Source organism: Psychrosphaera sp. F3M07, from assembly GCF_018860345.1.
In the GTDB taxonomy this organism is placed as follows: domain Bacteria; phylum Pseudomonadota; class Gammaproteobacteria; order Enterobacterales; family Alteromonadaceae; genus Psychrosphaera; species Psychrosphaera aquimarina.
In genome coordinates, this window is record NZ_JAHKPJ010000011.1 from 1 (window position 1) to 115343 (window position 115343).

A 115343-nucleotide genomic window follows, 5' to 3' on the forward strand; every position below is an offset into this window, starting at 1 on the left:
TTTTTGGGGGCAGATCAAGCCCTAAGCTCTAATCTCTAAGCTCGAAGCTCAAAACTCGAATCTCAAACCTTGATGTTCGATGTACAAAACATCCCACTATTTTTCAAGTTAATAAAGATCACTTTCAATCCTGAAACAAATCTGCTTTTATAGTCTTCTTATAATTTTATATCTAAAAGTCTTAAACGTTTATCTATCCACCTACTATTAAAGAGTGCTTGTTACTTAATATGAGATCAAAACGCCAACGTGTATTCACATTTATATTCTTAAGTATCATTTTAGGTGTCATGTTATCCGGTGTGGTATTGGTCACCGCTTCAAATTTAATCCATAACAAACAACAGAATCAGATCCAACTGGTTGAGCAATTCACTTACAGTAATTTGGGTGATAATGCGAAATTACTCTCAAAGCAATTAAGAGCCGCGGTTGAGTTAGAGTTTTTAACCATTACGGACAATAGTGGAAATGTACTGTACCGTTATATTCAAGCGGAAGGTAAGTTGCCTTTAATTACCCCTATTCTCAAACGTTTCTCGCTTTATACCGAACCAACTTCTCTTATCTCATCAAATGGTGAGTTATATATTGAGTTCCACTCTTCGTATGATGAATTTCTACAACCTTTCACTGGCCTGCTCTTTTTTATGTTTTTAGCGCCTAGTTTGATCCTTGGTTTAAATAGTATTTTTAAAACAAATAAAATAATGAATAATTCCCTATCTGGACAAGAAAGTGGAAATAAATACCAAAATGTAGATGACCAACAAGTTCGAGATAAACTAACTGGATTAGCAACGGGTCCATTGTTTATAAAATATTTTGAACAAATGTTAAGTGACACCCAAGTAAATCAATCAGGATATTTTGTGTTAATCAGAGCATCACAATTAGAGTATTTAAACTTTAATTTAGGTTACCCAGCTGGCGACAGATATATTCAATTAATTGGATCAGCGATTTCAACACAACTAATCAAGCACCCTACTGAACAAGCATTTAAGTTAAATGCCTTCGACTTTGGCATTATGTTACCGAGTTACTCTAAACAACAATGCGATACGTTGATTAATCACATTACAGAGCACTTTACTGATTCATTTTTAGAACAAGATGTCTCGGCTAAACTTGGCGTGGCGGCTTTACCTTACGACAACAAAACCAGCCTAACGACTTTATTATCACTTGCCGATACCCAAGCGAATAATTAACAAGCACCCATAACTAAATTTTATCCAATAACCTTATAAATCTTATGTTGTTAATCATGCTGGAAAACCGGATAATACAAAAAAATCAATTTAGCTAGATTTAATGACTGAATATTTTCTTTTATTAGTAAGTACGGTACTGGTTAATAACTTTGTACTCGTAAAATTCTTAGGCCTATGTCCATTTATGGGAGTGTCGAGTAAAATCGAAACTGCTATAGGGATGTCGATGGCGACTACTTTTGTCTTAACCTTGGCTTCAATGTCTAGTTATTTACTCAATACTTACATTCTTCAGCCTCTTGGTATCGAGTATCTGCGTACCATTTCCTTTATTTTAGTAATCGCGGTCGTAGTGCAATTTACTGAAATAGTTGTTCAAAAAACCAGCCCTAAATTATATCGTTTGCTTGGTATTTTCTTGCCATTAATTACAACTAACTGTGCGGTGTTAGGTGTAGCTTTGTTAAACGTCAATGCCGAACACAACTTCTTACAGTCCATTGTTTATGGTTTTGGTGCTGCCGCTGGCTTTTCTTTAGTTCTCGTTTTATTTGCATCAATGAGAGAACGTCTGGCAGTGGCTGACGTGCCTTTACCTTTTAAAGGGTCTGCAATTGCGATGATCACGGCTGGATTAATGTCTTTGGCCTTTATGGGATTTGCTGGATTGGTGAAATTTTAAATGTACACTTTGTTAATTGCCCTTGGCGCACTCGTAGCCTTAACCATTATCTTTGGTGCTGTTTTAGGTTTTGCTTCTGTAAAATTTAAAGTCGAAGCCGACCCACTTGTTGAGCAGATTGATAACTTACTGCCTCAAACACAATGTGGGCAATGCGGCTATCCAGGTTGTAAACCTTACGCTGAGGCGATCGCCAATGGCGATGATATAAATAAATGTCCTCCAGGTGGCGAAGCTACCATTAAACAACTAGCCGACTTAATGGGCGTTGATGCTAAACCATTAGATTCCGCTCACGGCGAAGAAGATGTTAAAAAAGTCGCATTTATTAGAGAAGATGAATGTATCGGTTGTACCAAATGTATCCAAGCATGCCCAGTCGATGCCATTATGGGCGCCTCTAAAGTAATGCATACTGTCATTATTGACGAATGTACTGGCTGCGACTTATGTGTCGAACCTTGTCCTGTCGATTGTATAGATATGGTTCCATTAAATGACACAAATTGGAAATGGGATACGTTAGCAATCCCAGTTAAAAACGTTAATTAATTTCAGGTTTTATTTTGCATTCAGAATTAAGTTTAATTGAACAGATGAGAAGTGGAAAACTGTGGGATATTCCTGGCGGTATTCATCCACCTGAGCGAAAATCGTTATCAAACACGAGTCCAATTGATATTGCGCCACTTTCCCCAATTTATTATGTACCAATTAAACAACATATTGGTAATGAAGGTGATTTAATTGTTAGTGTAGGCGATCGTGTTTTAGCTGGGCAACCTTTAACGAACCCAAAAGAAGGGTTAAGTTTACCAGTACATGCTCCAACCTCTGGTTTAATTAAAGACATCATTTTACATGTGTCAGCGCATCCATCAGGAAAACCAGAAACAACCGTTGTTTTAGAGTCAGACGGTGAAAACATTGCCATCGCCAATCAGCCTATCCCTGATTGGCAAAACAAACCAAATTCAGAGTTAATCGCCCATTTAAAATCAATGGGTATCGCCGGTCTAGGCGGCGCTGGTTTTCCAACTTACATAAAAGCCAATCCAACAAAAAATGTTGAATTATTGATCATTAATGCGGTGGAATGTGAACCTTATATCACGGCAGATGACGTATTAATGCGACATTATGCACAAGAGATCATTCAAGGTATTGAAGTTCTTCAGCATATGGTTAAGCCTGAGTTGGTAGTGATTGCAATTGAAGATAATAAACCAGAAGCTATCAGCGCTATCGAAAAAGTCATTGTTGATCACAAACATATTGAAGTAAGAGTTGTGCCGACTAAATATCCTTCTGGCGGCGAGAAACAACTTATACAAATCCTTACGGGTTTAGAAGTGCCAAACCAATCCATCCCAGCAGATATTGGGATTGTAATGCAAAATATTGGTACTTGTTTTGCCATAAAAAAAGCGGTTATAGATGGTGAAGCCTTAATTGAACGTGTGGTTACCATTACCGGTGAATCAATCTCTAGACCACAAAATTTATGGGTAAAATTAGGAGCGCCAATCTCTGATTTATTAACTCATTGTGGTTTAGTGCCAGAACAAGATCAGCGTCTTATTATGGGCGGCCCTATGATGGGCTTTAACATCATGGATATCATGATGCCAGTAGTAAAGAGTACTAACTGTATCTTAGCACCAAGTGAATATTTATTGCCTTCTCGTGGTGTTGAACAAGCTTGTATTCGTTGTAGTTTATGCGCGGATGCCTGCCCTGTAAACTTATTACCACAACAACTATTGTGGTTTAGCAAAGCCAAAGATCACGATAAATTAGAAGAATATAACTTAGCGGACTGCATAGAATGTGGTGTGTGTTCTTATGTGTGCCCAAGTCAAATACCACTAGTTCAATATTACCGTACTAGTAAAGTTGAAATAAAACAGGCAAAAGAAGATAAAATTAAATCAGACAAAGCCAAAGAACGATTTGAAGCACGTCAAGAACGGCTAGAAAGAGACAAACAAGCTCGCCTGCAACGCCATAAAGAGTCTGCTGAAAAACGTAAAAAAGCTTTAGAAAAAGACAACAGCGCCAAAGATAAAATAGCTGCAGCTCTTGCTCGAGCAAAAGCGAAAAAGAATGAACTAGCTGGAACAACGGCTGAGGTTGAAAACAAGACTTCAGAAGCTAATATTCCAGAAGTAAAAACAACGGATACTCAAGATAGAGTAGCCGCCGCTATCGCTAGAGCAAAAGCTAAAAAACAGCAAGCTGCATTAAACTCTGATGAGACTAAACCTGATAAAACTAGGACTGATGATACTAAGCCAAAAGATATTAAGGCTAAAGGTACTGAAGTCGTTGAAGAAAAAGTACAAACCACTGAACCAGTATCCGCTGAACAAGCTAAAAAAGATAAAGTGGCAGCAGCTATCGCCAGAGCAAAAGCTAAAAAGCTTAAAGAGGCTGTAGAACCTGCAGTTTCTAACGTTGAAGAAAAAGAGCAAACCTCTGACCCCGTTTCTGCAGAGCAAGTCAAAAAAGATAAAGTGGCTGCGGCTATCGCCAGAGCAAAAGCTAAAAAGCTTAAAGAAACAAATGAAACTGAGCCTAAGACAGATAACACAAGCTCTGAAAGTATTGTGCCACCGGTAAGTGAACAGATGTCTACAGATAGTAAAACGCCAGAACAAATTAAAAAAGACAAAGTGGCCGCTGCAATTGCCAGAGCAAAAGCCAAAAAACAGAAAGATCAAGGTGAGCAAAAATAATGAAACGACTGACAAATCTTTTTGTAAGCTCGCCGCACAGTAGAGCGGGATTAACCACTAATCAAGTGATGAGAGCGGTTTGTTACGCCTGTTTACCTGGCGTAGCCGCCCAAGTTTATTTCTTTGGTTGGGGCGTCATGGTTCAAATATTTTTATGTATCTTGGTGGCCTTAATATCCGAAGCTATCATTTTGACCTTAAGAGAAAAGCCAGTTAGAGCTACTTTAGCTGACGGTTCAGCTATGTTAACGGGTTTGTTAATTGCCGTTTCTATACCGCCATTAGCGCCTTGGTGGATAAGTGTCATCGGCGTCTCTTTTGCCATTATTATAGTAAAGCAGTTATACGGTGGACTTGGTTTTAACCTTTTTAATCCTGCAATGGCAGGTTATGTCGTATTGCTAATTTCATTTCCGGTTGCCATGACCAATTGGATGCCTGTTCAACAGTTAATGACTTATGACATCAGTTTGTTGGATAGTATCGCTGCGGTATTCACTGACTTTACCCAAGATGGTTATAGCGTGACACAATTACGCATGGCTGTTGATGGTATAACAATGGCAACACCACTTGATAACTTTAAAACCCAAATAGATTTAGGGTTAACCGCCTCAGAAATTACTAACTCCCCAATTTATGGGCAGTACGGTGGTACTGGTTGGGAATGGGTTAATTTAGGTTATTTAGTTGGAGGTTTATTATTACTTAAACAGGGTGTTATCCGTTGGCATATACCTCTTGCTGTTATCGCCAGCTTATTTACCTTAACCTTAATCAGTTACTCTATTACACCTGATTTAACGTTAACACCGATGGCGACATTATTTTCAGGTGCAACTATGTTTGCCGCTTTCTTTATCGCCACGGACCCAATCTCATCTTCAACAACAATTAAAGGTCGCTTAATATTTGGCGCTATTGTTGGCGCGTTGATCTTTATGATCAGAGAATGGGGGGGCTATCCTGACGGCGTCGCTTTTGCCGTATTGTTAGCAAATTTAGGTGTACCTTTAATCGACTATTACACTAAGCCAACCGTTTATGGTCACAAAGGTAAGGCGTAAAATGAATAAAAACTTATTAATATTCACCTCTAAAAAGAATGCCTTATTGCTTTCAGCTTTTGCTGCTGTGTGTACTTTATTAGTCTCGCTCACTTATGTGTATACCGCGCCATTAATTGAACAACAAGCACAACAAGATTTATTGAATAAACTCAACCAAGTATTAGTACCTGAACGTTTTGACAATAACCCGTTAGAAAATTGTTTGCACATCACCGACAAGTCTATTTTTGGCGATGATGAAAGCCATGTAATTTACCGTGCAACCCAACAAGAGCAGCCATACGCCTTAGTGTTTCAAACTCAAACATTGAAAGGTTATAACGGTTTAATAAAGCTGATGGTCGCGATTGATAAAACAGGTAAAGTACAAGGTGTTAGAACATTACAACACAAAGAAACTCCTGGACTTGGCGATAAGATTGACTTGGAAAAGTCCGACTGGGTTTTGTCATTTAATGATATGAAAGTAAATTCTGATACTGACAAACGATGGTTTGTAAAAAAAGACGGTGGTTACTTTGATCAGTTTACGGGCGCAACTATCACACCAAGGGCCGTTGTTAATCAACTTCGTCAATCCATCAGATATGTTAGCTCAAACTTTGATCGTTTGTTTGTTATGGAAAACCAATGTGTGGTTGATGAAATGCTCCCTCCAGACTCATTGGTACAACCTATAACTACAGATCCCCAATCGCAATTTGATGAGCAAAAGGCTACTTTAACTACTAAAGACGAGGTGTCTAATGACTAATACCACGACTTCAGGTGAAATAAACGATAATGAAGATATCGACAACGACTTAATAGAGCCAAAAGCTAATGCTTTTAAGTTAGTTGATTGGTCAGGTATAGCTAAAGAAGGACTATGGAAAAACAATCCTGCACTGGTTCAGTTATTAGGTTTGTGCCCTCTTCTTGCGGTCACTAATACTTTTATTAATGCCTTGGGGTTAGGGATTGCCACTATGTTAGTTTTAATAGTGTCTAACTTGACGATTTCATTGGTTAAAGATTGGGTAACAAAAGAAATACGCATCCCGGTATTTATCATGATCATTGCCTCGTTTGTTACCATCGTTGAGCTTTTAATGAATGCTTATACTTATGGCCTGTATTTATCATTAGGTATTTTCATTCCACTCATTGTTACTAACTGCGCCATCATTGGCCGAGCAGAAGCTTACGCTTCAAGAAACCCACCTCTTAATGCCGCATTTGATGGATTGATGATGGGACTAGGCTTTACCGTGATCCTATTGTTACTCGGAGGTGCACGTGAAATTATTGGCCAAGGTACGTTATTTGATGGTGCGCATTTATTATTTGGTGAATGGGCAAGAACGTTAGAGTTTCAAATTTTTCACTTTGATCAACAGTTTCTTTTAGCTGTGCTTCCACCCGGCGCATTCATAGGTATGGGCTTTATAATTGCGGGTAAAAACTATCTAGATAACAAAGAACTTGAAGAGCAAAAAAACAAAGCTGCTAAAAAAGTTGAACGCGCAAGAGTAACAACGGTTAATTAATTTGAGTTTCGAGTTTCGAGTTTCGAGTTTCGAGTTTCGAGTTTCGAGTTTCGAGTTTCGACAGAATAAGTGGTAAGAGATTTAAAGTCTAAGATGAATAAAACAAAACGTTTAGAAATATTAACTCGATTAAGAGATAACAATCCAAACCCAACAACCGAGTTGGAGTTCTCAAGCCCATTTGAATTGTTGATCGCTGTTTTATTATCGGCACAAGCTACAGATGTAAGCGTCAACAAAGCAACAGCTAAACTTTATCCTGTTGCAAATACACCTGAGGCAATTTTAGCCTTAGGCGTAGAAGGCTTAAAAGAGTATATAAAAACCATCGGCTTATTTAATACCAAAGCCGAAAACACCATTAAAACCTGCCAAATGTTAGTTGATCTGCATAACTCGGAAGTACCAGAGGACAGAGCAGCCCTAGAAGCGCTACCAGGTGTTGGTAGAAAAACCGCTAACGTTGTATTAAATACCGCATTCGGCTGGCCAACTATAGCGGTAGACACACATATTTACCGTGTTTCAAACCGCACTAAGCTTGCAATGGGTAAAACCGTTGATGACGTCGAACAAAAGCTCTTAAAAGTCGTCCCAAAAGAATTTAAAGTCGATGTACACCACTGGTTAATACTGCACGGTCGTTATATTTGCGTGGCCAGAAAACCTAAATGTGGTGCTTGTTTGATTGAAGACTTGTGTGAGTTTAAGGATAAAACAGATTAACACTCTTAATTTGTAAAATTAATAATCCAAATTTATCGCTGTTACCCGTTGGTTTTAAATTTTAATGATTAAACTATTTGGGGCTACAGCGCTTTTCGCCAAAGTTTTAATGGCAAATTAATTTGAGACGACAAATACCATTTCAGTTTCATAGCCTGCCCTGCATCAGAAAGTTGTTCATAGTTTACAGGCTTTCCAGAACCTAAGTTTACTTGTGCGTCTTTGTTCTTATTCACATTTAAAACGAGAACGATCTTGCTGCCCTTTTTGATTAGCTTTGAGGTAAAGCGAGCGTTAACTATAGGTACACGACGTTTTTGATTTGGGATTAATAAACGTCTTTTACCCATGTCTTCTGCGTAACTAACACGGCTTCGATAATTGTTTAGGTGGAAAACTTCACCACTGGCGGTAACTTCGTAATAGTTAAAGCCGATATCCACATCTCTGTTATTGATTGCTATGTCAAAGAATCCAGAGATCGCACCTGTGAGCTCCATATCCTGCTCAAATACAGGTGTCTCCAATTGAATGCCACCTTGCTTATCAATGTTGTTTTTAATGACTAGCCAGGGCGCTAGATTGCGTTGCTCAGTTCTGTCGGTCATATCAATGGTTTGTTCAATGTATTTATTGGCTTGTATTGAGGGCGCAATCCCCAATATATGATTTTGCTCTGCGTTTGGATTGGTCTCTTGAATGTAAAAGCTAACAGTTTGCTGGTTTAACGTTTGCAACGAGTCAGCATAGCGCCATTGGTTTGCGCCCATTACTTGATAGTTAACGTTATTCTGAACTAACTTTGGCTTCGGTTTGCCATATAAAACGTGATCAAACCATTCAAACACTACTTCTTCGGTGTCCTTTTCAAGAGCGACGAGATCAAGCTCATAGTTGCTGTGGTGCGAACGAGGTTTGCCTTGTGCGGTCATGTGATTATAGGGACCAATTAACAACGCATGGTTAGCTCTATCGTTGTACTTGAAGTGCTCATACAAATACGTAAGTGCAGAAATTTGACCACCCTCAAAGTACCCCGTAATACTAAGCACCGGAATATCGATTCGTTGGTACTCTTCTCGATAAGGAACCATGTTTTGATAGAAAGTACTGTCTTCTGGGTGAGATAGCCACTTTTGAAGCCACGGACTCGGCTTGTTAGCTATTTTGTCAATATCTGAGATAGGCCGGCCACTGGTATACAGTTCATTTACAATATCTTCTGTACGCTGCCAGTCATTATAAATAGTGTTATCGACCGTTTTATTGTTGGTAACATACAAAGGCCATTCAAAGTTACCCGTCAACGCGATGTTGTTTTCATACGGTAAGCCAGTGATGAGATTAGCGGCCACATAAGGGGCCATCGCTTTTAAGCCCTTTGGCATGTATTTAGCTGTTGCCCATTGTGTAAAACCATTGTAACTACCACCGTACATAACAACGGTTCCATTGCTCCAAGCTTGCTCTGTGATCCAATTGATAAGTTGCGACGCATCTTCTCCTTCATGTTCCCAAGGCACTATCTTATTGCTGCTTGAGCGCTTTCCACGAGAGTTAGCCACGATACCAATATACCCGTGCGCAGCGGCATGCATGGCGGTTTTTATATGAGACGCTTCATCGGCATAGATTGTATATTGCAGAGCGGTACTTTTGGGTTTGAGTTGACTGCGACTGCGTACGATAGTGGTTGATAGCTCGATGCCGTTCTTTAATTTAACTAACACATCCGGTTGAATGATAAAACGACGTTGTTGTTCTTGCTTTATTATTTTGTCAGTTATTGGAATGATGCCGTGTAATACCTGATATAAATGGCTGTTAACGGCAATAGAAATCATGTCACTTTGCGAAAGTTTTTGCTTATTTTGTAGGCGTTTGTACACGTTAAAAACGTAACTTTTAGCCCCCGAAACAGACCAGCCCAAAGCTAGAGACATTTGCACAAACGCTTCATCGTTCAGTTTCTCAAATTTATCTTTAATAAAGTCACTAGGCTCTTCTGCTAGACCAGTTTGGTGATATAGCTGGTAATGAGAAAATTCCAGTGTATTGTTTTGTTGTTTAATCGTGTTGGAGATTGCAGAAAGGTCGTCACGCAATGACAATAGCGCCATTTTATTAAACGTACTTTGTTGTTCAATTTCATCTACTGTTAAATTGTTTGCAAATGACTTGAGCTTTTTCGTTAGTTTTTCAGACGCTAAAATGGCATCGACGCCATCTGAGGTACTTAAATCAGTCACTGCAATAATAGCAGGCAATGGGTATTCACCAGAATTAGCAGCGTAGGTATTTGGCAAAAAGTTTAGTAAGATAATGAGCGAATAGATCACCAAAGACGTTTGACTTAATTGTTTCATTTGAATTTCCATTTTGAGTTCGCATAAATCGTGGGCCCACTGTATTGAGGTGTAAGTGATAAGTCCTGACAAAGCGGTGAATACTTGTGACTTTTTATGACCGCCCTGTTTTAAGGGCTTGTGAAGCAGATACAATGGATAGATATGCGCTGGCAAATTAAAGATTTTGAATTTTGTGAACAGCAACACACCTTAACGAATGAGCAAGATAGGGTCCGAATGGAGCCTATGATGAGTGAATTATTAGCGTATTTCTGTCAACATCAAAATCAAATTATCAGCAAAGAACAGTTGCTCGATGGTGTTTGGCATGGCCGTTATGTCAGCGACAATACGGTCAGCAAACTGATTACAAAACTCCGAAAAGCACTGCAAGATAGCGCTCGAAATCCTGAGTTCATTGTCACTGTGCCTAAAAGAGGTTACCGATTTGTCGCCACTGCCGCGCCAATTGACGATCAGGGAACGCCCCCGGCAGACATTGAAGGTTTTACGGAAAAGCGTCCTATAAACAAACATGTTCTATTTTTGATGGCGCTCTTTACCATTGTCTTATCTATTGGTTTTTTGTCATCAAACTCTTCCTCGTCCAACGTCATTGTTTCTGCTAAAGCGGTCACCTCAGATAAAGGTAGAGAATATTTCCCTAGCTTTGCGTCAGATGGCGTTCGTCTGGCGTATATGAATCATGATGGCACAAGGTTCAGACTGTATATAAAAAACATTTATTCAGGTGAGCAAGTTGAAGTCCATCATGGCGAAGAGAATGGTGTTGGACCAGGCAGTTGGAACGATGCCGGTACAAAACTCGTGTATTTGGTTGCAACACAAGAACGTTGCCAATATTTTATTCGCGAATTTGATGGGCTAGAGATGTCTGAGCCCCAATTAATATACACCTGCAAGCCCGGCAGTTTTGGGATTATTAAGTTTACCCATGACGATAATATGCTTATTTTCTCTGAGTCACCGGGGATGGGAAAACCCTACTCCCTATATTCTCTTGAGCTAGATTCCGGCAGCACTCAGTGGCTTCCTCAGCCAGATATACACCTAGGCGGTAATAATCAGTTTGACATGCACCCGACCCAAAATAAGTTGCTCATCTCTTCGCCAGATGAACAACAGTGGGAAGGTTTTTATCAGCTCGATTTAGAGACACAGCATCTAAGTTTACTGTTTAAACTAAATGCCTATATTTGTTGTGGAATATGGGCTCATAATGGCGAGCACATTGTTATGATGGGCGAGCATCCGGCCCATGAAATAGTGCAATATGATCTCGATGGCAGCAATAAAACAGTCCTGTTTACAGGTCCTCAACAGCTGCGTCGACCAGAGCGGCATAGCAACGGTGTTGATTATGCGTTTACCGCTTTTAAGAATGATTTAAATGTCGACGAGTATAATATCTCGCACAATCAATCGTTTTCGATATTAGAGGACACTTTTGATGAAAGGTTGGCTGTGTTGTCACCAAACGCCAATCAAGTCGCTTATATTAGTTTAACTTCAGGCAACGAAGAACTCTGGTTGTATAATCGTGATACGCGTAAAAAGAAGAAAGTCAGTCAGTTTGCAGATGGCCGACATTATGTTGATTTAACTTGGTCACCAGATGAGCGTAAAGTAGCAGGACTCACTTTAAATGCGATTCATATCATAGACATAAATTCAGGAGAGACAAGGTTATTGCCGTTACCTGAAAAAGAGTTTAGGGGGCTGTCTTTTAAGTCGCCAAACAAGGTAGCCTTTAGCATGAAACTGGGCTCGGACTGGCAAGTTGTCGAGTTTAATTTACAAGATAATTCAATGGAGAGGCTTGAGCCTCATTGGCAAAGCGTTCAATACGCCAATTCTGTAGATGACTGGCTTTGGGTTGATCAAGATGGCAAATGGTATCAAGGAGCACACCCAATACCATTAGAGCTACCTAAACCGAACATCAATGCTTTTTATGGCAGGCAGTTTAATGTCAAGAAAAGTGGCGAGCGCATCGCGTTTTATAACTGGCAGGACAGGGAACTTGAGGTATACATCAAAGGTTCTCATAAACCTGTCCAAACCTTGAATAGTCAAGTAGGCCACTTTTCTATCAATGGTGACGTTTTACTCATTGGGCAAAAGTCGTCAAAAACCAATGACAGTGACATTTATCAAACTTATCGCGTGAACACTGAGTGAAAATTGTTCTACTTTCATTAGCGTTCGGCTGGCCTACTATAGCGGTAGATACGCATATATACCGTGTTTCAAACCGCACTAAGCTTGCCATGGGTAAAACCGTTAATGGCGTCGAACAAAAGCTACTTTACTGATCGTAAGTCATCCATGACCTCCCAGCATCAGCATTTCCCTATGCTAGAAAAGTAGTCCCAAAAGAATTTAAAGTCGATGTACACCACTGGCTATACTGCACGGCCGTTATATCTGCGTTGCTCGTAAACCTAAATGTGGTGCCTGTTTGATTGAAGACTTGTGTGAATTTAAAGGTAAGGCGGAATAACTAACAGATACTATAAATATAATCGCTGAATAAAACACAGGTCACTTGAAGCACTTCTTATGACTTCAGCAATGCGTTCCAAATTACCAATTACCAATTACCACTTAAAATTTTAATTATGCCTTCGTATCCCTTGCAATTTTTTGTTAAACGTAAAGCTCAAAATACATCGCTTAATGTTAATTACTCAGATTTGAGAGTTACGGCTTTACCTTAGATTTAATTGTCTAAATAATCGCTGTAATCGAAATGAGCTATTTCTTTTAACCTTTTTATGTCCCGTTTAAACTATTCATAACTACAACCCGAAAATATATTTGTAGGCTTCGCAGGTTAGTCCTTCTGATAGTTATTCGCACTGTAATCACTTTTAAAGTTTGGTAATAAAGATTTAGCTTTTTCAAATGTTAACCTCGCCTCGATGTACTCTCCTTTTTTATAATGAGCAAATGCCAAACTGTCATATACTTGTGGCGCTTTCGGATATAGAAACTGTAAGTAGTTTAGTGCGTCAAAAGCCTCTTTCCAGCGATGTACGTTGATTAACTGCATAGCTAATTGGTTTAATGTTTTACCAACAAAAGTAGTGTACCCTGCATTTTGATATGCCTGTTTAAAAAACACAAAAGACCGCTTTGGGTGTTGTGATTGATAATATTGATAAGCAAAATTAGACGCTTTAGGTTTAATATCAGGATACTCTCCTGTTTTTATAAAAGTGAGGATTCTTTGCGTAATGAATTCAGCCACTAGACTATCCGTATTGGCCAAAACGATTATTTCATAACCAGTTTTTAAATCGACTTCTACTGCAGCACTTACGCCACTACCGCCACCGTATGAACGCCAACTACCTTCATCCATTTTGAAAAAACTTCTGTTTTTGGGAAACGAACGTTTAAGCAGATTATCTCGATAAAATAGCGCACGAACAAATTGATGAATGTCATCAACACTTGATTCTATGCCGCCATCCGGTCCTGGATGCTCCGTAACACCAACTTCCTTTAGACTATTGTTATACAGGTATGTATAACGAGTAGACTGCATAGGATGATTGGCTTTTGGTTTGAAGCTTGAATTGGTTAAATTAGCTCGTGAAAATATATTTTCATTAAGCAGCATTTCAAATGATTGTCCTGATACTTTTTCTAAAATTGCACCCAAAACCACATAACCATAATTGGAATATTTTTTTTGTGTCCCTGGTTTAAACAATAAATTAGTATCGAGTAATAATTGTAACTTTTGTGTTACCGTTTCGTATACTAACGGGTTTTCTCTGTAACGGGCATTAAATATATCAGGTAAGCCTGAACGATGTGTTAGCAAATGCTCAATGGTTATATTGGCTGTGTCAGGGTCAGTAAAACCTAATTTGAAATTATCTAATGTATCCGTTGTTTTCAAGTGGCCCGATTGTACCTTTTGTAACACTAATACTGCGGTAAATGCCTTCATGATTGACCCAATATTATACCGAGTGTTAGCTGTATTTTTTACATCTAACTTTTGTGATTGCATACCAACGTGTTGGCGATGAAACACCTCACCGTTCTTCGCAATTAGTACTGTTCCGCTAAACCAACCAAGTTTGGTGTATTGCTCAACAATGTCGGTTGCTGTGTTTTTTATTTTCGATAAATCTTGGTGGTCTGATGCGAAAACACTTCCAACGGTGAACGTTGAGAATATGACCATCGCCGCCTGAATAATATTTTTCATATTTGTCACCTTTAAATATTAACCTGAAAAAAGAGTACGTTTCTGTCCGCTCATTGTAATGAAAGAAAGGTGAATAAATGGTGAATATGAGTGAATTTACTAATATTTGCTAAAGTTAAACTACAAACTTTCAATTTTACAAGGCAAAATAACATCTATATTTTTTACTTACGACTTGATTAACCGCATGTTCCAACTTGGTAACTTTCGCATTGACATAACTAACTCAAAAGTCTATCGAGGTGAAACACTTTTGGATGTTGAACCAAAGACTTTCCAGTTACTCGTATATTTCATCAAAAAAGCCAACCAAGTAGTGACACGAGATGAGTTAATTATAAACCTGTGGTCTGGCAGAATTATTTCTGATAATACGATTAATAAGCATATTGCCAATTTAAGAAAACTATTAGGTGATGACCCAAAAAATGTTAAGTATCTGGAAACAGTTTCAAAGCAAGGTTATCGACTAGTTTGCCCAGTAACTCAAAAATCAAAAATAGCTACTCCTTTTTTAAATAAACTGCCAAAGCAATTCTCACCCCTAGTAATGATATCAACTGTTAGCTCGTTCGTTATATTGTTAGCTGTAGTTATTTTCTTCAACAAAAATAACAATAACGCCCCATTAACAAGCAAAGAAATAACCAGAAAAGAAGGTGTAGAATTTTCGCCAAGGGCAATTCCTACTAGTAACAAAGTCTTATTTTTAAATCAAAAGCTAAGCCAATCAGCAAGCTCTTTATGGATAAAAGATCTGCAAACGAATAATGTTAAAAACATTGATATTGGCCAGTACGAAATTTCCCACTTGATCGGTGCTACAAATTTGTCTGATACGATTAATGTGTATTTTTCTGCTAATTTTGACAATCAATGTAATATATATAAGGCTAAACTCGAACAGTTTCATACGTTAACCAACACAACTGCTCTGTTTAATTGCCAATCAATTACAATACAAGACATTGTGTTAAATGACGTGAAAGAGACCATGTATTACACAGCTCGTAAATCAGACGAGTCTTCTTTTCAGATATACAGGTTTGATATCCAAAAAAACAACCATGAGTTAATTAAGCAACCTACAGTAGAAGCAGCTGGCAATATAAATATTGATTTGTCACCTGACGGAAATAAGTTGTTAATAATGAATAGTAGTTCACTCAATCAAACCACTTTTTATGTATTAGATTTAAATAGCCAAACGCTATTACGTCATAAAAGTTTTGATTATCTAGTAACTGAGGCTATTTGGGATCATGATTCAGAACATGTTTTCTACTCAACAGCACCTCCGTCACATCAAATTGTTCGAAGCCACATCACTGCAAATAATGAAGACAATAGTGAATTTACAATAGTTAATGTCACACATTACCTTTCTAATGACATGTCGTTATTCGAAAATGATCAACTATTATTTAGCACTCGACAAGTTAATTTTAGTATAGGGAAGTTACTTGATTTTGATGGCTCACAAACTTTGAACAATAATTCCATAGTATACGACACAATTCCTGCTCTATTTCATCAGCAACCAAATTACTTCTTTGTATCTAATCGTTCAGGAAAAAATCAAATTTATCTAGGTGATTTGTCTACTGGTGAGGCTACAAACGTACTAAATATTCAACAGCATAAAGTGTTTATCAACTTACAGGTTTCTCCTAACGATAAGTATTTATTGATTGCGGATCAAAGCTCTGTTTGGAAAATCCCTGTTAATGAACTATCTAACTTAACCTCACCGATTGTTGATCTAAAAGCCTATAAAATTTTCAATAGCAAAGTACAAATACATAACATTAATTGGCTTGATAATGAGCATTTCGTTGTATCAACAAAAAACACAGAAAAACCGCATACTTTTTTTAAGAGCAATAAGCAGATAGATACAGTACCTTTTAAAAGGTGGCTTTACTTTTTTACTGACCACGACGACTTAAGCGATATCTATATGATTGAAAAATCGACAGGGAGAGTTTATGTGAGTTCTTTAAGTGCTATTTTGGATTTAAAGCAAAAACCTAATCATCAGCCTAAAATTACGCATTTAGATTTAAATAACTTGCTCCCATACGCTTATTTTGACCCGCAAATTAGAGGTGATAATTTATTCTTTGTTACAAACGAGAACAGGCAATTTTATCTGCATCAATTTTCAGTATCTAAGCCCGAGTTAATTTCACGTCAAAAGCTTCATGGCTATTTTGAATATGATGTCAACAAATCCGGCTTGGTAGTTAGTCAATTGAAAAATATTCAGGGTGATATCCATAGTGTTTCTTTAAAATAAAGCCAAATTAAGGCAATGAAAGATTTTTAAACATGGAATTTTAATATATGCGAGCAACTGAAACAAACTATCGAATTTAGTTGTATTTTGGCTGGACTACCATAGCCGTGGACACGCATATCTATCGTGTTTCAAACCGCACTAAGCTTGCCATGGGCAAAACGGTTGACGATGTTGAACAAAAGCTACTTTACTGATCGTAAGTCATCCATGACCTCCCAGCATCAGCATTTCCCTATGCTAGAAAAGTCGTCCCTGCGGAATTTAAAGTAGACGTTCATCACTGGTTAATATTGCACGGACGTTATATTTGCGTAGCCAGAAAACCTAAATGTGGCGCGTGTATCATTGAAGATTTGTGTGAGTTTAAAGATAAAACAGATTAACTATAATAATTCGTTTATTGACCAGTTATAAATGTTTAACTTAATTGGCATTTTTATTAGCGTGTCTGATTTTCCTTCAGCGCAATTAAGTTCAGGAGCCATGACTTCGCAGCAGTTTCATCATAGAAAAACTGATAAGGGATTTTTTGCTTTTCGTAAATAGATTGCCAGTACTGCTTAACCACATTTGGTGATTCTGAGTTTTAAATAATCACAGCAATAGCAGCTAATCCCATCGAAGTCATATTACTTACATTTGCTTCTATCATTTCTTTAGCATCTAGCGGGAAAATACTATCATCTTCAAGAATAGCTATGCTTCCCCAAGGCGTTTTGCTTAGTGCGTCGATATGCTCTTTTGATTCTTCTTGGAAATGAGCAACCATTTCACTGTTTGGCGCATATCTAGCCTTAATGTATAAAATATTACCTTCTATGTAGACATCTAAACTTCCATGAGGTTATAAAACTTTGCCCATGCATATTCCCCCTGATACTCTCAAACTCTGTAGTTTTTCGCCTTACAGAGAAGCTATTACAACAATAAAAGCTCCTGAAAAATATTCTAAATTGAGCAACAAAGCAATCGCTTCTTACCGCGTTTAACAATGTTAAAAAACGACAAATTAAGGTCATCAATTGTGCTACTGCAATGTTAATCTTGGCTTAATAAAGTCAATAAAAGCAGTCACATTCTCCGCAACCGATGAGGATTTGTAGTAAACCGCATTTACTAATTCACGGTCGGTACCCGCTAGTCTATAAGGCTCAAGTAATGATATGAGTTGACCTGATTCAATATCGCTATTAACCATAAACCCAGATAAACAAGTGATGCCATTGCCAGATAAAGCAAGTTGCCGAATGGTTTCTCCGTTGCTAGCGGTTATTGTTGGAATGACGTTATCCCAACCTTTTAGTGGCCATTGATTGAGTAACTTTATATTTGAGAAACCAATTAAATTGTGACTTTTAAGATCATTAGGTGTTTTTGGGACTCCATTTTGTGCAATATATTCAGGGGATGCGACAATAAAAAGAGGACTTCTTCCTAGGGTTCTCGCATACAGCGTCGAGTCTTCTAATTTTCCTATTCTAATTGCTACGTCTGTGCGTTTTTCAATTAAATCAATGATCCCCTCGTTAGAATTCAGTTCAAGTTCTATTTCAGGGTAAGCCTTAGTAAATGCATGTATATGTGGTGTTAGTTGGTGAAATATAAATGGACTCGCAGCGTCAACTCGTAATTTACCTTGAGGCATCTTACCGGTAGCAATAATGTCTAATTCAGCGCTTTGAATATGTTGTAATCCTAAACTCACCGCATCTATAAACTTTTTTCCCGCATCCGTTAACATCACTCGTCTAGTTGTTCTAATTAAAATGGTGGTTTTTAACGCACTTTCAATTTTAGCAACTGAGCGGGAAATACGAGCTACTTGAATATTAAGTGCATCAGCTGCGGCTGAAAAACCGCCAAACTCAACGACAGCTAATAAAAGTTCTAAATCATCAGATCTTGTTTTTAAATTCAAACTAACCTCATTTATTACAAAAGTATTTTGCAAGTAACGCTATTTATTACAAAAGTCTACCAGTTAATAATTGCGTCAACAAATAAGGAAGGGTTTTATTTAATTCCTTGCTTGATATCTATTAAACAATATTAATTTGGAGACCATGATGCCACTAGCATTGATAGCATTAGCGCTTAGCGCCTTTGCCATAGGAACAACAGAATTCGTGATCGTTGGATTACTTCCAACAATAGCACAAGACCTTAATGTAACCATTCCTTCAGCTGGGTTACTGGTTAGCCTTTATGCATTAGGCGTAGCCATTGGAGCACCAGTTTTAACAGCCCTCACCAGTCGATGGAATAGAAAGCATGTCTTACTATCGGTTATGAGTTTATTTGTGATTGGAAACTTAGTTGCTTGGCAAGCACCAAGCTTTGAGGCACTGATAACTGCTCGGATCCTAACTGGATTGGCACATGGTGTTTTCTTTTCAATAGGGTCAACCATAGCTACAGGTTTAGTGCCTAAAGAAAAAGGAGCAAGTGCAATTGCCATAATGTTTACAGGATTAACGGTAGCGTTAGTTACTGGAGTCCCTTTAGGCACTTATATAGGCCAGATATTTGGTTGGGAGGCAACTTTCTTAACTGTATCTGTTTTAGGTTTATTAGCTATGATTGGCAGTGCCATATTAATACCTAATAACTTAAAACAAGCTAAACCGGCTAACATATCATCACAGTTAAAAGTATTAACACATCCTAGATTGTTATTAGTTTATGCCATTACGGCTGTTGGTTATGGTGGTACTTTTATCGCCTTTACTTACTTAGCCCCAATCCTTAATGAAGTGAGTGGCTTTAATTCAAGTTCTGTCGCCCTAATACTTTTAATTTATGGCGTATCCGTTGCTGTTGGCAACATATGGGGTGGTAAAATGGCGGATAGTTTGGGACCAATTAAAGCGTTAACAATCATTTTTGCAGGTCTTGCTGGAATATTATTAATGTTGAACTACACCGCTTATCATTCGATTGCCGCAGTGTTTACAATTTTGATTTGGGGTGCATTTGCGTTTGGTAATGTGCCCGGTTTACAGGTTTATGTCGTTAAACTAGCCGAAAAGTACACACCTGATGCAGTAGATGTCGCATCTGGATTAAACATTGCCGCTTTTAATGTAGGTATTGCAATAGGCGCATGGGGAGGTGGCTATATTGTTGCTGAACATGGTTTGATGAATACACCTTGGGTAGGCGCTATAGTTGTTTTAGTTGCTCTTGTTTTAACTCGCTACAGTGGAATGCTTGATAGAAATGCGGCAAATTTAGGTAAAAGTTAATCCTTTTCCCCGCTAACGTCTTTTAAGAGAAACCGCGTTTTAAACCTGGCTTGATGAAGAATATCAAGCCTGATTTAGACGTTAAATAGCGTTACAAAACCAATTGTGGTGCTTGTATTATTTGGCTTTTATCTAACAACGGCCTAAAGTGCTTTGCTCTATCTTGGCGTAGAATCGTCGGCTTATGTCCTTAATAAATTTCTGTAACACAGCTTAATAAGTATTTTTTTACCCCATTTAGCGTTCCTTTACTTCAGTAAAGGTATAGGTATGTTGGGCATCAATAAGACTGAGTGTACTTAAACCTGCAGATTCACCTACAACCAGCTCAAGTCCGAGAAAAAACGGTGCGATAGTCACTAACGACACGCTGCCATCGGGACTGACTTTACTGGCAATAGCCGTTTTCCATACGCCGGGATCCAGCACAACCTCCCCATCAATTTGCGTAACTTTCAAGCTGCCGAGTTCTGGACTGCTATACAAGCTGGCTAGTTTAGTCACAACGTTAGGATCGGGTGGATAGGTGACTTCTTCACGCAATTTACCTGCGATTAAAGCATTAGTTTCTACAGTGACCTCCACTTGGCTTTGAGCTTGTGTTTCTGCGTCATACAGCAATTCAATCATACGGCGTGTAAAAGGCTTAAGTAAGGCATAACCTTCGTCGGAGTTGGTTAAAATCACTGCACCGACCTTAGCCGATGGTATGGCGATGAAGTTAGACAGATAACCAGCCAAGCTACCGCCATGTTCAACAATACCAATCCCGCCGACTTTCTTAGTTGATAAACCCATGCCATAACTGGTGTCCGCACCGGTAGCCACTGTGGATTCGCGACGTTTTAGTACCGACTCGGCGGAAAATAATCGCTTTCCATTAGGAGCAACACCTTCAGAGAGTTCGTTTTGTACATATTTTATCATGTCACTGGGGGTCGACCATGCTGCCCCTGCAGGGCGATAAGGAGTGACCGTATGATTAAAACCAGTAGTTGTCGTTTGGGGTATCAATTGGGTATTGCCTACGAGATCTAAACCGTGCGGTGAAGCGGCATCATTTGCTAACGCCTGAGCAAAAGAAAAGGTAGTGTGTTTCATTTGCAAAGGGTCGAATATGTATTGCTGCATCGCTTTATCGTAAGCTGCACCAATTTCCATCTCAGGGTATAAAATGTGCGCAGCCACATAACCCGCAGCGGCAGCCATCTGGTTATTGTATTGGAAAAGTTCCCCAAAACTACTGGTAGGTGTCGTATTAGCTAAATCAGTAAACGTCACTGAAGCGGCCACGTTTGGGCCGCTATTAAATATCCAATCTAAATCTTTGCGTGGCAGACCGGTGCAAGCACACACCAAATGTTTGATTAATACGCTTTGGGTAGTTTTCTCATCGCCTAATTTAAAATCTGGATAATAGTTGATGACCTGATCATCCCAATTTAATTTTCCCATCTCGACGAGCTTAGCCAATAACAGGGTAGTCATGCCTTTAGTATTAGAGGCAACCATAAACGCAGTGTCTTTAGTTACAGGTTGTTGAGTCGCAATATTTTTGATGCCCACCCCACCTTCATACAACACTTTGCCATCTTCAATAACTGCCACACCCACCCCTGGGATATTAAGTGCTTTGGCTGATTCTTCGACAAATGATAGCAGCGCGGCGATTTTGTCAGGACTGAGTTTTTGGGCTGTACGCTTTGTTAAATCTTCAGGCTTATAACCGGCAATTTCAAAACTCTGTGACATGGCTCTGACTGCTGCAGCGCGTTTAGCATAAGTCGCATAGTTACCATCAATCAACAGTACTTGCCATTGTTCTCCTAGTTTATAAACGCCAGCATAAGCGAGCATTTCTTCGCTTATTGATGTTTGGTATTCAATGGTCCTTATTGCGTCCCAACCGCCTTTTTTTACTTCTGGTGAATTAACTCTAACCTCGCGTGAAAATTCAGGATTATACGTTTTCCACGCTTTTAAGGCCGCCCCTTCCGCGTCAGTTGCCTCCATTACTGCTACCACTACAAGCGACAAATCCTTCTCTGGAGCAATAAAAATGGTTTGGCTGCCTTGTACCGATTTAATCCAGCCTTCAGGTTCTTGATATTGGGCTACCACATTAACGACTGCCGCTGCAGTGTTTTCAATGTGAGTAGTTTGTTGATGTTTACTGCATGCATTTATCACACAGCATAAAACTAGGAGTAGCAGCAGTCGCGTATATGTTGATTTCATTGTTGATTTCCTTAACATTTGATTTGACCAAGTTTATTTCACAACACTACTGCTTTCAGTGATTGTTATTTAAATCCTATCTTTTGCTTATCAGTTGATCAACAAACAATCTAAAATTGAATGAAAAACGAGGTCTGCAGCGCACCTAAAATTAGGTAATTCAATCACTCAATGAGCATGTTGAGTTTTACATTTATTTGCAAACATCTGCGAGGGGCTCAGATTTTAAGACAAGCGTTTAACTTTTAACAAACTATCGGGATCAGAACTAAGTTAAATTATTCATGATTAAATGGGCAACATAATTGGCAATAAGCTTAGGCAGTTATAGACCTGTTTGTCGATAAGCAAACCTAGAAGAATAAACCATTACAGTTATCGGTAAACGTCATAATGAACTGAGTAAACGGTTTAAGGAGCCCAAGCTCGCTTTGCTGTCGGTAACCGCCTTTCCGGTTCGTAAAATAATGGGCAAATCACTTGGTAATATTAGTTGGGAAAACCTAAGTCTGGATTGCAGATGTGCCTAAACACATGATTCATTATATTGGTGACCATTTGTTAGGGGCACTCAAATAAGGGCTTGTATTATTGAAGATTTGTGAGAATTTAAAAATAAGAATAACTAGCTCTATGCTGTATTCAAAATTCGATTCTATATTAAAAATACGATTCTAAATTAAAACCTAGTTACTTTGTCTTTTTAGCTTGGGTTATAAAATCGTTTAAGTATTCGATATCCTGTTCATCTTTTCTAATACCAACAAATATTTGTTTACTGATGCCCTTTTTGCCAAAACGAATACTTTTGATAGGCATTGTTTTTGAATACTCATCCACCAGCCACCCCGGTAACGCACAAATGCCTCTGCCGGCGGCGACCATTTGTAACATGATCTCTGTGGTTTCAATTATTTTGTGTTTTTTTACTGAGCACTTTGCTGGAGTAAGAAATTGGCTAAAAATATCAAGCCGTTGTGGTTCAACAGGATAAGTGAATAACACCTCTTCGCTGAGTTGATCCGGCAATACATAGTCTTGTTGGGCTAATTTGTGAGACGCAGAAACCACCAATTTATGCTCATAATCAAAAACAGGAATGTAATCAATTTTAGGTTTAAACAAGGGATCTGGTGTGATCAGCACATCTATCTCATAACTCAGTAATGCCCCTAAAGCGCCAAACTGAAACTTTTGTTTTACGTCCATATCAATATCAGGCCACTGTTCTAAATAAGGTTGTATCACTCTAAGTAACCATTGATAACAGGGGTGGCACTCCATGCCTATTCGTAAAGAGCCCATTTCGCCTTTTGCAATTTGCTTTAATAAAAGCTCTGTATGAGAAAACTGTGGCAGTATTCTATTAGCAAGCGTTTGAATACGCTCACCTGCCGGTGTTAGACGTAGATTTCGGCCATCTTTTATCCAGATACTGGTGCCAAGCTGACCTTCTAGTTTTTTAATACTATGGCTTAACGCAGATTGCGATAAATGTAACGAATCGGCTGCTTTTGTTAAAGTTCCCTGCGTTTTTATTGCCGTTAGTATTTCTAAGTGAATCCTTTCCAACATACGTTAACTCCAATTGCTTACTTTAATCATGAGTTATATTCATTGATTAACAAAATTATATCAACCTTATTCATGGAATAAACATCTTCATAAAATAGGAAGTAACTGATTAATTGGTTAACTCTTTTCTGACTATTGCTGTACCTGCACTTAACGCCTGTAACTTGCCACGTGCGACTTCACGAGATAATGGTGCCATACCGCAGTTGGTGCATGGGTAAAGTTTGTCAGCATCAACATATTTAAGCGCTTCACGCAGAGTATTAGCCACTTCCTCTGGCGTTTCTATGGTATTGGTTGCAACATCAATAACCCCGACCATCACTTTTTTGCCTCTAATAAGCTCCAGTAAGTCAACGGGCACCCGAGAGTTGTGACACTCTAGAGAAATAATATCGATATCTGAGTTTTTAAGTTTTGGCAATATTTGTTCGTATTGTCGCCATTGACTACCCAAGGTTTTTTTCCAATCGGTATTGGCTTTAATGCCATAGCCATAACAAATATGAACGGCGGTTTCACACTTAAGTCCTTCAATTGCTCTTTCTAAACTAGCAATGCCCCACTCATTCACATCATCAAAAAACACATTAAATGCAGGTTCGTCAAACTGGATAATATCAACGCCAGCGGCTTCTAACTCTTTGGCTTCTTGATTTAGTATTTTGGCAAATTCCCAAGCTAAGGTTTCACGGCTTTTATAGTAGTCATCATAAAGTGTATCTATCATGGTCATGGGACCAGGAAGCGCCCATTTAATAGGTTGTTTAGTCTGCTGACGTAAGAACTTAGCGTCTTCAACAAATACCGACTTTTCTCTACTCACAGGGCCAACCACAGTTGGTACACTTGCATCGTAACGGTCTCGAATTTTAACCACCTTACGATTTTCAAAATCGACCCCCGTTAAGTACTCTATAAAGGTAGTTACAAAATGTTGGCGTGTTTGTTCACCATCACTCACTATATCTAGGCCTGAGTTAACTTGTTCTTGCAAGGCAACTCTTAACGCGTCGTGTTTACCTTCTATTAATTCTTGCCCATGTAATTTCCAATCAGACCAAAGAGTTTCTGGCGTTGCAAGCCAGGAGGGTTTTGGCAAGCTTCCTGCCGTTGAAGTGGGTAATAATATTTTTTTAATCGTTTTCATAATATAAATTCAGACTCCATGAAGATATTTAAGCGTGGCTCATCTGTATGTTCGACTTATTTTTGTGCACGTTTGGCATTGCTTTATAAAGTGGTTTTATAAAATGCTCTTGTGCAAACTTTCCTTGTTCAATACCCAACCTACTTCGCTCTGCTCGGTCATAAGTAATATGCGTTAATGAATGATCTAAGTTGTTTAAATTAGGCTGATAACATTGTCCAGCGACCGTATTGGCATTGTAAATTTCAGGTCGATAAATCTTTTGAAAGGTTTCCATCGTGCTAATAGTGCTGATCAATTCAAGACTAGAGTAATCATTTAGCAAATCACCAAAGAAATAAAATGCCAAAGGCGCAACACTATTTGGCGGCATAAAGTATCGAACCTGCAGACCCATTTTTTTAAAATATTGCTCAGTTAACGAAGATTCATTTGGTTTGTATTCAGCACCTAACACTGGGTGTTTGTTTTCAGTTCTATGATAGGTTTTATTATCCGACACACTTAAACATACAACAGGCGGTTTATTAAACTGTTGTTTGTAGGCATCTGAACTCACAAAATCCTGGAACAGTTTCCCGTGTAACTCACCAAACCCCTCAGGGATACTAAATGTAGCTTTGCCTTTATTATGCTCTAACAGCAAAACACTAAAATCATAATCACGTACATAAGAAGAGAAGTTGTTGCCAACAATGCCTTCAATGCGCTCGTTATTTTTATGATCAACAATGCTTGTTTTTAATACTTCTATTGACGGAAATGCTTTACCGCTATTATCAATAGCCACATCAACAGAGATAATTTCCAGTTCAACGGAGTAACGGTCACTGTTAGGATTGTCCCAATATGCTAAGGCATTGAAGCTATTGTTCATCATCTTTAAGGCGTTACGTAAATTCTGTTTACAGTTCTCCCCTCTTGCCAAGTTTGCGAAATTGGTGGTGATACGCGTATTGTCTGAAGGTTGATAATTTTCATCAAGAGGCGTGTTTTTAATGGCAAATGTAAAACTTGTATCCATGATTGTCCTATATCCAATTTATTCTAATAACCCTGATTTTTTTCTACTCGATTCTCAGCTTTCATTCTTAAAACGTTACTATCATTTTTAATTTGTTACTAACTAGGCCTGCGAGTGAAGAGCTGAATATGTTTTATACTTGGTTAGGTAAATGAAAAAAAATGGTATTACTTCATCAATCCATGAATGAAATTCATAATGTTCTCGTTAAGAAGTCATCTTTATTCATAAATTTACAGGATAGAATGATTACTACGATGTGAAACCCTAAGCTAGGATCATTAACGGTTTGTTTGACTTTTATAGGACAAATTAGATATTTATTTTCATATACAAATACAGAAATACTTTCCAACTTTTCACTAATGAAACAGTTGTGTTTTTACTAAACAAGCCAATTAATTAACAAAAACCAAGATGGAAGAAAAATAAACATATGAAACAATAACTTATACAATAATCCATAATACAATTGGTTATCACCCCAAACTCTTACAACGCAAAACCATTCTATTTTTTCGAAAGGTACTGATGAAAAATATAAATTTAACTTGGTTAAATAGAATGTATTATATAACCATTAGATTACTCAGAGACGATTCATTATGCTTAAAAATACAGACGTACAGTTTGGTTTAGTGAGTACTTATGTCCATTGGCTAAGTGCAATAATGGTATTCAGTTTATTTGCCGTCGGTTTTTGGATGGTGGATTTAAACTACTACAGTGAATGGTATAAAACAGCCCCTTATTATCATAAGGCATTTGGCTTAACCTTGTTCTTTATTACTTTATTTAGGATATGCTGGAAACTCATTAACGTGTCTCCAAAAGAGTTAGGAAATAACAAATTGGAACATAAACTCGCCAAAGTTGCTCATTTAGCCCTTTATGGCTTGTTATTACTTATCATGTTCAGTGGGTATTTAATCTCAACGGCTGATGGTAGAGGGATTGAATTGTTTAGTATCGTCACTATACCATCCATGGGTGAGCTATTTCCAAATCAAGAGGACCTTGCTGGGGAAATACACGAAATTGCAGCATATACAATTATAGCAATGGTTGTACTTCATATTGGAGCAGCTTTAAAACATCATTTTGTAGATAAAGATGCTACTTTAAAACGTATGACAAAATTTAAATAATAACGATTCATTATTAACTTTAATAAAAGAGAAATTACATGAAAAAAATGACACTAACGTTAGTTGGACTTCTAGCATTAACCGCAAGCCAATTTGCAACTGCAGCCGATTATGTATTAGACACAAAAGGCGCACATGCGTTTATCAACTTTAAAGCCAGCCATTTGGGTTACAGCTGGTTAACTGGCCGTTTTAATACCTTTGACGGTAAATTCAGTTACGATGCTAAAAATGTCGGTGCCACCCAAATCACCGTTAATATCGACGCAACTAGCATTGATAGTAACCATGCAGAACGTGATAAACATTTACGTAGCGATGATTTCCTATCAACGGATAAGTTCCCAACCGCTAAATTTGTTAGTACAAAAGTAACTGATAAAGGCGAAGGGAAAATTGAAGTTAAGGGTGATTTTACATTACATGGCGTTACTAAAAACATCACAATTGACGCAACTAAAATTGGTGAAGGAAAAGATCCGTGGGGTGGATACCGTGCTGGTTTTGCTGGAACAACGACCATTGATGTTGCTGATTATGACTTTAAAGCGTCATGGGCTGGTAAAATTCAATTGGAGCTATTAATTGAAGGTATTAAACAGTAATACCGTAGCTCAATAAGCAAAAGGCACTATTTAACGATAGTGCCTTTTTTATTGCTTAAATATATTACTTAAATTAGCCGTTAACCTTGTTTAACCTGCTCAACAGACTCAGCTAAATACCCTCTTACAAAGTATATCGTAAGTGGTTTGGTTACAATTGGATATAGCAGGAATAATAATATTAGCCATGGCATTACAGACCAACTTTGCACACCGGCTATCAAAAAAAATACAGGAGCAATTAGCAACAATTTTATGGTATGCAATACCGCTTTTTTAGGTAATGTTAACTTACCTTTCGCTATTTCTAATGCCAACATACGTTGAGAATAATTTAACCCAGCAAATTCAGTTATCTTACGCGTATCAAAAAACATTCATATTACCCACAGTTACATACCTTCGTGCGTCGCAACCACGGCGACTTCTTCTTCTAGTTTTTGCTCTTCGTCATCGCAATGTTTACCTTGAGCGCCGTGCATCCAATTGATTAATTTATTTGACAGCAAAAATACGATTAATGCGGTCACTAACCCGGCAATAGCGATTGATGAAAAGATTGTGAATGCGTTTTCAACTTGTTGTTCTGAGTCCCCCACTAACGAACCAATAAACCCAGCCAATTTATTTGCCAATGCAGTACAAAACAACCAAACGGCGATTAACAATGATGTTAACTTCACAGGCGCTAGTTTACCAATCATAGACAAACCAATAGGTGATAAACATAATTCAGCTAAAGTGTGGAATAAGAAGGCAAATATTAGAAATAACATACTCACTTTAACTGATTCGTCGCCACCTTGATTGTAAGTAGCCCAAACCATGACTAAAAAACCAATAGATAACAACACCATAGCAATAGAAAACTTAATGGGAGCCTCAGGTTCTTTGTCACCTAACTTCACCCAAAAAGATGCAATAACAGGCGCGAGTAAAATAATAAACAAACCATTTAATGCTTGAAACCAAGTGGCAGGCACTTCAAATCCAATCAAGTTTCTATCGGTAAACTCAGAAGCATAAATAGTAAATAACCCACCAGCTTGCGCAAAACCCACCCAAAATATTATTGAGAAGACACTCATTAAGATAATCACTTTAGTACGGTCTTTTTCATCTTTAGTTAATGGTGCGGTTTGGATGGGTTGTTGTTTCTTTAGCGCAACTTTCGCAGCTGGTGCTAAACCTAGCTCTCCTAAATACAATTTGCCATAAACAATTTGCATAGTAAGACCTATCAACATGCCAACACCAGCGATAGCAAATCCATAATGCCAGTTTATCGTTTCACCAACTGACCCAATAATTAATGGTGAAATAAAAGCACCGAAATTAATACCCATGTAAAAAATAGTGAAACCACCATGACGGCGATCATCATCTTCTTTAAATAAACCTGATACTAAGCCAGACATATTGGCTTTAAATAACATATTACCTAGGAGAATTAATAACAAACCTAGATATAAAAATTGATGTTCAAGACCTTGAATAAACTCTGAGGGGACAGCTAATGTAAAGTAGCCAAAAGTTAATAAAAACCCGCCATAAATAATGGCTTTTCGTTGTCCTAATACATGATCCGCTATCCAAGTACCAAATAGCGGCATGATGTAAATTAACATGGTGAACGTGCCATACAAGCTAAGCGCGTCCACGGTTGACCAAGCTAACCCATTATTTGAAGTGGCTGCGACTAAATACAGAACTAATAAAGCCCGCATTCCATAATAACTAAAGCGTTCCCACATATCCGTGTTCGCCAATAAAAACAGTCCTTTGGAATAGCCTAATATTTCAGTTTGTTGAGTCATTAATTAGCCGTATTTATTATTATTTTAGACATATACAAAAAAGCCCTAATTAAAGGGCTTTTTATGAACAGACAGGAGGTTATTTCACTTCTGCTGCTTTTTCCCATGATTTAGTTTTAAAGCTTAATAAAACTAACACTATACCAATACCAATACTGAATAAACTTATTTGAATATAAAGTGCTGGAATTTGTTCAACATTATTAGGGTCAAAGTTACCCGCTAATAATCCTGAAATGATACTTCCCATTGAGTAAGTTAATACAAACACACCCATTAACTGACCTGAGAAACGCTTAGGTGATAATTTACTTACCGCACTTAACGCAACCGGGCTCAAACATAACTCACCGACAGTGTGTAAGAAGTAAGTTGCAACCAACCAGTAAGGCGCTACTTTCAATCCAGATGCAGCGTATTGCGCAGCAAAGAACATTACGATAAAGCCAGTTGCCATAATAATTAGGCCAAGTGCTGTTTTAACACTGTACGATGGGCTGATCATCTTTTTCGCTAAGTTAACCCATAATGCGGCAAAAAACGGAGATAATGCAATAATGAAGATTGAATTTAATGACTGAAACCAACCTGTCGGGATTTCGAAAGAACCAATCATTCGATCCGTATAATCACGAGCAAATAAGTTTAACGAAGAACCAGCTTGTTCAAAGCCAGAGAAAAAACAAGTAGAAGCAATACATACTAATAGTAGTGCGCCCATTCCTTTCTTTTCATTTTCATTTAAGTTGCCTAAGAAGTAAATACCACCAAAATAAGCAATAAATACAAGAGTAAAAACGACAGCGGTAGACTCAGCTAGTGATACTGGGTCAATAACAATAGTACCGGCAAAGGTCATTGCCGTCACAGCGGCTAATGCAACCAAACCAGCAACGATAACCATCCAACTGATTTTTTGGCCATTGCTTGACATAGGGTGTGTCGGTTCAGCACCTACACCATTTAAGCGAGGTGTTGTCTTTTTATAGATCACTAGGCCTATTGCCATACCTACTGCAGCAGCACCAAATGCCCAGTGCCAACCATAACTGTCACTTTCCATCAAGTAGCCACATACAGTGTAACCAATGAGTGAACCTATGTTGATACCCATGTAATAAATAGCAAAACCGGCATCACGACGATCATCATTGTCAGCATATAATTGGCCAACTAAAGAACTCATATTAGGTTTTAATAAACCAGTACCAAGTACAACAAAGATTAATCCAATAAAGAAAGATGCATCATGTGGTATCGCCAATATAATATGGCCACACATGATAATAATACCACCATACCAAATAGCACTTTGGCCACCAATTAAACGGTCAGCAATCCAACCACCTGGTAATCCCATAAAGTATACAGCACCAGTATATAGGCCATATATTGCAGCAGCAGAGGCAACCGTGATACCAAGGCCACCTTCTTGTAATGATGCAGTCATAAATAGTACTAACATCATTCGCATGCCGTAGTAACTCATTCGTTCCCACATTTCGGTTGTGAACAATGTTAGCAATCCGCCTGGTTGTCCAAACCATGTTCCAGTATATTCTGGTTTATTCATAAGTGTCCCTTACGATTATAGTTATTATTTTTAAACGTCTTCTATGAGTCGTTTCGTGTATATCAAACCCACTGTTTATACCGTCATCATGCTGATGATGCAAGAGCAGTGAGTCTAATAGTAGGTTCAACTGGTTATAATTTGTAAGCTTTTACCCACTAAGCGCAAATTGCTTATGGATTAATGATTTAATAATGTCGATTCTTGTTCTTTTAATTGATTTAATTTTTGGTAATTAAAGGCTTCATTCTCTTGGTTTATATCTTCAACAGAGTAACTTTCTATATTTAACCCTGTTGCATAAACCTGCCCATCAATTAAATACGCTTTATCTTTATAACTACTAATAATTAACCCCGCGCGCTGTTCAGGTAATTCAAATAAATTAAAGCCCGAGCTATAGTCACTGCTTGGATTAGCGCAATGTATTGCCTGTTGTAATATGGTAGGCACAACATCAATATGGCCAGTTAATTGGTTAACGGAAGTGGCTACATCTTGATTTGGCTGTTTTATGATTAGAGGCACTGCAGTTTGGTATTTAGCAAAGTTACTGCCGTGGCCCCAATAACCGTTATTGTCATCGTTAAACTCTTCACCGTGATCTGACGTTACAATCGTTAACGTATTGTGTGCAACATCGGTGGCATTTAACACAGACCAAAGCTCCCCAAACAAACTATCAACATAGTTAACTGAGTTTTTATAATCATTAAATAGTGGCTTGCCATCCATATGTTTATCAAATAGAAAGGCTTCTGGATTAGTTTCTACCGGTTGGAATAAGTTGTGTTCTTCTGGGTATTGATAGTTATGATGGCTAGCACTTAAAAACACAAATTTAAACCAAGGTTTGTCCGATGGTGTTTGTAAGTCTTTAACTAATGCATCCACAGCTAGTTTATCATTAATATATACTTTGTCTTTTAACGGGTTGACGTAATTTTCATCATTTATCTTGCCAAAAAACATCGCTTTTAGTGAAAACCTATCCAAGTTTGAAGAAGTATAAACATCAATATCATAACCTTGCTGCTCTAGGGTTTTAGTCAACAAACTCTGATGTTGATATGGGGATGACGTCATATAGTCTCTATATGTTGGATGTAATCCATACAATAAGCTGAATAATCCATTTACCGTTACACTGCCACCACTGTAATGATTATCAAATTGGGTTGCTTGTTGAGAAAATTCAAAGATATTCGGCGTAACTTTGTTATCCATCACATCCTGACGCCAACTTTCCATCACAAAAATTAATATATTAGGTTTGTGATTATCCCGTTCTGATGTTTCTGCTTTACACGTTAATGGGTGAGCTGGATATTGTAACAATCCACTTTTTGACTTTCCGGCTAAGATTGAATCGATTTGATCACTCTGGTTATTAGTCTGCTCGGGGAAAATATTAGGGTAATTCGCTTTTAACTTGGTCATTAATTTGTTTGACGTTAATGGCGCATAATATGGAAGATAAGGTGTAAATCGAGTGATATTGGCATTTTTATAATCATATCCAACAATATGAATTGTTTGTCCAATTAAGAAAATGACAAAAACAGCTGTATTAACCCATTTTAGTTTTAGCTTAGGTAAGTTATTTACTTTTTTATAAATAACAAAGTTAATTAAAAATATTACGGAATAAACAACTAAAGATAATAAAACTAACCAAATGGATATGCCTATTCCTTTAAAGTCATGCAACAACATATTAATGAATAACATATCGATATGAAAGCGATATATATCAAAAATGAAGTAATCAGCCACCAACATCATGTCGAGCAAAAATTTAGGTATTAAGATTAACCAAAGTAGTTTCCGCCCCCATAAAACAGGCATCAACACGAACGTCAACAGCATTAAAATGAAGTAATAATAAATAGGAATCGTTAGCGCATACACGGCCCCTAACGTGGTTAATTTAACGTCTGCATTAAATATGAACGCCAATAACAACAGGTAGGTAAAAACGAAACTATAAAGCACAAACTGGAACAGCTTAGTGCTATTGTCTCGAACTGAAAATGCCCTTTTAAGCCATCCTAATGCATTGGTTATAGTTGCGTTAATTTCGTTTGCCATGTTTGACCTAAATTCTTTCTAACTAAATATTTTGAGTTACCAATTAACAGCAACAGAAACGCCAATTCCATCGCCAAAAGTATATGGACTTACTTGCATCCAGTTGCCATTTAAGCCATTAGAGTTGACGGCATCTACCGCTTCCCAAGCCATAAACCAACCTAATAAAGCTTGCGAGAAATAATGCGCATCATCGTTAACTCGTGACCAAGCTGAAAGGCCAGAAGCAAATAAAGCTAGATTTTGTTGCATTGGACTTAAGTGTTCCATCTTAGATAAAACCAAAAATGGAACCGCGCCCATAAATGCATGACCACTTACCCCATTATCATCATTAAAAGGACGCCAATGTGCATCTTGGTAATGGTCTCGCGGCCTTGATCCACCAGTTAATAACTGTAACGTACCAACCGCTGGAGCTCCGACTAGGTAAGACCTAAACGTTAGTTGTCCCCAATGACCAAAAGCATTCTTTGTAGAAGACAACTGCATTGCAGTTGCGGCTAATGAGATTGGTACCATTAATGTTTTTTCACCAAATAACTTGGCAACGCTGGAAATATTGTCTGAAAAACTCGATTTAATATTATCTTGATGCCAAGTTTGAATTTTTGGATCTAGTCGTGAATTAGCAACAACAGCACCTAGTGAAAACACACCGGCAACCCTTAACAAACGGTCTCGTTGATAAAACGTTTCGTAATCATTAAGGATCTCAGACCATATAAGGTCGCTGTTTAATTCAAATCGTTCTTGCGCGATAGTTTTGAAAGCAGTGAATTGTAGAATGGTTGCAGCAATTAAATATTTATATAAATTTTGCATGACGTCCTATCATCTAAATAAAGTTAATTTTGTTGAAAGTGTATTTCGGGGGAGATTAACACAAGATAAACGCAGTTTTTAGCAAATAGTGATATTTAGCTTGTGTATAAAAGCATAATTTTTGAAGCGATTTAAATTGCCTTCAATTAATCATCATCGTCTAAATTTGTTTCATTACTCAAAATGTCATAATCTCTAAGGCGCGGTAATTGTTTCTGTAATCTTGCTTCTATCGCATCTAAGGTTTCAAAGCGTTGGCAAAATGCAGCCGCTTTCTCTTCTAATCTATCCGCATTAAATTTTAATGAACGTTCTACTTCTGAGCTGATCATATCAACTCGTTCACCTAGGTCGACTCGTTTACCTTCAATATCACTTTCGCTTTGTTTAAAGGCTTCATCCATCGCACCTAACATGATGTGAAGGGAGTTGGTGACCACACTCTTTACTTGATTCGACAATTCTTCTTCAAAAAAATCAGTCAGGCCATTTAAACCTTGCGGGGCCAAATAAAAATTATCACCGCTGCGCGCAAAACGGCCTAATAAACGGCCTTGTAATACCGATATATGTTCTTCAATCCCTTGTGCTGCGTCGGTCCCAGCAAAGCCTTTAATTATTTTATTTAACGCACTAAAACCTAATTCCATGCTGTCCATCGCTATGGATACAATCTCAGGAAGTTCTTTTCTTAAACCTAAACTAAATTCTTTAACTAATGACTTTTGTTCTGCCGTTAGGGATATTTGATCACCTCTTATAAACAACTGTTCGTCATTATTTATTTGAAATTGAGTACGTCCTTTTTCTAAAACACGAATATGATCAGGTGAGATCAACAATCCCATCTTCAGTTGAATTGGACATTCTCCAGGCTTACTAAGTGCTGGAAATGAAAAAGTGGCTAGTATGAAAATACTTAAATAGAAAGATGAAAGATTAAAACCCAAGATAGCAATTCCAATAACAAAGAATGAATATTATTCCCTTTTAGTTTGCAGGGAAAGTGTTCCTTGATCAATGCTGTTCAGCGTATCTAACCATACGTACGTAGAAATCTTGGTCCGTATTATAACTATCAAGACCGCCTGTAGAAAATAAAACAGCCCAGACTTTACGTCCACTATCCCCGGTCATTTTAGGTGACGATGACCAAAACTCTCCAGAAGGTGTATTTGGAAATATTGTGGCATTCACCGCAGGCGTAACACAATTTCGTTCAACGATTGATGCCAACTCTTTTATATTAGGTAGACGCCAGTCCGTTCTTTGTTCTAGCTCATAGGTATTTGATAATTTAAGCGCATCTTGCCATGTTAATCGGACGGCTAAGCCATCACAGGTGCCGTCGTCATCGTTCCACTGCTGACCCACAACACACCGAGCCCATGCCAATCCTGTGCTGGAATGAATGACAAAACCAGGTTCTGACTCTGATATTTCAAAACTACTTTCGTCGGTTGTTACTGTAGTGCCATTGCACTCTTGTGCGGCAAACGCAAAGGTTGAACACGTCATTAAGAATGACGAAATAATGGCTGCTAATGCCTTTGCTTTATTATTTACAGGTTTCATTATGGCGTTCTCACTAAGATCACATAGGCCGTTTTATTCATTAATATTGTTGAATCATCTCCTGTAGATAAATCCAACACCCAATTTAAGAAACCGCCTCCGCCAGTGGCACTCGTATCAGACACCCAATAAAATTGATGTTCAGAGTTTCCATTATTAGAGTTTGGGGTATAGCGGAAAAATTCAGATACCAATAAATTTGATTTATCTACGTCGTTATAATCCAAGATATTCAATAATTCTAGGTAAGTAGGTAAACGCCAGTTAGCACCACCACAATAACCGCTTTCATTAACATTATCGATAAACTCAGCTTGACCGCAATTACTTTCAGAAGGACAAGACGTTAAACCTTCTAAGCTAGAATCCATACTGTAATAATTGTCGACACCTCTTAAATTTTGGAACTCAGGTATTGAACGAGGTTGTTTCACTTCCCAAATAAGGCCAGTAAAGTTATCCCTTACACAACTAAACTCAGTTCTATCGTTAGGTAGGTCATCCCCATTTTCATCCAACTTAGTAAAATCAAATGAACGAGGACCATCCCCACTTTTATCTAATAATGTACTAATTTCGTCACGGCCAGTATCAGCATCTTGATTAGGATAATCTGGGTCATTACATGCAATTTCTTTACTATCACTAAAACAACTAGTAATCCCTGTGTCATGCAAAGTGCCTAAGTTAATAGGGTTGATAGTGACCACCATTTGATCGGACGCTACATTATCAGCGGTGTCGGTCACGTTTACGGCAAAAATGTATTCGGCTTGAGCATCCACATCAGGTGCCACAAACGAGGTAATACATTGTTCTGCATCGTCAAATACCACCGAGGTTGTGGTTGGGTAAACTTGCTGCCAAAGGCAACTTACTTCTGATACGGATGAAACACTTGAAGAAGCATCAATATCAACACGAGTAAATTCATCAACCGTTTGATCCAAGCCTGCATTAGCCGCAATCACACTATTTGAAGCGGCTATTTGAATATCAATCGTATTAACGCCAGTAATACCCATGTTGTCTGTTACCGTAAGCTGTAAAGTGTAATTTGTAATATTTACAACAAATGGCGCAACAATGATCAATTCACTTGAAGTGGAGTCACTAATAAATGTTAACGGGTTATTGTTATCAATCTGAGTCCAGAGGTACTTACGAACTTCCCCATCTAAATCGTAACTGTCACTACCAGAAATGGTGATCTCTTCGTAAGTATTAAAAGGCTGCGTAATCGTGTCATTTACTTTAATGATGGCAACAGGCGGGTAATCTACATTGGTCACTTGTACTTTTACTTCGTCATAAACGACCTGTCCGTCTAAGGAAGTATATTCAGCTCTAAAAACTAATTCGGTATCTAATGCAACCGATGGCGCCACTATATCAACGGTTAACTCACCTTCGGTTGGGAATCCCTCATTAAATGGTCCTGCGGTTTGTACCCAAACTAAGTTACCCCCTTCTGGATATACAGTTGCATCAAGTGTTATAGGCAAGCCTTCTAATACAACTTTATCCGCCCCCGCATTTACACTGGCAATATTTGCCGCAGTATTAGACCCGCCTGTATTATCATTACAAGCGCTGACCATAGTTAAGATAATTAAATAAATACAAACAGTTAGCTTATTCATTTGCAGATACTTACTATAAAATTAAATGTTGGCATAAACCTCAAACAAAATCGAAAGGTGAGTGAATTAAAGCGTTTTGTTACTTGCTGTTGATAAATGCAAAGTTTACGCCATTTGCAAATGGTTAAATCCAACTCATAAAAAAACCAGCAAAGTGCTGGTTTTATTAATTAAAAGATGATGCTTATTCTGCTTTTGCAGCTTCTTCGTTAATTAACGCCTGCAATTCACCTTTTTGAAACATTTCCATAATAATATCGCAACCGCCAACTAATTCGCCGCCAACCCACAATTGTGGGAATGTAGGCCATTCAGCATAAGCTGGTAATTCAGCGCGAATATCTGGGTTTTGTAAAATATCGACATACGCGAACTCTTGACCACATTGCATTAGTGCTTGAGACGCTTGCGACGAGAAACCACAAGAAGGTAATTTAGGGCTACCTTTCATGTATAAAAGAATTGAGTTTTCAGCGATTTGTTGTTTAATTTTGTCTATGGTTTCCATGTCACCCTCGGTAGTATGGCTATAAATTTCTAGCTTTGAATATTAACTTCAAAACCTTGGAGAATCGTAAAAATTGGATAAAAGATTATATCAAATTCTTAAATAATACTTGGTATAAATAGGCTCACTAATTAATTATTTCAATGCTTTCAATTGAAAGAAAAATAAACGGTCTAATTAAATATTTCATAGTTTTCACTTGAAAGAAAAATTAACAGCCTCATTAAAGGCGTAACTATAAATAATCAGAGCAAGATAGTAAAACTAATACTTGAGTAATATAGTCAAGTTTTATAATCTTATCAGCTCTACTTAATAAAGCCAACGGAGACAACCATCATGGCATTTGAATTACCAGCATTACCATATGCAAAAGACGCTTTGGAACCTCACATTTCAGCTGAGACTTTAGACTTTCACCACGGTAAACATCACAACACTTATGTTGTAAAACTTAATGGCCTTATTGGTGGAACAGAATTCGAAGGTAAAACTTTAGAAGAGATCGTTAAGTCTTCTGAAGGTGGCGTATTTAACAATGCGGCACAAATCTGGAATCACACATTCTACTGGAACTCTTTAAGCCCAAATGGTGGCGGCGAAGCAACGGGCGCTGTTGCTGACGCAATCAATGCAAAATGGGGCTCATTTGCTGAATTCCAAGCTGCATTCAATGACAAAGCAGTGAACAACTTTGGTTCAAGCTGGACTTGGTTAGTTAAATTAGCAGATGGTTCTTTAGATATCGTTAATACTTCTAACGCAGCAACTCCAATTACAGAAGCAGGTGTTACACCACTTATCACTGTGGATCTTTGGGAACACGCATATTACATCGATTACCGTAACGTACGTCCTGAATACTTAAATGGATTCTGGTCTTTAGTTAACTGGGAATTTGCAAACGCTAACTTCGCATAAACTCGAAACTCGAAACTCGAAACTCGAAACTCGAAACTAAAAAGCTTGAAATGAGGTAATGCTCTTTCAAGCTTTTTTTATGTAAATCTTTTAAGTTAAAACTTACAACTGTTGACTGACTTTTGTATCATCCACCTAATTTCCAATTACTATGGTTCTACAATGAAAGACATACTTCTCGCTTCAGGTAATAAAGGTAAAGTTAACGAACTAAAAGAAATGTTAGCGCCTTTAGGTTTAAACGTTGTCCCACAGAGTGAGTTTAATGTTGAAGAAGTTCCAGAAACTGGCACTACCTTTGTTGAAAATGCGATTATCAAAGCGCGTCATGCCTCAAAAGTAACAGGTTTACCTTGCATTGCAGACGACTCAGGATTAGAAGTGGCTGCTTTAAATGGCGCACCAGGTATCTACTCTTCTCGATTTGCCGGTGAAGGAGCTACTGACGGCACCAATATTGATAAGTTACTAAGGCTACTGGACGGTGTAGAAGAGAATAAACGTCAAGCTCGGTTTGTCTGTGTATTAGTCTTTATGCGTCATGCTGATGATCCAACCCCGATTATCTGCCAAGGCAGTTGGGATGGAGTTATCAGTACTCAAAGACAAGGTGAACATGGTTTTGGCTACGACCCAGTCTTTTTTCAACCGCAATTAAACCTTGCTGCGGCGCAGTTAAACCCAGAGCAAAAACATTCATTAAGCCATCGTGGCAAAGCATTAAAACAATTAATGTCACAATTTAAAGAATTAGGTCTGTAATCTTGTCGAGTTCATTAATCTTGCCACCATTATCTTTGTATATTCATATACCTTGGTGTGTTCAAAAATGTCCTTATTGTGACTTTAATAGCCATGCGCAAAAAGGCACGATTCCTGAAACCGAATACGTAGCAAATCTGCTCGATGACTTAGAACAAGACTTGCCTTATGTGCAAGGGCGTAAATTACATTCAATCTTTTTTGGCGGTGGCACACCTAGCTTGTTATCAGAACAGGCAGTTGCCAATATTTTAGCTGGAGTAGAACAACTCATTCAGTTTGAAGACGATATTGAGATCACGTTAGAAGCGAATCCGGGCACATTAGAATATAATAAGTTTTCTGGGTTTGCCGATGCAGGCGTTAATCGTATCTCTATTGGTGTACAAAGTTTTCAATTAGATAAACTCAAAGCGTTAGGACGAATACATAACGACAACGAAGCCAAGACAGCTGCAGCTTACGCGGCGTCTAGCGTTAACACTTTTAACATTGACCTTATGCATGGTTTGCCAGATCAAACCTTAGAAGACGCTATCTCTGATTTAAAACAAGCAATTGAATTAAACCCTACCCATTTATCTTGGTACCAACTAACCATAGAGCCCAATACTCTTTTCTATTCTCAGCCACCTCAGTTACCGCAAGATGAAACCCTTTGGGATATTCAACAACAGGGACATGAATTATTAAAAGCGGCGGGTTATATCCAATACGAAATTTCTGCTTATGCAAAAGCCGATTATCAATGTAAACATAATTTAAATTATTGGCGTTTTGGTGACTACTTAGGCATAGGTTGCGGTGCTCACGGTAAAATAACGCTTGCAGCGGATAATAAAATTATTCGAACTGAAAAAGTAAAACACCCCAAAGGGTATATGGATTTAACCAAAGCCTATTTGAATAAAGTTTGGGATGTTGAAATGGACGATCGTCCTTTTGAGTATTTTATGAATAAATTAAGATTAAAAGAGCCTTTTTGTATTCATGAGTTTCAACAACACACTGGGTTAGATTTTGAAATGGTTAAGGAGCAGATCAATAAAGGCATTCAACTAACTTTATTAACGCAATTATCTGAAGATAAATACCAGCCTACAGCCAAAGGCTTACAATTTTACAATGACTTGGTGGATCTGTTTTTATAGGGTCCACATTTAAATTGTGCATTGCCAACATAATTAATCAAGTTAGGTTAAATTTATAACCTGAAAATTGTTGCATTCCCCCGTCAGCCATCGCTTTGGCTAATTTAACTTTTAATGCTTCATCATGTTTTATATTTAATGCTCTGACAAACGACTTACAAGCCAACTTATACCTTTGTTGCTCAATATGTTTGTCCCCTATTTTTTGGTATATATTGAATCGCTGCTCTGGTTGGTAAATACCATTAAATACTTGAGTTTGTACTATGCCTAAAATGAGTCGTTCACAACCCAAAGACATGTAACTAAAACTACAATCTATATCGACTAATGTTTCAAACGCTTTTTCATGTTCACCAATGGCATACCATGCATAAGCAATACGACAATTCACTATTGGTGAATCATTTAACAAAGCCACTTTTTGTATTTCAGTTTTAATTTTACCTCTTAGTTCTGACTTGTTTTGTGACTTAATGATTAACATCAAAATATCAATAATGTGAATTTCAACGCTAAACTTTTTGGCTACAATACTTTGCCTGAATTCCGTTAATCGCGTACTTAGCTTGGTTAACATCATCGATTTGTTATCAGTATTATTCGAAAGATATTGATATAAATATATATTGCAAAGTGACATGGTAAGTTGACCAAATAACTCTGAATTAGGTTTTGCTAATCGAATTTTTCTTTCAATAAAGGCATGGGCGTCATTAAATTTTCCAGCAAATATTAAGATCATAAACACCAATCTAACAATGGTGGTTGGCATTTCATTTGATGGGTATGCATTAATCAATTCAATTGCATCTTCAAATTTCTGCTGTTGTAACAAGATCCTAAGTTGCCAAAACAACTTTACTGGTCCGGATGGTAGCGATATAAACGTGTCACTTAACAACGTCTGCTTACAATACCCCCAATTACCTAATTCATAATTTGCTTTAAAATTAGGCCATAAACTCCATGATTGCCCTTTTAAATTGGGCTTATTGCAAATGGCAACGACTTGGGCATAATTGCCCAGTTCAAATGCTAAGTTTACGGTCAATTTAAAGTAATTTTGTACCACATCTTTAGTGATATGTTCTTTGGGAATGGCACTTAGCGCCTTATAGGCAAATGATAATTTGCCATTACTTATAAAGGTTAAACTTGGCTTAAATAAATTTATTGCTTTGGCTAAGTTTTGAACAACCGCTACTAGTTCTTTTTCACTAAAAGGGCTTGAGATAAAGTCCAGCAACATTAATGGCGAATCATAATTATGGATAAAGCCATCTGCACTGTTACTTACCATCACAACGGCTGTGGTTGGTTTTATCTTTCTAGATGCAAACAGTATATCGATGACTTCACCACCCGACCTATGCTCATCAATACTTTCATCTATAAATAAAAGATCAAAATGTTGCCCTGATTCAAGTGAATTTAAACCTTGGTATAATAAAGACACATCCTCAAAACCAGCTCTTAAACATTGCTGCTTTATTAACGTGCCCCAGCTATTTTTATCACATATACAACCAATCTTTATGTCATTCTCAGGTGTTGGAGCGGTTGATGATTGAACGATAAGACGACTATCCATGGTTTATTGAAACTCCTAGCCATAAGCTATTAACGGCCTATTCATGTGTTTAAATGTAAATTAGTTACCCTTCGATTATACAAATCCTCTGCAGATTCAATAACACATTACTGGGTTTTCCAAATGACATTTGTCATTAATTCGCAAATTAATAATTAAGATTGCGACTCTAAAACAGAAAGGATTTGTTTCCTTAACTTTTTTTGTTCAAAAGGTTTTGCCACATGAGCGTTAAAACCTAATTCATAATACTCTTCGACTTCGTGTGACAGTACATTTGCTGTTAATGCAATAACTGGTAAATTTTTTAATTTTTCGCTTTCTCTAATATGTAATAAAGCTTCTTTACCATCCATGTTTGGCATTTGTATATCCATTAAAATAACATCAAACTCATTATGTTCCAGTACGGCTAACGCTTCTAGACCATCATTAGCCGTCATCACATTCGCCATATCTGAAATCAATCCCTTTTCAGCTATCAGGCGATTGATCATATTATCTTCCACCAACAATATACTTATTCCGAACAAATCTTCCTGATCAACCTCTTCCTCTTCAAGGGTATTATCCTTACCTGATAAGGCAGGGATAGACACACTAAATTGACTCCCCCGATTTGGCTCACTTTTCACTTGAATGCTCCCATTCATCAGCTCAAGCAAACGTTTAACAATAGTCAGTCCTAATCCGGTTCCACCAAATCGACGAGTTACTGAGGTGTCCGCTTGAGTAAAGCTTTCAAATAAAGTTAATTGAGCTTGTTCTGAAATTCCAACTCCGGTGTCAATAATATCCAACTCAAGCTTATTAGTTGTCGAGTTCCAATTCAATTTAATGGTTACTGAACCAATAAGGGTAAATTTGATCGCATTAGAAACTAAATTCATTAGGACTTGTAAGGTTCGATTTGGGTCCCCTATTATGATGAGTTCAGGGTCTAATTTATTCTCTACTATTAACTCTATTTCTTTATATTTTGCTAAAGGCACTACTACAGCTAATAAACTGTTTAATACTTCGTTTGGTGAGTATGAAATATTTTCAATGCTTAATTGGTTTGCTTCAATTTTAGATATATCCAAAATGTCATTGATTATCGTGCTTAAACTATTCACCGAGTATTTCGCTTTAACGAGATACTCTCTTTGCAAAATAGTTAAATCACTATCCAAACAAAGGTTAATTAATCCGTTGATACCATTTAACGGTGTTCTGATCTCATGTGACATATTGGCTAAAAACTCAGATTTAGCTGAACTTGCTAAATTCGCTTTATCTTTCGCCTCTTGCAGATCTAACTCGAGTAATTTACGAGATGTAATGTCATCGTATGCCCCTAATATCCCCACCATTTTCCCATCAGCTAAAATTATAGGGACTTTATTAGTCAACAAATAAATTCGCTTTCCATCTGGCAATATCTGCTCTTCTTCAATATTTAGTTTCGCTTTTCCGGAGTCAATAACTTCCTGATCATCGAGTCTGAAACCATCAGCTAGCTCTTTCCAGTTTAAGTCATAATCTGACTTACCAATAAGTTCTTCCCCTTTAGACATGCCTGCATCGGTTGCAAATAGTTTATTCGCACCTTGGTACTTTAACTTAGTGTCTTTCCAAAATAATCGAAATGGAATGGCATCAATCACCGCTTTTAATAAGGTGTCAGCTTCGTCGGCCTGAGCTGTTTTTTTCTTATTTTGGCGTTCGAGTAAATTTATCGATTGGGTAAGTAGTTTGAAGAAATGGTGGGTGCCGTAAAGCATTATTAAAACTGAATAAACAAAAACCACTAATTTTGATATCCAACCAATTGCGGTTTGATTCATATTATATATTGTGGGATCAAATGGTAGCTCACCAACGATGGCTAAATAACAAAAATAAATAATGGGGACAATACATAAAAACAACATGATTATTGCTGCACGCATATTGATAAGGTATGCGGTACCAATAACAGTACAAAATAACACTAACAGTGCGCTTGCTTCGACACCAAAGCTGATTAACGAAGAGACACCGGCAATATAACCAGCAATTAATAACACCCAAGCTTTAACTGAATATGGAACATGTTTTCTAAAAACATAAAGGAATGCCCATCCAATTTGAATACCAACTCTGAAGAATAAGGCGTCGTCATCAAAATGTTCAGCTCGGATTAATAATACAACAATTTGGAATATAGCAAGAAAGGTTACTGCGGCTAATATTGTGTCTATTAAACGTTGGCGCAAACTCATGATTGAGCTCTGATTAAATTTTAAATCCATTATAAAATTCTTAGAAAGATGTGCTATTCATTTAATCTAGCACTAAGAAACTCTCTTAGCCAATTTATGAATAATACTTAACAATCTATTTTATATCATGTCTTTACAAAGGCGAGGCCGGTTAGTGACTTGCTTGTCACTAACCGATAAAACTAAACGCAATACTTCCTTGTTTAACGCTTTTCAAGAATGGAGTTACAATATGTTGCCGTCTGTGAAAGTTACACGTCCGCTTTATTACCTTTACTTTCAAGCCAAGTTTTTCTATCACCTGACCGTTTTTTGGCTAACAACATATCCATCATTTCCATGGTTGGCGTGAATTCATCAATAGTCAGTTGCACTAAACGACGCGTATTTGGATCCATAGTGGTTTCACGCAATTGGAGCGGGTTCATTTCACCCAAACCTTTAAATCGTTGAACGTTTACTTTGCCTTTTTTCTTTTCAGCAATAATACGGTCTAATACACCATCTTTTTCAGCTTCATCAAGCGCGTAATATACGTCTTTACCCACATCAATCCTATATAAAGGAGGCATGGCCACGTAGACATGTCCCGCTTCAACTAAAGCATAATAATGTTTAATGAATAATGCACATAATAAGGTTGCGATATGTAAGCCATCACTATCAGCATCGGCTAGGATACATACTTTGCCATAACGTAATTGTGATAAGTCAGTTGAGTCCGGATCCATGCCTATCGCAATAGAGATATTATGCACCTCTTCTGATGCTAATACTTGTCCTGAGTCTACTTCCCACGTATTTAGAATTTTACCACGAAGTGGCATGATAGCTTGGATTTCACGGTCTCTTGCTTGTTTTGCTGAACCGCCCGCTGAATCCCCTTCCACTAAAAATAATTCGGTACGTTCACTTTCCTGGCTAGTGCAATCAGTTAATTTACCTGGTAATGCAGGTCCTTGTGTGATCTTTTTGCGAATAACTTTCTTAGCCGCTTTTAAACGACTTTGGGCATTCGAAATACATAATTCAGCTAATTGTTCTGAAATATCTGTGTGGGTGTTTAACCACAAACTAAACGAATCTTTAACAACACCAGATACAAAAGTGGCACATTGGCGTGACGATAAACGTTCTTTGGTTTGCCCTGCAAATTGCGGGTCTTGCATTTTTACCGATAAGATATAAGAACAACGGTCCCAAATATCTTCTGGCGTTAACTTAATACCACGAGGTAATAAGTTTCTGAATTCACAAAACTCACGCATGGCCTCTAACAGACCTTGACGAAGCCCATTTACATGAGTACCACCTTGGGCTGTAGGTATTAAGTTTACATAACTTTCACCGACTAACTCGCCACCTTCTGGCAACCATGTAACGGCCCACTCAACCGCTTCCAATTTACCTTTAAACGTCCCAACAAATGGGTCCTCAGGTAAATTTACATAATCTTTAACCGAATCAACTAAATAATCTTTTAAGCCGTCGACAAAGTGCCATTCGTGACTTTCATTAAGTTGTTTATTTTCAAATTTAATCCTCAACCCTGGACATAAAACAGCTTTTGCTCGTAGGTTGTGAACCAGTTTTGAATTAGAAAACTTCGCAGTATCAAAATATGAACCATCTGGCCAAAAGCGAATGTTTGTACCAGTATTACGACGACCAACCGTACCAATAACTTCTAAATCTTGAACTTTATCGCCATTCTCAAACGCAATTAAATATTGTTGTCCATCACGTTTAACGGTGATCTCCATACGCGTAGTTAACGCGTTAACAACAGAAACACCTACGCCGTGCAAACCACCTGAGAATTCATAATTATCATTTGAAAACTTACCACCAGCGTGCAATTTGGTTAGGATAAGTTCAACACCTGGAATCCCTTCTTCAGGATGGATATCCACTGGCATGCCACGCCCATCATCTTGCACTTCAATTGAATTATCTTCATGCAGGATTACTAAAATATTTGATGCGTGCCCTGCCAGAGCTTCATCAACACTATTATCTATTACTTCTTGCGCTAAATGATTTGGTCTAGATGTGTCAGTGTACATGCCCGGACGACGGCGAACTGGTTCTAATCCGTTTAGTACTTCGATTGACTCTGCGTTATAGGTTTTATTGGTCATAAATTAATTAATTATTATAATTTCCATGCTTAATGTAGAGACTAACGGTGTTGTCGTAAAACTTAAAGTAAAATTTAATTTCACTTTAATTTGTACCACGGTGGCTGAATAAAAACTCAACTATCTTTATAGGAAAACGTTCAAATTGGTCAAATCCATGTGATCCACCTAATTCAAATGTAACCTTACAATCTTTATAACGATCTAATGCTTGTTGGTAATCCAGTACTTCATCCTTTTCTTGTTGTAATAACCAAACGTGCTCAGGTCTGGCAATATTAACTTGGTATAAGGACTTTAGTTCAACCATATGAGATTCAGTTAAGACATACTCTTCACCGGTTATGGGTTGGACTTGTTTACCTAAATAATCGTGTAGCAACTCAAAGGGTTTAACTGCTGGGTTTATTACTACAATTGGTTTGTTAAATTTATTATGTAAATAAGTCGCTAAATACCCGCCCAACGAACTGCCAACAATGCCAACTACCTTGTCTAGATTAGACGTCATTATGTCATCAATTTGTTTAACTGCATCTGAAGGGAATACAGATAACTGAGGTGCGATGACTTCTAAATTATCAAACTTTTGGTTAATGGCTTGTTTAAAAATAACGGCTTTTTGAGAGTTCGGAGAAGAATGAAAGCCGTGCAAATATAGTATGTAATTCATATCTACTTGTTGTTAACAAAAGTAATGACAACATGTTATACGGATGGCGATATTAATGCATCATTATTACTTAATTCATTTTGTTTTTTCATCACTAAGTTAAGCCAATCTTTTAACAAGCTATTGACCTGAAACTTTTCATCTTTTTGGTGTAACTTTGCGTTTGGGTATGGGTAGTTCTGTCTTAATCGTTTTTGTTTCTGAAAACTAATCACTTCTGCCATTTGGGCATCGTGGTACACCCTAATCTCTAGCTCAGTCACCATAAATTGAGGCAGATGTGCGCCCAACTGAACTAAGCTAATGGTCTCTGTATATCGACTGCGTTCGATGATCTTTAACCTAAACTCTAAATGATTGTCACACTTAATATCCCAACACGCATTTTGATCATACTCAACCGGTAACAACCTCAATAACAAGGCGTAATTGCGCGTACAAATGCCTTGCATTTTTTGTAAGTTGGGAACGTACTTTTTAAACGGTTTAATCATTAAAGACTCATATTACTTTTCAAGTTTACGCGTGAATTTGTTTATCTATTTTAGATTTATTTAATGCTAGCCATTGCATGCAGATCAGCGTCGCTGCATTATCTAACTCATCGTTGTTTAATAAATCAATTGCTTCATTATAGTCAAACACGTGTACTTTTATATCTTCTTGCTCATCTTCAAGACCAAATATACCACCGGCACTTTTACAATCAACAATACCTAAATATAAATACAAACGTTCTGTTGAACCACCTGGGCTTGATAGATAACTTAACATGGGGATTAACTTGTGAATGGTCAACCCCGCTTCCTCTTCCGTTTCTCTAATAGCAACTTGTTGCTTATCTTCTGGCTTATCTATCATTCCTGCAATCACCTCTAATAACCAAGGAGAATCTTTTGTGTCCAACGCACCAATTCTTAATTGCTCAATTAAAACAACTTTATTTTCAACTGGATCGTAAGGTAATACCGCGACCGCATGACCTCGTTCAAATATTTCACGTTTGACTAAATCGCTTTGGCCACCGGCAAATAAATTGTGGGTAAAAACAAACTGGTTAATTTTGAAGAATCCGTCATACAAGGTTTCGACTGATTTAATATCAATATTTTTTTGATTAAACTGAGGTGTAAACTTGTTTTTCTTCATATTCGTCCTCACTTTAGGGTAAAGTAAATTTTTGTTGGCTAATCCAGTAAATTAGCATTAGCTAATATTATTTTTATTTACATATTCTGTTACACTTAGCATCACTAAAATCTTAGCAAAACGTTACTAAAATCAACCAGAAACGTTACAATGCTTTTAATTGTTACACATTTAATCTAAATAGACTCTGGAAGTTTGGCTTCTAACTAAGGAATTAAAATGAAAAAATCTTTATTGTCGGCAACTCTGTTATTACTCATTTCAGGATTGAGCTTACAGGTTGAAGCAACTAACTTGTTAGAAGCTTACAAAGACGCAGTTAAGAATGACCCTCAAACATTAAAAGCAAAAGCACAATATGACGTAGCGAGAGAATCAGAATCTATCGCGTTTTCAAGCTTAATGCCTTCAGTTAATTTCACTGCTGGTTATAGCATCAACAATGGTGAAAGTTATAACGCCCCTGTTACTTCTGATTATGATTCCAATACATTAACTTACGGTGTTAGTTTGTCTCAAGCTATCTTTAGAATGGATACATGGTATTCATTAGATGCGGCTGAAAAACGTGCATTACAAGCTCAAGCCGGTTTTGACCTTGCGCAACAAGCATTAATCACACGTGTATCGGTTTCTTACTTTAATGTATTAAAAGCGCAAGATAATCTAGAGTTTGTTAAGTCTGAGAAAAAAGCAATTGAACGTCAGTTAGAACAAACAAAACAACGTTTTAACGTTGGTCTAACGGCTATTACCGATGTTCACGAAGCACAAGCTAACTTTGACAGTGCGGTTGCTCAAGAAATTCGCAGCAAGAACGACATTGAAATAGCAAAAGAAGCACTACGTGAAATTACCGGTAAATATTATTCTAAATTTGATGGTTTAAATACATCTCGTTTCGAAGCAACCATGCCAGCACCGTTAAAAATTCAGCATTGGGTGACTAAATCAGAAAATAATAATTTAGAACTTAAAGCAAAAGAATTAACCGTTGAAGCTGCAAAATACGATATTAAACGTGCAGAGTCTGGTCATTACCCTACGTTAAACCTAACAGCAAGCTTAAGCAGTAGTGATTCAGGCGGTGATATCGACTCACCAGCTCTAAATAGTAATTCTATCGGCTTAAACTTAACTGTTCCATTATATTCAGGTGGCGCCACGTCTGCTGCGGTAAGACAAGCACAAGCTAACTTCGTATACGCAAGTGAAGACATGGAAGCCACACACCGCTCTGTTGTTCGTCAAGTACGTACATCATTTGCCGATGTGGTTGCTTTAGTGTCTACATTAAAAGCTCTTGAACAGTCTGTTATCTCTGCAGAAAGTGCATTAAAAGCTACGCAAGCTGGTTTTGAAGTGGGTACTCGTACTATCGTTGACGTGTTAAATAGCACTAGAAACTTATTTAATGCTAAACGTAACCTGTCAAACACTCGTTATGATTACATTTTATCAATGTTAACTCTTAAACAATCTTCGGGTTCTTTAACGGGTACCGATGTTGAAGCTGTAAACAAAGGCTTGTCTGCAAGCTAATTTGATTTACTGACTATTAAAACGGAGCATGTCTCCGTTTTTTTTCGTCTAATATTAACCTTCTTCTGCATTTGCGGTACTATTTAGATAACACTGCAGACAACCCTTAATCAATGAGATTCATTTTGGTCAATTCTTCAAACCGAAAACCATTACAGGAAAATCCAAAATTTCAATGGCGTTTTATTAGTCCTAAATACTGGATAACTTGGTCAGGTATTGGTTTTTTATATTTACTGAGTTGGTTACCTTTTAGAGTTCAACTCGTTTTAGGCAAATGGTTAGGTAACTTATTACACGTCTTATTGAAACGTAGACGTTATATCGCAGATAAAAACCTGCAATTATGCTTTCCAAATATGGATGAAAAAGAACGCTCACAATTAGTCAAAGTAAACTTTCAAAATACAGGCATTGCCATGTTTGAAAGTGGTATCGCTTGGTGGTGGCCTAGTTGGCGCTTTAAGTCCAAATTTAAGTTAATTGGTCAAGAGCACATAGAGCAACCTAGAAAATCAGGTAAAGGTGCCCTCGTTTTATTTTCCCATATATTACCTCTTGAGATCATGGGACGGGTGATGAGTGAATATAAACCCTATGTCGGTTTTTACCGTCCTCATAACAATCCGGTCATCGAATGGGTTCAGTATTGCGGACGTTGTCGTAATCAAAACCTAATGATAAGTAAGCGTGATGTAAAAAGTTTATTAAAAGCCTTATCTGACGGCGAAGCTTGTGTGTACTTACCCGATCATGACTATGGTAAAAAACGCAGCGTATTTGTGCCATTTTTTGCAGTAAACGATGCCTCGACCACAACCGGCACTGAGATTTTTGCATCACACAAAAACGCGGTTACTGTGCCAACATATATGCAACGTTTACCGGGCACGCAAGGATATGAATTAGAGTTTTTACCACAACTTAGTAATTACCCTGATAGTAACTCTAGGGCCAATGCGGTTATTGTAAACAATTGGGTTGAGCAATCCGTTCTAAAAAATAAAGAACAATATATGTGGGTTCATCGCCGTTTTAAAACAAGACCAGATGACAATGCAAAACCGTTATATTAATTACAAGCGAGCCAGTTACCAATGAAGAAAAAAAGTGCAAAAACAAAAAGCAGCGCAGGGTTTATGATCAAAGTTGTTTTACCTACTACATTGATATTAATCGTTGTAGGATTTTTGTATTGGGGTTCAGAGGCGGTCAAAGATCCAAATAGAAGTAAACATAAAATGGCCGACGGTGTTGCAAAATTTTACTCTACATTTAGAAAGTCATTTATGCCTGGTGCAACTCAGTTAGATGAATATACCATTCAATTACCAGAAGAAGACCTGTCTGTATCAGACAAGCTACAAATACGCGGCGCTCAAGTTAGACCGGCAAAACCGAATTGGACTGGCGAAGATAAACGTCGCAGTTTTAAAGAAAATGATACTTTAAAAACAGCCCTCACCAAATTTGGTAATGCAGAAGGTGTCGAAGTTATTTGGGACCTAAAATATGACTACATTATCAAAAATCACTTCGTTGAAACTGCTGATTTTAGAGAGCTAATCGAAAAAATGTCGAAAACCGTCAATAATGATTATGATGGTCAAGCTAGAGGCTATTTTTGTCCACAAGAACGCGCTATTGTTCTTACTGACAAACCAGATCAATATGTAACTGAATTTTGTGAACGCACAACATCGGCAAGACGTTTAGCGATAGAAAAACGTAACGAAAAAAATTATAAATTACGTCAGAAATTAGGTTTAAATTAACAAGGATAAACAATGTACAAATTACTCGCCACGATTCTAACGGCGGCATTATTGCAAGGGTGTGACTCAAACGATCCTAAAGAAGAGTTTCCAGGCACATATGCAGTTGGCGGTTCTATCTCAGGACTAAGTGGTGATATTAATTTATCAATTAATGGGACGTTAGAGACATTTAGTGATAACGGTGAATTTATTGCTAAAACTCGTATTAATAACAATGAGAACTATAAAGTCTCAATTATCGATACCGAGAACAACTTAAATTGCGAAATAGAAAACGACGTAGGTACGTCTGAGATTGATATAACCAACATTGAAATTAGTTGTGACGCTACCGCGTTCACTGCTTACAATTTGAAGGGACTCGACTTTACCGTTGAACAACCTTCTGTTATTAACTTTGCCTTTCATTTAATCGACCGTTATACCGGTTTAGCATTAAATAATCTAACTAAGGCTAACATGACTGAATATCTATCTATATTTGAAGATGACGATGTCATGCCTCAAGAAGCTCTGGTTGAGCTGGAGCAATCAAAGTCGTTTGATGCGGAGTATCATACTGTTTATGCAATTCATGTTAGTCCATTAGTTTCACAGGATAATTTAGATAACATAATTAGTGCTATTAAAGACCGTATTTTAGATCCGGTTACTTTAGAATCTAAAATACCAGCCAACCACTTAATTTCTATTTTAACCTTTGATGAAACTGTGACTGAGATTGCTAATCAAATCGCGGATGTTAATGAGTTATTAGATGCATTATCAACTATTGAAATAGGCGTTGCTTCAACCAACTTGAATGGCGCAATTAAAGCGGGTGTAGAAATCTGGCAGAATACTACCTCGTTAGAGTTGATTAGTTATGGCAACTTAATTGTATTTACCAACGGAAAAGATTCATCGGGTATTGTTTCAAACGAAGATGCAATTGAAGCTGTTGATAATAAAGATGTTTATTTTGTCACTTTAAATGACAATATTGATACCAGTGCATTAACAGCATATACACTGGAAACTAACATTTCTTCATTTTCAGATTTCGCCGACACTCAAACTGCAATTGATTATCGATTTGAACAGATAAAAACTTTTGAAGATGGGTTATATGTTTTGTCTTACGCAACACCTAAGCGTGCAGGCAGTCATGAATTAACAATCAAAGCAGATGATGATTATCGTTGTGATACTCCAGTAACAGATTCAGAGCAACTTACTGGTTCTTCTTTTGATTGTGCTGATGAACAATCTTATGGTTTTGATGCTAGCAACTTTTCTACAGTAACGCCTGTGGTCAGTATTAATGGTCCAACAACCACATATGCAAAAGAGGTAACGTTGACAGCTCAAACTAAATGGTTATCCATTGATGCAAGCATACAACCAATTTACGATTGGGACATTAAGGTATGTTTAAATCAAAATGTTGACGTAGAAATTAACAATGACTTGTCTAGTGTCACTATTAATAAAAACCCAGAAAGCGACAAGTTATCATTGTTAAAACTTACCTTGAATGAAGCAGAGAGTGGCACCACCACTACTCAATATTTAATCATGGTAAATTCAAAAGATCAGCTAGGAGATTTAAACAGGATTGATAAAAATTCAGTGTGTCGATGATCCATTATATTAATAATAAGCTAACACTCACTGTTGGCTTTTCTTCTGACTGGCAAGGCTGCCCTTGCCAGTAATCAAGCCGAACATCCTTTTCCCTTAAAACAACTTTAGTCATAGATTGACTGCATGCGTCTTCTCTGTGCATGCAAAAAGCATAACTCAAATCTCCCGCTTCACTTCCAGTCTTGTTTACATTAATAAGGCTTTTCAGCATTGGCTCGTGACTTCTATGAATAGACTCCAACTGTGACTCAGTTAATGATTCAAACTGTTGCATGTATTGCTCACGTTGTTTAATGATGTCTTTTGCCTGTTTATGGCCAGAAGAGAAAATTGATTGTTGGGCTGGCTCGGCAATAAGTTGTGAGGTTGCCCCGTCGTATAACCACATTAATTGCGAGCGGCTGGTTAACATGACTAAGTTGAATGCTTGGTATTGAGTTAAGTCTAGTTGCTTGATGTGATCACATGCTTCTTGTTCTGTTTCACAACTCGCTAAATCACGAATGAGCAAACCTCTTGAACGTAACTTAGCTGTATTGGCTTTTAAATGACCTTGATAATTGTTTAACAAAAAAAAGGCTAAACCAAATTCATTACAACTAATCCAGCTCCCTTGCCCTTGTGGATCTTTGGCCATAATAAACTGGCCTTTTCCATCATTAAAAATACAAGGTGTTTCTGCTTTTTCACGTATTACCGATTCATCTCGATTGAATAACGCGACGATATTGCCGTCTATTTTTTGCCAATTAAAACTGCACATGCTGTTCAAATTTTTGAGTTGATGCCGCCTTGCCAAAATCCAAACTTATAGGAAGTTTCATGGTTAACGCTAAAATGCGAATAATGGCCATATGATGCGTTGTATGGCTATGAACAAAGACTAACTCACGTCTTAAACTGCTCAATGTGTTGGTCGCGGTAATAAGTAAATTGGTACTGCATAACACATTAACTTGTTTGTCAGTGTTGATCTGATTTAACTTGAGGGTAATTGTATTTAGCGCAGAGATAGCCTCTGATTTGTCAGTTTCTATTAAGGCATTACGAGGACGGTTGTCATAATCAATGGTGCGATTGGCATTTAACAAGCTTTGGTAATGCTCAATAACATGACGAACATGAGCACCGACCGTACCGCACCCCATGTCTAAACTGTCATTAAATTGTTGTTCTGACAATGTATTAACAAACTCAACAAGTTGATTTATTAATACATTATTGTCATGAATTTCAGGTATATAAGTATCGATGTTCACATCTCAGTTAATTTAATTATCCACTTCAATATTAGAACTAACCTATAACACTTTTATTTCAAACTAATTGAAAAATTTGTTATCTCGTTGAGTGTTTCATCAAGCGTTCTTTCTGACGAGACCAATCTCTATCTTTAATGTCAGTCCGTTTGTCGTGGTCGTGTTTACCTTTCGCTAAGTGAAAAGCAACTTTTACCCAATTACGTTGCCAGTACATGCCTGTAGCAACTAAGGTATAACCTTTACGTTCAACCGCACCGATTAACTCAGCTATTTCTTTTTTCTTTAACAACAGCTTACGTTGACGAGTAGGCTCACATAAAACATGTGACGACGCTTGGTTTAAAGGTTGAATTTCTGCATTTAATAAAAACACTTCTTCGTTTTTCAAAAATACATAAGTATCGGTAATGTTTACTTTACCTTCACGGATACTTTTAATTTCCCAACCCTGCAACTCAATGCCGGCTTCAAATTTCTTTTCTAAGATATAATCGTGACGCGCTTTTTTATTTAACGCTATCGAATTTGATGGTGTGCTTGGTTTTTTCTTTGCCATAATTCTTACTTAATTAGATTCGGTGCCAGTATAACGATTGAAAACCATTTTTTGTACGTATTTCTCTAGTTACTTTGTTAGAATATAAAAAAAATTAAAAACAATTTATTTATGGCAAACATATCACGCAGTGCATTAGTTATGTATAGCTGCGAACAAATGTACAAATTAGTTGATGACATTGACTTATACCCACAATTTATCCCCAATTGCGCGGATGCTAAACGCATTCAAACCAGTGACAATACCGTTGAAGGCTCATTGTTGATAAGTTCAGTTGGGATAAGTAAATGGTTCACCACCAAAAATCAATTAACCGCAAACAAAGAAATATCGATGCAGTTAATCAATGGTCCATTTAAACACTTAACTGGGGTTTGGAAGTTTATAGAATTAGACCAGTTTGCTTGCAAAGTAGAATTAGAACTGGATTTTGAATTTTCTTCAAAAATGATCGAATTGGCATTTGGCGGTATTTTTAATAATGTAGTCGCTAATATGGTGTCGGCCTTTACCCAAAGAGCGAAACAAATCTATGATTAATAATATTAAAGTTGAACTTGTCTATGGTTTGCCTCAACAGCAAACCTTATTGTCATTAGAAGTACCTGAAGGCAACACGGTAGAGCAAGTTATTGTTAACTCTAAAATAGCGGATAAATATACAGATATTGATTTAACCGTAAATAAAGTCGGTATTTGGAATAAAACCTGTAAGTTACAGGACATTGTAAAAGACGGTGACCGGATAGAGATTTATCGCCCTTTAATTGCAGATCCAAAAGAAGTTAGAAAACGCCGAGCGGAAAAAGCGATTGAAGAAGGTAGAGCTGATAAAGTAACAGGCGGAAGACCCAATCCTAGAAAAAAATAGTTTGATTCTATTTTTCACCAATTAGTCACTTTTAGTTACGCATAAAAAATCCCCAATAACGATTGGGGATTTTTTATATATCCGAACTTATCTTTCTTTTAGTTCGAAATTTCGTCTAATGACTTATTAAAGTCTTCAGGTTGTTCAAAGTCACCGCTGATTGAGGCCAACATATCCCCGTTGAAAGTCACTACTAATTCTTTACGTTTAGTTAAATCTGTTTTGCCAGACTTGATTGTGTAAATATAGTGCCACTTATCAGACTTAAAAGGGTTATCCGCTAATGGCGTCCCTAAAACAAACTGAACTTGTTCTTTGGTCATGTTAATTCTGAGCTTGTTAACATCGTCTTGATTTAAGTAATTGCCCTGGCTTATGTCGTACTTGTAAACCCAGTTGCTACAGCCAGAAAGACTAAGGGCAAGGATAAATGTAAATAAAATTTGTTTCATAAAATACTGCTACATCTCAAATTGATTAGTCTGTTTGACTCAACAGACCCGAAAAGTTCCGCAATACTAACAGAATAAATATTTGCAGGTAAGATTTGTTAACAACATTTAGAGCTTAACGCTCAATCCAATACACATTTCTAACTCGCGGGAGTTAACGTTGGCATACTCGCTAATAATTTCGCCCATAGTTTGGCTGACTTACCCAATTCGGAATCCACCTGTTTCACTTCGAACTTAATGCCAACTTGAGAAGAGAAATCAGCCAACTGCCTAGCCGTTAACACACTGGTTTTACTTAACCTTTCGACTATTATTTCGCCACGGGATTTTATAAATATTTTAGATTTACCATCTAAAATTTCGGTGCCATTAAGTAAATTGGTGTATGTATCTTGAACCAGATTTAAATTATCAAATACGTGCGGTTTGAGAAACTCATCAAAGATCATAAAACTCAATAAACTTTCCGCAGTTGGTAAGTATTGGTTTATTAATTCACGTTGCTGTTCACATTCAAATGCGGTGGTATTTAACGCTTCGTATTTTATGGACTGGACCGCTTTGTCAAACAATTTTAGTAAAACCACAAACGAATAAGAGTTCACAAAAGCTAAGTGGTACGCCATATCTTCATCAACGAGTTCACTCTCTTCAAAAGAGTTTTGGATAGTTTGTTGAGCCACAGCGTCTGAAAACTCTATGATTTGTTGTAATAAATATTGATTATGGTCACTCATTTGAGAAGCAAAATATCGCCAACCTATATGGGCAATACGTTTATTAATAACCGGTGTTTTTAAATGCTCTAATAAATTTTGTTGTGCGATAGCTTCGGCAAAAACCTCTTTACCAAGTTCTATTTCAATTGCAGATCTTAACCAATAATTATCTTCAATCATCGAGATTAAGCTGGTCTGTGATATCTGTTTATTGATCAACGACTCCAGTAAATGACTAAACTTATGCGTCGCGGTATCTAAACTACAAATTGACGAACTCCAGTTTAACTGTCTTGCTAACCTTTGGTCTAACATGACGTCTAACTTCTTTTCTGTGGCCGTTTTGTCATCATATTCAGAGCGAGCATAAGTACTAAAACATAAACTGCGGTAAAACACGTCGTTTACATCATCTAACAATATGCATTTAGCTAAATCATGAATTGAAGTCATAAATTACATTCTCACTCTGGTATAGAAATTATATTTTTGAAATTCATCAACTGGTCTAATAAGACTACAACATAGTAAATAAAAAGTTAACAGAGATGTATAGGGGAAAACCTAGATAAATAGTTAAATATGGGGTTGTAACTAAAAGGCCGATATAAAAAAGCTACTGATATCTGCACTGATACCAGTAGCTTAAATTTAACACTCTAATGACGGAGTGACCCCCTAATAGAGCTTGTTTGTAAAAGAATCTAAATAGTAACGGTTATTTAGATTTTGCAGCAAACTGTTCTACTTGCTTCCAAACTCGCATAAAGTTGCCAGACAGTATTTTCTTAATATCTGCATCTGAATAACCACGGTTCATTAAACCTTGAACTAGCTGTGGGAAGTAAGACACGTCTTTCAAGTCGCGCGGCAATGAATCACCAACACCATCGTAGTCAGAACCAATTCCGATATAGTCAACACCCACTAAGTTTTTAACATGATCGATATGATCAAGCACGGTGTCTAGGCTAGCAAATGGGTACGGGTTATTTTCTTTATATAACTTAGCTATACGTTCGGCTTTTTCTTCGCCCCATTTAGCGTTCTCTTTCTCGAGTTTTGCTTTTAACTTGTTTTGCCACTCTTGTGGCGCTGCCGACACAAAACTAGAGCCAAAGTTAATTTGAATAACACCACCGTTTTTAGCTAGTGCTTTGATCATCTCGTCATCCATATTACGCTCAAAACCCGGCGTAAACTTACGAAGTGAAGAGTGAGACGCAATAACGGGAGTTTGAGTTAATTCTAACGCTTGATAAAACGCAGCATCAGATACATGAGAAATATCAATCATCATACCAATGCGATTCATCTCAGGGATCAACTTTTTACCAAAATCACTTAATCCTTTCCATTGACGACGTAAGTCATATGAAGAATCAGAAATATGGTTAGATAACGAATGTGAAAGCGTAACATAACGAATACCACGTTCATGGAACATTGCTAAGTTTTCAAAACTGTTGGCGATAGGGCTGCCATTTTCCATCCCCATCGGTAATGAGATTTTACCTTGTTCAAACTGTGAGTATACATCGGCGGTAGAATACGCAACGGCAAACTTGTCCGGTGCACGTTGGGCAATTGCCTCTACTGAGTCAATTAACTGATGCGCTAACTGCACACCAAAATCTTTCCCTTCTCCTTCATAAGTCGCAGGAATATAAATAGACATAAACGGTGCATTTAATCCACCAGCAACCGCACGCGGATGATCAAAATCCCCGCCTTTTGTTGCTTTAGTAACATCAACCCACTTTTTATGTACTCGGTAAGGGACATCAATATGGCTGTCTAAGATAATGGTTTCATGCGCCAATTTTTTGGCTTTAGGGGTAACGTCTATGGCTTGAGCGTTAAAAGCTAAAAATGTGCTAATAGCTAACGCAACAATTGAGATAGTTGACTTCACTTTACTTCCTTATTTGAATTTATATTTCTCACGTAGGACAATACACTTCTATGGTATGAAAATAAACACGCTAAAAAACATTTAGTTTGGCTAGAATATTGCTTATTTAAGATGAATTTTCAGCATTTGGAACTTATTATGAATAAACTTTTACCTTTATCTATTATAACGCTAGCAATATTGGGGTGCGCGTCGAAAGGCCTGCCTGAAGAAAATATTTGTTTTAGTGATGAAGGTGAAGTCATGGACTGCCGCGAACTTTCTTCACATCTAACATTTAATACGTCCGGGAACAATTCAGTATCTTCCCCTGAAAAAGCTCAAGATCCAACTTTATTTAAATCAAATATTAACTTCGTACAGCTTAGCGAGTATGTTGAACAAATGGCAATGGAGTTGAAAAGTAAGTTGTCGCAAAATTTAACTTTACCAGTCGCAGTGACTTCATTTGTAACACTTGACTCTACACTCAATAATACAACCTTATTAGGGAATCAAGTCAGTGAGTATTTTATTAATGAATTAAAAGGAGTTGGAATACCTGTAAGTGATTACAAAGTTACAAGTTTTATTCAAGTCACTCCTAACGGTGACTTAGCAATGTCTAGAAGAATACATGAATTAAAAACAGATCTTAATATAGGTTATGTATTAACAGGGACTTTAATAGAAAATAAAAGCGGGATAATTATCAATTCTCGTATTGTATCGTTATCAACAAACAATGTCATTGCATCAGCATCAAAATTAGTGCCTACTTTAATTCAGTAAATATAATAAATACGAGGTTTATCTAGACTTAGAACTAAGCCTCGTAATTAAATTTAAAAATATACTTTTCTAAAGTAGGGACTATATGTTGAATTTGTTTTCTATAATTGACCCACTTATATCGAGAAGTTTGATATAAACTCTTTGAAACTTGGTTTTTTGAAGCCGTGCTTATCACCTTATTTTTAGCATGCTTTTGGTAATCTTTGTATTTAGAATCTTTTTCAAGTGATAAAAACGCCATCAACTTAGTCAATTCCATATCCAAGTTTTCAATCAAATCTTCGTAACGTATTTCGATTTTGTCGAGCTTAAACTCACGACAATTAAGCTCATAAAATTCAAAAATTTGCGCATAACGCTCTGCTATACTTTCTATGGAAAACAGAAAAGACATACTATAATTAATCTTGTTGGAGATTACTTATCACTACGTCTAAAGGGTGCCTTATATTTACAATCAACTTCGCTTCTGGAAATAACATATTTATTTATGGTAAATGTCCTATATTTAACGGCATTTTATCAATCAATACTTTGCCTTTATAAGTATCCCCTATTATTTTTTCAACTTCATCAAAGTATACTTTTTTTAGATGTATTAACTCTGTTGTATTTAATTTTGTTAGGCATTTAGGATAATCTTGATTTGTTATATTTTTAGCTGATTCTATTACTTTACTTATAGTTAAAGGTTCACTCAAAGTAACAATACTATGATGTGTACCTAACATCGTTTCTAAAAGTGTTGAGCCTGACCTAGGAAAACCAATCATAAATACAATTGATTGCTGAGTATATTCAGTCCTCTTTAAGTCTTTTAAATAAATAGAGTCATATTGTTTAATTTGATCAATTCGGTCCGTAAAGTTATGCTTTTCTAAATTGAACTTGGCTAATTTATTGAAGAGTTCAAACGAAATATCATAGTTTCCTAATTTCTCATGAGCCTGTGCAAGTAATTTTATATGGAGTAATTGAGGGTGGAACCAATTAGATATCGAATCTTGCTTTTGTCCAGTTAATAGCTTTATGACCTCATTATAGTCTTTATTTGCTAGAGCTAGACTTGCAACAAGTATTTTAAACCAAGTATGAGCTTCATATTTCGCATATAATTGTAGAATTACAGCTTCTGCTTCTTTTACTTCATTCAACTCTATAAATAAAAGTACGATGTATACAATGTAACCTTCATGAAGTGTATTTAGGTGTAATGAGTACTCCTGTGCATACTTTAATGAACTAGATTTAATAAATTTTTTAACTGCTAAATTACACTATAATTACTTTAAGTAAGCGCGGACAAAAACCGTCTAAAGTTAAAAGTCTAGATGCCATCATTTCTAGTGTTTTAAAATCTGAACCTTCCAACAAATTTCACAATATGCTTTTAATATTGTAACTGAAACTATTGAGTCATTTTTATCAGTGTTTCATCAATCAAATTTTTAACTTGTAGAGGTTATTTGGGGATCACATTCTATTAGTACGAAACTAAGGTAGATATTTTTAACTAATTGTTATATTGCACATAGTCAATACCACATGGGGCAACATCAGATAGCCTGTATGATTGCTCTAATTGTTTTTTAATAAAATAAAAATCCTTATTCTCTGAAAATAAATGCCCCGCTAAAGGCATTAATTTAACCCCATCAATAATATGCCTTGCTTGTCCATGTATTTTAAGCAACACAGTGTCTTTTGAAATAACTTTCACGACTCCAAAACTATTGTCTGAAAAAGTACAGACCCAATCGCCTTCGTTAATTTTCTTAGTTTTAGCAAATAACCAAGTTTGCTGCTTTTGATAAGAATGAGGTAATTTACTTTCTTCTTGTTCAATTAGAGATTGGATTACTTGTTTATAAGGGGTTTCTACTGAAAAATTAGTATTTAAAATACCGTTAGGTATACCATTTGAGCCCTCTCGATAAGGAAGATCATTTATATCAGTCATCGCCGTCTCTCCATAAGGGAGATCATTTATATCATTCATCACAGTCTCTCGATAAGGGAGATCATTTATATCAGTCATCGCAGTCTCTTGATTAATGCCATCATTAGGATAACTGTCCAATTCATATCTATTACCTGATTCGAAGATATTGCTATTTTCGATAAAGGTAATAAATTTGTCAGCTTCTAACATTTCTTCAAAATACCCAATAAATTCACCTAATGAATTAAATGATTCATTTTTCTCAACAATCCAGTTTAAATATTTTTTAGTTTCTGAAGGTGATTCAGATTTTAATAAATTCATGTGATCACTGAGCTGAGTTAAACGTCCATAAAAACGAAAAAACTGTCCTTCTTGTTGTTCAAAGAAATTAGATAATAAACTACCTAAGAACTGTTCCTTTGTATTATATTTTGAAAGTGACTTGCAGTCGTCTTTACAAGCGAACCTTGTCATAAACTGTGAAGATAATAAGTCTAAATCTGAATTACCATTAATTGGTGATAATTTAATATTTTTGAGTTCATATTCCAGCCCTTCAGTCCCTTCCACTACTTGTATGTTAGCGGTGATAGTTAACCCCCAATAGCTAAGTTCAATATTGCTATATCTAGCCAATTCTCTCCAGGCTGTTATATCTGCAGCATGACGATAACCCGCTTTGTCTAATTTTGTTTGGCACCCTAATAACAAAAGGAAGAATACTAAAACAATAGTTAACTTATACAATTTAAGTCACCTTATTATAATATATCAATATGGCATCGTTTAATTCATATGACAGGCTTCCGTTTAATCTGTCTGCAACAAATAAAACCCCACCTAAATAAATATCTATAATCCCGGATGCTCCACTATTAATAGTAACAAACTGGTTATATATCAGGTCTACCTGTTCTAGGTCCGATATAAATCGTCCCTTAGGTTGGTATGTTATACCGTCATTAGCCACTTCTTCTCTTCTATCCACTCTTATTTGATAATTTTCATTTGGGTTAACTGTCAATCTATAATGGCCAGGGGTTCCCACTGGGTTACTATTACATAAACTACCAACACCTATTGATACTATATTTCCGGTATCCCAATCCATTTCACAACCACCTGCCACAGGCAGTAATTGACCAAAATTTATCTCATCAATTTGTACCATAGTTGCTGCATAACTTAACGGTGAAATAATCAATATAAACCAGCAAATTACAAAAAACGACTTGTCAAAAATACGCATACTATTTACTCCAAACGACTTCTAGGTAATTGTTAGTATCTACTAAAAAACCATCAACATTAAGCTGCCGTAGAAACAAGTCAGCTTCTTCTTTAGTAAAAAATGTACGACTAACAACACAATACAACGATTGTTCACCAACAATTTTCGTTGCAACGTATAATTCATCCACTGTTTCTATGCCTTCAGCCAATTGTTTAGCATTTTCTAAACTATTCGCAGCAAGAAACTGTACTTTCCAACCTTGCAATATGTATTCCTCTGCTACTTGAGTTTTTACACGATAACCTAAGCTTGAATAGTTAGCCTCACCAACCGCAATTGCTTCAATTTCCGATTCAAAAGTGCCCACCTCAAACCTATATACAACATCGCCTTCTTCATTCATAGCTCGATGTATTTTGTCATTCACGATCCCCTGGGCTTTGATGTATCTTTTTAAACTTAGCAATGTTTTAAAATTCCCTACAGAGAGAAGGAAGTTTGTGGGTTGTGACATTCCATCTATTTGATTTATTGCTCCTTTGTCTACACCATAATTTGAAAACTCACGGTGCTTTTGAGCATTCAAAATGCGATTCCGAAGCATTATTCTATTTTCTTGAGTTACTTTTTGTCTAATTCGGCGAAATTCTCCCTCTCCTAAACGATCAGAAAGATACGGAGCTTTAAATCCACCTTTTGGCGGTAAGTGAATCAATTTATCGTTATCTTCAACAGTTTGCTCATAATTGTCTTCGTTTAATTGAACCTCTAATAACGGTGCATTATGTGCAGCAATTCCACTTTGTCTTGTTAATTCAATATTAGGTAACAAAACAAAACCACCAGTTAAAGGTGCTTCAAAGCTAAAACCTCTATAGCCAGAGTTATAACCTTGCTCAAGTAACCAGTCCTTTTCAATGTACAGTTCATATTCACCTGGCATTAAATTGTAAAAATTAACATATCCATCCATATCCGAATCGACAAAGTATTCATCCCCAGTCGCTAAATTCTTAGCCACAATAGGCACACCAGAAAGTTCTCTATAACCACCCTCTGAGCTAGAGAGAACAAAAAATTCCACTTCGGTACTCAAGTAAAATGGTAAATTTATGACTTGCTGTGAGCCTGGGTGGTTATATATCAAATAATCTTGGTTTAACGTATCAGCTCCTGATACCCAATTTGCACTCAGTGCGGTTGTTCCGTGTCTTGCACCAAACAAAAGTGCTCTCCCATTTTCATTTGTCTCGACATTTTCCCACCCCTTTTCTCCTGTAAACGAAACGCCTTCAAGGTTGTAGTCCAATGCATCCGGAATACCGTTTAATCTACGATCTAAATACGCATGAACATCTAATGTTCCGGCTCCTCTCATAGAGTTTTGGCTGAAGACTAATTGATTGTTGTAATAATCATATCCGAAGTTGAACGAAATTCCCGCTCTGGCATTCCATTGTTCAGTAGAACTATATGTAGTACCGAATGTGAAAAAGTGGGTTGGTTGTTTCCAAGCTAGGTTATATCCTAATTGCCAAATATTTTCGTTACCAAAAGAGCGACCGGATAATTGAAGGTTTTGATTGGTGGACTCAGTTCTTACGTAATAATGAAACGAAGCAGATATTGACTCTTGATTGAATTCATTAAGCTCTTTAATGTTATATGGCACATCAACTTTAAAACGCATATTAGCATTAAGTCTAGAAACCAGACTAAGGTTACCTAACTGCGCTTCCTCTCCATTATCATCCTTGAAGGTTAAAGAGTTAGACATATTATAACCAAATCCAGCGAAATTTATCCGATGAGTAAATAACTTGATAACGCTATTATCTCTTTCCAAATGGTTATAGTTAAAGTAGTTTGTAATACTTCCAGTTCTTAAGTTGTAAGTTGAATTTAAATCAAAATTTGCACCACTGTCTGATTTATACTGAAATATAAGGCTATCATTGGGTAAAATGGAAGTGGCAATGCTCGAAGTTTGCTCCCAACTACTCTCCACTAAATTAACTGTGTTACTAATATACCAGTCAGGTAAACTCACTTGGTTGACAATTCGATAAGAAACACCTTGGTTTTCATCATGTAGATTGCTGATATTAGCTTGTGCACCAAGTAACCAACTATCGAGTACCCCATATTGAAACGCACCTGTGACCGCATCTATATTAAACTCATCTAAATTTACGTCTAATAATGAACTTTCATACTCAAACAAACTTAAGTTGAATGATTTATCGCCTTTGGCCAACGCCGTTTTCCGCGCTTCTATTTTTTCAATTAGCTCTTCACGTTCACCATAGGGACCGAACATAACGATTTTAAACTCGTTATTACCGTAATAAAGCTCTACATTTTCAAATTCAATGATTCCATCATTTGGAATAACAATAGAGCGAATAAAAACATCATTATGAAATATATCGGCTTCCCAACCAGGTCGACCAACTTTCTCGAAACTTGTTGTAAAATTTTCATGGTAATTTCTACTGGCATTGCGAGAAAGGCTAATACCTAAACCTCGACTTTCTTCGTTTGATAAAGACGCGGCTCGGCTGAAAATATCCCCAAAGCTATATTGATCCCAAATGCCAAAAAATTTCTCTCCTTGATGAGATGGATAGCGACTTAATCTGGTATGGGAAAAAAGCTCGTTTTCTGTTTTTGTTAAAGTGATCAGGGTAGAATGGTAAGCCAAGTCAGATACCGACTGTAAACTGCCTGTTAAGTACTCATTACCGGTATCATTATTTCTGTAATCAATTACCGCAGTCCCCGTTGGTACTGAAAATAAACTGTATTTATCAGGCACCGTAATAACGGCATTCTTACCTGTACCGTTAGCGTCAGAGCTATTGTTGCCAACAAGGTATTCGTTAATTGATCTTTGTTTATTATTTAATTTGATTTTTTTATAAGGAAAGTCTTCTGTATGCCCGTTAAAATCTAGTGTTAATTTTTGAGTGCTAACCGTAGCAGTTGTTTCTAACACTTCTTCTAATAACGATAATGGAATAAAAGTGTATATCCCATCATTGAACCATAAGCCAGTTTGATCTGATAGGGGCTCATTTTCGATTTTTAATAATACCTCTGTTTCACTATCAGAAAATGTAATAAGCAATTGACCATTATTTAAAATATATTTGATTCGCAAACTATCTAGGATCGGCGTGACAGCAATATAAGTGCTGCCGTCTACCACATATGCATCAATGGCCCGAGCGACATTAGCCCCTCCATCTTTAATATCAAATAAATAAAACTCTGCGCTATTCAGTACATTATCATCTAACTTGCTAAGCGTCGCACCAAAAGCTTGCCAACATGATAATAAAGATAATATACAAAAGAGTCTTACAATTGATTTCATAATATTAGTTGCCTATGGGTGATTCTTCTTTAATATTCCCTGACTCTTTTATTTCATTAAACATAACCTTCAATGGCATATCAGTTTCAGACTCTAAATCGAACTCTAATTGCTTTGCTCCCTGTCCAGGGTAGTGAGAAATCTTTTTTAGCTCTCGAATAACCGCACCAGTTTTCTGACTTCCGATAGTGACATCTCCAGTCACAGAACGCTGCCCTGACACAATCATCTCAGCAAAAACTTTATTACCTTGTTTTGTTACATTAGCAAAACTAACTTCTGACTTCAGCTCGGCGGTTCGCACTATTAAAGGAATATTCTGAACGAGTGTCGGTGTGATCTTAACTTTTTCTAGCGATTCGTTACTTTCCTCTTTGCAAATAATTGCAACCGCACCTATGTATTCTCCATCTTCAACTCCAGGCTTACGACGATATATAGCCCTAAATTCTTGAACCTTTCGTACCCCCAATTTAAATCGACTGGGCGCTAATCTAACCATTCTTTCCGGACTAGGATTATTAGACTCACCACTTGTAGCTAACACTAACTTCCCATTCGCTACATCTAAATTTCTTACTTCAATTACACAGTTCAACGGTTTATCATCGGAATTAATAACACTCATCGAAGTGAATTTAAGCTTTGGGGATAAAAACAATCGTGTTTCTGTAACAGTAACCGATTTAACATCGGCACTAACAAAAACCGTCAATGCAATAACAAATAACTTTAATAAAATTGACTTTCTACACATTAGATTTTCCTAGATTGTGAGCTTAAATGTTTGTTTTAATTGATAGGGGCCGGTTTCTTCAAACTCAATTGCAATACCTTTATGAGAGCTATATTCAGCTGGGATAGATAAGTTTAACTGTTTCATATCTGAATAGAGCACAGCACTTTTTTTCAATTTCAACAAACGCTCACCATCTTCATTAACAAGATAAACGTCACCGTATATTGAGCGGGTTCCATTATGAATAAGGTTAACGGTGAATTTTTCACTGGTACGCTTATCTACTTCTAAACTCAAATCGACCGAGTAGTCTTTACTGTCACCAGTTCTGATCACAACAGGTACGGCTAAATCAAGCAAAGCACTGAATACCCCCTGACCTTCAACACTAGACTGTTGTTTACGACAAGAAAAAACAGCATATGTACGAAGCTCGTTACTATTATCATTTGGAACTCGTCTATATGAAAATGAAATATAACGGGTAGAGTTTGGGTCAATCATGAACGTTTTAGGAGAATACTTAAGTCTATCTAACGGTGCCTTTGATAATTGCTCTTGCTCTTCAACTGTTAGTTTTTTGACACCACCAATACCATCATAACGTCTGTTATTAAATTTTATTTCACAAACTTCAGGCGTATTTGAGCTGTTCCTTATTGGAAACTTCTTATGGCGATTATCTTCATCAAGATAAATTCGGAATGCTCCAAGCGAGGCAGCACTCACATTTGACACGCAAACGACTAACAAAAAAATAATTATCGACTTCATAACCCCTTAATCCTCAAATAATTTAATGGAGTCTTACCATACCACTTTAATGCAAATTAAAGACCAGTTTTATAAAGATAGGGAAAAGAAGAACGGAATGTATGATATGGACGAAAAGTCCTGTAATGATACGCTACTACTAAACTTCCAAAATACAAAAAAGCCAACGATTTCCATCGTTGGCTTTTTGCTTAAAAAACTGAAACTAATAAAAACTATATAGTTTCACTGTCCTTCACTTTATTGATAAATAACGTTTACATCAAAATCTGCAGTGTAAGCACCATCGGCTGTTAACGCTACCTGATTTTGAATTGAACCACCAACAATAATACGAGTGCGACCTGCTGGTAAATTAGCTGTTAAGTCAGGAGAGACTTGAGCATCTTGACCAGAACCTACACCGTTAGTTATTTGATCAAAAGTCGCTGTATCACTTGCTGTAAAATCAGCTACCCAAGCGTCAGGTGTAAATGATATATCATTTGCCGTTCCTGCAATAACTTCAACCGTTACACCCGCATCAGCATATGCAGAAACTTCAATAATACCAGCTTGACCATTTGCATCAGGATCACCACACCCTGCGCTTAGTTCTCCTGAGGCCGTATAACCTGTAGGCGTACCTACACCTATTTGAGCTGCAGATAATGTTTCTGTACCTGCACCTACAGGGTCTAGCGTACAAGTAGCCGCAGGCGTTAAAGCTAGAACTGGACCAAATGCTACAGGTCTGATTTCAGTTAGAGTAATTTCAGCTAACGTATCAAAGGATAAGGTAGTTGTGAAATCAGTAGCTAACGCATTTGTTGTTAAACCAGCCAATACTAATGGTAAACTTTTCTTAATTACATTTAGAGTTTTCATTCTATTCTCCTACCTTATTCGTATGTCACAGTAACTACAATCGAGTCAGAAACTGCACCAGCGGGGATTGCAGTACCATCAAACTCTAAAATACCAGCAAGTAATATATGTGTTTGACCAGTATTATCCTCAGCGTCTGCACCATTTTCATTATCACCAGTACCGATTGATAGTCCAACACCAGTTACTGAAGTTACCCCGTCAAAATCTTTACAAGAGTCTGCACTAGCAGTTGCGGTACCATCAAAATCAACCACACAAGTTTGGTCACCAGCTTTATACGTCCAACCTGTACCGACAACATCTGGAATATCAACAGATACCGTTGACCCAGCTACACCGTCTACTTCCAACACCATATAAGAACCTGAACTATCAGCTGAATCATCGTCGCCTAAGCAACCTGTTGAAGTGCTAGCAATATCACCTGGACGGTGTGCTACTGGTGTTCCAGCAGTATCATTTATAACACCTGTTGCTGTAATAACAGTTGCAGCATTATTAGTATTAGTTGCGTCACCATCAACGTTGATACCTAATTCAGATTCAAAAGCATTGGTCGCACCAACAAGTATACACTCATCACCATTGCCTGGGTTTAACTTTATTTTATCACCAAAAGATATACTAGCATCACCTAACGTTGCGTGCTGAGTAATAGTTACGTCTGAAACAGCTCCTGCTGTCATAGTAAATGTATCTGCACTAGCAACAAAGGCATTACCCAAGCCTAATATTAAGGCACTTGCTACTAGCGTCTTTTTCATTTTAAATTTTGGTTGCATAACAACCCTCCTACATGATTTATTTTAGTAATGACCTAGATAGAAAAATTACTATTTAACATTTCTAACATGTTTAATGTATCGACTCGTTAAATAAAAGCTTTAGATCTTTTTCCCTTTTTTTTAAAATATGATTTTTTTCCTTAATTAACATGGACTTATAATTATTTAGATAAAAAAAAACAGCTAATATCAGCTGCCTTTTTTATCTACTGTGCGGTATAAACTGGAATACCGTCGTTGTTATTGCTTTTCATAATGTGATTACTGATGGCACTAGGGATAAATCCTTGTGCACTGGCAACAATTGCTTTTGATTCCATACCTACGATTCTAGCGTTGACCATAATTCCTTGTTGATGTCTCACTAAAGTGCCGGTTAATACATAACGAATTGGAATGTCTGGGGAAAGATCTATGTAATCTTTACTCAGTACAAAATCACCACCAGGCGTAACCCTAATGTAATCTGTTGCTTTAAAGTCAACAACGGGGATCCCTAATTTATGAACCTCATGCATAAAACCTTCAGATATTTGATTGCCTAATAGAGAAGCACTTTGGTAGTTACTGTCTAAAAAGACAAAACTAGACACGGCCATTGGCGTTGAGGCATTAACGTATTGCAGGTTAGTTAAAAGATCCTGCATGATCCCTCTAACATAATGGTTAACGTTTTTTGTATTAGCGGCTTGTCCGTTGTGACTGCCCATTTGTCCGTTAGAACTTGAGCTCCACTTATCTTGGTATTGGTTTTGAAAGTTAGCGCTATTTTCAAGAGGATCAGCGGATCTTAATAAGCTGATCTTATTTGTTTCGGGTTGACTTGCACCACTATTAATTGATGCTTCCACTTGTTGATCTTCGAAGTCTGTCCATTTATCTAATGATGCACAGCCATTTAGTAACGACAGTGCAATACTACCTATAATTAATTTTTTCATAATACCCCCTAGTATTCCCCACGGTAAATTTGGTTATCGTTTAGCTGAACTTTTGAATGACTCCACATACTATTGGTAGCTATATAGTCAGTAGCCGCTGCAACTAAGCTTTTATCTTCAATTCGGATTAATCGTGCATTCACCATAAGTGAGTTTTGTTGAATGCTATAAGTACCTGTTAACATATACTCAGCATTGATTTTTTGATCTTGCATTACTTGCGTTCTAGATAACATGACGTCGCTATTTGGTGTCATCATGATTGATGGTAACGCTCTATGTTCAATTACTTTAAGGCCCGCTTGAGTAGATAAAGTGATAAAACTCTCTTGAATTTGTAAGCCTATTCTTTGCAGATTTGAGTTTTTCTCGTGTTCTAAATTAGACACTGGCAAAAATGTGCCGACTACCACCGGACTGTGAACATCCAAGCCGATCGACGTATCAAATAGCTGTCTCGCCATTCTTTCTACGCTTTGATGTAACGTTCCTTCTAACGTTTCAGGTTCATAACCTTTACGCTCTAGAACCTCAATTTGTTTCTTTTGAAACGACGCTACTTCATCAGAAATCGTTGTACAACCAGCCAACACAGTAACTAGTATTATGAATAAGTATTTCATAATCACTCATCTATTAATTAAATAATCTGATTTGAATTAGCAATAAGAGTGCCAGAAAATTGGCGATGGTTGGAACATGCCCTATTTATAATAGCGCTGAGGATTCACTGCAATTTTATACAATAGTAATTTAATTACACTTTTATGCTTATTTTTAAGCAATTGCTGAAAAATAAGCCATACATTTATAGTGAATAATGCAAAGTTTCGTTATTATGTTTCATTCTGTTAAATAAACGAAGACTTCAATTCATATGCTTGATCAGATTTTAGCTTATTTCTCCATCTCCCCAGACAGCATTCTTATTTATGGCACTCACAACAAAGCAATGGTTGCTTTGTCCTTGTTTATCGCCATTTTGTCATCGTTTATGGGGTTGCAACTGGCGACTCAAGAAGCCAAAGACATTTCCATCGTACGTAGGAATATTACCTTATTAGGTGGTAGTGTTGCATTAGGTGGTGGTATTTGGTCTATGCATTTTATTGGTATGTTAGCGTTTGAGTTATGTACCGTGGTCGATTATAACGTTTCATTAACTTTATTCTCTATGTTGCCAGGCATAGCCGCATCGTTTGTTGCATTAAATCATATACAAAAACACACCAATGGTATCAAACCTCTTATATGGGGAGGCGTGTTGGTTGGTTCGGGAATAGGTGCTATGCACTATACCGGCATGGCTTCAATGCAAATGGCGCCTTTGCTTCGTTATGATTTATCTATTTTTATCTTATCTATAATAGTGGCCGTTACCTTTGCTATGTTGTCATTATGGATCCGTACTGGTTTGTTAAAAATCTGGGGACAAAAAGGTTGGCAAGCTAATTTAGTTGCCAGTGTCGTAATGGGATTTGCTATTGCGGGTATGCATTACACTGGCATGGCTGCTGCTCGTTTTGTTAAACCACCTGGATTAGAACTTGGCGACCAAACCAGTGAAATGTCCTTTTATTTAGCGCTAGTGGTTTCCATTACTACTATCGTGATCATCACACTTATTTTATGTATTAATGTGATCTACAAATACCGTGATATATCCCGCCAAGCCAGTTTAAGTGAGCATAGATTGCGTTCTATGATGAATACAGCGGTTGATGCAATTATTAGCATAAATAGCAAAGGGATTATTGAAAACGTAAATCGTGCCACCGAAACATTACTAGGTTGGCAACCTGAAGAATTGATTGGCAATAATGTAAAAATGTTAATGCCTAACCCACATCATGATGTACATGACGGTTATATCAATCAATATTTGAAAACCGGCGAAGCAAAAATCATTGGCGCTAGCAGAGAAGTGCAAGCACTGCATAAAGATGGCACCTTGATAGATATACGATTAGCCATTGGCCATGTGAAATTAGAAAAAGATAGTTTTTTTGTTGGCTTTATGTCCGACATTCGTCAGCGGATTGAGATGGAACAAGCCCTTCGTGAAAATGAAGCTAAATTCAGATCGTTAATTAGTAATATTCCAGGCATTGCTTACCGTTGTTTAAACGAAAAAAACTGGCCTTTATTGTTTATCAGTGATGCGGTTGAAGAAATTACAGGGTATCCAGCTAAGGACTTTTTACCGCCTAATAACAAACGTAATTTTTCGGATTTATTCCACCCTGACGATGTCGATTTGATTTCTTCGAACCAAGTTGTGGATCAAATGTTCAATCTAGAATATCGAATTATCACTAAAAATGGTGATATTCGTTGGATGATGGAATTTGGTAATCATATTACCGACGATGAAACCGGAGAGATTTGGTTAGACGGTTTCATTATGGATATCACTGAGCGTCAAAATATGGAACAACAACTCAGAGAAGCCAAAGAAATAGCAGAAGAAGCAGCAGAAGCGCGCGCCGCGTTTATGGCAAATATGAGCCATGAGATTAGAACGCCAATGAATGCCATTATTGGTTTTAGTGACATTTTATTAGAAACAGAACTAAAACCCGACCAGCTTAAACACATGAATGTTATTAACAATGCTTCTAAATCATTATTACATTTATTAAACGATATTTTAGATAGTGCAAAACTCGACAAAGGTAAGTTAGAGCTTGAGTTAAGACAATTTTCATTAATAGAAGAAGTCGATGCGGTCATCTCTACATTATGGTTACAAGCCAGAAATAAAGGTTTAGAGCTAAATGCCGACATTTCTCGCAAACTAAACGGGTTTTATTTAGGTAGCCCTGAACGCATACGACAAGTATTAACGAATTTAATTGGTAATGCGGTTAAATTTACCGAGTCAGGCCGAGTGACGGTTTCGGTATACCCTGTTGGTGATAATAATGTAAGGTTCGAAATAGAAGACACTGGTATTGGCATGGACGAGCAACAGCTTAAATCTGTATTTGAAGCCTTTACCCAAGCCGATGCATCCATGAGTCGACGTTTTGGCGGAACGGGCTTAGGGACCACCATTAGTAAACAACTTGTTGAATTAATGGGTGGGGAAATAAATGCACAGAGCGAACTTAATGTTGGTACTAAGTTTTACTTTGAACTTCCGTTACCACAAGTCAAACACAAAGTTGAAAAACAGCAAGTCACTCAGGTTAAGTTACCGCCATTAAAAATATTAGTGGTGGATGATATCCAACAAAATATAGACTTATTAACCTTGTTACTTGAACGAGATGGCCATACCGTTGTGACCGCCCGAGACGGAAAACAAGCATTAGTACGTATGTCTGATTGCAAAGAAATCCAATTAGTATTAATGGATATTCAAATGCCAGTCTTAGATGGCTTAAATGCCACTAAACAAAGACGTGAATACGAAAAACAACATCAACTCCCTCAAATGCCGATAATCGCGTTAACCGCAAGTGTATTATTAGACGACAAATTAGCGGCTGAACAATCAGGCATGCAAGGGTTTGCAAATAAACCGGTGGATTACACTTTATTAAGTAATGAAATTGCTCGAGTGTTAGACATTGATGTCGAACTGTCTCCTGTTACGGTTGATAATAACAAGGCCGATTTATTAATGGATGAGACTAAAGGTGAAGCACTGTGGGGAAGTTTAGATGCTTATTATCAGCAAATATTAAGCTTTATAAATAGTCAAAGTGTTGCAATTACGGATCTAAAACAAATAATAGTTTCTGAAAGCTGGGACAAAGTAACGGCCGTTGCCCATTCACTAAAAGGTGTGAGTGGTAATTTAGCCTTAGTAAAATTACAACGTCTTTTTGCGCAACTTGAATCTGTCGTCAGCAGCCACCCAGAACAATGTATTTCTGTTTATGAAACTATTGATGTTGTTTTTACCGAGTTAACCGACAAAGTAAACTCGTGGAAAAATAACGATCAAAATGTGGCAACATTTTCTGAAGTTGATCAAGATGCGTTAATCAGCTTACTCAATCAGCTACACACAAAGGCGCAAGAAAATGAAGCTGAAGAAACTGATCTCGCTGAACTGTTAACATACAGTGAATCCGAATACCGTAGCGATATAAATAAAATTTATAACGCATTAAATGATTTTGAATTTGAATATGCTCTGGAGCATATAGTAGCGCTTAAACAACGCCTAGAAAGTAAGTGAAGGTAAAGTAATGGAAAACAAACAAGCAACCATTTTAATTGTCGATGATGAACCGGCTAACTTACGCGTTTTAAAACAGATTTTACAACAAGATTATCGATTGATTTTTGCTAAAGGCGGTCAAGAAGCATTACGTTTAGCACACGATAAAAAACCAAATCTAATACTATTAGATATTATGATGCCTGATATAACTGGGTTAGAAGTCTGTAAGCAACTGAAAGCCGACCCTGTCACCACAAAAATACCCGTTATTTTTGTGACGGCATTGAACGATCATGATGATGAAGCTCAAGGATTAGAACTTGGTGCAGTTGACTACATAACCAAACCAGTATCAGCCCCTGTAGTTAAAGCTCGAGTCGCGACGCATTTATCACTTGTGCAAGCCGACGAATTAAGACGAACTCGTCTGCAAGTCATACAGCGCTTAGGGCATGCATCGGAATACAAAGATAATGAAACAGGCATGCACGTAATGCGCATGAGTCATTATTCTCAGGTTCTGGCGCTTGCTTATGGATTCTCAGAACAACGGGCTGACGATTTACTTCATGCAGCACCTATGCATGATTTAGGAAAAATAGGCATTCCAGATAGCATTATGCTTAAACCAGGCAAGTTAACTGACGAAGAGTTTGATGTGATGAAAACGCATCCCGTTATTGGCGCTCATATTTTAGGGGACGATGACTCAGACTTGATCAGTTTAGCCAAAGTAGTCGCCCTAACCCACCATGAAAAATGGGATGGTACCGGCTACCCAAATGGTCTAGCCGGTAAAGATATTCCAGTTGAAGGCCGTATCGTTGCAATCGCTGATGTATTTGATGCCTTAACGAGTGTTCGACCATATAAAGACGCTTGGTCAATAGAAAGGGCTGTAGAGTTAATACAAAATGAAAGTGGGAAACACTTTGATCCTGAGCTGGTTAGTTTATTTGTTCAGGAACTAGATAAAATGCTAGAAATTAAACAACGCTGGAAAGATGAATAACTAAATTTTTCCAATAAAAAAGGCAAATCCATGGCCCTTGTAACAATGCCTGTGTTTTTGCCTTTTTTTATATGTATTGGTTTATTTATGTCAAAAGGGATTTACGCTTACGTTATACCGAAAATGGATACGCAATAGGTGGATGACACTCATACCCTTCTACTTCGAAATCATCCATAGTTACCCAAGTTTCTAAATCTTCTAATGATTTTATCTTTGGATTGATAATTAACTTTGGTGACGGAAAAGGGTCACGTTTTAATTGAACGTCACGCATCAATTCGAGTTGATCTTCATAAATGTGAGCATTCACTATCTTGTGATAAGCTTTACCAGCTTTATTCCCCGTTATTTGCGCAACTAGAGCTAATAATACAAATACTTGCACCTGATTGAAATTAAGCCCTAACGGCACGTCACACGAACGCTGATAACTGGTTAAATATAAGGTGTCGCCTAATAACGAGAATGTGTGTGTGTGCATACAAGGACGTAAACATCCCATATGAAACTCACCTGGGTTATAAAAAGATAAAATTTCACCGCGATCATCAATTCCGTTAGAAAGATCATCAACTAACTTCTTAAGTTGATCAACAAAACCACCATCTGGTTTAGCCCAACGACGGCCTTGGACGCCATAAACTCTGCCCATATCATCCTCACCTTTTCGGTGTGGGTTATTCAGCCAAACGTCATTTTCATTGGCATTGGCATTCCACGTATTACAACCTATAGAACGAAAATCCGCCGCGTTATCATATCCACGAATATAACCAAGTAACTCAGCAATCGCCGCTTTCCAATAGCTCTTACGCGTGGTGATCATTGGAAACTCGTTAGCACCAACATCATAATTTAATTCTGCATTGATAACCGTTAAACAACGTTTACCAGTACGTTTGTTTTCAATCCAAGTGCCTTCGTCAACAATACGTTGGCATAACTCTAAATATTGTTTCATGTGTTTAATTCCTGGTTTCGAGTTTCGAGTTTCGAGTTTCGAGTTTCGAGTTTCGAGTTTCGAGTTTCGAGTTTCGAGTTTCGAGTTTCGAGTTTCGAGTTTCGAGTTTCGAGTTTCGAGTTTCGTAAAGTTAATTTTATTATCAGTCTTTGCAACGATAAATAGCTTATATGTCGCTTTTAGCTTTTAGCTTTTAGCTTTTAGCTTTTAGCTTTTAACTTTTAGCTTTTAACTTTTTGCTTTTAGCTCGTTACTCGCAGCTCGAAACTCGAAGCTCATACCTCATAACTTAATTCTATTGTGCTTTTTTGCTATCTAGCTTAAACGCTAACGCCATTATGATCGCTCCAGCAAATACCATAGGCAGTGACAGCCATTGTCCCATCGACATACCTAAGGTTAATAATCCTAAATGATCATCTGGCTGACGGAAGTACTCAACAATAAAGCGGAAACAGCCGTATCCTAATAAGAATAACCCACCAGCAGAACCTACTGCACGCTTAGAACGGGTATACCAAAAGACAATAATAAATAAAACGATGCCTTCTAAAACAAACTCATATAACTGTGACGGATGACGTGGCAATGGGCCTGCGCCAGGGAATACAATTCCCCAAGGAACATCTGTGGTTCTGCCCCATAACTCACCATTTAAGAAATTGCCAAATCGCCCTGCACCTAAACCAATTGGTACAAGCGGGGCAACAAAGTCACCAATTTGAAATAAGGTAAGTTTGGTTTTTCTGGCAAACAGTATTAAAACAAATATGACACCTAATAAACCACCGTGGAATGACATTCCACCTTGTTGGATTTGGAATAAATACAACGGGTCTTTGAGGAATAAATCAAATTGATAAAAGAACACGTAGCCAAGTCGACCACCAAGTACCGCGCCCATAAACCCATAAAAGATTAAGTCGCTAACTTGTTGTTCGCTAAATGGCGAACGTTTGGCTTTCACTTCTCGCATGGCTAACCAATACGCAAAACCTAATCCCACTAAATACATTAAGCCATACCAACGAATAGCAACGGGCCCTAACGACACAATAATTGGGTCGATTGCAGGAAAAATTATAGGATCTGATAACACGGATATAACCTCAACTTTAATAAATTACACCATCAACTTGTTGACGGTGTTATGTTTAAACTACGAACAAACTGATTACGTTAGTTGGTCGAACAACAATTTAGTTGCAACTAACATCATAAACACAGCAAATACTTTCTTTAACTGTGCTTGATTTAACTTTTGCCCGACTTTAACACCTAAAGGCGCTGTAAAATAAGAAAATAACATGATCATCAGCGCCGTTGGCCAATGTACATATCCAACAAACTCACTGCTGTCTGTCCACCCATAACCACTGATGAAATACCCAATTGAGCCAAACATGGCCACAATCATTCCACATGCTGCAGCAGCGCCAATTGATTTGCGGATATTGACCCCGACAACCGTTAAATACGGTACTAAAATCGCTCCGCCACCTAACCCAGCAATTGCAGCTAAAAAGCCAGTGAACAACCCACCAAACGCCAAAACGTTAGTAGACGGGATGTTGTCGCTTTCAGGATTTGTTTTACTGCCCGTGGCAATTTGAATGGCTAATACAAACAGTAATATGGCAAACACAGAGGTTAATAATGAACTGCCCATCCATATTGCAATATAAGGTGCTATAACAGAACTCAATGCCACAGTGATAGCAATGGGTAAGGTAATATTTTTATGAACATTCCCTCTTTTATAATGGCTTCTGGCAGACGAAAATGCAGTCACCACTATGGTTAATAAGGAAGTTGCCACCGCAATAATAGCAATATTATCTGATGTGACTTGTGGTAGTAGCGGTAACAAATATAACAAAGCAGGTACTAATACGATCCCTCCTCCTATGCCTAACAAGCCAGATAAAAATCCTGCCATTATTCCTAAAATAGGGGCGATGTATAATATTTCTAACAAATGACTGTACTGCCTATATTGATATAACTAACCGATAATTAGGGTTAAACATAATGACGGTTAATTAAAACTTCTTTTATTTACCTGCTCGTAATATACCTGCAGCACCAATATTAAGAATGTATCGGTTCACTCTGAACTTCACTTGATCTGGTCGAGTGCAATTTAAGATATCATCCGCTAGCTCTTTCAAGTCTTCTGAGTTTGATTTTTTCAATACCCATTTCACTCTTAATAAGTTTTTCGTATTCATGCTAAGTTGAGTAAACCCCATCCCTGCAAGTAACATAGCGCCACCTGGATCACCAGCTAACTCACCACATACACTGCAAGGTATACCAATTTCTTTGGTTACATCAGCAATCATCTTAATCGCATTAAGCACCGTTGGATGGTAGGCATCGTAAAGGTTTGCAACCTTGTCATTATTCCTATCAACCGCCAATAAATATTGTGTTAAATCGTTGGTACCAATTGAACAAAAATCAACTTTGCCTTTCAGCTGTTTTAATTGAAACAGCATAGAAGGTACTTCTAACATCACACCAAACTTAGGTTTAGGTACAATCGCCGCGGCATCAGCTTCTTGCAGCTCATCTTGAACTTCAAAATAAGCTTGATTAAATAACCGTCTTGCTTCGTCAACTTCACCAATATCAGAGATCATTGGTAACATGATATGCAAATTGTCAGTAAATACATTGGCTTTTATCATTGCCCGTATTTGTACTAGAAATATTTCCGGATGATCAAGGGTTAGGCGAATTCCACGCCACCCCAAAAATGGGTTATCTTCGATTATTGGAAAATATGGTAATTGTTTATCACCACCAACATCTAAGGTGCGCATTACCACTGGTTTTTCTGAAAAGTCACCAAGCACTTGTTGATAAACCAATTGTTGCTCTTGTTCCGATGGAAAACGCTGGCGCATCATAAAGGTATATTCAGTACGATATAATCCAATACCTTCAATGTGTTCTTGTTCTGCAAATTCACCGTCAAAACCCATTCCTGAGTTTATATACAAGGAAATACGCTTGCCGTCTGCGGTTTGAACAACTTCGTCGGCTTCAACTTTTAATTGATTAGCAAACTCTAAATCTTCCGACTCTAAATTTTTATATTCTTCTACTATGGCTTCAACGGGCGAAATGAAAACTTGGCCGTTGTAACCATCAACAATAATATCAACACCATCAAGTTGTAATAAGGGTACATCGCGTAAACCCATCACGGCTGGAATGCCTAATGCTCTTGCCATAATGGCGGCGTGAGAGTTCTCAGCCCCTTTGATTGAAACAATACCTTTGATCTGATCTCTTGGTATTTCAGCCAGCATAGAAGCGGTCACTTCTTCGGCAATGATAATTGCGGCTTTAGGAATCGTTTTATGTTGCGATGAAGCATTGGTTAAATGTTTAAGTAATCTCCGGCCTAAATCTTTTACATCAACGGCACGTTCCCTTATATAAGGGTCTTCCATTTTTTCAAATTCAGAAATGTAACGTTCAACCACTATTTTAAGGGCTGAAACCGCACACCAGCTTTCATTAATTTTAGCTACTATTTCGTTGCCTAAACTTGCAGCTTCCAACAATTGCAAATACATATCAAAAATAGCAAGCGCTTGCGGAGGTAAGTGTGTCGACATGCGTTCCGACATAAGTTTAATGTCAGTTCGGGTTGCTTCTACGGCTTCAAAATAACGAGTTTTCTCAATATCAGCGCTCGGCACTTTGCGTAAAGAAACGTCTGATAAATCAATTTCTGTTTGTACTAAATAAGAATAACCAATGCCAACCCCTGTTGAACCGGATACCCCTTTTAATACTAACGCGTTATTTTCATGTTCTATATATGGAGATGAAGACTTCATGCGTACACTGACATTGGCAATTGACGATGCCAATTGCGCGCTGAGCGTCACTAAAAAAGCTTCTTCTTCTTGATCAAAAAATCGGGCTTGGGATTGTTGTATTGTGATAACACCTAAGACTTGACGTCTATGGATGATTGGCACACCTAAAAAAGCGGTAAAGTTATCTTCTTGTACATCCGGAAAGTTTTTAAATCTTGGGTGACGCTTGGCATTGTGGATCTTGATAGGCTCTTCACGTTGCGCAACCCAGCCCGTTAATCCCTCGTCAAAGCTCATGGTGGTAACACCAATTGCATCCGGGTTTAATCCGTCGGTGGCTTGTAACCTTAAAATGCTTTGTTCAGATTCAGCTAAATATACAGAACAACATTCTGAATTTAACACACGTTTAATGTCGGTTACTAGAGATGCAAGAGCCACCTCTAAAGATGGCTCCTGTACAAATGAATGAGTAATACTTCTTAGATCATTTAACATAATTTGTTATCAACAATCCCAAGGACTTTTACGCTGTTAGTGAAAACAAGTCGAAAACTATCCACGTTGTTTATTTTGATTATTCCTATTATAAGTTGATTTATTGCCACGGCGTTTATGCCTGTGACTTACTGGTTTATGACCACCAAAATCACCTTTACCCGCGTTTGATTTAACAAAAGGCATCACAATACTAGCAAATTCTTTCATTGCTCTGCGATATACATCCCGTTTAAACGAAACTACATTTCTAATTGGATACCAATAACTTACCCATCTCCAATCATCAAATTCAGGATGGGAGGTTTTTAATAAATCTACATCGGATTCTTTGCAACGAAGGCGCAGTAAAAACCATTTCTGTTTTTGGCCAATACATACCGGCATACTTTCCCGACGAATAAGTCGTTTAGGTAACCTGTATCTCAACCAGTTTTTACTGACTGCCAGAATCTCAACATCATCCGGCTTTAACCCTACTTCTTCTTCTAACTCTCGGTACATGGTTTGTTCAGGTGTTTCACCTTCATCAATCCCACCTTGAGGGTATTGCCAAGAATGTTGGCCGTATCTACGAGCCCAAAACACTTGACCTTTATGGTTGCAAATCACGATGCCAACGTTGGGACGAAACCCTTCGGCATCAATCACAGTTTCACCTGTTTATTATACTTTTTTATATCCTTTGATTCTTCCACAAAGCGGCGACTAGAGCAAACCAAAATTTAGCTGGTATCACGTTAAAGTTAATAAGATAATCCTAACGGGCATAATAATCGGAATACTGGCTAATTAATGAACTTTTCTCCGCCTCCGGCAACCATCGAAGAACTGCAGCATCGTATTGACTTAATCGCAGGATTAACGTTGGGCGACTTAGCAGGAGAGTTAAACGTTGTGGTTCCAGAAAACTTACAAGTAGAAAAAGGTTGGCCAGGACAATTATTGGAAGCCTATTTGGGCGCAAGTGCAGGAAACTTACCCGAACCTGACTTTCAATTACTGGGGGTTGAGTTAAAAACCTTACCCATTAACCGCGACGGTAAACCACTGGAAACCACTTTTGTATCCGTTGCGCCATTAACGCAATCTTCACCAATCACCTGGCGAGAGTCTTCCATTTATAAAAAATTACGTCATGTATTATGGGTTCCCATTATCGCAGAACGTAATATTCCAGTTCCTCTTAGACAAATAGCCACGCCATTTTTATGGCAAATGGATGCTCAGCATGAATCGCTTTTAAAAAATGACTGGGAAGAGTTAATGGAGCTTATTACTTTTGGGCATCACGACAAAATCTCCGCATTACACGGTGAAGCGTTACAGTTAAGACCCAAAGCCGCTGACAGTTCAGTGCGTACTCAAGCCTTTAATCAACAAGGTCAACCTATCCAAGCACCGCCTAAAGGTTTTTATTTAAGAACCAGTTTTACCAAACAAATTTTAACGAAACAATTTCAGCTTTAACGATTAATCATTATAAATTGACGTAAACAAGGCACATATTTTCATGACTGATATCTCAACAATAGAATCTCAAGTTTGGCAATGGTTAGATAAAGCGGTTATTGGTTTAAACCTGTGCCCTTTTGCCAAAAAACCACGAGCCAACAATCAAATAAAGTTAGTCATCTCACAAGCTGATAACAGCAACGACTTAACAAACGAATTACTCACAGAGCTTGATTTTTTGACCAACACACCTGCAGAACAAACAGACACCACAGTCATCGTCATCCCACTATTTTTAACCGACTTCTCCGATTATTTACACATGTTAGACGTGGCTGATATGTTAATAGATCAAATGGGCTACCGCGGCACATTTCAACTCGCCAGCTTCCACCCTAACTACCAGTTTGACGGCACAGAAGCCGGCGACGCTGAGAACCTAACTAACACAGCCCCTTACCCAATACTGCACCTCATTAGAGAAGACAGCATGGAAAAAGTATTATCAAAATACCCAGATCCCGAATCAATTCCGGTGAATAATATAAAGACGGTGGAGTCTTTAACGGAGAAGGAGATGGGGGAGATTTATGGGTTTAAGAGCAGGAAAAGCAAATAAAGCAGCTGTAAGCTATAAGTTTTAAGCTGTAAGGAAAATCTCTGATGTGACCTCGTAAAAGTAGACACGGGGTTAATTTAATTCTTCATATTGCATGGGACTCTCGCCGAGAGGCGAAACAACAAAAGCTACCAGTTACGAGATTCGAGTTGCGAGCTGCGAGCTGCGAGCTGCGAGCTGCGAGCTGCGAGCTGCGAGTAAAAAGATGATGATAACCAACTTAAATAACAAACCTGTAGGTTTGCACTAGCATAAACGAAACAGCGCCATTACCTTAATTCAATATGAATCGAATGCGTAAACTGCGCTGATACACCAACACCAGCTACTGCTATTAATTGATTGTTGATATAAATCAGGGGGACATGAGCTCGCCACCATGTTGGACAGCCAACTTCTTTTAAGTATTTGTTTAACTTTTTATGCCCTGAGTTTCTATTAGGTTGAAACATTTCACTGAATCGTGCCCATTTGATCACAAGTGTTTGGTCAAACTCTATTTCCACTTTGAGCTCTTGATATAGAGTATTTTCTGGCAATACGTACCATTGACCTGGACTCACCATTAATTCAATCGTACTTAAGTCTCTTGGTTCTTTTATAATGTCGCTGACCAAATACAAATGATGTTTGTGTGTTCTTAAATAATTATCCGCCACTTTCAACTTAATATTTGAATCGGTATTTAATTGACGGATCTGCACCATTAACTCATTTAACGTCGCCAGTGCTGGATAACGATTTAATTGTCGGTAAACAAACATGCGTATCACGGCTTTTTGTTTTGATGCAGATAAACAGGCAAGCTTATCAATATTCAAAACAGGATGTTGGTTAAAGCCAACTTCCAAACACCTTAGGTAATCCTGCTCCACATATTCATTAAGTAAATCAAAGTCCTGTTGTAATAACTCTGTGGCCGTATTAATTGATTTTCCAGCGACAGACCAGCGTTTAAATAACTGTGGTAAAACAGATAACCTAACGAAGTTACGGTCAAATCTATCATCTTCATTTGAGTCATCATTGACCCAAGTTAGCTTATGCGTCTGAGCATAATCTAAGATAGTCTGTTTGCTCACATTTAACAGTGGCCTCGCTAACCTAACTTGTTTTTCTTGTCCTAATGGATGCGGATATGGACTTATTTTACGCATTGAGGTTAACCCAGCTAAACCGGAACCACGCATTAGACGTAACAAAAAGGTTTCCATTTGATCGGACTGGTGATGCCCAGTAAACAATACCGAATTAGGTTGTGAACACTCAGCAATGGCTTGATACCTAGCATCTCTGGCCTGATGTTCTAGTGACGTTCTTGATTTGGCTTGTATATGAACTTGCTCTATAACCAGACTAACTTGGTGTGCTGTACACCACTGTTGTATTTGTTGTTGCCACTGTAAGGCGTTTGAATTTAAGCCATGATTAACATGAACCGCAGTGAAGTTAATAGAGGTGTTCTGTCTTAACTGAATAAACAAATCCAACAAAGTAATAGAGTCAACACCACCACTTAAACCAACAACCAAGTTACTTTTTTCAAGTTCTTGTTGTTTTATAAAGTTATGTAAATGAGTCCAATCTAAATTCATTATTTATATTTCTAGTTAACGTACAGTTGTAAAAAAAGCCATCTAAATGATGGCTTTAATCAATGTTTACAATTATCGCAAAGATTTGTTTTTAAGGCTACTTTATAAAAAAGAGCTTACCGGTTTATAAATAACCGTAACCCATTAAACGTTCATAACGTTTATCTAACAATTCTTCTTTCGACATTGTTTTTAAATCGGCTAAGTCTTGTTTAAGACGTTGCTTAAGATTAGCAGCCATCAGCTCCATATCTCTGTGCGCACCACCTAGTGGTTCTTCAACTAAGTTGTCCACTAAACCTAATTCTTTAATTTTTTGTGCTGTAATACCCATAGCTTCTGCAGCGACAGGCGCTTTCTCTGCACTTTTCCATAAGATTGACGCACAACCTTCTGGTGAAATTACTGAGTAAGTACTGTATTGCAACATGTTTACACGGTCACCAACACCAATGGCTAATGCACCACCAGAACCACCTTCACCAATAACAGTACAAACGACAGGTACTTTTAATCCCGCCATTACTTTTAAGTTACGAGCGATAGCTTCACTTTGGCCACGTTCTTCAGCGCCTATACCTGGGTATGCCCCCGGAGTATCAATAAACGTAATGATTGGCATATTAAAACGTTCTGCCATTTCCATTAATCGTAAGGCTTTACGATAACCTTCTGGTTTTGGCATACCAAAGTTACGTTTGATTTTTTCTGCTGTATCACGACCTTTTTGTTGGCCAATGATCATTACAGGTTCATCATCCAAACGTGCAATACCACCAACAATCGCTAAGTCATTAGCGTAGGTTCTATCCCCTGCTAATTCGTCAAACTCAGTAAAAATACGTTCGATATAATCTTTGGTATATGGGCGTAAAGGATGACGAGCTATTTGTGCTACTTGCCAAGCCCCTAAGTCACCAAAGATTTTTTTGGTTAGTTCGTGATTTTTTTTCTTTAAGTTTGAAATTTCATCTTCCAAACCTAAATCAAGTTCACCACCACGGTTAACATTCATCAGCTCATTGATTTTTGCTTCTAATTCAGCAATTGGCTGTTCAAATTCAAGATAATTAAGACTCATACTTCCACCGGTCTAAAGATAATATTTAATACAAATTGTCATATCACTGACATAACAACTCGTTAGAATTCTAATTTAGGATCAATTTCCAAGGCTTCCTTGATATCAATAAATAATTGATCATCAGGGTTAACTCGCCAACTGGTTCCCAGTTCAATCTTTGCGCTAGCCAGTTCATTTTCATAACTGATCTGTACTGGCGTTGTGCCATCTTTATAAGGTAATAATAACTTTTTCAACTGTTGCTGAATTTTATTACCTTTTTCTACACTGTTAACATTCAGGTTAATACAATTAACGTATTTCTCTCTCGCCTGTGTTAACGACATAACATCGCGAGCGGTCATTGTATTGCCGTCACTGAAATTATCAAAGCTGACCTGTCCAGAAACGATGATTATTTTACCATTTTGCAGCTGTTCTTGGTACATATCGTACTGTTCAGGGAAAAACCGTAAATCCAGACGACCACTTTTATCATCTATTTTCACTAATGCCCATTGTCTGTTCTTTTTATTAACTAAAACGCGAACATCAACCACGAGTCCAACCACAGTTATAGACTGATCTCTGCGAGTTGGCGTCACTTCGGATAATTTTATTTTTGTATAATGACGTAATTCTTTACGATATTCATTAATTGGATGCCCTGTTAAGAACAAACCTAAAGTTTCCTTTTCACCTTCTAACCATTTTTTATCTGGCCATAAAGTGGCGGGCTTAAATTTTTGTTGAACGTCTTCATCATCCGTCGCTAACAGTCCAAATAAATCCGATTGACCCAAATCTGCATTTTTGGCTTCTTGATTGGCCGCTTTTAACGCATCTTCCAGTGTGGCCATGATGATGGCACGTTGTTCTTGTTTGTGTGGTGCTGGGCCAATTTGATCTAAGGCACCGGCTAACACCAATTTTTCCATCACTCGTTTATTTAATTTTTTAACATCGACACGAGCACAAAAATCAAATAAATCCTTAAACTTACCACCTTTCTCACGAGCTTCTAATATAGCTTCAACCGGTGCTTCACCTACACCTTTAATCGCACCAATGCCGTAAATAATATGTTCTTGTTCATTGACCGTAAACTTGTACGAACCTGAGTTTACGTCTGGTGGCTCAATCGTCAACTTCATGCGTTCACATTCATCAACTAAGGTCACGATTTTATCGGTATTATCCATATCCGCAGACATAACCGCCGCCATAAACTCAGATGGGAAATGAGTTTTCATCCACAAAGTTTGATAAGACACCAAGGCATATGCCGCAGAGTGAGACTTATTAAACCCGTATCCAGCAAATTTCTCTACCAGATCAAATATTTTGGTCGCAAGCTCAGGGTCGATATTATTGTTTTTTGCACCTTCAGCAAACGTCGCACGTTGCTTTTCCATTTCTTCAGGTTTTTTCTTACCCATAGCACGACGTAACATGTCTGCGCCACCCAAGGAGTAACCTGACATTTCCTGTGCTATCTGCATTACTTGTTCTTGATAAACAATAATGCCGTAAGTTGGTTCTAATACTTCTTTAAGGCAATCATGCTGATATTCATGATCTGGGTACGCAACTTCCTCTTCACCTTTCTTACGTAGAATGAAGTTATCTACCATGCCAGAATCTAACGGGCCAGGTCGGAACAAGGCAACTAATGCGATGATCTCTTCAAAGTTGTCTGGCTGTAACCGTTTAATTAGATTTTTCATGCCTGAAGACTCCAGCTGGAATACTGCTGTTGTCTCTGCATTTTTTAACATTTTAAAACAAGCGGGATCGGCAACATCTATCGAAGCTATATCAATCGGCTTCTTACCCACTTTCGCCAATTTTGCATCGGCCATTTCAATGGCCCACTGCAAGATAGTTAAGGTACGTAACCCCAAGAAGTCGAATTTAACTAACCCAGCAGTTTCCACGTCATTTTTATCAAACTGTGTTACCGGGTTGTTACCTTCGTCATCACAGTACAAAGGTGCAAAGTCAGTGATTTTAGTAGGTGCGATTACAACACCACCGGCATGTTTACCCGCGTTAGATGTTACCCCTTCTAACTTACGAGCCATGTCGATAAGTTCTTTAACGTCATCGTCACTGTTATATAACTCTGTGAGCTGTGGCTCTACTTCAAAGGCTTTTTTTAAGTCAGTGCCTGGCACTGTTGGGATCAGTTTTGAGATCCTATCCACAAAACCATATGGATGACCTAATACACGTCCAACTCCAAGCACCACGGCTTTAGCAGCCAAGGTACCAAAAGTAATAATTTGCGATACGGCATCACGGCCATATAATTCAGCAACGTGATCGATAACTTCTTCTCGCCGCTCCATACAGAAATCGATATCAAAATCCGGCATCGAAACACGTTCTGGATTCAAGAAACGTTCGAATAACAGTGCAAACTCTAATGGATCTAAGTCAGTGATTTTTAATACATAAGCCACTAATGAGCCCGCACCTGAACCTCGACCAGGCCCAACCGGAATGTTGTTGTCTTTACTCCATTGAATAAACTCAGCAACAATTAAGAAATAACCAGGGAATCCCATTTGGTTAATAACGCCAAGTTCAATTTCTAAACGTTCATCGTATTCGCCACGTTTGTTTTTTCTTTCTTCTTCATCGGGGAATAAAAACTGTAATCGCTCTTCTAAGCCTTCTCGGGATATTTTTATCAAGAAGTCAGCTTCGCTCATGCCGTCAGTAGGACAAGCAGGTAAGAAATACGTCCCCAATTGCACTGTGACGTTACAGCGTTTAGCTATCTCTACTGTGTTTTGTAATGCAGAAGGAATATCAGCAAATAACTCACACATTTCGTCTTCAGATCTCAGGTACTGCTGAGGACTATAATTTTTAGGGCGGTTTTTATCTTCAAGGGTATATTTTTGATGGATACAAACTCTGATCTCATGTGCATCAAAATCATCAGGTGACATAAAGACCACATGATTTGTCGCCACGATTGGGAAACCGGTTTGCTCCGCAAAATCTAAAATTTGGTCGTTATAAATACGTTCTTCCGGACGACCTGTACGGTTGATTTCAATAAAAAAATGGTCTTGGAAATGGGTCTGGTAAGGTTCAATGATCTCTTGCAGTAATTTAGGATTGTTTTTGGCTAAACCAAAAGCAATATCACCCTGATCTGCGCCGGATAGGATGATGATCCCTTCTTTATGTTCGATTAACCACTCTTTTTCAATAACCGCCTTGCCACGAATTGAGCCTTTTAAATAAGCATTAGAGATAAGGTCGGTTATATTTTTATAACCATCATTATTTTTGGCTAATAACGTGAGTCTAAAAAGTGGCTCATCATCTTGACGCTTTACCCAAACATCTACACCAATAATAGGTTTAATACCTAAACCATGGGCGCCTTGATAAAACTTCACCAAACCACACAAGTTCATTTGGTCAGTTAATGCCAACGCTGGCATTTTTAAATCGGCCGCTTTACCTAATATCGCTTTGACCTTAGACATACCATCCATCATGGAATAATCAGAATGGACGCGAAGATGTATGAATTTAGGGTCTGTAGTATTTGACATATTTATTAATAATTATCACGGTTATGAGTCACAAGATAATGACTTTATATTGTTATTATTCAGATAATTCTAACGCCGACATGCGACGATAATTAATCTAAACCAAGCGCTTTTCTAACTGGTTTAAATGATTGTCTATGTTGCGGGGTTGGGCCGTATTTAGCAAGCATTTCGAAATGTAATTTTGTTGGATAGCCTTTGTGTTTAGCAAAACCAAACTCAGGGTAAATTAAATCTAACTCTTTCATTTCATTATCACGAAACACTTTGGCTAAGATTGATGCGGCACTGATTTCAGCCACACGTAAATCACCTTTCACTAACGCTTCTGAAGGCATCGGTAGTTCTGGGCAGCGGTTACCATCAATTAACACAAACTCTGGCTGAACAGACAAATGAGCAACGGCTCTGGTCATTGCTAACATAGTTGCGTGTAATATATTAAGTTCATCCACTTCATGAGCATCAGCTCTGGCAATTGACCAAGCTAACGCTTTTTCTTTAATTTCAATGGAGAGTAACTCACGCTTTTTTTCAGTTAGTTTTTTTGAGTCCGTTAATCCTTCAATTGGATTATTTGGATCAAGTATCACAGCAGCAGTTACAACAGCACCAACCAATGGACCTCGACCTACTTCATCAACACCCGCAATCAGTTTGTAGTCAGGGTATATATATTCTGGAAAGGTTTTATCCATGATTTACAGCGTCCTTTTGTTTATGGTCGATAAGCTGCCAAATAGCATCGGCGGCTCGTTTACTGGCATCTCGTTTGATAGAACTATGTATGTCAGTAAAGGTTTGTTTTAACTCAACCTGCGGTTCAAGCAGCATAGGTTTGATGGCTTTAACAATATTGTCAGTCGTTAAGTCTTGTTGAATTAACTCAGGCACTATCATCTTCTGCGCTAATAGGTTGGGTAAAGTGAAATATGGCGTTTTTATCATACGACTAAATATCTGATAACTTAACCAACCTACTTTATAACCTGCAACCATAGGTGTTTTCATTAACATGGTTTCCAAGGTTGCTGTACCTGATGCTAATAACACGGCATCAGACGCCGCCATTACCGCTCTTGCATTAGCTATAGATAAAGTGACACCTAAATCTGAGTATTCTTCATCAATGATGTTACCAATCAACGCGGCTCTGTTTTCGTTTACCGCTGGTACTAATATTTTAAGATCGGGAATTTGTTGTTGAAGCTCACGTGCTGCATCTAAAAACGGACATAATAATAGTTTAATTTCAGACCCACGACTGCCTGGCAAAACACCGAGTACTTTATCGGTAAGTGATAAACCTAGCTCTTGTCGATACTCTGCTTGTTGGTCATCTAACGGAACTTGGTCAGCCATGGTATGACCAACAAAATCACAAGGCATATTGTGATCATCATAGAACTGTTTTTCAAATGGCAATAAAGCTAATACTTTGTCGCAGGCTTGTTTAATTTTATGAATGCGTGATTGTCGCCATGCCCATACAGAAGGACTGACATAATGAACCGTTGGGATCCCTTGTTGTTTTATCGCGAGTTCCAAGCCGATATTAAATTCAGGCGCATCGATACCTATTACAATATCGGGTTGCCAATCGATTAGATCTTGTACTAACTGCTTACGTTTTTTTAACAACCTAGGTAAACGTTTTAATATTTCAACAATGCCCATAACGGCAAGCTCTTCCATGTCAAACATGGTTTCACAACCAAGTGCCATCATTTTAGGGCCTGCGACGCCTTTAAATATTAATTTTGTTGGTTCGTTTTGTTGCTTGGCAAGATCAGAAAGCGCCGACATTAAGTCAGCGCCTAAAATATCACCCGAATGCTCTCCGGCGATAATGCCTATTTTTAATTCTTTCATAACAGATCAGACATGTATTTAATTCTCTAAACTAACTGACTGGAATAACCTGTCAGAATACAGGTTATTCTACAGGAGCAGTGTTAACGAACAATGCCACGTGGCGAGTCGATGATAAACTGTTTAAATGCAGAAATTGCATCACTAGAGTCTGGGATATTGGCTAACGCTTCATCAATTGAGTTGCCTTTACGGTACACTTCTTTGTATGCGCGTTTAATAGCCAGAATATCTTCTGCTGAAAAACCTCTGCGTTTTAATCCTTCCGAATTAATGCCATGCGGTTTCGCGCTTTGACCTGACGCTAATACATAAGGTGGAACGTCTTTTACTACCATAGAATTTAAACCACAAAAGCTATGTGCACCAATGTGACAGAACTGATGAACCCCCACCATTCCACCTAAAATAGCCCAATCACCAACATGCACATGACCTGCAATACTGGCATTATTAGCAAATATAGTATTATTGCCTACAACACAATCATGGGCGACATGTACATAAGCCATAAACAGGTTATTACTGCCAATTTTAGTTAAACTTTGGTCTTGAATAGTGCCGCGGTGAATAGTGACGTTTTCACGAATAATATTATTATCACCAATCTCTAGACGAGTGGGTTCACCATTGTATTTTTTATCTTGGCAGTCTTCACCAACTGAGGAAAATTGAAAGATGATATTATTGGCGCCAATGATAGTTGGGCCTTTAACCACAACATGAGAATGTATGATGGTATCGTCACCTATCTCTACATCATCACCAATAAATGACCAAGGGCCAACATATACGTTTTTGCCTAGCTTGGCACTCGGGGATACAATCGCAGTTTCGTGGATCAAATTATACTCTCAACTGTTAGTTATTTTCATCAAACCACTGATAAAATTTAATATTTTCCAGTTGCTTATATTCTAACGTAAAATCTGCATAGGTAAACTCTGAGTTTACCTATTTAGCTAATTTTATTTTTTAGTATATATTCTTATAATACTCGACGGGCACACATAATGTCGGCGCAAGCTGCTAACTTACCATCAACAAATGCTTCACCACTAAACTTCCAAATGCCTCTGCGTTCTTTGATAAATTTAACGTGGAAATGCATTTGATCGCCAGGAATCACAGGCTGTTTAAAGCGCGCATTATCGATAGCAGCAAACAAATATAATTCATTAGGATCAACTTGACCTTTTTCAGCTTCAATAGTTTTAAAGCCTAATAGACCGGTTGCTTGTGCCATAGCTTCTAATATTAATACGCCTGGGAAAACTGGTTTACCTGGGAAATGGCCAGTAAATATTGGTTCATTAATAGTTACATTTTTAATTGCGTGTAACGACTCTCCAACTTTGTAATCCAATACTCGGTCTATTAACAACATAGGGTATCTATGTGGTAAATAAGACATGATTTTTTCAACTTCAAACGAATTTAGTTGCTCAGACAAAGCAATCTCCTTTTATATGTGAATCAGACTTAATTCCGATCACATTACTTATTTTCTAATTTCTTAACTCGGTCAAATAACTCTGTTAATTTCCTGTATCGAGCCGTATTGTTACGCCACTCTTTATTTGTTGTCGCCGGCATTCCTGAAGAATAAACACCCGCTTCTTTGATATCTTTCATGATAAAACTTCTACCGGTAATATATGTTTTATCAACAATAGTTAAATGCCCACTGATGGCACAAACACCACCTATGGTTACATTGCGTCCTATTTTTGTACTGCCCGCGATCATAGTACCAGCGGCAATAGCCGTATAATCCCCAATAACAACGTTATGACCAATTTGGATTTGGTTATCTATGATGACGCCCTGACCTATGACTGTATTATCAATAGCGCCACGGTCAATCGTGGTTGACGAACCAATTTCGGTGTTATCACCAATGGTTACACCGCCTAACTGAGGAATTTTGATCCAGTGTTGGTCGCCATCTATAGATTGCGGGGCATAACCAAAACCATCAGCGCCAATAACGCTATTAGCATGAATAATACAGTTTTTACCAATATCAACACCGTGATATATCGTCGTATTTGGCCAAACTCTAGAGTTCTCTTTGACTATTGTACCTTGCCCAACAAAACAACCTGCTCCGATCTGTACACCTTGTTCAATAATCGCATCAGCTTCTATCACTGCATTGGCTGCTATTGAGCAATTTTCCGCTATTTGTGCCGATTCAGAAACTACCGCACTAGGATGAATATTCATAGACTGTTGTGGGGTGTCATCTAAAATTTGTGCCACTAAAGCAAAACCTACATAGGGGTTTGACATCACTAATGCGGCGCCTTGCCAAGCATCAAGCTCTGACTCAGCCAGTATGACTGCACCGGCAGAGCAATCTACTAAATGCTTTTTATATTTAGCGTTGGCTAAAAAGGTGATGTGATTAATATTGGCTTTATCAATGGTTGAAATTTTTTCTATTGAAAGAGCACCGTCGCCGACGACTTTAACATCTAAACCCGAACGTTCTGTGATTAACTTAGCTAACTGTTGTAATTGAAATGACATAAATGCTCCCTGAAAGCGCGACACCCGTTTTATATTCATGAGTGTTTAACTATGTGCCATAAATGAAAAAACCCACTATGTACATAGTGGGCTTTTATATTTGCTATAAAATTAGATTAATTTAATTTGCTAACTTTCGCAGCTACTTTTTCTGAGATATCTAATTCTGGCTTAGCAAACGCTAAGCTTTGTGCGTTTAATACAACGTCTAACTTTTCTTCAGCAGCAACGGCTGAGATAGCTTGTTGGATTAATGCAAAAATCTTATTACGCTCTTCCGTTTGACGACGACGAATGTCTTGTTCTAATGGTTGAGCTAAAGATTGGTATTTCTTTTGTAATTCTTCAACTTGAGTACGTAAAGCGTCTTTTTGCTCCTCGCTCATCGTCATTGATTCACGTTGGAATTTTTCCATATTAAATTTAATGTCGCTTTCTAACTTTTGAATTTCTTCTGTCGCTGCAGAAAATTCTTGAGTTAATGCTTGTTGCATTGCAGCAGTTTGTGGAATTTTACTTGCCACTAATTGCATATTAACCACGGCCATTGTTTCAGCAAATACTGATGCAGAAAAGAATATGCCTGCTACTAATCCTAATAAGGTTTTTTTTGTTGTTGTCATTTTATACTCCATAAATTTTGTGAAACCTTTAATTAAAAAGTAGTTCCAATGTTAAAGCTGAAAAATTCGTGTTCATCGCCATCATATTCTTTTATAGGTTTAGACCATGTGAAGACCATTGGCCCCATTGGCGATAACCATTGTATTGACATACCCGCTGACGATCTATAACGACCAGGGTCTGAAAAATCAGTTAATTTACTTTGTTCAGTCGCAGATAAATTAGAATAATTATCCAAATCAAACTCTGTATCCCATACATTACCTGCATCGACGAAGAATGACGTTCTGACTGAGTTAGAAAATTCATCACTTAAAAACGGTGTTGGTGTAATTAATTCTAAACCACCGAAAAACGATGCATTACCACCCGTTGCGCGATACGTTGTCGATATAGTATCAAACTCGTCGCCAAGCACAACCTGACTTGTTCCACCAAAGCCGTCTGGCCCACCAGAAACTACGCGTTTTGTTCTAATGATACCTTTAGGACCGATAGTATTACTTTCAAATCCACGTAAATCGGTTGAACGTTGTTGCATGTTCTCCCAGAAAGGTAGAGTTTGATCGTTCCCATCTAAGGTTCCGTAACCATTACCGTAGTTCATTTCTAAACGAGTTAAGAATACCCATTTATGACTTTGTGTAAGTGGGAAGTAAAACTTCGAATCAAAATTAGCTTTAAAATATTGAACATCAGAGCCAGGTATTGCAGCTTTTAGTCCTAAGTATTGGCTAGAACCACCTGATGGGAAAACACCACGGTTTAGAGTTGAACGACTCCAACCTAAGCTTGCCTCTAGATTCTCAAATTTAAATTTAGCATCTGGATTATTCGGATCGATGAACGAGCTAGAGAACGTTTGGATTTGGTCATAAGGCTGTAATTGTGACAATTCTAGATTGTTATAATACAAACCTACATTAATACGGTTGTTTTCCATAATAGGCCAGCTCAACGTTGGACCCACTACCACTTTCTTCTGTGAATAAGATACAAGGTTTACTTTAGATGCGTCGTAATTACTAAACGATATTTGACCACCTAAACTCACACCATCATCAGTGAAGTAATTATCGGTATAGTTCAAAGAAACGGTTTGCTGAGCTTTCCAAGTATTAACAGAAATACCAATTTGGTTACCCGTACCTAAGAAGTTATCTTGTTGTACCGCCGCATTAAACGCTAATCCAGTATAATCGCCATAAGAAACGCCCGCTTGGAATGAACCTGAAGATTGTTCTTTAATGGTAAACACAACATTAACGGCATCATCAACTCCCGGAATGTCATTTACTTTAAAATCTACAGTTTCAATGTATTTTAAACGTTGGATGTAACTCTTAGATGCTTCTAACAAGTCATTGGATAAAGTTGCCCCTTCAAACTGGCGCATTTCACGTCTTAATACTTCATCTGATGTGCCAAAGTTACCTTCAAACGTAATACGGTTTACATAAACACGTTTGCCAGGGTCAACAGAAATAGTTAACGCAACCTCGTTTGTTTCTTCATTTAAGTCTGGAATAGTTTCTACTTTTGCGTTTGCATAACCAAATCGAGCTAAATATCGGGTGATCATTTCTTCTGTATATGTGATCACTTCACCGTTGTATAACTCATTAACCCTGATTGGAACTATCTTAGTTAAAAACTCTTCCTGTCCTAACAAGTCACCAATAAATTCAAAACCTGTGACTGTGTATGGTTCGTCTTCAACAACGTTAAATGTGATATAAACCGCTTCTTTATTAGGATCAACTGACACTTGTGTCGATTCAATATCAAACTTCAAATAACCTTTTGCTAAGTAATAATCACGAATGATTTCAATATCACCTTGTAGGGCTTGTTTTTGGTAACGGTCATTTGATGTGAACTGCCACCAATCTAAATTAAATTTAGATTCAATTTTTCCTAGTAACTCTTCGTCGGTAAATACTTTATTACCAACGATGTTAATTTGTTTGATTTTAGCCGCATCACCTTCTTCAAAATTGAAGTTAAGACGTACACGGTTTCTTGGAAGGTAGGTAATTTTTGCTTCAACTGTCGCATTGTATTTACCAACACTGTGATAGAAGTCGGTTAAACCCGTTTCAATATTTGTGATAACGGTTTTATCAAGCGCTTCGCCGATTCGAATATTACTGTCGTCTAAACTGGTTTGAAGTTGTTCATCTTTAATATCGCTATTACCGTCAAACTCAATTTCACTAATGGTTGGACGTTCAGTGACTAAGTAAATAACCACATCGCCATCACGATAGGCTTTTACATCAGCAAAATAGCCAGACTTAAATAGAGATTTAATTGACTGTGCGACGACAAATTCTGAAACTTGATCACCAACAGAGAAAGGGACGTTTGTTAATGCTGCACCTAAGGCAACACGCTGCAAACCAGTTATTTGAATATCTTGAACTTTAAAATTTTGACTATTTGCCGAAGTAAACCAACTCAAAGAAAAAAGGACAATACTAACTACGATGTGTTTCATTATTTTATAAATTCCAATACCACTGACTACAACTGATCAAATTAACAATGTTTATAACCGACCAAAATCATTGATAATGGCAATACCCATTATCATCATTAATATAAATGCTCCGATTCTGAAGCCCATTTCTTGCACCCTCTCAGAGACAGGCTTTCCACGAATTAGTTCAATAAAATAATACATTAAGTGGCCACCATCTAGAACCGGAAGAGGTAAAAGATTGACTACTCCTAGATTAATACTAATAAGTGCAAGAAACTTTAGAAAATTAACTAAACCACTCTCGGCGCTATGGCCTGCTCCTTGAGCGATTGAAATTGGGCCACTTAAGTTGTTTAACCCAATATCTCCAGTAATTAATTTACCAACCATTTGAAAACTTAGGCTAATAAACGACCAAGTCTGTTCAACTGATTTTTGCAAGGCAGGAAAAATACCATATTGAACGTCAAATACATAGCCTTTTGGCCATTTCTCTACATCCGGTGCAACACCTAAATAGCCTTGGCTAAAGCCGTCTTTTGTTGGTCTATTTTTTGGTGTTATTGCTAAAGTTATTTTTTGTCCGTTTCTCTCAACTTCAACGTTGAGTTTCTTGTCTGCGTTAGCGGCAATTATTTCCGTCGTTTGCTGCCATGTTTTTAAACTTATACCATTGATTGTTAATAATTTATCACTTACTAACAAACCACCAATTTGAGCAGGAGAACCATCAACTATCAAGGCAATGGTAAGAAGCGGGTTAGGACGATATGGCTGGATCCCTAAGCCTTTTAATACCTGGCCATCATCAATTTCCCAACCGTTACTATTTACGATTATATTGGTTTCAGCATTTCCTCGTTCAACCAACAAATTGAAATTAGGTTTACCTACTTGTGCAATCAACGCGTAATTGGCACTTTCCCAACTGGGGGTTGGTTGATTGTTGACAGATAAAATAACATCGCCAGCTACAATACCAGAGTCTGCAGCGATGGAGGATTGATCAACTAGCCCAACGACTGGTTTAACGGCTTTCCCACCCATCATAAACATGGCAAATAATACAATTATGGCAAACACAAAATTGGCCATAGGCCCGGCAGCAATTACCGCAATACGTTGTGAAACTTTTTTATTATTAAACGCGGAGGATTTATCTTGTGGTAACACCTCATCGATACGTTCGTCTAACATACGAACGTAACCACCAAGAGGAATGAGTCCTATAACAAAATCAGTGCCTGATTTACTTCTCCAGGTATAGATAGGTTTGCCAAAACCAACAGCAAACTTTAATACCTTAACGCCATTTTTTTTAGCAACCCAATAATGTCCGTATTCATGCACAAACACCAAAATGCCTAGGGCGACAATAAAACTAAACAGATTCCAAATAAATTCAGTCAATTCAACCTCTACAATTTAGCGATAAAGCCAGTAGCGACTTCTCTAGCTTGTTGATCTAAATTTAAAATATCATCTAATGTTGTTGGGCTAACCGTGCCTAACTGTTCTAAACAATATTCATTTAATGCCGCTATTTTATTAAACGGTATTTCACGATTTAAAAAGTGGGAAACCGCTATTTCATTGCTTGCATTTAAAACAGTGGTTGCACCTTGGCCTAATTTAGACGCTTGTAACGCTAAATCTAAATTAGGAAATCGAGATAAGTCCGGTGCACAAAAACTAAAATCAGCAAGTTGAGTGAAATCAAGAGGCTTTACCCCTGAGGCTATTCGGTCAGGGAAAGACAACGTATGGGCAATAGGGATACGCATGTCAGGTTGTCCCATTTGGGCCAATACTGAACCGTCAGAATAACTCACCATAGAATGAATAATACTTTGCGGATGAATAACAACATCAATTTGTTCAAAGCTGGCATTAAACAGCAGTTTTGCTTCAATGAACTCTAAACCTTTATTCATCATAGTGGCTGAGTCTACAGAGATCTTCGCTCCCATGCTCCAATTGGGATGGGCAACCGCCATTTCCGGCGTAATATTAGCAAATTCAGATAATGATTTAGTTAAAAATGGGCCACCTGATCCCGTTAATAATATTTTTTCAACACCCGCTTTTTTTAACTCCCCCCCTTTTTGCACACTTGAAGGCATTGCCTGAAAAATCGCATTATGTTCGCTATCTACTGGTAACAAAATGGCATTATTTTCAGCCACCGCAGATAAGAACAATTCACCACTCATGACTAGAGCTTCTTTATTGGCTAACAAGATGCGTTTTGAATGTTTGGCGGCAGTTAAGGTAGGTTGTAATCCGGCGGCGCCTACTATTGCGGCCATTACCGTGGTGACTTTTGGGTCTGAACAAACTTGCAATAATCCATCGGTTCCAGCTAATACATTAACATTTGAACCAAGAGACTTTAATTCATGTTGTAGCGTTTGAGCACTTTGCTCATCCGCCATAACTGCAATTTGGGGTTGGTACTGTTGGCACAATTTAACCATGCCAGATACATTGGTATTACCCGTTATAGCATAAAGATCAAATTTCTCTGGATGTCTTTTAATCACATCCAAAGTTGATAGACCAATAGAGCCCGTAGCACCTAATATTGTGATAGTTTGCATATACTAAAAACTACTAATTGTAGTAGTGGGTAAAAAAGACTAAAAACACGGGCATTGCTGCAGTTAATGAATCTATTCTATCTAATAAACCACCGTGACCAGGGAAGATGTTACCACTGTCTTTAATACCGGCATCACGTTTGAGCATACTCTCACTTAAATCGCCAAAGGCCGAAATAACACCGATAACAACACAGCATATTATCATGGCTGGCCAATTCTCAAATGAAACACTTTCGTTCCATAACACGGCTAAGGTTAATAAAACTACAGCGATAATACCGCCCATAAAGCCTTCTATGGTTTTACCCGGGCTCACGTTTGGCATTAATTTATGCGAACCAAATCGTTTACCAGAGAAGTAAGCTCCTACGTCTGCCGCCCAAACAATACCAAACACAAATAATGCTAACCAAGCGCCTGCATTAAAGTTAATAGCATGTTGCCAATCACGTAAGGTAACTAATGCTAACCAAGCTGGTATTAAGGTTAAATAACCAAACAGCGATTTAACCACTAAATGGTGCTGCCAAACCCGTTTACCCCTAGGATAAATAAACACTAAAAATGAACTCACTGCCCACCAAATACAAGCGGCAAACATTAAGTTATAATTTTGTTCAGTGATCTGCCCAGTTATGGACCATAACGTTGAATCTAAGTAATAAATGTAAATTAAACTGCCAATAACAACTAACCCAATTGAGTATATAAGTTGATTGGTTTTACTTTTTATTTCAGCTAATTTGCTCCACTCAAAGGCGCCATATCCGAAAATAGCCAAAGCTAACCAAGTAAATACGTCGATTGGCACAAAAAACAGTATTGCCAATAATATAATGCCCAATACGATGGCTGTGGTAATTCGTTGTTTTAGCAAACTTAAATCCTACTAATAAATTAAAATTAACTTTTTACCTGTTCACCAGTCAGACCAAATCGTCTTTCTGTTCCTGCAAAAAATTCTATAGCCTGTGCAAACGCAATATCTTTAAAATCAGGCCAAAATAACGGCGTAAAATACAATTCAGCATATGCCGCTTGCCATAATAAAAAGTTACTAATTCTCATTTCCCCGCCCGTTCTGATCATTAAATCTAAAGGGGGCTGGTCTGAGAACGAAGTGAAACTATCAAATACGTCTTCTGTGATGTCTGCAGAATTAAGTTCATTTGATTTCACTTTTTCTGCTAGTACTTTTGTTGCTTGTACAATATCCCAACGGCCACCATAATTGGCTGCCACATTAAGGATTAAACCCGTGTTATCTTGAGTTAATTGATGAGCAGATGCTACTTTATCTTGGATAGATTTACTAAAGCCATCTAAATCACCCACTATTTTTAACCGTACGTTATTTTTATGCAAGGTTTTAACTTCGCGAGTTAATACCAACATAAACAATTCCATTAAACCTGAAACTTCTTCTTCTGGACGTTTCCAGTTCTCACTAGAAAATGCAAATAAGGTTAGCGATTTAATACCGACTTTACGAGAAAACTTAACCGCCTCTCTTACCGCATCTACGCCCTTTTTATGGCCGTAAACTCTTGGCATTCCTTTTTGCTGTGCCCAGCGACCATTTCCATCCATAATAATACCAACATGTTGCGGTATTGATTCTGAATAGAATTCTAGCACTTGGTCTGCGACATCAACTTTTGCCATTTAACTCTCTCAATAAATAACAAAACGCCGCGTAGTAAACTGTCACGGCGTTTTAACTCATATATGTTTAACTAGAATTAACTAATTAGATTTCCATCAACTCTTTTTCTTTAACCGCTAACATGCCATCGATAACTTTCATTCTAGCATCCGTTAGCTTTTGAATTTCGTCTTCAGATTGGCGAGCTTCGTCTTCTGAAATTTCTTTGTCTTTTAACAACGACTTAATGTCACCGTTAGCATCACGACGAATGTTACGTACCGCAACACGTCCGGCTTCAACTTCACCTTTAACTACTTTAACTAAATCACGACGACGTTCTTCAGTTAACATAGGAAGTGGTATACGAATAACCGTACCTGCTGACATTGGGTTTAGTCCTAAATCAGACATCATGATCGCTTTTTCAACAGCTTGAGCTAAAGACTTATCAAAAACAGTTAACGCTAAAGTACGAGAATCTTCAATGGTTACGTTTGCAACTTGATTTAATGGAGTGTCTGCTCCGTAATAAGAAACTTGAATGCCATCTAATAGGCTTGGATGAGCACGACCAGTTCGGATTTTATTTAATTGCGATTGAAGAGACTCAATGCTTTTGTCCATTCTTACGGCTGCGTCTTTTTGAATTTCATTTAACACGATTAAATTCCTTAAGGTAGTTTAATTAGTTTTTCTTTACTAGAAACAATAGTGCCTTCATCTTCACCTAAGATGACACGTTTAAGTGCACCAGGTTTATTCATATTAAAAACACAAATTGGCGTATTATGATCTCGCGCTAAAGTAAATGCGGCTAAGTCCATTACTTTTAATTCTTTTTCAATTACTTCATCGTAAGTCAGGTGACGGTACAATTCAGCATTAGGATTTTTAACTGGGTCTTCAGAATAGATGCCATCAACTTTTGTGGCTTTTAAAATAACATCGGCTTCGATTTCGATTCCACGAAGACATGCAGCAGAGTCTGTTGTGAAAAATGGGTTACCTGTGCCTGCCGAGAAAATAACAACTCGACCACTTTTTAACAGGCTAATGCCTTCAGCCCAAGAGTAGTCATCACATACCCCTTTTAACGGTATCGCTGACATTAAGCGAGCATTAACATGTGCTCTGTGTAAAGCATCACGCATTGCCAGTCCGTTCATAACCGTTGCTAACATCCCCATATGGTCGCCAACAACTCGGTTCATCCCAGCTTCCGCTAAAGGCGCGCCTCTGAAAATATTACCACCACCAAGAACCACACCGACCTGAACGTCTTTTTCAACTAACTCTTTAATCTCTTGAGCCATTCGATCTAACACTTTTGGATCTATTCCAAAACCGTCATCTCCACATAATGCCTCACCACTTAGTTTTAATAAAATACGTCTAAAAACTGGTTTTGTGCTCATAAAGCTCCCGAATGTGAATTTTCTTGAGGTGCAAATTGCCGCGTATTCTAGGTGATTTAAATCGATTTAGCAAAAACTGATTTAGTCAAATTTGTATTTTTCCTAAGATAATTTACAAACATAACAATCTGCTGAATTAATAAGCTATGCCTACTCAAATTTAACTACAAAAGCGCTAAATGTTCCCTAAGTTACAGTACAGGCGCGTGTGCGGAACAACTCGCATTTTTATCAGTATTAACTAAACCTCTAATTTCAGATTCAGTTTTAATTAATTCAAGGTGATCTGGATATCGTTGCCGTCCAAGTTCCACTAATTCCAACGCACGTGCTTTGCACCCTGAAATGGCGACTGAATACGCATAATTATTGATATAATCAGGTGACTCGTTTGCGAACTCAAACCCCTGTTGAAATATATCTGACGCTAGCTTTGGATTTTTATGAATATACGAATTGCCGAGCAAGAAATATGGTAACCAATTTTCTGGCCATAATTCAGTCGCGGTATGCAATGAGGTTATGCCAGATTGCGCCATGCCAATTTGAATAAAATCCTGTGCAGCGGATAAATAGTTCATCATGTTTAAATCAGATACTTGCAGCGTTAAAGGCATTGGCGCTAAATACCAAAAGTTGGCCCTGGACCACGTTCGTTCGAATAAGGTTAACGGTATCGATTTATATTCATCAAGACCGGTATGAAGCTTAATATTTTGATTGGTTAAGTCATAACCAACAACGACAGAATAATGCCATTGAGGGTACCAAGATAGGCCGTTATTTTGTAAAACGATAATTGGCACATTTTGTTCTACCAGGGAAAGTATTTCCTGTAAGGAGCCTTTTTTCGTATAGGCCACCAAACCTAATTGCCTTACCGCTGACACCATTTCAATTTGTAAACTGCCTTCTCTTCCCGGAATAAATAAATTGGGTGCTAACGTCTCTGGAGAAGTATCTACATTGTAAAAATTAGCCACTTCTGAAATCGTGGTAGGCCCACAATAAAATTGTTGCTGTGGCATAAATGGTACATTAGCAATGACATGTACATTGTTATTAACTGAGTTGGGGTTTTGTAATAAACCTGTGGTTTGTGGTGTAGTGGTGCATGCAGTTAACAGTAATAAGCCAGCAATTAAGCTGGCTCGGTAAAAAATATTCATTTAGTTAATTGGATCAATAAAGGTAAATAAATCCGTTACCCCTAACAAATCTAGAACGGCTAACACAATAAAAACAGTTATCGCTGTTCCAACTATGCCACCAGCAGGCGCATCATTTAATTGCTGGTTAAAAGCTAACAGCTCAGAATTCGTCATATGGCTAATTTTAGTTTGAGCCGTTTGTGCATCAACGCCTAAAGCTTCTAGCTTAGCCAACACATCTTCATTTGAAACCATAGAAACAAGTTGTTGTTTTGAGTATTCACCTTGGATCTGAGTTAACACTGTATCTGAACCGACTACACCAGCATGGGAGGTTGCAGCTAAAAAGCTAGCTGAAGTAAAAACAGCCGTTAGTAAAATTTTCTTAAATTTCATATAAATCATCCTTTTAAGTTTATTGCTTATTCAATATAGAGTAAAAAACTGAAGAGGTCATTACAAAATTTCAAACGTGTAATGTAAAAGGATTTGAGCATTATTTAATATACAGGTAATAAAAAACCGCATTAGGTTGCCCTATTGCGGTTTTTTGAAGTATCTAATTTTTTCTAATTAAAGAATAAATTATGCACCTTTAGCAGCAGCGATTTGAGCTTCTACTTCAGCAGCGAAATCTTCAGATTTCTTCTCGATACCTTCACCAACTTCTAAACGAACAAATGAAGTTACTGTAGCGCTTTTCTCTTTAAGAATATCGCCAACCGTTTTCTTAGGTTCCATGATGAATGCTTGACCAGTAAGAGAAACCTCACCAGTGAACTTCTTCATACGACCAATAACCATTTTCTCAGCGATTTCAGCAGGCTTGCCTTCATTCATCGCGATTTCGATTTGGATTTGTTTTTCTTTTTCAACAACTTCAGCAGGAACGTCGCTTGGGTTAACAAATTCAGGCTTGCTTGCAGCTACGTGCATTGCAATGTGCTTAAGTGTTTCAGCATCACCTTCACCAGCAACAACAACACCAATTTTCTCACCGTGACGGTAAGAAGCAATTGCAGCACCTTCAATGTATTGAAGACGACGTACGTTGATGTTTTCACCAATTTTAGTAACTAATGTTACACGAGCTTCTTCAAATTCAGCTTGAAGTGCTTCGATAGTCGTTTTAGATGCGATTGCAGCGTCAGCTACTGAGTTAGCAAATGCTAAGAAGCTTGCGTCTTTTGCAACGAAATCAGTTTGGCAGTTAACTTCAACCAATGCAGCAACACCATTATTTTCTTTAATAATGATAGTACCTTCAGCAGCAATGTTACCTGCTTTTTTGGCAGCTTTAGCTTGACCGTTTTTACGCATATTTTCAATTGCTAGCTCGATGTCACCATCAGTTTCAGTTAGCGCTTTTTTACAATCCATCATGCCCGCGCCAGTGCGTTCACGTAGTTCTTTAACTAATGCAGCTGTTACTGCCATAAGGGTATCCTCACTTTTCTGTTACCGCATTTTTATCAAATGCACTAACTTATTAATCTGGAAATAGGGGCCAAATACATGACCCCATTTATTGTCTTAATTAAATCACGAATGATTTAGGACAATTATTCAGCTTCTACAAAATCTTCAGCTTGAACTTCGATGTTGTTATTACGGCCTTCTTTAACCGTATTAGCAACTGCTGAAGTGTATAGTTGAATTGCACGAATCGCGTCGTCGTTACCAGGAACAATGTAATCAATGTTGTCTGGGTTAGAGTTAGTATCAACAACAGCAATAACTGGAATACCCAAGTTATTAGCTTCTGCAATAGTGATGTGCTCGTTATCTGCATCGATCAAGAAGATCGCGTCAGGTAATCCGCCCATGTTTTTGATACCACCTAAGCTTTTTTCTAGCTTTTCCATTTCACGAGTACGCATTAAAGCTTCTTTTTTAGTAAGCTTTTCAAACGTGCCGTCATCAGACTGTGATTCTAAGTCTTTAAGACGTTTGATTGATTGACGAACTGTTTTCCAGTTAGTCAACATACCACCTAACCAGCGATGGTTAACGTAGTATTGATCACAAGAGATTGCCGCTTCCTTGATAGCTTCGCTTGCTGCACGCTTAGTCCCAACAAATAAGATCTTACCTTTACGAGCTGCAACAGTTTGAATGAAATCCAACGCATTGTTGAACATTGGAACTGTTTTCTCTAAGTTAATGATATGAACTTTATTACGAGCGCCAAAAATGAAAGGTTTCATTTTAGGGTTCCAGTAACGAGTTTGGTGACCGAAGTGTACGCCAGCTTGTAGCATGTCACGCATTGATACGTTTGCCATTTTATTTTCCTCTAATGGGGTTAGGCCTCCATATATCCCATTCCAATCCGACTTTGGCGTTTTACAACGCTTCAGCACCCCGGGGAATGTGTCGATATATGTGTGTTATTTAATTTAAATTAATGTGCTATTTGTTCGCTAATAGCCTAGCGTTTTTACTTTTTCAAAAATGATTTAAGTAAATACTCAAAAAACCTTTGTAAAAATAAGGCGCGCTTTATACCATAAGAGGCTTAGCAAACACAACTAATTGCCAAAAAAATCGTTCATTTTTTAACATTTTCGGTAATTTCCTAATGGTTGTGTCCTATTAGAGAGAGGAATCTATGTCAGCTATTATTAAGACACCTGAACTAATTGAAAAAATGCGCATTGCCGGAAAGTTGGCAGCCGAAGTGCTAGAAATGATTGGCGAGCACGTAAAACCGGGCGTAACTACTGATGAATTAAATACGATTTGTCATAATTATATTGTTGATGTTCAAGGATGTATTCCAGCCCCATTAAATTATGGACACCCTCCTTTTCCTAAATCAATTTGTACATCGGTAAATCATGTTATTTGTCATGGTATCCCAGACGACAAACCGTTAAAAAATGGTGACAGTGTCAATATCGATGTAACCGTTATTAAAAATGGTGTACATGGTGATACCTCAAAAATGTTTTTTGTTGGTGAACCAACTATCTTAGCTCAGCGTTTAGCTAGAGTGACACAAGAATGTTTATACAAGGCGATTGAAATTGTGAAACCTGGTTGCCGTTTAGGTGACATAGGTGAAATTATTCAAAAACATGCAGAAGCTAATTCATATTCTGTTGTTCGTGATTTTTGTGGTCATGGTATCGGTGAAGGTTTTCATGAAGAGCCACAGATAGTTCATTATGGTAAAGCTGGCACTGGCCCTGAATTACAAGCGGGTATGTGTTTCACGATAGAACCTATGATTAATGCAGGTACTTACCGTTTAAAAGTGTTAAAAGACCAATGGACTGCCGTAACCAAAGATAGAAAATTATCTGCCCAATGGGAACACACTTTGTTAGTCACTGATAATGGCGTAGAAGTACTTACCTTGCGTAATGATGAGAACTTCCCAAGAGTGATATCACATTAAGAAAACATAAAAAAGTTAATATGAGTCATATGATGTAAGCCATAAATCGAAGCTATCAATTAATCAAAGCTTATCTATTGTTTAACAAAGAGAAAAAAATGATTTTTGAAATACCAGCACCACTTTTAGCGCCATTACCCGTTCCGTTTAATTTAATGGAATACAAAGAACGTATAAAACAATTTTCAGATTGGAGTATTCAAAATTTTAATCTGATCCCAGTTCGTTATTTGGTAACCGCTCGTGCTGAGTTTGTTGACTTTATATTACAAAATGTGTGGGAACATGCGGGACTAAACCAAGATAACAATCTTAGTTTAGTCGCCGTAGGTGGTTATGGTCGTAAAGAATTGCACCCTCAGTCTGATGTCGACTTATTGTTGTTATCCAAAAAAGCAATCTCTTCAAGTTCAACAGAAAAAATAAGTACCTTCATTACCACCTTGTGGGATTTAAAGTTTGATGTTGGTCACTCTGTTCGAACCATCAAAGAGACGTTAAATATTGCTAAAGACGACATCACTATTGCCACTAACTTAATGGAACGACGACCGTTATCGGGTAACAATGATATCTTCAAAATCCTTTGTGACGAGCTAACCAATTCTAAATTTATTACCTCTCAAGCTTTTTACCTAGCCAAACGTGAAGAACAAACACAAAGACATAACCGTTACCATTCAACGTCTTACAACCTTGAACCTAATTTAAAAGCCAACCCAGGGTGTTTACGTGATTTGCAGACAATCTCTTGGGTGGCTAAAAAACACTTTGATACCCAAAGTGTGGCTGACTTAGTGAAACATGAGTATTTATTGCAAGATGAATATCAAGAGATGGAAGAGTGCCAAGATTATTTATGGCAAATGCGTTTTGCCCTGCATGTGGTAGCTAATCGCAGTGAAAACCGTTTGTTATTTGATTACCAACCTGACGTTGCTGAAATGATGGGGTTTGGTGACGATGGTAAAGCCGCAGTTGAACGCATGATGAAACGTTTCTTCCGCGTTGCCCGTCGTGTGGTTGAATTAAATACCATGTTATTACAATTATTTAACTCGGCCATTCTTGGCATTACTAGAGAGATAACAGATATAGATAATGATTTTGCTATACATGGTCGCTCTCTATTAGTTAAACACGAAGATGTGTTTTTCAATCGAGCCAATATCATCAAAATGTTCACTCATATTGCTGAACATGAAGAAATTGAAAAACTCCACTCTTCGACTATCCGTTTACTTCGTCGTGTACGTCGCCGATTAATGGGTGACTTGCAAGACTTAGCATACTGTCGTAACGCCTTATTAGAATTTTTTCACCACCCTAACGCAATGGGCCGTGCATTTACACTCATGTTACGTCATAGCGTATTGGCGTATTACATGCCGAATTGGCGACATGTCGTTGGGCAAATGCAGTTTGATTTATTCCACGCTTACACGGTAGATGAACATACGCACCGTTTAATTCAAAACTTACATCGTTTTACGATTGAAGAACATAAAGATGAGTTCCCACTGTGCAGTGGCATCATGAAACGTATGGATAAACCAGAATTACTTTATATTGCTGGTATATTCCACGATATAGGCAAAGGTCGAGGTGGAGACCATTCTAAATTAGGTGCGATAGATGCAACTAGTTTTGGTGAACTACATAAGTTACCTAAATCAGATACTAAAATAATCAGTTGGTTAGTGGAAAGTCATTTGTTGATGTCGGTTACGGCACAAAAAAGTGATATCTACGATCCTGATGTTATAGCTAACTTTGCAAAAACGGTTAAAGACGAAACTCGTTTGGATTTACTTTACTGCTTAACCGTAGCGGATGTAAGAGCCACTAATACCAATTTATGGAATGATTGGAAGAGTACGTTAATGGCTGACTTATACATGGCAACACAAAGAGCGCTACGTCAAGGTTTAGAGAATGCCAAAGATATGCGTGAAACAGCCAAAGCAAATAAAGAACAAGCCCTTATATTATTAGAAAAGAATGGCCATCCGGCTGATAAAGTCCAACGAATTTGGAAACAGATCCGTACTTTATATTTTGCACGTCATGCGCCAAAACACATTGAGTGGCATACCGAAAAGCTGTTAGGCCATAGTAATCGCTCTAAACGACCTTTGGTGTTAATTAGTGAAAAAGCCGTTCGTGGTGGCACTCAAGTATTTGTTTACGCAAAAGATCAGCCTGGATTATTTGCTGATATCGTAACTACATTTGATACAAAAAATGCCAATGTGGTAGATGCACATATATTAAATACCAAAGACGGCTATGTTATCGATACTTTCATCATCTTAGAACAAGATAATACGCTTATATCTACTGCTGAACGACGTGAAGATATTAGAACCTTAGTGGAACAAGTTATTTTAACAGGCGAGTGCAGTTCTACTTTCTCTAAACGAACACCAAGGCAAATTAAGCAATTTAAAATTCCAGTAACGGTGAGATTTAAAGAAGACTCTAATAAATACAGTAACATGATGGAATTAACTGCTTTGGATACACCAGGGGTTTTAGCTAAGATCGCAAAAGTATTTAAACAAAATAATATCATGTTGTATTCTGCCAAAATATCGACCATAGGCGAAAAAGCAGAAGACATTTTTAGAGTGTCTACCGTGGAAAGAACCAAATTAAATGATGAACAAAAAGCATCATTAGTAAAAGCGTTAAAATTAGAATTAGATCAATAAACAATAAATTTAGGAAAGTCATGACTGAGTTACAAAACCTAAGCTCTTTGCAAGAGATAATAGAACAAGCATTTGAAAACCGCGATGCAATTACCCCAGCGACTGTTACAGCAGAAGTTAAATCTTCGGTTGAACAAGCATTAGAACTGTTAGACAGCGGTAAAGCCCGAGTTGCAGAAAAAGTATCAGGTGAGTGGATAGTTCACCAATGGCTTAAAAAAGCGGTTTTATTATCTTTCAGAATTCGTGACAACGAAGTAATGGAAGGTGGCGAAACTCGATTTTATGACAAAGTTGATAATAAATTTGCGTCATATACTGAAGCTGATTTCAAACAAGGCGGCATGCGTGTTGTTCCTCCTGCTGCAGCACGTAAAGGATCTTATGTTGGTAAAAACGTTGTTTTAATGCCTTCTTATACCAATATTGGTGCATATGTTGATGATGGCACTATGGTTGATACATGGGCGACTGTTGGCTCGTGTGCACAAATTGGTAAGAATGTACATTTATCTGGTGGTGTTGGCATAGGTGGCGTTTTAGAGCCATTACAAGCGAATCCTACCATAATTGAAGACAATTGTTTCATCGGTGCTCGTTCTGAAGTAGTAGAAGGTGTCATTGTTGAAGAAGGTGCTGTACTTTCTATGGGTGTTTACATCAGTCAATCAACGCGAATTTTTGACCGTGAAACCGGTGAGATAACTTATGGTCGTGTTCCTGCTGGTGCGGTAGTTGTACCTGGGTCATTACCTTCAAAAGACGGTAGCCATTCTTTATATGCGGCAATCATCGTTAAAAAAGTTGACGCACAAACGCGTGCCAAAGTAGGCGTTAATGCGTTACTTCGAAGTATTGATGAATAACCTATTCTCAATTTGAATCAAGCGCCTAACGGCGCTTTTTTTGTAATTGAAACAATTCTAGGTTTATACAATAGTAATTTGTGCTAGGTTTAATACATTACTTATTTTCGTAAACAATAAATGATTAATTCTTTATCTCAAGAACTTCAATACATATTGATACAGGCTTTAAACAAGACTGACGATAGTATCGCTATATTTGATCAATATGATGAAATAGCTTATTGCAATTTGTCTTTTGCCAACTTATTTGGTTTTGAAACTGTTGATATGATTGTCGGCAAGTCATTTTCGCAAATCATATCCAACAGCTATTACAATAAAACCGGTGTCAATATTGAAACTAACGATATTGAAGCTTGGCTCCACACCGCAAATATGAAAAGAAGAAGTACTTCTCACCGTTCATTTGAAATCGATACCAAAGACGGAAGTTGGTTCCTTATCACTGAACAACTGGTTGATGAATACCTTTTTCTATACGCTACCAATATTACAGCCAGTAAAATTCAACAGTTTGAATTACTCAAAACGCAGAAACAATTAGCCTCTTTAGCTGCAACCGATAGCTTAACGGGCATATATAACCGCAGACATTTTTACCTTGTTGCCAATAATGAATTAATTCGTTGCCAGCGTAAAAACTTATCCGCATCCATTATGATCTTAGATATTGACCACTTTAAGCTTGTAAATGATAACTATGGACATAGCTGTGGCGATAATGTGTTAAAAAGTTTTACCGACCGAATAAATAAAGAACTTCGCAGTTACGATATATTTGCTCGTATTGGCGGTGAAGAATTTGCCGTGTTATTGCCAGACGCCAATAAAGAAAATGCGTTAGATATTGCAGAGCGTTGCAGAAAAGCAATTTCAGACTCGCCATTTATTATTGATGGTGTCAACGTTGCTGTCACAACCTCTATTGGGATGTGCACCTATGAAAGTGATGTTGATGACCTAGAGCAAATTATGAAGCTTGCTGACAAAAACTTATATATCGCTAAAGTATCTGGGCGTAATAAAATCTGCAGTTAATTAATGGATTAATTTTACTCACCCGTTAGGTGAATTCCAATCGTTTGTCCCACTACCTTAGATGTTTTACTCTAATTCCAATTCGATGCCCTCAAGCACGGATCTACCCTGTTGATTGATTTTATTTACTCTCTACTTCGTGGAGATTAAATATGAGTAGTCTTTTTGGGCACACAATTTGTGTGCCCTTTTTTTTGCCTGTAATTTAGTAATCGTTACTTACAGCCGACTAATTTAAATTATGGGCCAATGTAAATGCAGGTTTGAATAGGTGAAATCTGTTCACTTATAACGTGAATTCGTATCATTTGTTTCCAAATAAAGTATCGAATAATCTAACCCCAGTTCGGTGCTCCTCAAGCTCGAATCACCCTGTTGATTGATTTTATTTAATGTCTTGTTGTGGAGATTAAATATTAGTAGTCTTTTTGGGCACACAATTTGTGTGCCCTTTTTTTTGCCTGTAATTTAGTAATCGTTAGAATCCATTTTGAAGTACAGGCGAGTTAATCTAATTCAACTGTTAGATTAATTTCTATCGTTTGTTGACGGGTATTAGATGTTTTACTCTAAGCTCAGTTCGTTGCTCCTCAAGCACGGATCAACCCTGTTGATTGATTTTATTTACTCTCTACTTCGTGGAGATTAAATATGAGTAGTCTTTTTGGGCACACAATTTGTGTGCCCTTTTTTTTGCCTGTAATTTAGTAATCGTTAGAATCCATTTTGAAATGCTAACGAGTTAATCTAATTCAACTGTTAGATTAATTTCTATCGTTTGTTGACGGTTATTAGATGTTTTACTCTAAGCTCAGTTCGTTGCTCCTCAAGCACGGATCAACCCTGTTGATTGATTTTATTTACTCTCCATTTTGTGGAGATTAAATATGAGTAGTCTTTTTGGGCACACAATTTGTGTGCCCTTTTTTTTGCCTGTAATTTAGTAATCGTTAGAATCCATTTTGAAATGCTAACGAGTTAATCTAATTCAACTGTTGGTTTAATTTCTATCGTTTGTTGACGGTTATTAGATGTTTTACTCTAAGCTCAGTTCGTTGCTCCTCAAGCACGGATCAACCCTGTTGATTGATTTTATTTACTCTCTATTTTGTGGAGATTAAATTTGAGTAGTCTTTTTGGGCACACAATTTGTGTGCCCTTTTTTTTGCCTGATCTATCTATTAACAGCTTTCCAGTGAAACCTTCCCGGCCAGTATCGCTTAATTAAATAACTTAATTCGTTTACGGTTGTTGATTTGTATTTAATCCCTCTACTGATTTAGACAGCTTTAACCGATTTAAATGCCCATAACCTATTTAAGTGCAAACGTTCAAATGTACTTTTTTAGGGCACCCATTTTGGTATTTTCTTTTTACTTTTTAATCATAACTCACCAAGTTGGTGCGTAACACAAACTAATAATTATTATTTATAACAATATCAATTAGTTACACTCTGGCTCAGGCATTGCTTATTCATGCTGTACTTTCAATATTTATAACAAAGGTGTTATATGGCTGTTCAAACGCCAATTCGAGGCTTAAGGTCTTTTTGTGTAGCAGCTAAATGTTTAAGTTTTAAACATGCAGCGGCTCAACTCTACCTAACCCCTTCTGCTATTAGTCACCAAATTAGATTATTAGAGCAGCAAATAGATAAACAACTCTTTCTAAGACAAACTCGTGCTATAGAGTTAACGGAAGATGGGAAATTATTTTATAAAAAAGTAGCACCTATCATTGAGCAATTAGAGACGACGATAACTGAGTTTACCAACTCAAGCTCAATGTCTTCAATTAGCATTACTTTGCCCGAATTTTTCTCAAGTGAAGTATTTGTTCCAAGGTTAAATGAGTGGTCTGAAAACCATCCAAATATTAACTTGCAATTAGAAACCGTTAAAAATAGAACACAAAGCTCTAAAGATACGAATCTGTCTATTGTACTTGCTAGTAGTAAGCCAACAGATGCAATTGTCTATGAATTATTTCCAATTAGCTACATGCCTGCATGTAGCCCTGATTTATTTAAAAAGCTGAAACCATTTGGCAAAGAGGCGTTAAGTCAAGCGCCATTAATTGTTCATCAATCTAGACCATGGGCATGGCATCAATGGGCAGAAGAAAATGATATCGTCGATTTTTCTCCTAAACGTATAGTTCAAGTAGACAGTATGTTTTCCGTGGCAAGAGCGGCACAACAGGGAATAGGAATCGCTTTAATACCTTTACCGTTAAGCCAAAATTGGTTTGATGAAGGTGTGATTTACCCGCTCTTTGAACAACAGTTAAAAACCAGAGATAAGTATTATTTAATTCAACATGATTGGCACGCCTCAAGAGAAGATTTAGATATCTTTGTTCAGTGGCTACTGACTGAGTTTGGAAAATACTAAATTCTGTTAGTGTTTTAAATAGAACTGACCTTGGTAATTTTAGTCGATTGCAGGTCAGTTTTTTTTTATTTGTATAAGTGAATTATATTGTTTTATTGAAGTGATTTATCTCCTTTGTCAACCCTGCTCAGATTCACTAGAGTAACCATAACGAAAACATTCGTTGCCCTAAATACTCGGAGAATGACATGAAAAAATTATTAACATTAACCCTCACTACCCTATTTGCTTCAAGCGTAATGGCTGAAGCTCCAGCAACGTTTAAAATGGCCGTTGTACAAGGTTCAGATGGTGCATCTGATATCCGTAAAGGTAATTATGAAAAAGGCATCAATAGAATTGTTGCTCGCACATCAAACACAAAGGCAGATGAGCAAGTTGCTATGCAAATGAATTTATGTGTTGCTTATGCAAACTCGGGTCAGTTTGACTTAGCAAATAAAGCTTGTGATGAAGCAATTGTTTTATCTAAAACATTTGTTGAAAGTGACAGTTCTGCGGCACGTTTTGTATCGTTAGCTTTAAATAACCGAGCTATATTCAAAACTAAAATGCAAGACTTTGATGGCGCATTACAAGATTTAATGGAAGCGGCTGAAGTTAAAAACACATCAATAATTGAAGGTAACTTATTAAAACTGATCCACCAACAAGCGGACAATATTCAATTTAAAACAATGCAGTTAACACAGGCATAATTAAGGGTGTAATTTTGATTAATACATTGAAACGGGAGGCTTTTACTAGCTCCCGGCAACGACTTAAAAGGTTTTAATGTTGATGACTTAAAACCTTTTTTTATTTATCCCTTCCTGCTTAAATTGCCAATCAATAACAACATCATTATTTTCTAAATAAGCGTTGCTTTTTGTTTCTGCATTATTGATCATCTACCATTAAAGAATACTCTGGATTAACCTTAATGTTTGACCCTCAATCGATGAAAGAAGCGATCAATACAACCATGCCTTTTGGTAAGTACGCTGGCAGAAAATTAATAGAATTACCTGAACCCTATTTAGTTTGGTTCCATCAGAAAGGCTTCCCAAAGGGAAAATTAGGCCAACAACTGGCGTTATTATATGAAATTAAATTAAATGGCTTAGA

99 protein-coding genes and 2 pseudogenes (1 of these 101 running past the window's edge) are annotated in these 115343 nt (G+C 37.5%); 36 read left to right on the plus strand and 65 right to left on the minus strand.

The genetic code is table 11. From position 1 onward, the window contains the following. The first annotated feature begins 230 nt into the window (after positions 1-230). The 8 genes from KO505_RS03665 (at position 231) to nth (ending at position 7962) form a co-directional block, all read left to right on the plus strand. A complete protein-coding gene (locus KO505_RS03665; protein ID WP_216054094.1) occupies positions 231-1214 on the plus strand; it encodes a diguanylate cyclase domain-containing protein in 984 nt (327 codons plus the stop codon). A gap of 103 nt (positions 1215-1317) precedes the next feature. Next, the gene (gene rsxA, locus KO505_RS03670) at positions 1318-1899 is read left to right on the plus strand and encodes an electron transport complex subunit RsxA (RefSeq protein WP_216054095.1); all 582 of its coding nucleotides are present in this window, start codon (positions 1318-1320) and stop codon (positions 1897-1899) included. Then, entirely contained in the window at positions 1900-2451 is a 552-nt protein-coding gene (gene rsxB, locus KO505_RS03675; RefSeq protein ID WP_216054096.1) for an electron transport complex subunit RsxB, read from the plus strand. Positions 2452-2465: 14 nt separating this feature from the next. Next, on the plus strand, positions 2466-4637 hold the full coding sequence (gene rsxC / locus KO505_RS03680; RefSeq protein ID WP_252731633.1) for an electron transport complex subunit RsxC: 2172 nt from the start codon (positions 2466-2468) through the stop codon (positions 4635-4637). Continuing rightward, positions 4637-5704, plus strand: coding sequence for an electron transport complex subunit RsxD (gene rsxD / locus KO505_RS03685; RefSeq protein WP_216054097.1), 1068 nt, complete (start codon positions 4637-4639; stop codon positions 5702-5704). Before rsxC ends, rsxD begins: the two co-directional genes overlap by 1 nt. Before the next feature lies 1 nt (position 5705). Then, entirely contained in the window at positions 5706-6461 is a 756-nt protein-coding gene (rsxG, locus tag KO505_RS03690) for an electron transport complex subunit RsxG (RefSeq protein ID WP_216054098.1), read from the plus strand. Further along, the gene (locus KO505_RS03695) at positions 6454-7236 is read left to right on the plus strand and encodes an electron transport complex subunit E (protein ID WP_216054099.1); all 783 of its coding nucleotides are present in this window, start codon (positions 6454-6456) and stop codon (positions 7234-7236) included. The genes rsxG and KO505_RS03695 overlap by 8 nt, the downstream gene beginning before the upstream one ends. 93 nt (positions 7237-7329) lie before the next feature. After that, entirely contained in the window at positions 7330-7962 is a 633-nt protein-coding gene (gene nth, locus KO505_RS03700; protein ID WP_216054100.1) for an endonuclease III, read from the plus strand. A gap of 83 nt (positions 7963-8045) precedes the next feature. Here the strand turns inward: nth and KO505_RS03705 are convergent, their stop codons facing one another. Next, positions 8046-10328, minus strand: a complete 2283-nt coding sequence (locus KO505_RS03705; RefSeq protein ID WP_216054101.1) for a CocE/NonD family hydrolase — start codon at positions 10326-10328, stop codon at positions 8046-8048. A 144-nt stretch (positions 10329-10472) separates the two neighbouring features. Between KO505_RS03705 and KO505_RS03710 the strand changes: the two genes are divergently transcribed. Both KO505_RS03710 and KO505_RS17325 read left to right on the plus strand, forming a co-directional pair. Continuing rightward, positions 10473-12512, plus strand: a complete 2040-nt coding sequence (locus tag KO505_RS03710) for a winged helix-turn-helix domain-containing protein (RefSeq protein WP_216054102.1) — start codon at positions 10473-10475, stop codon at positions 12510-12512. Between the two features lie 5 nt (positions 12513-12517). Continuing rightward, a pseudogene (locus KO505_RS17325) lies at positions 12518-12834 on the plus strand (hypothetical protein); the annotation flags it as partial. A 333-nt stretch (positions 12835-13167) separates the two neighbouring features. Here the strand turns inward: KO505_RS17325 and KO505_RS03720 are convergent. Continuing rightward, on the minus strand, positions 13168-14559 hold the full coding sequence (locus tag KO505_RS03720) for a serine hydrolase domain-containing protein (protein WP_216054103.1): 1392 nt from the start codon (positions 14557-14559) through the stop codon (positions 13168-13170). Between the two features lie 253 nt (positions 14560-14812). On the opposite strand from KO505_RS03720, the gene KO505_RS03725 reads away from it, so the two are divergent. Further along, positions 14813-16858: a transcriptional regulator gene (locus KO505_RS03725; RefSeq protein WP_216054104.1), complete on the plus strand. Its 2046-nt coding sequence runs from the start codon at positions 14813-14815 to the stop codon at positions 16856-16858. An 86-nt stretch (positions 16859-16944) separates the two neighbouring features. After that, positions 16945-17244: pseudogene (locus KO505_RS17330) on the plus strand (hypothetical protein); the annotation flags it as partial. Positions 17245-17447: 203 nt separating this feature from the next. Here the strand turns inward: KO505_RS17330 and KO505_RS03735 are convergent. Continuing rightward, positions 17448-17630 (minus strand): hypothetical protein, encoded by a 183-nt coding sequence (locus KO505_RS03735; RefSeq protein ID WP_216054105.1) that lies wholly within the window; start codon positions 17628-17630, stop codon positions 17448-17450. A gap of 258 nt (positions 17631-17888) precedes the next feature. After that, positions 17889-18779: a LysR family transcriptional regulator gene (locus tag KO505_RS03740; protein WP_216054106.1), complete on the minus strand. Its 891-nt coding sequence runs from the start codon at positions 18777-18779 to the stop codon at positions 17889-17891. A gap of 148 nt (positions 18780-18927) precedes the next feature. On the opposite strand from KO505_RS03740, the gene KO505_RS03745 reads away from it, so the two are divergent. Then, complete coding sequence (locus tag KO505_RS03745; protein WP_216054107.1) at positions 18928-20106, plus strand: MFS transporter; 1179 nt, start codon at positions 18928-18930, stop codon at positions 20104-20106. A gap of 237 nt (positions 20107-20343) precedes the next feature. Here KO505_RS03745 and KO505_RS03750 read toward each other — a convergent pair whose 3' ends face one another. From KO505_RS03750 to KO505_RS03770, 4 genes are all read right to left on the minus strand, one after another. Further along, positions 20344-22344 carry a serine hydrolase gene (locus KO505_RS03750; protein WP_216054108.1) on the minus strand — a complete coding sequence of 667 codons (2001 nt, stop codon included), beginning with the start codon at positions 22342-22344 and terminating at the stop codon, positions 20344-20346. Between the two features lie 690 nt (positions 22345-23034). Beyond that, positions 23035-23919 (minus strand): LysR family transcriptional regulator, encoded by an 885-nt coding sequence (locus KO505_RS03760; RefSeq protein ID WP_216054109.1) that lies wholly within the window; start codon positions 23917-23919, stop codon positions 23035-23037. Positions 23920-24028: 109 nt separating this feature from the next. Further along, positions 24029-25069 carry a methionine synthase gene (locus KO505_RS03765; RefSeq protein ID WP_216054110.1) on the minus strand — a complete coding sequence of 347 codons (1041 nt, stop codon included), beginning with the start codon at positions 25067-25069 and terminating at the stop codon, positions 24029-24031. Positions 25070-25097: 28 nt separating this feature from the next. Continuing rightward, positions 25098-26093 carry a DUF1852 domain-containing protein gene (locus tag KO505_RS03770; protein ID WP_216054111.1) on the minus strand — a complete coding sequence of 332 codons (996 nt, stop codon included), beginning with the start codon at positions 26091-26093 and terminating at the stop codon, positions 25098-25100. Between the two features lie 605 nt (positions 26094-26698). On the opposite strand from KO505_RS03770, the gene KO505_RS03775 reads away from it, so the two are divergent. Further along, complete coding sequence (locus tag KO505_RS03775; protein ID WP_216054112.1) at positions 26699-27241, plus strand: cytochrome b; 543 nt, start codon at positions 26699-26701, stop codon at positions 27239-27241. 38 nt (positions 27242-27279) lie between these two features. After that, positions 27280-27846, plus strand: a complete 567-nt coding sequence (locus KO505_RS03780; RefSeq protein ID WP_216054113.1) for a YceI family protein — start codon at positions 27280-27282, stop codon at positions 27844-27846. 80 nt (positions 27847-27926) lie between these two features. Here the strand turns inward: KO505_RS03780 and KO505_RS03785 are convergent, their stop codons facing one another. From KO505_RS03785 to grxD, 9 genes are all read right to left on the minus strand, one after another. After that, the gene (locus KO505_RS03785; protein WP_216054114.1) at positions 27927-28223 is read right to left on the minus strand and encodes a DUF6170 family protein; all 297 of its coding nucleotides are present in this window, start codon (positions 28221-28223) and stop codon (positions 27927-27929) included. A 15-nt stretch (positions 28224-28238) separates the two neighbouring features. Then, positions 28239-29663 (minus strand): peptide MFS transporter, encoded by a 1425-nt coding sequence (locus tag KO505_RS03790; RefSeq protein ID WP_216054115.1) that lies wholly within the window; start codon positions 29661-29663, stop codon positions 28239-28241. 79 nt (positions 29664-29742) lie between these two features. Beyond that, complete coding sequence (locus tag KO505_RS03795) at positions 29743-31236, minus strand: peptide MFS transporter (RefSeq protein ID WP_216054116.1); 1494 nt, start codon at positions 31234-31236, stop codon at positions 29743-29745. Between the two features lie 180 nt (positions 31237-31416). Beyond that, positions 31417-33327 (minus strand): sulfatase-like hydrolase/transferase, encoded by a 1911-nt coding sequence (locus KO505_RS03800; RefSeq protein ID WP_216054117.1) that lies wholly within the window; start codon positions 33325-33327, stop codon positions 31417-31419. Positions 33328-33363: 36 nt separating this feature from the next. Continuing rightward, positions 33364-34152: a phosphatase PAP2 family protein gene (locus tag KO505_RS03805; RefSeq protein WP_216054118.1), complete on the minus strand. Its 789-nt coding sequence runs from the start codon at positions 34150-34152 to the stop codon at positions 33364-33366. 146 nt (positions 34153-34298) lie between these two features. Further along, on the minus strand, positions 34299-35102 hold the full coding sequence (locus KO505_RS03810) for a DUF2884 family protein (RefSeq protein ID WP_216054119.1): 804 nt from the start codon (positions 35100-35102) through the stop codon (positions 34299-34301). 67 nt (positions 35103-35169) lie between these two features. Next, the gene (locus KO505_RS03815; RefSeq protein WP_216054120.1) at positions 35170-35727 is read right to left on the minus strand and encodes a DUF1566 domain-containing protein; all 558 of its coding nucleotides are present in this window, start codon (positions 35725-35727) and stop codon (positions 35170-35172) included. Beyond that, positions 35727-37370, minus strand: coding sequence for a DUF1566 domain-containing protein (locus KO505_RS03820; RefSeq protein WP_216054121.1), 1644 nt, complete (start codon positions 37368-37370; stop codon positions 35727-35729). The genes KO505_RS03815 and KO505_RS03820 overlap by 1 nt, the downstream gene beginning before the upstream one ends. Before the next feature lie 184 nt (positions 37371-37554). Beyond that, the gene (grxD, locus tag KO505_RS03825) at positions 37555-37878 is read right to left on the minus strand and encodes a Grx4 family monothiol glutaredoxin (RefSeq protein WP_216054122.1); all 324 of its coding nucleotides are present in this window, start codon (positions 37876-37878) and stop codon (positions 37555-37557) included. Positions 37879-38217: 339 nt separating this feature from the next. Between grxD and KO505_RS03830 the strand changes: the two genes are divergently transcribed. From KO505_RS03830 to hemW, 3 genes are all read left to right on the plus strand, one after another. Then, the gene (locus KO505_RS03830; RefSeq protein WP_216054123.1) at positions 38218-38799 is read left to right on the plus strand and encodes a Fe-Mn family superoxide dismutase; all 582 of its coding nucleotides are present in this window, start codon (positions 38218-38220) and stop codon (positions 38797-38799) included. Positions 38800-38961: 162 nt separating this feature from the next. Then, positions 38962-39561, plus strand: coding sequence for an RdgB/HAM1 family non-canonical purine NTP pyrophosphatase (gene rdgB / locus KO505_RS03835; protein WP_216054124.1), 600 nt, complete (start codon positions 38962-38964; stop codon positions 39559-39561). A 2-nt stretch (positions 39562-39563) separates the two neighbouring features. Further along, the gene (gene hemW / locus KO505_RS03840) at positions 39564-40712 is read left to right on the plus strand and encodes a radical SAM family heme chaperone HemW (RefSeq protein WP_252731634.1); all 1149 of its coding nucleotides are present in this window, start codon (positions 39564-39566) and stop codon (positions 40710-40712) included. 37 nt (positions 40713-40749) lie between these two features. Here the strand turns inward: hemW and KO505_RS03845 are convergent, their stop codons facing one another. The 6 genes from KO505_RS03845 to nudF form a co-directional block, all read right to left on the minus strand. After that, a complete protein-coding gene (locus KO505_RS03845; RefSeq protein ID WP_216054125.1) occupies positions 40750-42306 on the minus strand; it encodes a response regulator in 1557 nt (518 codons plus the stop codon). A 155-nt stretch (positions 42307-42461) separates the two neighbouring features. Continuing rightward, positions 42462-44582 (minus strand): PAS domain-containing sensor histidine kinase, encoded by a 2121-nt coding sequence (locus KO505_RS03850; protein ID WP_216054126.1) that lies wholly within the window; start codon positions 44580-44582, stop codon positions 42462-42464. A 221-nt stretch (positions 44583-44803) separates the two neighbouring features. Further along, the gene (gene parE, locus KO505_RS03855; protein WP_216054127.1) at positions 44804-46693 is read right to left on the minus strand and encodes a DNA topoisomerase IV subunit B; all 1890 of its coding nucleotides are present in this window, start codon (positions 46691-46693) and stop codon (positions 44804-44806) included. An 85-nt stretch (positions 46694-46778) separates the two neighbouring features. Further along, positions 46779-47366 (minus strand): YqiA/YcfP family alpha/beta fold hydrolase, encoded by a 588-nt coding sequence (locus tag KO505_RS03860; RefSeq protein ID WP_216054128.1) that lies wholly within the window; start codon positions 47364-47366, stop codon positions 46779-46781. A 35-nt stretch (positions 47367-47401) separates the two neighbouring features. Continuing rightward, a complete protein-coding gene (locus KO505_RS03865; RefSeq protein WP_216054129.1) occupies positions 47402-47860 on the minus strand; it encodes a DUF1249 domain-containing protein in 459 nt (152 codons plus the stop codon). A 25-nt stretch (positions 47861-47885) separates the two neighbouring features. Then, positions 47886-48515 (minus strand): ADP-ribose diphosphatase, encoded by a 630-nt coding sequence (gene nudF, locus KO505_RS03870; protein WP_216054130.1) that lies wholly within the window; start codon positions 48513-48515, stop codon positions 47886-47888. 219 nt (positions 48516-48734) lie between these two features. Here nudF and tolC point away from each other — a divergent pair, with 219 nt between their 5' ends. The 4 genes from tolC to KO505_RS03890 all read left to right on the plus strand — a co-directional run bounded on the left by tolC (position 48735) and on the right by KO505_RS03890 (position 53458). Then, entirely contained in the window at positions 48735-50057 is a 1323-nt protein-coding gene (tolC, locus tag KO505_RS03875; RefSeq protein WP_216054131.1) for an outer membrane channel protein TolC, read from the plus strand. 125 nt (positions 50058-50182) lie between these two features. Then, entirely contained in the window at positions 50183-51133 is a 951-nt protein-coding gene (gene lpxL, locus KO505_RS03880) for an LpxL/LpxP family Kdo(2)-lipid IV(A) lauroyl/palmitoleoyl acyltransferase (protein ID WP_252731635.1), read from the plus strand. A gap of 21 nt (positions 51134-51154) precedes the next feature. After that, entirely contained in the window at positions 51155-51832 is a 678-nt protein-coding gene (locus tag KO505_RS03885; protein ID WP_216054133.1) for a TcpQ domain-containing protein, read from the plus strand. 12 nt (positions 51833-51844) lie between these two features. Next, a complete protein-coding gene (locus KO505_RS03890; protein WP_216054134.1) occupies positions 51845-53458 on the plus strand; it encodes a vWA domain-containing protein in 1614 nt (537 codons plus the stop codon). A 4-nt stretch (positions 53459-53462) separates the two neighbouring features. Here the strand turns inward: KO505_RS03890 and KO505_RS03895 are convergent, their stop codons facing one another. From KO505_RS03895 to smpB, 3 genes are all read right to left on the minus strand, one after another. Continuing rightward, positions 53463-54224 carry an NRDE family protein gene (locus KO505_RS03895; protein ID WP_216054135.1) on the minus strand — a complete coding sequence of 254 codons (762 nt, stop codon included), beginning with the start codon at positions 54222-54224 and terminating at the stop codon, positions 53463-53465. Next, positions 54211-54720 carry a hypothetical protein gene (locus KO505_RS03900; protein WP_216054136.1) on the minus strand — a complete coding sequence of 170 codons (510 nt, stop codon included), beginning with the start codon at positions 54718-54720 and terminating at the stop codon, positions 54211-54213. Before KO505_RS03900 ends, KO505_RS03895 begins: the two co-directional genes overlap by 14 nt. 79 nt (positions 54721-54799) lie before the next feature. Continuing rightward, on the minus strand, positions 54800-55279 hold the full coding sequence (gene smpB / locus KO505_RS03905; RefSeq protein ID WP_216054137.1) for an SsrA-binding protein SmpB: 480 nt from the start codon (positions 55277-55279) through the stop codon (positions 54800-54802). 111 nt (positions 55280-55390) lie between these two features. Here smpB and KO505_RS03910 point away from each other — a divergent pair, with 111 nt between their 5' ends. Continuing rightward, positions 55391-55822, plus strand: coding sequence for a type II toxin-antitoxin system RatA family toxin (locus KO505_RS03910; protein WP_216054138.1), 432 nt, complete (start codon positions 55391-55393; stop codon positions 55820-55822). Next, positions 55815-56153, plus strand: coding sequence for an RnfH family protein (locus KO505_RS03915; RefSeq protein ID WP_216054139.1), 339 nt, complete (start codon positions 55815-55817; stop codon positions 56151-56153). Before KO505_RS03910 ends, KO505_RS03915 begins: the two co-directional genes overlap by 8 nt. Before the next feature lie 98 nt (positions 56154-56251). Here KO505_RS03915 and KO505_RS03920 read toward each other — a convergent pair whose 3' ends face one another. From KO505_RS03920 to KO505_RS03930, 3 genes are all read right to left on the minus strand, one after another. Beyond that, positions 56252-56605 carry an outer membrane protein assembly factor BamE gene (locus KO505_RS03920; RefSeq protein ID WP_216054140.1) on the minus strand — a complete coding sequence of 118 codons (354 nt, stop codon included), beginning with the start codon at positions 56603-56605 and terminating at the stop codon, positions 56252-56254. 140 nt (positions 56606-56745) lie between these two features. Then, complete coding sequence (locus KO505_RS03925; protein WP_216054141.1) at positions 56746-57780, minus strand: hypothetical protein; 1035 nt, start codon at positions 57778-57780, stop codon at positions 56746-56748. 265 nt (positions 57781-58045) lie between these two features. Beyond that, positions 58046-59242 carry a dipeptidase gene (locus tag KO505_RS03930; RefSeq protein ID WP_216054142.1) on the minus strand — a complete coding sequence of 399 codons (1197 nt, stop codon included), beginning with the start codon at positions 59240-59242 and terminating at the stop codon, positions 58046-58048. 138 nt (positions 59243-59380) lie between these two features. Here KO505_RS03930 and KO505_RS03935 point away from each other — a divergent pair, with 138 nt between their 5' ends. Next, entirely contained in the window at positions 59381-60013 is a 633-nt protein-coding gene (locus KO505_RS03935; RefSeq protein ID WP_216054143.1) for a FlgO family outer membrane protein, read from the plus strand. Between the two features lie 34 nt (positions 60014-60047). Here the strand turns inward: KO505_RS03935 and KO505_RS03940 are convergent, their stop codons facing one another. The 11 genes from KO505_RS03940 to KO505_RS03990 form a co-directional block, all read right to left on the minus strand. Continuing rightward, on the minus strand, positions 60048-60410 hold the full coding sequence (locus tag KO505_RS03940) for a sulfotransferase (protein ID WP_216054144.1): 363 nt from the start codon (positions 60408-60410) through the stop codon (positions 60048-60050). Between the two features lie 94 nt (positions 60411-60504). After that, on the minus strand, positions 60505-61170 hold the full coding sequence (locus KO505_RS03945) for a sulfotransferase (RefSeq protein ID WP_216054145.1): 666 nt from the start codon (positions 61168-61170) through the stop codon (positions 60505-60507). A gap of 359 nt (positions 61171-61529) precedes the next feature. Next, positions 61530-62708, minus strand: a complete 1179-nt coding sequence (locus tag KO505_RS03950; RefSeq protein ID WP_216054146.1) for a hypothetical protein — start codon at positions 62706-62708, stop codon at positions 61530-61532. Between the two features lies 1 nt (position 62709). After that, positions 62710-63210 (minus strand): hypothetical protein, encoded by a 501-nt coding sequence (locus KO505_RS03955; RefSeq protein ID WP_216054147.1) that lies wholly within the window; start codon positions 63208-63210, stop codon positions 62710-62712. A 1-nt stretch (position 63211) separates the two neighbouring features. Beyond that, positions 63212-66574, minus strand: a complete 3363-nt coding sequence (locus KO505_RS03960; protein ID WP_216054148.1) for an SPOR domain-containing protein — start codon at positions 66572-66574, stop codon at positions 63212-63214. A gap of 4 nt (positions 66575-66578) precedes the next feature. Further along, positions 66579-67331, minus strand: coding sequence for a hypothetical protein (locus tag KO505_RS03965; RefSeq protein WP_216054149.1), 753 nt, complete (start codon positions 67329-67331; stop codon positions 66579-66581). Between the two features lie 9 nt (positions 67332-67340). Continuing rightward, a complete protein-coding gene (locus KO505_RS03970) occupies positions 67341-68087 on the minus strand; it encodes a hypothetical protein (RefSeq protein ID WP_216054150.1) in 747 nt (248 codons plus the stop codon). 240 nt (positions 68088-68327) lie between these two features. Further along, complete coding sequence (locus tag KO505_RS03975; protein ID WP_216054151.1) at positions 68328-68954, minus strand: hypothetical protein; 627 nt, start codon at positions 68952-68954, stop codon at positions 68328-68330. 14 nt (positions 68955-68968) lie between these two features. Further along, positions 68969-69739, minus strand: coding sequence for a hypothetical protein (locus tag KO505_RS03980; protein WP_216054152.1), 771 nt, complete (start codon positions 69737-69739; stop codon positions 68969-68971). A 209-nt stretch (positions 69740-69948) separates the two neighbouring features. Next, complete coding sequence (locus tag KO505_RS03985) at positions 69949-70683, minus strand: FlgO family outer membrane protein (RefSeq protein ID WP_252731636.1); 735 nt, start codon at positions 70681-70683, stop codon at positions 69949-69951. 8 nt (positions 70684-70691) lie between these two features. After that, a complete protein-coding gene (locus tag KO505_RS03990) occupies positions 70692-71306 on the minus strand; it encodes a FlgO family outer membrane protein (RefSeq protein WP_216054153.1) in 615 nt (204 codons plus the stop codon). Between the two features lie 254 nt (positions 71307-71560). On the opposite strand from KO505_RS03990, the gene KO505_RS03995 reads away from it, so the two are divergent. Together KO505_RS03995 and KO505_RS04000 are read left to right on the plus strand one after the other, a co-directional pair. Next, positions 71561-74875, plus strand: coding sequence for an MHYT domain-containing protein (locus tag KO505_RS03995; protein WP_216054154.1), 3315 nt, complete (start codon positions 71561-71563; stop codon positions 74873-74875). A 10-nt stretch (positions 74876-74885) separates the two neighbouring features. Next, positions 74886-75872, plus strand: coding sequence for a two-component system response regulator (locus KO505_RS04000; protein ID WP_216054155.1), 987 nt, complete (start codon positions 74886-74888; stop codon positions 75870-75872). 112 nt (positions 75873-75984) lie between these two features. On the opposite strand, the gene KO505_RS04005 is transcribed toward KO505_RS04000, so the two are convergent. The 5 genes from KO505_RS04005 to rppH all read right to left on the minus strand — a co-directional run bounded on the left by KO505_RS04005 (position 75985) and on the right by rppH (position 81824). Further along, positions 75985-76836, minus strand: coding sequence for a thymidylate synthase (locus KO505_RS04005; protein WP_216054156.1), 852 nt, complete (start codon positions 76834-76836; stop codon positions 75985-75987). Positions 76837-77131: 295 nt separating this feature from the next. After that, a complete protein-coding gene (gene lgt / locus KO505_RS04010) occupies positions 77132-77935 on the minus strand; it encodes a prolipoprotein diacylglyceryl transferase (RefSeq protein ID WP_371819949.1) in 804 nt (267 codons plus the stop codon). 75 nt (positions 77936-78010) lie between these two features. Further along, positions 78011-78775 (minus strand): sulfite exporter TauE/SafE family protein, encoded by a 765-nt coding sequence (locus KO505_RS04015; RefSeq protein WP_216054157.1) that lies wholly within the window; start codon positions 78773-78775, stop codon positions 78011-78013. A 115-nt stretch (positions 78776-78890) separates the two neighbouring features. After that, entirely contained in the window at positions 78891-81173 is a 2283-nt protein-coding gene (ptsP, locus tag KO505_RS04020) for a phosphoenolpyruvate--protein phosphotransferase (protein ID WP_216054158.1), read from the minus strand. A gap of 57 nt (positions 81174-81230) precedes the next feature. Continuing rightward, positions 81231-81824 (minus strand): RNA pyrophosphohydrolase, encoded by a 594-nt coding sequence (gene rppH, locus KO505_RS04025; RefSeq protein ID WP_216054159.1) that lies wholly within the window; start codon positions 81822-81824, stop codon positions 81231-81233. A gap of 144 nt (positions 81825-81968) precedes the next feature. Between rppH and mutH the strand changes: the two genes are divergently transcribed. Further along, positions 81969-82643, plus strand: a complete 675-nt coding sequence (mutH, locus tag KO505_RS04030) for a DNA mismatch repair endonuclease MutH (RefSeq protein ID WP_216054160.1) — start codon at positions 81969-81971, stop codon at positions 82641-82643. 43 nt (positions 82644-82686) lie between these two features. Beyond that, positions 82687-83247, plus strand: a complete 561-nt coding sequence (locus KO505_RS04035; RefSeq protein ID WP_216054161.1) for a DUF1415 domain-containing protein — start codon at positions 82687-82689, stop codon at positions 83245-83247. Positions 83248-83516: 269 nt separating this feature from the next. Here the strand turns inward: KO505_RS04035 and tilS are convergent, their stop codons facing one another. The 20 genes from tilS to rpsB form a co-directional block, all read right to left on the minus strand. After that, the gene (gene tilS, locus KO505_RS04040) at positions 83517-84842 is read right to left on the minus strand and encodes a tRNA lysidine(34) synthetase TilS (protein WP_216054162.1); all 1326 of its coding nucleotides are present in this window, start codon (positions 84840-84842) and stop codon (positions 83517-83519) included. A 124-nt stretch (positions 84843-84966) separates the two neighbouring features. Further along, positions 84967-85923 (minus strand): acetyl-CoA carboxylase carboxyl transferase subunit alpha, encoded by a 957-nt coding sequence (gene accA / locus KO505_RS04045; RefSeq protein ID WP_216054163.1) that lies wholly within the window; start codon positions 85921-85923, stop codon positions 84967-84969. Between the two features lie 62 nt (positions 85924-85985). After that, positions 85986-89483, minus strand: a complete 3498-nt coding sequence (gene dnaE, locus KO505_RS04050; RefSeq protein ID WP_216054164.1) for a DNA polymerase III subunit alpha — start codon at positions 89481-89483, stop codon at positions 85986-85988. 92 nt (positions 89484-89575) lie between these two features. Continuing rightward, entirely contained in the window at positions 89576-90181 is a 606-nt protein-coding gene (gene rnhB / locus KO505_RS04055; protein WP_216054165.1) for a ribonuclease HII, read from the minus strand. Beyond that, positions 90174-91355: a lipid-A-disaccharide synthase gene (gene lpxB / locus KO505_RS04060; protein WP_216054166.1), complete on the minus strand. Its 1182-nt coding sequence runs from the start codon at positions 91353-91355 to the stop codon at positions 90174-90176. Before lpxB ends, rnhB begins: the two co-directional genes overlap by 8 nt. A gap of 83 nt (positions 91356-91438) precedes the next feature. Then, the gene (gene lpxA, locus KO505_RS04065) at positions 91439-92200 is read right to left on the minus strand and encodes an acyl-ACP--UDP-N-acetylglucosamine O-acyltransferase (RefSeq protein ID WP_216054167.1); all 762 of its coding nucleotides are present in this window, start codon (positions 92198-92200) and stop codon (positions 91439-91441) included. A 143-nt stretch (positions 92201-92343) separates the two neighbouring features. Next, positions 92344-92808 (minus strand): 3-hydroxyacyl-ACP dehydratase FabZ, encoded by a 465-nt coding sequence (fabZ, locus tag KO505_RS04070; RefSeq protein ID WP_216054168.1) that lies wholly within the window; start codon positions 92806-92808, stop codon positions 92344-92346. Between the two features lie 44 nt (positions 92809-92852). Next, positions 92853-93890: a UDP-3-O-(3-hydroxymyristoyl)glucosamine N-acyltransferase gene (gene lpxD, locus KO505_RS04075; protein WP_216054169.1), complete on the minus strand. Its 1038-nt coding sequence runs from the start codon at positions 93888-93890 to the stop codon at positions 92853-92855. Positions 93891-94006: 116 nt separating this feature from the next. Further along, positions 94007-94513 carry an OmpH family outer membrane protein gene (locus KO505_RS04080; protein ID WP_216054170.1) on the minus strand — a complete coding sequence of 169 codons (507 nt, stop codon included), beginning with the start codon at positions 94511-94513 and terminating at the stop codon, positions 94007-94009. Between the two features lie 32 nt (positions 94514-94545). Continuing rightward, the gene (gene bamA, locus KO505_RS04085) at positions 94546-97014 is read right to left on the minus strand and encodes an outer membrane protein assembly factor BamA (protein ID WP_216054171.1); all 2469 of its coding nucleotides are present in this window, start codon (positions 97012-97014) and stop codon (positions 94546-94548) included. Positions 97015-97065: 51 nt separating this feature from the next. Beyond that, positions 97066-98409: a sigma E protease regulator RseP gene (gene rseP, locus KO505_RS04090; protein ID WP_216054172.1), complete on the minus strand. Its 1344-nt coding sequence runs from the start codon at positions 98407-98409 to the stop codon at positions 97066-97068. 8 nt (positions 98410-98417) lie between these two features. After that, entirely contained in the window at positions 98418-99599 is a 1182-nt protein-coding gene (ispC, locus tag KO505_RS04095) for a 1-deoxy-D-xylulose-5-phosphate reductoisomerase (RefSeq protein WP_216054173.1), read from the minus strand. 13 nt (positions 99600-99612) lie between these two features. Continuing rightward, on the minus strand, positions 99613-100479 hold the full coding sequence (locus KO505_RS04100; protein ID WP_216054174.1) for a phosphatidate cytidylyltransferase: 867 nt from the start codon (positions 100477-100479) through the stop codon (positions 99613-99615). A 26-nt stretch (positions 100480-100505) separates the two neighbouring features. Next, positions 100506-101267 (minus strand): polyprenyl diphosphate synthase, encoded by a 762-nt coding sequence (gene uppS / locus KO505_RS04105; RefSeq protein ID WP_216054175.1) that lies wholly within the window; start codon positions 101265-101267, stop codon positions 100506-100508. Positions 101268-101352: 85 nt separating this feature from the next. After that, positions 101353-101910 (minus strand): ribosome recycling factor, encoded by a 558-nt coding sequence (gene frr / locus KO505_RS04110; protein ID WP_216054176.1) that lies wholly within the window; start codon positions 101908-101910, stop codon positions 101353-101355. An 11-nt stretch (positions 101911-101921) separates the two neighbouring features. Beyond that, a complete protein-coding gene (gene pyrH, locus KO505_RS04115) occupies positions 101922-102665 on the minus strand; it encodes a UMP kinase (protein ID WP_216054177.1) in 744 nt (247 codons plus the stop codon). Between the two features lie 191 nt (positions 102666-102856). Further along, complete coding sequence (locus tag KO505_RS04120; RefSeq protein WP_216054178.1) at positions 102857-103834, minus strand: PA2778 family cysteine peptidase; 978 nt, start codon at positions 103832-103834, stop codon at positions 102857-102859. Next, on the minus strand, positions 103835-104212 hold the full coding sequence (locus KO505_RS04125) for a PA2779 family protein (protein WP_216054179.1): 378 nt from the start codon (positions 104210-104212) through the stop codon (positions 103835-103837). A gap of 189 nt (positions 104213-104401) precedes the next feature. Next, a complete protein-coding gene (gene tsf / locus KO505_RS04130; protein WP_216054180.1) occupies positions 104402-105253 on the minus strand; it encodes a translation elongation factor Ts in 852 nt (283 codons plus the stop codon). A gap of 125 nt (positions 105254-105378) precedes the next feature. Then, a complete protein-coding gene (gene rpsB, locus KO505_RS04135; RefSeq protein WP_216054181.1) occupies positions 105379-106101 on the minus strand; it encodes a 30S ribosomal protein S2 in 723 nt (240 codons plus the stop codon). Between the two features lie 326 nt (positions 106102-106427). On the opposite strand from rpsB, the gene map reads away from it, so the two are divergent. The 7 genes from map to KO505_RS04170 form a co-directional block, all read left to right on the plus strand. After that, complete coding sequence (gene map, locus KO505_RS04140; protein WP_216054182.1) at positions 106428-107219, plus strand: type I methionyl aminopeptidase; 792 nt, start codon at positions 106428-106430, stop codon at positions 107217-107219. A gap of 98 nt (positions 107220-107317) precedes the next feature. Further along, positions 107318-109933 (plus strand): [protein-PII] uridylyltransferase, encoded by a 2616-nt coding sequence (gene glnD / locus KO505_RS04145; protein WP_216054183.1) that lies wholly within the window; start codon positions 107318-107320, stop codon positions 109931-109933. A gap of 20 nt (positions 109934-109953) precedes the next feature. Then, positions 109954-110799 carry a 2,3,4,5-tetrahydropyridine-2,6-dicarboxylate N-succinyltransferase gene (dapD, locus tag KO505_RS04150; protein WP_216054184.1) on the plus strand — a complete coding sequence of 282 codons (846 nt, stop codon included), beginning with the start codon at positions 109954-109956 and terminating at the stop codon, positions 110797-110799. Positions 110800-110919: 120 nt separating this feature from the next. Then, positions 110920-111840, plus strand: coding sequence for a sensor domain-containing diguanylate cyclase (locus KO505_RS04155; RefSeq protein WP_216054185.1), 921 nt, complete (start codon positions 110920-110922; stop codon positions 111838-111840). Positions 111841-113354: 1514 nt separating this feature from the next. Continuing rightward, positions 113355-114236 carry a LysR substrate-binding domain-containing protein gene (locus tag KO505_RS04160; protein ID WP_216054186.1) on the plus strand — a complete coding sequence of 294 codons (882 nt, stop codon included), beginning with the start codon at positions 113355-113357 and terminating at the stop codon, positions 114234-114236. A gap of 188 nt (positions 114237-114424) precedes the next feature. After that, entirely contained in the window at positions 114425-114934 is a 510-nt protein-coding gene (locus tag KO505_RS04165) for a hypothetical protein (protein ID WP_216054187.1), read from the plus strand. Between the two features lie 224 nt (positions 114935-115158). Further along, positions 115159-115343, plus strand: the 5' portion of a protein-coding gene (locus KO505_RS04170; RefSeq protein ID WP_216054188.1) for a DUF3820 family protein. Its footprint extends 37 nt past the window's final position; the window shows 185 of its 222 coding nt (coding positions 1-185); the start codon lies at positions 115159-115161; its stop codon lies off the right edge, out of view.

Excerpts from the sequence above, each read along its gene's own strand:
- mutH (WP_216054160.1), top strand. The coding sequence starts at position 81,969 with ATGAACTTTTCTCCGCCTCCGGCAACCATCGAAGAACTGCAGCATCGT.
- rnhB (WP_216054165.1), bottom strand. The coding sequence starts at position 90,181 with ATGGATAAAACCTTTCCAGAATATATATACCCTGACTACAAACTGATT.
- KO505_RS04035 (WP_216054161.1), top strand. The coding sequence starts at position 82,687 with ATGACTGATATCTCAACAATAGAATCTCAAGTTTGGCAATGGTTAGAT.
- KO505_RS04155 (WP_216054185.1), top strand. The coding sequence starts at position 110,920 with ATGATTAATTCTTTATCTCAAGAACTTCAATACATATTGATACAGGCT.
- KO505_RS03985 (WP_252731636.1), bottom strand. The coding sequence starts at position 70,683 with ATGAAAAAATTAATTATAGGTAGTATTGCACTGTCGTTACTAAATGGC.
- KO505_RS03965 (WP_216054149.1), bottom strand. The coding sequence starts at position 67,331 with ATGTGTAGAAAGTCAATTTTATTAAAGTTATTTGTTATTGCATTGACG.
- KO505_RS04015 (WP_216054157.1), bottom strand. The coding sequence starts at position 78,775 with ATGGCAGGATTTTTATCTGGCTTGTTAGGCATAGGAGGAGGGATCGTA.
- KO505_RS03895 (WP_216054135.1), bottom strand. The coding sequence starts at position 54,224 with ATGTGCAGTTTTAATTGGCAAAAAATAGACGGCAATATCGTCGCGTTA.
- KO505_RS03710 (WP_216054102.1), top strand. The coding sequence starts at position 10,473 with ATGCGCTGGCAAATTAAAGATTTTGAATTTTGTGAACAGCAACACACC.
- KO505_RS03765 (WP_216054110.1), bottom strand. The coding sequence starts at position 25,069 with ATGAAAACGATTAAAAAAATATTATTACCCACTTCAACGGCAGGAAGC.
- KO505_RS03940 (WP_216054144.1), bottom strand. The coding sequence starts at position 60,410 with ATGTCTTTTCTGTTTTCCATAGAAAGTATAGCAGAGCGTTATGCGCAA.
- KO505_RS03845 (WP_216054125.1), bottom strand. The coding sequence starts at position 42,306 with ATGGATAGTCGTCTTATCGTTCAATCATCAACCGCTCCAACACCTGAG.
- grxD (WP_216054122.1), bottom strand. The coding sequence starts at position 37,878 with ATGGAAACCATAGACAAAATTAAACAACAAATCGCTGAAAACTCAATT.
- rsxD (WP_216054097.1), top strand. The coding sequence starts at position 4,637 with ATGAAACGACTGACAAATCTTTTTGTAAGCTCGCCGCACAGTAGAGCG.
- dapD (WP_216054184.1), top strand. The coding sequence starts at position 109,954 with ATGACTGAGTTACAAAACCTAAGCTCTTTGCAAGAGATAATAGAACAA.
- KO505_RS03910 (WP_216054138.1), top strand. The coding sequence starts at position 55,391 with ATGGCAAACATATCACGCAGTGCATTAGTTATGTATAGCTGCGAACAA.
- KO505_RS03750 (WP_216054108.1), bottom strand. The coding sequence starts at position 22,344 with ATGAAATCAACATATACGCGACTGCTGCTACTCCTAGTTTTATGCTGT.
- KO505_RS03760 (WP_216054109.1), bottom strand. The coding sequence starts at position 23,919 with ATGTTGGAAAGGATTCACTTAGAAATACTAACGGCAATAAAAACGCAG.
- KO505_RS03780 (WP_216054113.1), top strand. The coding sequence starts at position 27,280 with ATGAAAAAAATGACACTAACGTTAGTTGGACTTCTAGCATTAACCGCA.
- KO505_RS03770 (WP_216054111.1), bottom strand. The coding sequence starts at position 26,093 with ATGGATACAAGTTTTACATTTGCCATTAAAAACACGCCTCTTGATGAA.
- KO505_RS03695 (WP_216054099.1), top strand. The coding sequence starts at position 6,454 with ATGACTAATACCACGACTTCAGGTGAAATAAACGATAATGAAGATATC.
- ispC (WP_216054173.1), bottom strand. The coding sequence starts at position 99,599 with ATGCAAACTATCACAATATTAGGTGCTACGGGCTCTATTGGTCTATCA.
- KO505_RS03705 (WP_216054101.1), bottom strand. The coding sequence starts at position 10,328 with ATGAAACAATTAAGTCAAACGTCTTTGGTGATCTATTCGCTCATTATC.
- nth (WP_216054100.1), top strand. The coding sequence starts at position 7,330 with ATGAATAAAACAAAACGTTTAGAAATATTAACTCGATTAAGAGATAAC.
- rpsB (WP_216054181.1), bottom strand. The coding sequence starts at position 106,101 with ATGGCAAACGTATCAATGCGTGACATGCTACAAGCTGGCGTACACTTC.
- KO505_RS03955 (WP_216054147.1), bottom strand. The coding sequence starts at position 63,210 with ATGCGTATTTTTGACAAGTCGTTTTTTGTAATTTGCTGGTTTATATTG.
- KO505_RS03775 (WP_216054112.1), top strand. The coding sequence starts at position 26,699 with ATGCTTAAAAATACAGACGTACAGTTTGGTTTAGTGAGTACTTATGTC.
- nudF (WP_216054130.1), bottom strand. The coding sequence starts at position 48,515 with ATGAAGAAAAACAAGTTTACACCTCAGTTTAATCAAAAAAATATTGAT.
- glnD (WP_216054183.1), top strand. The coding sequence starts at position 107,318 with ATGATTTTTGAAATACCAGCACCACTTTTAGCGCCATTACCCGTTCCG.
- KO505_RS03925 (WP_216054141.1), bottom strand. The coding sequence starts at position 57,780 with ATGACTTCAATTCATGATTTAGCTAAATGCATATTGTTAGATGATGTA.
- lpxB (WP_216054166.1), bottom strand. The coding sequence starts at position 91,355 with ATGAAAGAATTAAAAATAGGCATTATCGCCGGAGAGCATTCGGGTGAT.
- map (WP_216054182.1), top strand. The coding sequence starts at position 106,428 with ATGTCAGCTATTATTAAGACACCTGAACTAATTGAAAAAATGCGCATT.
- KO505_RS03785 (WP_216054114.1), bottom strand. The coding sequence starts at position 28,223 with ATGTTTTTTGATACGCGTAAGATAACTGAATTTGCTGGGTTAAATTAT.
- pyrH (WP_216054177.1), bottom strand. The coding sequence starts at position 102,665 with ATGAGCACAAAACCAGTTTTTAGACGTATTTTATTAAAACTAAGTGGT.
- KO505_RS03820 (WP_216054121.1), bottom strand. The coding sequence starts at position 37,370 with ATGAATAAGCTAACTGTTTGTATTTATTTAATTATCTTAACTATGGTC.
- KO505_RS03935 (WP_216054143.1), top strand. The coding sequence starts at position 59,381 with ATGAATAAACTTTTACCTTTATCTATTATAACGCTAGCAATATTGGGG.
- KO505_RS04000 (WP_216054155.1), top strand. The coding sequence starts at position 74,886 with ATGGAAAACAAACAAGCAACCATTTTAATTGTCGATGATGAACCGGCT.
- rsxB (WP_216054096.1), top strand. The coding sequence starts at position 1,900 with ATGTACACTTTGTTAATTGCCCTTGGCGCACTCGTAGCCTTAACCATT.
- KO505_RS03915 (WP_216054139.1), top strand. The coding sequence starts at position 55,815 with ATGATTAATAATATTAAAGTTGAACTTGTCTATGGTTTGCCTCAACAG.
- KO505_RS04120 (WP_216054178.1), bottom strand. The coding sequence starts at position 103,834 with ATGAATATTTTTTACCGAGCCAGCTTAATTGCTGGCTTATTACTGTTA.
- ptsP (WP_216054158.1), bottom strand. The coding sequence starts at position 81,173 with ATGTTAAATGATCTAAGAAGTATTACTCATTCATTTGTACAGGAGCCA.
- tsf (WP_216054180.1), bottom strand. The coding sequence starts at position 105,253 with ATGGCAGTAACAGCTGCATTAGTTAAAGAACTACGTGAACGCACTGGC.
- KO505_RS03970 (WP_216054150.1), bottom strand. The coding sequence starts at position 68,087 with ATGAAGTCGATAATTATTTTTTTGTTAGTCGTTTGCGTGTCAAATGTG.
- tolC (WP_216054131.1), top strand. The coding sequence starts at position 48,735 with ATGAAAAAATCTTTATTGTCGGCAACTCTGTTATTACTCATTTCAGGA.
- KO505_RS03795 (WP_216054116.1), bottom strand. The coding sequence starts at position 31,236 with ATGAATAAACCAGAATATACTGGAACATGGTTTGGACAACCAGGCGGA.
- KO505_RS03890 (WP_216054134.1), top strand. The coding sequence starts at position 51,845 with ATGTACAAATTACTCGCCACGATTCTAACGGCGGCATTATTGCAAGGG.
- KO505_RS03735 (WP_216054105.1), bottom strand. The coding sequence starts at position 17,630 with ATGGTTGCTCATTTCCAAGAAGAATCAAAAGAGCATATCGACGCACTA.
- KO505_RS03800 (WP_216054117.1), bottom strand. The coding sequence starts at position 33,327 with ATGGCAAACGAAATTAACGCAACTATAACCAATGCATTAGGATGGCTT.
- KO505_RS03745 (WP_216054107.1), top strand. The coding sequence starts at position 18,928 with ATGCCACTAGCATTGATAGCATTAGCGCTTAGCGCCTTTGCCATAGGA.
- smpB (WP_216054137.1), bottom strand. The coding sequence starts at position 55,279 with ATGGCAAAGAAAAAACCAAGCACACCATCAAATTCGATAGCGTTAAAT.
- KO505_RS03790 (WP_216054115.1), bottom strand. The coding sequence starts at position 29,663 with ATGACTCAACAAACTGAAATATTAGGCTATTCCAAAGGACTGTTTTTA.
- parE (WP_216054127.1), bottom strand. The coding sequence starts at position 46,693 with ATGACCAATAAAACCTATAACGCAGAGTCAATCGAAGTACTAAACGGA.
- dnaE (WP_216054164.1), bottom strand. The coding sequence starts at position 89,483 with ATGTCAAATACTACAGACCCTAAATTCATACATCTTCGCGTCCATTCT.
- KO505_RS04125 (WP_216054179.1), bottom strand. The coding sequence starts at position 104,212 with ATGAAATTTAAGAAAATTTTACTAACGGCTGTTTTTACTTCAGCTAGC.
- KO505_RS03805 (WP_216054118.1), bottom strand. The coding sequence starts at position 34,152 with ATGCAAAATTTATATAAATATTTAATTGCTGCAACCATTCTACAATTC.
- KO505_RS03815 (WP_216054120.1), bottom strand. The coding sequence starts at position 35,727 with ATGAAACCTGTAAATAATAAAGCAAAGGCATTAGCAGCCATTATTTCG.
- KO505_RS04160 (WP_216054186.1), top strand. The coding sequence starts at position 113,355 with ATGGCTGTTCAAACGCCAATTCGAGGCTTAAGGTCTTTTTGTGTAGCA.
- KO505_RS03975 (WP_216054151.1), bottom strand. The coding sequence starts at position 68,954 with ATGAAAACTCTAAATGTAATTAAGAAAAGTTTACCATTAGTATTGGCT.
- uppS (WP_216054175.1), bottom strand. The coding sequence starts at position 101,267 with ATGGCAAAAGTTGATGTCGCAGACCAAGTGCTAGAATTCTATTCAGAA.
- bamA (WP_216054171.1), bottom strand. The coding sequence starts at position 97,014 with ATGAAACACATCGTAGTTAGTATTGTCCTTTTTTCTTTGAGTTGGTTT.
- KO505_RS03665 (WP_216054094.1), top strand. The coding sequence starts at position 231 with ATGAGATCAAAACGCCAACGTGTATTCACATTTATATTCTTAAGTATC.
- rsxA (WP_216054095.1), top strand. The coding sequence starts at position 1,318 with ATGACTGAATATTTTCTTTTATTAGTAAGTACGGTACTGGTTAATAAC.
- rsxG (WP_216054098.1), top strand. The coding sequence starts at position 5,706 with ATGAATAAAAACTTATTAATATTCACCTCTAAAAAGAATGCCTTATTG.
- KO505_RS03885 (WP_216054133.1), top strand. The coding sequence starts at position 51,155 with ATGAAGAAAAAAAGTGCAAAAACAAAAAGCAGCGCAGGGTTTATGATC.
- KO505_RS03720 (WP_216054103.1), bottom strand. The coding sequence starts at position 14,559 with ATGAAAAATATTATTCAGGCGGCGATGGTCATATTCTCAACGTTCACC.
- KO505_RS04005 (WP_216054156.1), bottom strand. The coding sequence starts at position 76,836 with ATGAAACAATATTTAGAGTTATGCCAACGTATTGTTGACGAAGGCACT.
- KO505_RS03830 (WP_216054123.1), top strand. The coding sequence starts at position 38,218 with ATGGCATTTGAATTACCAGCATTACCATATGCAAAAGACGCTTTGGAA.
- KO505_RS03850 (WP_216054126.1), bottom strand. The coding sequence starts at position 44,582 with ATGGATTTAAAATTTAATCAGAGCTCAATCATGAGTTTGCGCCAACGT.
- accA (WP_216054163.1), bottom strand. The coding sequence starts at position 85,923 with ATGAGTCTTAATTATCTTGAATTTGAACAGCCAATTGCTGAATTAGAA.
- tilS (WP_216054162.1), bottom strand. The coding sequence starts at position 84,842 with ATGAATTTAGATTGGACTCATTTACATAACTTTATAAAACAACAAGAA.
- KO505_RS03995 (WP_216054154.1), top strand. The coding sequence starts at position 71,561 with ATGCTTGATCAGATTTTAGCTTATTTCTCCATCTCCCCAGACAGCATT.
- lpxD (WP_216054169.1), bottom strand. The coding sequence starts at position 93,890 with ATGTCATTTCAATTACAACAGTTAGCTAAGTTAATCACAGAACGTTCG.
- KO505_RS03860 (WP_216054128.1), bottom strand. The coding sequence starts at position 47,366 with ATGAATTACATACTATATTTGCACGGCTTTCATTCTTCTCCGAACTCT.
- KO505_RS03960 (WP_216054148.1), bottom strand. The coding sequence starts at position 66,574 with ATGAAATCAATTGTAAGACTCTTTTGTATATTATCTTTATTATCATGT.
- rdgB (WP_216054124.1), top strand. The coding sequence starts at position 38,962 with ATGAAAGACATACTTCTCGCTTCAGGTAATAAAGGTAAAGTTAACGAA.
- KO505_RS03865 (WP_216054129.1), bottom strand. The coding sequence starts at position 47,860 with ATGATTAAACCGTTTAAAAAGTACGTTCCCAACTTACAAAAAATGCAA.
- KO505_RS04080 (WP_216054170.1), bottom strand. The coding sequence starts at position 94,513 with ATGACAACAACAAAAAAAACCTTATTAGGATTAGTAGCAGGCATATTC.
- KO505_RS04165 (WP_216054187.1), top strand. The coding sequence starts at position 114,425 with ATGAAAAAATTATTAACATTAACCCTCACTACCCTATTTGCTTCAAGC.
- KO505_RS03980 (WP_216054152.1), bottom strand. The coding sequence starts at position 69,739 with ATGCAACCAAAATTTAAAATGAAAAAGACGCTAGTAGCAAGTGCCTTA.
- KO505_RS03990 (WP_216054153.1), bottom strand. The coding sequence starts at position 71,306 with ATGAAATACTTATTCATAATACTAGTTACTGTGTTGGCTGGTTGTACA.
- KO505_RS03920 (WP_216054140.1), bottom strand. The coding sequence starts at position 56,605 with ATGAAACAAATTTTATTTACATTTATCCTTGCCCTTAGTCTTTCTGGC.